The 114039-nt window shown below is 63.7% G+C and carries 92 protein-coding genes and 1 pseudogene (1 of these 93 only partly in view); 37 read left to right on the forward strand and 56 right to left on the reverse strand.

What is annotated here, in order from left to right; genetic code table 11:
- Positions 1-112: 112 nt before the first annotated feature.
- From ACVOLS_RS03025 to ACVOLS_RS03035, 3 genes and pseudogenes are all read left to right on the forward strand, one after another.
- A pseudogene (locus ACVOLS_RS03025) lies at positions 113-745 on the forward strand (TonB-dependent receptor domain-containing protein); the annotation flags it as partial.
- 32 nt (positions 746-777) lie between these two features.
- A complete protein-coding gene (locus ACVOLS_RS03030; protein WP_481544423.1) occupies positions 778-957 on the forward strand; it encodes a hypothetical protein in 180 nt (59 codons plus the stop codon).
- 294 nt (positions 958-1251) lie between these two features.
- A complete protein-coding gene (locus ACVOLS_RS03035) occupies positions 1252-4608 on the forward strand; it encodes a hybrid sensor histidine kinase/response regulator (RefSeq protein WP_481544424.1) in 3357 nt (1118 codons plus the stop codon).
- A 25-nt stretch (positions 4609-4633) separates the two neighbouring features.
- Here ACVOLS_RS03035 and ACVOLS_RS03040 read toward each other — a convergent pair whose 3' ends face one another.
- Positions 4634-4942, reverse strand: a complete 309-nt coding sequence (locus ACVOLS_RS03040) for an ArsR/SmtB family transcription factor (RefSeq protein WP_481544425.1) — start codon at positions 4940-4942, stop codon at positions 4634-4636.
- Positions 4943-5042: 100 nt separating this feature from the next.
- Between ACVOLS_RS03040 and ACVOLS_RS03045 the strand changes: the two genes are divergently transcribed.
- The 3 genes from ACVOLS_RS03045 to ACVOLS_RS03055 are packed head-to-tail and all read left to right on the forward strand — an operon-like array spanning position 5043 to position 6771.
- Positions 5043-5933 carry an MBL fold metallo-hydrolase gene (locus ACVOLS_RS03045; protein WP_481544426.1) on the forward strand — a complete coding sequence of 297 codons (891 nt, stop codon included), beginning with the start codon at positions 5043-5045 and terminating at the stop codon, positions 5931-5933.
- Positions 5930-6343 carry a YeeE/YedE family protein gene (locus tag ACVOLS_RS03050; RefSeq protein WP_481544427.1) on the forward strand — a complete coding sequence of 138 codons (414 nt, stop codon included), beginning with the start codon at positions 5930-5932 and terminating at the stop codon, positions 6341-6343. Before ACVOLS_RS03045 ends, ACVOLS_RS03050 begins: the two co-directional genes overlap by 4 nt.
- Positions 6340-6771 (forward strand): DUF6691 family protein, encoded by a 432-nt coding sequence (locus ACVOLS_RS03055; protein ID WP_481544428.1) that lies wholly within the window; start codon positions 6340-6342, stop codon positions 6769-6771. The genes ACVOLS_RS03050 and ACVOLS_RS03055 overlap by 4 nt, the downstream gene beginning before the upstream one ends.
- Positions 6772-6915: 144 nt before the next feature.
- Here the strand turns inward: ACVOLS_RS03055 and ACVOLS_RS03060 are convergent, their stop codons facing one another.
- On the reverse strand, positions 6916-7578 hold the full coding sequence (locus ACVOLS_RS03060) for a response regulator transcription factor (protein ID WP_481544527.1): 663 nt from the start codon (positions 7576-7578) through the stop codon (positions 6916-6918).
- 111 nt (positions 7579-7689) lie between these two features.
- Positions 7690-8487, reverse strand: coding sequence for a 3-hydroxybutyrate dehydrogenase (locus ACVOLS_RS03065; RefSeq protein ID WP_481544429.1), 798 nt, complete (start codon positions 8485-8487; stop codon positions 7690-7692).
- A gap of 113 nt (positions 8488-8600) precedes the next feature.
- Here ACVOLS_RS03065 and ACVOLS_RS03070 point away from each other — a divergent pair, with 113 nt between their 5' ends.
- Positions 8601-10433 (forward strand): 3-hydroxybutyrate oligomer hydrolase family protein, encoded by a 1833-nt coding sequence (locus ACVOLS_RS03070; protein ID WP_481544430.1) that lies wholly within the window; start codon positions 8601-8603, stop codon positions 10431-10433.
- Between the two features lie 149 nt (positions 10434-10582).
- On the forward strand, positions 10583-11179 hold the full coding sequence (locus ACVOLS_RS03075; protein ID WP_481544431.1) for a HutD/Ves family protein: 597 nt from the start codon (positions 10583-10585) through the stop codon (positions 11177-11179).
- Between the two features lie 125 nt (positions 11180-11304).
- Here ACVOLS_RS03075 and ACVOLS_RS03080 read toward each other — a convergent pair whose 3' ends face one another.
- The 23 genes from ACVOLS_RS03080 to ACVOLS_RS03190 all read right to left on the reverse strand — a co-directional run bounded on the left by ACVOLS_RS03080 (position 11305) and on the right by ACVOLS_RS03190 (position 36732).
- On the reverse strand, positions 11305-12915 hold the full coding sequence (locus ACVOLS_RS03080) for a sulfite reductase subunit alpha (RefSeq protein WP_481544432.1): 1611 nt from the start codon (positions 12913-12915) through the stop codon (positions 11305-11307).
- Complete coding sequence (locus ACVOLS_RS03085; protein WP_481544528.1) at positions 12912-13892, reverse strand: FAD:protein FMN transferase; 981 nt, start codon at positions 13890-13892, stop codon at positions 12912-12914. The genes ACVOLS_RS03080 and ACVOLS_RS03085 overlap by 4 nt, the downstream gene beginning before the upstream one ends.
- Positions 13893-14069: 177 nt before the next feature.
- Entirely contained in the window at positions 14070-14876 is an 807-nt protein-coding gene (locus ACVOLS_RS03090) for a DUF4198 domain-containing protein (RefSeq protein ID WP_481544433.1), read from the reverse strand.
- A gap of 25 nt (positions 14877-14901) precedes the next feature.
- Complete coding sequence (locus ACVOLS_RS03095; protein ID WP_481544434.1) at positions 14902-15423, reverse strand: DUF2271 domain-containing protein; 522 nt, start codon at positions 15421-15423, stop codon at positions 14902-14904.
- A 25-nt stretch (positions 15424-15448) separates the two neighbouring features.
- Positions 15449-16093 carry a PepSY-associated TM helix domain-containing protein gene (locus ACVOLS_RS03100; protein WP_282272918.1) on the reverse strand — a complete coding sequence of 215 codons (645 nt, stop codon included), beginning with the start codon at positions 16091-16093 and terminating at the stop codon, positions 15449-15451.
- Positions 16094-16406: 313 nt separating this feature from the next.
- Positions 16407-18827 (reverse strand): TonB-dependent receptor domain-containing protein, encoded by a 2421-nt coding sequence (locus ACVOLS_RS03105; RefSeq protein WP_481544435.1) that lies wholly within the window; start codon positions 18825-18827, stop codon positions 16407-16409.
- 118 nt (positions 18828-18945) lie between these two features.
- Positions 18946-19359 (reverse strand): hypothetical protein, encoded by a 414-nt coding sequence (locus tag ACVOLS_RS03110; RefSeq protein WP_481544436.1) that lies wholly within the window; start codon positions 19357-19359, stop codon positions 18946-18948.
- Positions 19360-19673: 314 nt separating this feature from the next.
- Entirely contained in the window at positions 19674-20360 is a 687-nt protein-coding gene (locus tag ACVOLS_RS03115; RefSeq protein WP_481544437.1) for a Fe2+-dependent dioxygenase, read from the reverse strand.
- 53 nt (positions 20361-20413) lie between these two features.
- Positions 20414-22717, reverse strand: coding sequence for a catecholate siderophore receptor Fiu (locus ACVOLS_RS03120; protein ID WP_481544438.1), 2304 nt, complete (start codon positions 22715-22717; stop codon positions 20414-20416).
- Positions 22718-22878: 161 nt separating this feature from the next.
- Positions 22879-23310 (reverse strand): hypothetical protein, encoded by a 432-nt coding sequence (locus tag ACVOLS_RS03125; protein ID WP_481544439.1) that lies wholly within the window; start codon positions 23308-23310, stop codon positions 22879-22881.
- A gap of 272 nt (positions 23311-23582) precedes the next feature.
- Positions 23583-23915 carry a non-heme iron oxygenase ferredoxin subunit gene (locus ACVOLS_RS03130; protein ID WP_303749185.1) on the reverse strand — a complete coding sequence of 111 codons (333 nt, stop codon included), beginning with the start codon at positions 23913-23915 and terminating at the stop codon, positions 23583-23585.
- Positions 23912-24448 (reverse strand): GNAT family N-acetyltransferase, encoded by a 537-nt coding sequence (locus ACVOLS_RS03135; RefSeq protein WP_481544440.1) that lies wholly within the window; start codon positions 24446-24448, stop codon positions 23912-23914. The genes ACVOLS_RS03130 and ACVOLS_RS03135 overlap by 4 nt, the downstream gene beginning before the upstream one ends.
- 229 nt (positions 24449-24677) lie before the next feature.
- Entirely contained in the window at positions 24678-25775 is a 1098-nt protein-coding gene (locus tag ACVOLS_RS03140) for a TonB family protein (RefSeq protein WP_481544441.1), read from the reverse strand.
- Positions 25776-25806: 31 nt separating this feature from the next.
- Positions 25807-26400, reverse strand: coding sequence for a biliverdin-producing heme oxygenase (locus ACVOLS_RS03145; protein ID WP_481544442.1), 594 nt, complete (start codon positions 26398-26400; stop codon positions 25807-25809).
- 10 nt (positions 26401-26410) lie between these two features.
- Entirely contained in the window at positions 26411-29113 is a 2703-nt protein-coding gene (locus ACVOLS_RS03150) for a TonB-dependent receptor (RefSeq protein WP_481544443.1), read from the reverse strand.
- A gap of 70 nt (positions 29114-29183) precedes the next feature.
- The gene (locus ACVOLS_RS03155) at positions 29184-30131 is read right to left on the reverse strand and encodes a FecR family protein (protein ID WP_481544444.1); all 948 of its coding nucleotides are present in this window, start codon (positions 30129-30131) and stop codon (positions 29184-29186) included.
- A complete protein-coding gene (locus tag ACVOLS_RS03160) occupies positions 30128-30646 on the reverse strand; it encodes a sigma-70 family RNA polymerase sigma factor (protein ID WP_481544445.1) in 519 nt (172 codons plus the stop codon). The genes ACVOLS_RS03155 and ACVOLS_RS03160 overlap by 4 nt, the downstream gene beginning before the upstream one ends.
- 421 nt (positions 30647-31067) lie before the next feature.
- A complete protein-coding gene (locus ACVOLS_RS03165; RefSeq protein ID WP_481544446.1) occupies positions 31068-32324 on the reverse strand; it encodes a cysteine desulfurase in 1257 nt (418 codons plus the stop codon).
- On the reverse strand, positions 32321-33583 hold the full coding sequence (sufD, locus tag ACVOLS_RS03170) for a Fe-S cluster assembly protein SufD (RefSeq protein ID WP_481544447.1): 1263 nt from the start codon (positions 33581-33583) through the stop codon (positions 32321-32323). The genes ACVOLS_RS03165 and sufD overlap by 4 nt, the downstream gene beginning before the upstream one ends.
- A complete protein-coding gene (gene sufC, locus ACVOLS_RS03175; RefSeq protein ID WP_481544448.1) occupies positions 33583-34347 on the reverse strand; it encodes a Fe-S cluster assembly ATPase SufC in 765 nt (254 codons plus the stop codon). Before sufC ends, sufD begins: the two co-directional genes overlap by 1 nt.
- A 36-nt stretch (positions 34348-34383) precedes the next feature.
- A complete protein-coding gene (locus ACVOLS_RS03180; RefSeq protein WP_481544449.1) occupies positions 34384-34794 on the reverse strand; it encodes a lysozyme inhibitor LprI family protein in 411 nt (136 codons plus the stop codon).
- Entirely contained in the window at positions 34791-36266 is a 1476-nt protein-coding gene (gene sufB / locus ACVOLS_RS03185) for a Fe-S cluster assembly protein SufB (protein ID WP_481544450.1), read from the reverse strand. Before sufB ends, ACVOLS_RS03180 begins: the two co-directional genes overlap by 4 nt.
- 19 nt (positions 36267-36285) lie before the next feature.
- Positions 36286-36732 carry an SUF system Fe-S cluster assembly regulator gene (locus ACVOLS_RS03190; RefSeq protein ID WP_057627263.1) on the reverse strand — a complete coding sequence of 149 codons (447 nt, stop codon included), beginning with the start codon at positions 36730-36732 and terminating at the stop codon, positions 36286-36288.
- A gap of 441 nt (positions 36733-37173) precedes the next feature.
- On the opposite strand from ACVOLS_RS03190, the gene ACVOLS_RS03195 reads away from it, so the two are divergent.
- Complete coding sequence (locus ACVOLS_RS03195) at positions 37174-37641, forward strand: SET domain-containing protein (protein WP_303749196.1); 468 nt, start codon at positions 37174-37176, stop codon at positions 37639-37641.
- Positions 37642-37852: 211 nt separating this feature from the next.
- Here the strand turns inward: ACVOLS_RS03195 and ACVOLS_RS03200 are convergent, their stop codons facing one another.
- From ACVOLS_RS03200 to ACVOLS_RS03210, 3 genes are all read right to left on the reverse strand, one after another.
- Positions 37853-38437 (reverse strand): YceB family lipoprotein, encoded by a 585-nt coding sequence (locus ACVOLS_RS03200; protein ID WP_481544451.1) that lies wholly within the window; start codon positions 38435-38437, stop codon positions 37853-37855.
- 284 nt (positions 38438-38721) lie between these two features.
- The gene (locus tag ACVOLS_RS03205; protein ID WP_481544452.1) at positions 38722-39030 is read right to left on the reverse strand and encodes a DUF3861 family protein; all 309 of its coding nucleotides are present in this window, start codon (positions 39028-39030) and stop codon (positions 38722-38724) included.
- 210 nt (positions 39031-39240) lie between these two features.
- Complete coding sequence (locus ACVOLS_RS03210) at positions 39241-39651, reverse strand: HU family DNA-binding protein (RefSeq protein WP_481508646.1); 411 nt, start codon at positions 39649-39651, stop codon at positions 39241-39243.
- Between the two features lie 302 nt (positions 39652-39953).
- Here ACVOLS_RS03210 and ACVOLS_RS03215 point away from each other — a divergent pair, with 302 nt between their 5' ends.
- The 3 genes from ACVOLS_RS03215 (at position 39954) to ACVOLS_RS03225 (ending at position 43035) form a co-directional block, all read left to right on the forward strand.
- Positions 39954-40388, forward strand: coding sequence for an OsmC family protein (locus ACVOLS_RS03215; protein WP_313494450.1), 435 nt, complete (start codon positions 39954-39956; stop codon positions 40386-40388).
- A 118-nt stretch (positions 40389-40506) separates the two neighbouring features.
- Entirely contained in the window at positions 40507-41253 is a 747-nt protein-coding gene (locus ACVOLS_RS03220) for a glycine zipper 2TM domain-containing protein (RefSeq protein WP_481544453.1), read from the forward strand.
- Positions 41254-41352: 99 nt separating this feature from the next.
- Complete coding sequence (locus tag ACVOLS_RS03225; RefSeq protein WP_481544454.1) at positions 41353-43035, forward strand: amidohydrolase; 1683 nt, start codon at positions 41353-41355, stop codon at positions 43033-43035.
- Positions 43036-43330: 295 nt separating this feature from the next.
- Here the strand turns inward: ACVOLS_RS03225 and ACVOLS_RS03230 are convergent, their stop codons facing one another.
- Together ACVOLS_RS03230 and ACVOLS_RS03235 are read right to left on the reverse strand one after the other, a co-directional pair.
- Positions 43331-44983 carry a fatty acid--CoA ligase gene (locus ACVOLS_RS03230; protein ID WP_481544455.1) on the reverse strand — a complete coding sequence of 551 codons (1653 nt, stop codon included), beginning with the start codon at positions 44981-44983 and terminating at the stop codon, positions 43331-43333.
- A 24-nt stretch (positions 44984-45007) separates the two neighbouring features.
- The gene (locus ACVOLS_RS03235) at positions 45008-46849 is read right to left on the reverse strand and encodes a 3-hydroxybutyrate oligomer hydrolase family protein (RefSeq protein WP_481544456.1); all 1842 of its coding nucleotides are present in this window, start codon (positions 46847-46849) and stop codon (positions 45008-45010) included.
- 89 nt (positions 46850-46938) lie between these two features.
- On the opposite strand from ACVOLS_RS03235, the gene ACVOLS_RS03240 reads away from it, so the two are divergent.
- Positions 46939-47613 carry a response regulator transcription factor gene (locus tag ACVOLS_RS03240; RefSeq protein ID WP_313170456.1) on the forward strand — a complete coding sequence of 225 codons (675 nt, stop codon included), beginning with the start codon at positions 46939-46941 and terminating at the stop codon, positions 47611-47613.
- A 46-nt stretch (positions 47614-47659) separates the two neighbouring features.
- Here the strand turns inward: ACVOLS_RS03240 and ACVOLS_RS03245 are convergent, their stop codons facing one another.
- From ACVOLS_RS03245 to ACVOLS_RS03260, 4 genes are all read right to left on the reverse strand, one after another.
- Positions 47660-50998, reverse strand: coding sequence for a hybrid sensor histidine kinase/response regulator (locus ACVOLS_RS03245; protein ID WP_481544457.1), 3339 nt, complete (start codon positions 50996-50998; stop codon positions 47660-47662).
- Between the two features lie 69 nt (positions 50999-51067).
- Positions 51068-51553: a MaoC family dehydratase gene (locus tag ACVOLS_RS03250; protein WP_481544458.1), complete on the reverse strand. Its 486-nt coding sequence runs from the start codon at positions 51551-51553 to the stop codon at positions 51068-51070.
- Positions 51550-52428 (reverse strand): alpha/beta fold hydrolase, encoded by an 879-nt coding sequence (locus ACVOLS_RS03255; RefSeq protein WP_481544459.1) that lies wholly within the window; start codon positions 52426-52428, stop codon positions 51550-51552. The genes ACVOLS_RS03250 and ACVOLS_RS03255 overlap by 4 nt, the downstream gene beginning before the upstream one ends.
- Positions 52429-52439: 11 nt before the next feature.
- Entirely contained in the window at positions 52440-54638 is a 2199-nt protein-coding gene (locus ACVOLS_RS03260; protein ID WP_481544460.1) for a TonB-dependent receptor, read from the reverse strand.
- A gap of 155 nt (positions 54639-54793) precedes the next feature.
- Between ACVOLS_RS03260 and ACVOLS_RS03265 the strand changes: the two genes are divergently transcribed.
- The 3 genes from ACVOLS_RS03265 to ACVOLS_RS03275 all read left to right on the forward strand — a co-directional run bounded on the left by ACVOLS_RS03265 (position 54794) and on the right by ACVOLS_RS03275 (position 59864).
- Complete coding sequence (locus ACVOLS_RS03265; protein WP_481544461.1) at positions 54794-56197, forward strand: GntP family permease; 1404 nt, start codon at positions 54794-54796, stop codon at positions 56195-56197.
- Between the two features lie 87 nt (positions 56198-56284).
- Entirely contained in the window at positions 56285-57286 is a 1002-nt protein-coding gene (locus tag ACVOLS_RS03270) for an extracellular catalytic domain type 1 short-chain-length polyhydroxyalkanoate depolymerase (protein ID WP_481544462.1), read from the forward strand.
- Between the two features lie 232 nt (positions 57287-57518).
- Entirely contained in the window at positions 57519-59864 is a 2346-nt protein-coding gene (locus ACVOLS_RS03275) for a TonB-dependent receptor (protein WP_481544463.1), read from the forward strand.
- 365 nt (positions 59865-60229) lie between these two features.
- On the opposite strand, the gene ACVOLS_RS03280 is transcribed toward ACVOLS_RS03275, so the two are convergent.
- Complete coding sequence (locus tag ACVOLS_RS03280; RefSeq protein WP_481544464.1) at positions 60230-60592, reverse strand: GFA family protein; 363 nt, start codon at positions 60590-60592, stop codon at positions 60230-60232.
- Positions 60593-60674: 82 nt separating this feature from the next.
- Between ACVOLS_RS03280 and ACVOLS_RS03285 the strand changes: the two genes are divergently transcribed.
- Positions 60675-61091 (forward strand): hypothetical protein, encoded by a 417-nt coding sequence (locus ACVOLS_RS03285; RefSeq protein ID WP_481544465.1) that lies wholly within the window; start codon positions 60675-60677, stop codon positions 61089-61091.
- 106 nt (positions 61092-61197) lie between these two features.
- On the opposite strand, the gene ACVOLS_RS03290 is transcribed toward ACVOLS_RS03285, so the two are convergent.
- The 6 genes from ACVOLS_RS03290 to ACVOLS_RS03315 all read right to left on the reverse strand — a co-directional run bounded on the left by ACVOLS_RS03290 (position 61198) and on the right by ACVOLS_RS03315 (position 65857).
- Positions 61198-61572 (reverse strand): glyoxalase superfamily protein, encoded by a 375-nt coding sequence (locus ACVOLS_RS03290; protein ID WP_481544466.1) that lies wholly within the window; start codon positions 61570-61572, stop codon positions 61198-61200.
- 130 nt (positions 61573-61702) lie between these two features.
- Entirely contained in the window at positions 61703-62059 is a 357-nt protein-coding gene (locus tag ACVOLS_RS03295; protein WP_481544467.1) for a 5-carboxymethyl-2-hydroxymuconate Delta-isomerase, read from the reverse strand.
- Between the two features lie 13 nt (positions 62060-62072).
- Complete coding sequence (locus ACVOLS_RS03300; RefSeq protein WP_481544468.1) at positions 62073-62864, reverse strand: hypothetical protein; 792 nt, start codon at positions 62862-62864, stop codon at positions 62073-62075.
- A gap of 46 nt (positions 62865-62910) precedes the next feature.
- Positions 62911-63786, reverse strand: a complete 876-nt coding sequence (locus tag ACVOLS_RS03305; RefSeq protein WP_481544469.1) for a PhzF family phenazine biosynthesis protein — start codon at positions 63784-63786, stop codon at positions 62911-62913.
- 308 nt (positions 63787-64094) lie between these two features.
- On the reverse strand, positions 64095-64955 hold the full coding sequence (locus ACVOLS_RS03310) for a PhzF family phenazine biosynthesis protein (protein WP_481544470.1): 861 nt from the start codon (positions 64953-64955) through the stop codon (positions 64095-64097).
- Positions 64956-64987: 32 nt separating this feature from the next.
- Positions 64988-65857 carry a PhzF family phenazine biosynthesis protein gene (locus ACVOLS_RS03315; RefSeq protein WP_481544471.1) on the reverse strand — a complete coding sequence of 290 codons (870 nt, stop codon included), beginning with the start codon at positions 65855-65857 and terminating at the stop codon, positions 64988-64990.
- A 262-nt stretch (positions 65858-66119) separates the two neighbouring features.
- Here ACVOLS_RS03315 and ACVOLS_RS03320 point away from each other — a divergent pair, with 262 nt between their 5' ends.
- The 3 genes from ACVOLS_RS03320 (at position 66120) to murD (ending at position 71611) form a co-directional block, all read left to right on the forward strand.
- Entirely contained in the window at positions 66120-68729 is a 2610-nt protein-coding gene (locus ACVOLS_RS03320) for a bifunctional aspartate kinase/diaminopimelate decarboxylase (RefSeq protein WP_481544472.1), read from the forward strand.
- Positions 68730-68805: 76 nt separating this feature from the next.
- Entirely contained in the window at positions 68806-70191 is a 1386-nt protein-coding gene (gene murL / locus ACVOLS_RS03325) for a UDP-N-acetyl-alpha-D-muramoyl-L-alanyl-L-glutamate epimerase (RefSeq protein ID WP_481544473.1), read from the forward strand.
- A complete protein-coding gene (gene murD, locus ACVOLS_RS03330) occupies positions 70172-71611 on the forward strand; it encodes a UDP-N-acetylmuramoyl-L-alanine--D-glutamate ligase (RefSeq protein WP_481544474.1) in 1440 nt (479 codons plus the stop codon). Before murL ends, murD begins: the two co-directional genes overlap by 20 nt.
- 60 nt (positions 71612-71671) lie before the next feature.
- Here the strand turns inward: murD and ACVOLS_RS03335 are convergent, their stop codons facing one another.
- Complete coding sequence (locus ACVOLS_RS03335; protein ID WP_481544475.1) at positions 71672-72265, reverse strand: SMI1/KNR4 family protein; 594 nt, start codon at positions 72263-72265, stop codon at positions 71672-71674.
- A 121-nt stretch (positions 72266-72386) separates the two neighbouring features.
- Here ACVOLS_RS03335 and ACVOLS_RS03340 point away from each other — a divergent pair, with 121 nt between their 5' ends.
- Positions 72387-73175: a dienelactone hydrolase family protein gene (locus ACVOLS_RS03340; protein ID WP_481544476.1), complete on the forward strand. Its 789-nt coding sequence runs from the start codon at positions 72387-72389 to the stop codon at positions 73173-73175.
- A 248-nt stretch (positions 73176-73423) separates the two neighbouring features.
- On the opposite strand, the gene ACVOLS_RS03345 is transcribed toward ACVOLS_RS03340, so the two are convergent.
- A complete protein-coding gene (locus tag ACVOLS_RS03345; protein ID WP_481544477.1) occupies positions 73424-73678 on the reverse strand; it encodes a helix-hairpin-helix domain-containing protein in 255 nt (84 codons plus the stop codon).
- A 5-nt stretch (positions 73679-73683) separates the two neighbouring features.
- The gene (locus ACVOLS_RS03350; protein WP_481544478.1) at positions 73684-74682 is read right to left on the reverse strand and encodes a polyprenyl synthetase family protein; all 999 of its coding nucleotides are present in this window, start codon (positions 74680-74682) and stop codon (positions 73684-73686) included.
- 204 nt (positions 74683-74886) lie between these two features.
- On the opposite strand from ACVOLS_RS03350, the gene ACVOLS_RS03355 reads away from it, so the two are divergent.
- The gene (locus ACVOLS_RS03355; RefSeq protein ID WP_481544479.1) at positions 74887-76500 is read left to right on the forward strand and encodes an alpha-glucosidase; all 1614 of its coding nucleotides are present in this window, start codon (positions 74887-74889) and stop codon (positions 76498-76500) included.
- A 713-nt stretch (positions 76501-77213) separates the two neighbouring features.
- Here ACVOLS_RS03355 and ACVOLS_RS03360 read toward each other — a convergent pair.
- Both ACVOLS_RS03360 and ACVOLS_RS03365 read right to left on the reverse strand, forming a co-directional pair.
- Complete coding sequence (locus ACVOLS_RS03360) at positions 77214-79994, reverse strand: TonB-dependent receptor (RefSeq protein ID WP_481544480.1); 2781 nt, start codon at positions 79992-79994, stop codon at positions 77214-77216.
- 332 nt (positions 79995-80326) lie between these two features.
- On the reverse strand, positions 80327-82393 hold the full coding sequence (locus ACVOLS_RS03365) for a glycoside hydrolase family 97 protein (protein WP_481544481.1): 2067 nt from the start codon (positions 82391-82393) through the stop codon (positions 80327-80329).
- 210 nt (positions 82394-82603) lie between these two features.
- Between ACVOLS_RS03365 and ACVOLS_RS03370 the strand changes: the two genes are divergently transcribed.
- The 3 genes from ACVOLS_RS03370 (at position 82604) to ACVOLS_RS03380 (ending at position 86466) form a co-directional block, all read left to right on the forward strand.
- On the forward strand, positions 82604-84085 hold the full coding sequence (locus ACVOLS_RS03370; protein ID WP_481544482.1) for an MFS transporter: 1482 nt from the start codon (positions 82604-82606) through the stop codon (positions 84083-84085).
- Positions 84085-85800, forward strand: a complete 1716-nt coding sequence (locus ACVOLS_RS03375) for an alpha-amylase family glycosyl hydrolase (RefSeq protein WP_481544483.1) — start codon at positions 84085-84087, stop codon at positions 85798-85800. Before ACVOLS_RS03370 ends, ACVOLS_RS03375 begins: the two co-directional genes overlap by 1 nt.
- Positions 85801-86085: 285 nt before the next feature.
- Complete coding sequence (locus tag ACVOLS_RS03380; RefSeq protein ID WP_481544484.1) at positions 86086-86466, forward strand: SseB family protein; 381 nt, start codon at positions 86086-86088, stop codon at positions 86464-86466.
- Between the two features lie 32 nt (positions 86467-86498).
- Here the strand turns inward: ACVOLS_RS03380 and ACVOLS_RS03385 are convergent, their stop codons facing one another.
- Positions 86499-87530, reverse strand: coding sequence for a LacI family DNA-binding transcriptional regulator (locus ACVOLS_RS03385; RefSeq protein ID WP_481544485.1), 1032 nt, complete (start codon positions 87528-87530; stop codon positions 86499-86501).
- A gap of 287 nt (positions 87531-87817) precedes the next feature.
- Here ACVOLS_RS03385 and ACVOLS_RS03390 point away from each other — a divergent pair, with 287 nt between their 5' ends.
- The 3 genes from ACVOLS_RS03390 (at position 87818) to ACVOLS_RS03400 (ending at position 91810) form a co-directional block, all read left to right on the forward strand.
- Positions 87818-88375 carry a single-stranded DNA-binding protein gene (locus tag ACVOLS_RS03390; RefSeq protein ID WP_481536257.1) on the forward strand — a complete coding sequence of 186 codons (558 nt, stop codon included), beginning with the start codon at positions 87818-87820 and terminating at the stop codon, positions 88373-88375.
- A 269-nt stretch (positions 88376-88644) separates the two neighbouring features.
- Positions 88645-89634, forward strand: a complete 990-nt coding sequence (locus ACVOLS_RS03395; RefSeq protein WP_481544486.1) for a hypothetical protein — start codon at positions 88645-88647, stop codon at positions 89632-89634.
- Between the two features lie 217 nt (positions 89635-89851).
- Positions 89852-91810 (forward strand): alpha/beta hydrolase family protein, encoded by a 1959-nt coding sequence (locus tag ACVOLS_RS03400; RefSeq protein WP_481544487.1) that lies wholly within the window; start codon positions 89852-89854, stop codon positions 91808-91810.
- A gap of 147 nt (positions 91811-91957) precedes the next feature.
- Here the strand turns inward: ACVOLS_RS03400 and ACVOLS_RS03405 are convergent, their stop codons facing one another.
- Positions 91958-93721 carry a peptide MFS transporter gene (locus ACVOLS_RS03405; RefSeq protein WP_481544488.1) on the reverse strand — a complete coding sequence of 588 codons (1764 nt, stop codon included), beginning with the start codon at positions 93719-93721 and terminating at the stop codon, positions 91958-91960.
- Positions 93722-93779: 58 nt separating this feature from the next.
- Complete coding sequence (locus ACVOLS_RS03410; protein WP_481544489.1) at positions 93780-94931, reverse strand: acetyltransferase domain-containing protein; 1152 nt, start codon at positions 94929-94931, stop codon at positions 93780-93782.
- Between the two features lie 192 nt (positions 94932-95123).
- Here ACVOLS_RS03410 and ACVOLS_RS03415 point away from each other — a divergent pair, with 192 nt between their 5' ends.
- From ACVOLS_RS03415 to ACVOLS_RS03430, 4 genes are all read left to right on the forward strand, one after another.
- On the forward strand, positions 95124-97115 hold the full coding sequence (locus ACVOLS_RS03415) for an OPT family oligopeptide transporter (RefSeq protein WP_481544490.1): 1992 nt from the start codon (positions 95124-95126) through the stop codon (positions 97113-97115).
- 391 nt (positions 97116-97506) lie between these two features.
- Complete coding sequence (locus ACVOLS_RS03420; RefSeq protein WP_481544491.1) at positions 97507-99567, forward strand: S9 family peptidase; 2061 nt, start codon at positions 97507-97509, stop codon at positions 99565-99567.
- A 306-nt stretch (positions 99568-99873) separates the two neighbouring features.
- Complete coding sequence (locus ACVOLS_RS03425) at positions 99874-101124, forward strand: DUF819 family protein (RefSeq protein WP_481544492.1); 1251 nt, start codon at positions 99874-99876, stop codon at positions 101122-101124.
- Between the two features lie 348 nt (positions 101125-101472).
- Positions 101473-102723: a DUF819 family protein gene (locus ACVOLS_RS03430; protein ID WP_481544493.1), complete on the forward strand. Its 1251-nt coding sequence runs from the start codon at positions 101473-101475 to the stop codon at positions 102721-102723.
- A gap of 215 nt (positions 102724-102938) precedes the next feature.
- Here ACVOLS_RS03430 and ACVOLS_RS03435 read toward each other — a convergent pair whose 3' ends face one another.
- A complete protein-coding gene (locus tag ACVOLS_RS03435) occupies positions 102939-103163 on the reverse strand; it encodes a YbdD/YjiX family protein (protein ID WP_057626620.1) in 225 nt (74 codons plus the stop codon).
- Positions 103163-105229 (reverse strand): carbon starvation CstA family protein, encoded by a 2067-nt coding sequence (locus ACVOLS_RS03440; protein ID WP_481544494.1) that lies wholly within the window; start codon positions 105227-105229, stop codon positions 103163-103165. Before ACVOLS_RS03440 ends, ACVOLS_RS03435 begins: the two co-directional genes overlap by 1 nt.
- 236 nt (positions 105230-105465) lie before the next feature.
- On the opposite strand from ACVOLS_RS03440, the gene ACVOLS_RS03445 reads away from it, so the two are divergent.
- On the forward strand, positions 105466-106317 hold the full coding sequence (locus ACVOLS_RS03445; protein ID WP_481544495.1) for a pirin family protein: 852 nt from the start codon (positions 105466-105468) through the stop codon (positions 106315-106317).
- 78 nt (positions 106318-106395) lie between these two features.
- On the opposite strand, the gene ACVOLS_RS03450 is transcribed toward ACVOLS_RS03445, so the two are convergent.
- From ACVOLS_RS03450 to ACVOLS_RS03460, 3 genes are all read right to left on the reverse strand, one after another.
- The gene (locus tag ACVOLS_RS03450) at positions 106396-106872 is read right to left on the reverse strand and encodes a hypothetical protein (RefSeq protein ID WP_481544496.1); all 477 of its coding nucleotides are present in this window, start codon (positions 106870-106872) and stop codon (positions 106396-106398) included.
- Between the two features lie 229 nt (positions 106873-107101).
- Complete coding sequence (gene aqpZ, locus ACVOLS_RS03455; RefSeq protein ID WP_481544497.1) at positions 107102-107821, reverse strand: aquaporin Z; 720 nt, start codon at positions 107819-107821, stop codon at positions 107102-107104.
- Between the two features lie 200 nt (positions 107822-108021).
- The gene (locus ACVOLS_RS03460) at positions 108022-108882 is read right to left on the reverse strand and encodes a pirin family protein (protein WP_481544498.1); all 861 of its coding nucleotides are present in this window, start codon (positions 108880-108882) and stop codon (positions 108022-108024) included.
- Positions 108883-109252: 370 nt separating this feature from the next.
- Here ACVOLS_RS03460 and gpmA point away from each other — a divergent pair, with 370 nt between their 5' ends.
- Complete coding sequence (gene gpmA / locus ACVOLS_RS03465; RefSeq protein ID WP_481544499.1) at positions 109253-110002, forward strand: 2,3-diphosphoglycerate-dependent phosphoglycerate mutase; 750 nt, start codon at positions 109253-109255, stop codon at positions 110000-110002.
- A gap of 304 nt (positions 110003-110306) precedes the next feature.
- Here gpmA and ACVOLS_RS03470 read toward each other — a convergent pair whose 3' ends face one another.
- Positions 110307-110708 carry a helix-turn-helix domain-containing protein gene (locus tag ACVOLS_RS03470; protein ID WP_481544500.1) on the reverse strand — a complete coding sequence of 134 codons (402 nt, stop codon included), beginning with the start codon at positions 110706-110708 and terminating at the stop codon, positions 110307-110309.
- A gap of 264 nt (positions 110709-110972) precedes the next feature.
- Between ACVOLS_RS03470 and ACVOLS_RS03475 the strand changes: the two genes are divergently transcribed.
- The 3 genes from ACVOLS_RS03475 to ACVOLS_RS03485 form a co-directional block, all read left to right on the forward strand.
- Complete coding sequence (locus tag ACVOLS_RS03475) at positions 110973-111878, forward strand: alpha/beta hydrolase (protein WP_481544529.1); 906 nt, start codon at positions 110973-110975, stop codon at positions 111876-111878.
- A 133-nt stretch (positions 111879-112011) separates the two neighbouring features.
- Complete coding sequence (locus ACVOLS_RS03480) at positions 112012-112824, forward strand: helix-turn-helix transcriptional regulator (RefSeq protein ID WP_481544501.1); 813 nt, start codon at positions 112012-112014, stop codon at positions 112822-112824.
- A gap of 74 nt (positions 112825-112898) precedes the next feature.
- A protein-coding gene (locus tag ACVOLS_RS03485) for a serine hydrolase domain-containing protein (RefSeq protein WP_481544502.1) crosses the window boundary here: on the forward strand, positions 112899-114039 show its 5' portion. The gene runs 383 nt beyond the window's last position; 1141 of the gene's 1524 nt are visible here — the first part of the coding sequence; its start codon is at positions 112899-112901; its stop codon lies off the right edge, out of view.

The raw sequence follows: 114039 nt of genomic DNA on the forward strand, positions 1-114039 counted from the left end.
CCTTCGGCAGATCAATGGCCGGCGTGACCACCGGCGTCTTCTTCTTGCGTGGCATACATGCTCCTTGGCAGCATCATGGTATGCCTCTCACACAAAATTTCTGACACCCTCGATCGGCAGCAAGATGTCGTTCCTGGATCAGCGTGCGTTCTTGAACCTTGCCTACTTCTACAACAAGTACAAGGACATCCAGCTCTCGGTGTTCACTTCGTACACGCTTCCCAACGGCAGCCAGAGCTTCTTCGGCGACTTCACCAACGCAGGCAAGGGCACCGTGCAGGGTGTGGAAGTGGAATACCAGTTCCTGCCGACCAAGCATTGGCTGATCAGCGGCAATATTGCCTGGTTGGACGCGAAGTACGACGAGTTCATGAGTGGTGGTGTCAATGTCGCCGACACGCAGTACTTCACCAATGCGCCGGAGTTCTCGGGTGCATTCAACGTGGAGTACCGCACGGATCTGGCCAACGGTGGCAATCTGTCGGCACGGGTGGGTTACTCGTACCAGTCTGAAGTATGGCCGACCACCGACCTGAGCCCGGTGATCAAGCAGGATGGCTACGGCTTGTTGGGCGCAGGCGTGATCTGGAAGCTTGACGATGCCTGGTCGCTGTCGTTGCAGGGCAGCAACCTGACCGACAAGTCGTATCGCACCACTGGCTACAACATCGGTGCCTATGGTGTGCTGACGGGTTTCTACGGTGCGCCACGCCAATACACTCTGACTGCGCGCTACGACTTCTGATCCAGGTTCCGGGGCAGGAAACTGCCCTGGACTTGCTCGAAGTTGACGGAGCCCTTTCTCTGCGAAGCAGGGAAGGGGCTCTTGCTTTTGAAGTGGTCGTTGCTGCGGCTACAGCTGTGACTGCTGCTGCTGTTGCTGTTGCTGTTGCTGTTGCTGTGGCTGTGGCTGTGGCTGTGGCCGTTGCTGTTGCTGTTGCTGTTGCTGTTGTTTGAAAGCCCCTCTCCCGTTCACGGGAGAGGGGCTGGGGTGAGGGCAGCTCTTGCGGTTGGCTTGTTAGCTTTGCCCCTGACCCGCGTCAATCGAGGAAACTGCAGAAGAGGTTGTTTGCTCCGATTTGTCGCTCTGAAATGAAGTCAAATGCAGAAGCTTGGGAATTCCATGCTGCTAGTAATCCGCACCCTCACCCCAACCCCTCTCCCGGAGAGAGAGGGGCTATGCGCATGCACCGCTTCATCCTTACCCGCTAACTCCGTATCCTGCCAAACAGCTTCCGGGAAACGCATTCCATGTTGAGTCTGGTAACCGTGGCCTTGGCGGGCCTTGCCTGGCTGGCCTTGATGTTCGGCGTGGCCCTCTACGGCGAACGTCGGCCAACCGCATTTGCCCGCCACTGGCGGCATATCTATGCGCTTTCGCTGGCGGTGCACTGCACCTCGTGGACGTTCTACGGCACCGTCACCCAGGCCGCACGTCATGGCTGGCCGCTGCCGCCAACCTTCGTCGGCGCGATCCTGTTCTATGCGCTGGCCATCGGCGTAATGATGCGGCTGGTGCGGCTGGCGCGCGAAACCAATGCCACTTCGCTCGCCGATCTGATCGCCGCCCGGCTCGGGCGCGATGCCTGGCTGGCGGCAACGGTGACGCTGGTGACCGTGCTTGGCTTGATTCCGTACATCGCGCTACAGCTCAAAGCGGTGGCGATGAGTTTCGGCATGATCACTTCACGAGCCGTAGAAGCCGGGCAGGCCGGTTCGATCTGGCAGGACAGCGCCTTGTATGTGGCACTGGCGATGGCTTTGTTTGCCATGCTGTTCGGTGCGCGCCGCGCCGATGCATCCGAACACAATCGCGGCCTGGTGCTGGCGATGGCGGCCGAATCGGTATTCAAGCTGGGCGCGATGCTGGCGCTGGGTGTGTTCGTCTGGCTCGGCTTGAAGGGCGTGCCTGCGGCACCTGTAACGCCCGTCAGCGCGCCCGAAGGTGGCTTCATCCCGCTGGTGATACTTGGTGGACTGGCGATGTTCCTGCTGCCGCATCAGTTCCATATCGGTGTGGTGGAATGCCGCGATCCTGCCGATGTGCGCACCTCACGCTGGTTGTTCCCGTTGTATCTGCTGTTGATCGCGCTGCCCATCCTGCCATTGGCACGCGCCGGTACGGTGCTGCTGGGCAATAGCGTGCCTTCCGACATGTACACGCTGGCGCTGCCGTTTGCTGCTGGCCATGAAGGGGTTGCCCTGTTTGCCTTCCTCGGTGGCCTGAGTGCGGCGACCGGCATGGTGGTGGTCAGTACGCTGACCCTCAGCCTGATGATCGGCAACCATTGGTTCGCGCCAGGTCTGGTGCGCAGCGCATGGGCGCGCGCCGGTGGTGGCGATCATCGACGCGAGCTGGTGTGGCTGCGACGCGCAGGTATCTGCGTGATCATGCTGCTGGCCTGGGGCTATAGCCGCTTGATCGGCGGTGGCAATGTGCTGGCCGATATCGGAGCGGTTTCTTTCTCTGCAATGGCGACCCTGGTGCCAGTGCTGGCGTTCGCCATCTGGCGCCCGCAGACGCCACCGCGTGCTGCCATTGCCGGTGTGGTCGCCAGCTTCGCCACCTGGGCCTGGGTGCTGTTGCTGCCCTCGCTGTTGGAAAGCGGCGGGCGTACACCGACGTGGCTGCAGCAGGGGCCGTTCGGGTGGCAGTGGCTTGCCCCGCAAGGCCTGTTTGGCCTGACCGGCTGGACGCCGTTGGGCCGGGCAGTGGGGGCTAGTCTTTTCGTTGGCACGGCGGTGACCTTGCTGGCGATGGCATGGCGTCGGGATACGCCGGACCGGATTAGTCGCAATCTGGATGCCGATACCTTGCGCAATGCTGGCCGTCGCTTCCTGCCTGACGAGCGCGTGCAACAGTTGTTGGCGGATGCGCCGCGCAGTGGTGCGGTGCCAGCATCGATCGAGGCCAGCATCGAGCGCGAGTTATCGGCGGTGCTCGGTGCCGCCTCCGCGCGTCTATTGCTGGATGCCGCACGTCGCGAAGGGAATGAGCTGGCGACGGTGGCAGCCATCGTCAGTGAGGCGTCGCAGGATCTGCGTTTCAGCCAGCAGGTGCTGCAGGCCGCGTTGCAGAACATGAGCCAGGGCATCAGCGTGATTGATCGCGAGCAGCGGTTGGTGGCATGGAACCGCCCGTATGCACGCATGTTTGGTTTTCCGGATGAGTTGCTGCAGGTGGGGCGGCCAATCATGGACCTGACCCGCTGGGCGCTGCAGGCAATGCCGGTGCGCGGCGGCGATGAGCGTGCGGTGGACCGGCGGCTGGCCTTCATGCGCGCGGGCACACCGCACCTCACCGAACGCGTTTTCCCGGACGGCAGCATCGTCGAAATCCGTGGCAATCCCATGCCCGGCGGTGGCTTCGTCGCCACCTTCACCGATGTCACCGAATTCCGCCGCAGCGAGCGCGAACTCAAGCGCAGCAACGAGACTTTGGAGCAACGCGTGGGCGAGCGCACCGCCCTGCTGGAATCAGCCAAGCGCGAGGCTGAGCGGGCCAATGATGCCAAGAGTCGCTTCCTTGCTGCCGTGGGTCACGACCTGCTGCAGCCATTGCATGCCGCGCATCTATTCACCGATACGCTGGCGCAACAAGTGGAGTCCAGCCAGCAGCAACAGGCGGTGGTACAGATCCGGGGCGCATTGGATTCCACCACCGATCTGTTGACCGGGTTGTTCGATATGTCGCGACTGGAGGCCGGTGGTCTGGTGCCGCAACCACGCGATCTGCCGTTGGCTGAAGTGCTGGATCCCTTGGTTTCCGAGTTCCGCGCGCTGGCCACCGAGCGGGGGCTGGCGTTCCACTACATGCCTACTCGTGCATGGGTGAACAGTGATCCGCAGCTGCTGCGGCGGGTGCTGCAGAACTTCCTGGCCAATGCGGTGCGCTACACCAGTCAGGGTGGCGTGTTGTTGGGCGTACGCCGCGAAGCCGACTGCCTGCGGGTTGAGGTGCACGACACCGGTCCGGGCATTGCCAAGGAAGAACAGCAGCGCATATTCGAAGAGTTCCGGCGTGGCGAGGACAGCAGTGGCCAAGGACTCGGCCTTGGTCTGGCGATTGCTGATCGCATTGCCGGTCTGCTGCATGCACCGCTGCGCCTGCGTAGTGAAAAGGGGCAGGGCACTGTCTTCTCGGTGACTTTGCAGCGAGTGACCTCGCCGCAACTGGCGAACCTGCCACGCATACGCAATGCGGCAACCTCGGGTGGCGTGCCGGTGCTGGTGGTCGACAATGATCCCGCCGCCTTGCAGGGCTTGGCCGGTCTGCTGCGTGGCTGGGGCTACAGCGTGGCCGAGGCTTCAGGCGAAGCGCAGGCGGTGGCAACACTGCAGCAAACACCTGCGAGCTTGTGGTTGTTCGACTACAACCTGGACGATGGCGACACCGGCACTGCACTGCAGTTGCGGTTGGGCGAACGTTTTGGCGCAAGACCAACTTTGATTCTCAGCGCCGATGACAGTCTGGCAACGCGTCGTGAAGTGCTGGAGCAGGGACTGACCCTGCTGCACAAGCCGGTGCGGCCGCTGGCGCTGAAGTCGATCCTGGATCGGCTGTTGGCGGCGGATGCTTTGAGACCGGGAATCGGCAGCAAGGAATAGCTACCTATCTCGGCGAGTACGGCTGTCAGGAACTCCGGATCTCCGCATTCCCGCAATATGCCGCGTGCAAGGCTTGCATCACGCCCAGTGCCGGGCTGTCCGCCAGCGCGTAGTAAATGGTCTGTGCTTCGCGACGGGTGCTGACCAGAGCGGCTTCTCGCATCACCGCCAGATGCTGTGACAACGCAGACATCGACAGACCAACCTGTGCCTGCAATTCACCCACCGAAGCTTCACCCTCCACCAGGCGGCACAGCACGCGCAGCCGAGCCGGATGGGCCAGGGACTTGAGCAACTGCGCGGCCTGTTCGGCATGTGCCTGCATCTGTTCCATGTTCATCTCTGAAGGAGGCATCTGGGGCTGTGTGTCGGGCTTGTGCTTTGCGGGGGACTAGTTTAATTTAGAAAAGGCTAAATTAACAGTGAGACTCCCCATGAGCCAGGCGCAGATGTCATCAACCTTGGTCGAGCCGTTCTACGACAAGGACACTGGCACCTTCAGTTACGTGGCCTATGACCAGATCGGCGGCATGGCGGTCATCATTGATCCGGTGCTGGATTACGAGCCGGCTGGCGCGCGCATCAGCACGGTATCGGCCGATGTATTGTTGGAGTTCGTGCGAAGCAAGCTGCTGACGGTGGCTTGGATTCTGGAAACCCATGCGCATGCGGATCATCTCAGTGCCGCTGGCTATCTGGCCGATCAGCTGCAGGCGCCGGTGGCGATCGGTCGCGGCATCGTGCAGGTGCAGCAACACTTCAAGGCGGTGTTTGGGCTGGGCGATGAGTTCACTGCTGATGGCAGCCAGTTCGACCGGCTGTTCGATGACGGTGATACCTTCAACGTTGGTGCCTTGAGCGCGCGCGTGATCGCGACGCCGGGACATACCGGCGACAGCCTGACCTATGTGATTGGCGACGCTGCGTTCGTCGGTGACACCATGTTTGCGAGTGATACCGGCACTGCACGCTGTGATTTCCCCGGCGGCGATGCGCATCGCCTGTATGCGTCCATCCAGCGCATCCTGTCGCTGCCTGCCGATACCCGCATCTGCCTGTGCCACGACTATCCCGGCAACCGGCGCGAGGCGCAGGCACAGACCACGATCGACGAGCAGCGACAGAACAACGTGCATCTGAAGGGCGGTACCGACGAAGCGGCGTTCGTACAGATGCGTCAGCAGCGTGATGCCACGCTCCCTGTGCCGAAGCTGATCCTGCCCGCCTTGCAGGTGAATATCCGCGGCGGCCGTCTGCCGGAAGCCGATGCCAACGGTGTGCGCTATCTGCGCCTGCCGCTGGATCAGATCGGAAAGGCGCAATGAACAGCTGGATGCTGGCCTTGGCCGGTGGCGTACTGATCGGCAGCGCTGCCACCTTGCTGCTGTGGTTGACCGGTCGCATCGCTGGTATCAGTGGCATTCTTGGCGGCGTGTTGACGCCGCGTAGTGGTGAGGTCGCTTGGCGTGCCGCGTTCCTGATTGGCTTGATTGGCGCAGGTGCTGCGTACCTGTGGCTGGTGCCGGGTGCTTATGTGCCGAGACAGGGATTCCCGCCGTTGCTTCTGGTGATCGCCGGCCTGCTGGTTGGCTTCGGTACGCGCATGGGCAATGGTTGCACCAGCGGTCATGGTGTCTGTGGTCTGGGGCGCTTGTCGGTGCGATCGTTCGCCGCCGTGCTGACCTTCATGGCTACTGCGATTGTGACCACTTACATCGTGAGGCATGTGGCATGAGCAGCTTGCGCATCAGTTTGGCTGCCCTGGTTTCTGGCGCGCTGTTCGGGCTGGGGTTGGCGGTGTCAGGCATGACCGATCCGCAGCGCATCCTGGGTTTCCTGGATGTGTTTGGTGACTTCAATCCCGCGCTGCTGTTTGTGCTGGGCGGCGCGGTTGGAACGACGATGCTGCTGTTTCGCTTTGTCCTGCGCCGGCCGACACCTGTGTTTGCCGAGCGCTTCCAGATATCGGACCTGCGCAGCATTGATCGACGGTTGCTGATCGGTGCGGCTTTGTTTGGTATTGGCTGGGGATTGGCTGGCTATTGCCCGGGGCCGGCGCTGGTTGGCCTGGGTGTGTTGTCACCGGAGGCGCTGTGGTTTGTGCCGGCGATGGTGGTAGGTATGGTGTTGCACAAAGCGGTAAGTCGGAACACCGGTTTGTAGGAGCGGCGTCAGCCGCGAAGCTGGTATCGGTTCCGACACAGAACCAAGCGCAATCAGGCAGGAATGCGTGGGGTTGATCTGGCTGTGGGCTGCATGTCCGCTAGCTTCGCGGCTTACGCCGCTCCTACAAAGCTCCGGTCGGGATCACAGCGCCTGCCGCGCCGGATCGCTCAATTCCAGCTCACGCAGCACAACGCTGGCCTGGGTGCGGTTGCGCACGCCAAGCCGCTCGAAGATGGCGGACAGATGCGCCTTGACCGTGCGTTCCTGCACATCCAGACGGTCGGCGATCTGCTTGTTGAGCAGGCCTTCGGCAACCAGCGCCAATACGCGGAACTGCTGCGGCGACAGACTCGCCAGTCGTGCCGCCAGTTCGCTGTCATGGCTGGAAGACTGTGCACGCGAGACAGAAGCGCGCAGCGAAGCTGGCAGCCACTGCTCGCAGGCCATCACGCTGCGGATCGCTTCGCGCAGCTCGTTCAAACCCGAACTCTTGGGCAGGTAACCGGCGGCGCCGTGGTCGAGCGCACGACGCACCACGCGTGGGTCGTCATTGGCAGAAACCACGATCACTGCCACGCCAGGATGCTGGGCGCGGATTGCGGCCAGGCCGGCCAGGCCATGATTGCCCGGCATATGCAGGTCGAGCAGGATCAGATCGGTATCTGGCGCGGCATCCAATGCGGCCAGCACACCTTCCAATGATTCGGCCTCGCGCACCGTTAAGTCGCTGACGGCCTCGCTGGCAGCCTGCCGCAGGGCGGCACGGAACAGGGGATGATCGTCGGCAATCAACAGGCTGGGCATGGCGGTGCTAACAGGATGGAAGGAAGCGGGTGCCGGCTGCTCGGCAGCATGCACCCGGGGCAGTATGCCGTGGATTTCAGCCATTGCCCGCTTCCTCCTGCATTTCCAGACTTACTGCGCGGTCCAGCCGCCGTCCATCGGCATCGCCGCGCCGGTCAGGTTGTGCGCCTCGCGGCGGCACAGCCACACCACCATCGCGCCGATGTCTTCCGGCAGCGACATGCGCAGGCTGGGCTGCTTTTCTTCCAGCAGGGCACGCACGCCGTCGTCGCGGCTGCCGCCATTGCGGTGGGCCTGGATCTGCGGCTCGATCAGCGGGGTCTCCACCCAGCCCGGGCACACGCAGTTGACGGTGACGCCGCCGCTGTCGCGGCTGCCGGCAGCGGCATATTCCAGTGCGGCGACCTTGCTCAGGCCGACGATGCCGAACTTGCTGGCCACATAGGGGGCTTTGTTCTTGGAAGCGACCAGGCCGTGTACCGAGGCGATGTTGACCACCCGGCCGTAGCCGCGCTCGGCCATGCCCGGGAGTGCCTGCTGCATGGTGTGGAAGGCCGCGCTGAGGTTGATGGCGATGATGTCATCCCACTTCTGCGACGGCTGTTCGGCCAGCGGTGCGGCGTGCTGGATGCCGGCGCAGTTCACCAGGATGTCGATGTTGCCCCAGGCCTGCACGGCTTCGAGCATGTGCGCGATCTGCTCGGGTTTGCGCAGGTCGGCATCGAAGTGCTGTGACTCGCTGCCGGTATCGGTGACGCTCTTCAGCGCCGCCTCGATCTGTTCGGGGCTGCCAAGGCCGTTGATGGCAACACGTGCGCCGGCGCCGGCCAGGGCCTGGGCGATGGCCAGGCCGATGCCGGAGGTGCTGCCGGTCACCAATGCGGTGCGGCCTTGCAGGAAGCGGTCCATGGGGGGACTCCGATTGCTATGGGGGATGGTGGAAACGTAGCAGCCGCCGCGCTAAAAGCGTGTGGTACTTAAGTACGATGAGCCGGGTGGTGCCGCTCTGCTAGGGTGCGCCCATGAGCCAATCCCTACTGCGCGCCGCCTGCGGCCTATTCGTCGGACTGAGCCTGGCCTCCTGTGCCAGCGGCCCAGCATCCAAGTCCGTGGAGCCTTCCATGTTCAGCAACGAACTCCGCAGCGAACACCGCGGCAGTGACGATCTGCTTACCGCCGGGCTGGGCCTGGCCGGCCTGCGCAGCATGGCGCCGCCGGCCTTTGCCGATGCCAGTGCGCCGACCGTCGATGAGCTGCGTCGTCGGGCGCTGTGGGGCAGCTGGCGCGGCATTGCCGATCTTGCTCCGGGTGGTGGTTACGGCGAACTGTTCGGCAGCCTGCAGAGCGTGCCCGGTCGCGAGTATTCGGCGTTCGCGCGCCTGCCTGGCGCCAAGCAACCGCATCGCGTGCTGGCACAGGTGCCGGACAACTTCGATACCGGCAAGCGCTGCGTGCTGGTCGCACCAGCGTCTGGTTCGCGTGGCATCTATGGTGCTGTGTCGGTCGCCGCTGCCTGGGGCCTGCCCAAGGGCTGCGCCGTGGTCTATACCGACAAGGGCGCGGGTAGCGATTATTACGATCTGAACGCGCAGGCTGGCGTGCGTGCCAACGGTACGGTCGGCGCATTGGGCGAAGTGAACGATCTGGCCTTCGTGCCGGATGCGCCGATCAATGCATCGGGTGTGGCGTTCAAACATGCACACTCCAAGGACAATCCTGAGGCCGATTGGGGCCGGCACGTAAAGCAGGCCGCTGAGTTCGCGCTGCTGGCGTTGGCCGAGGCCTATCCGCAGGCTGCGCCTTTTACCTTTGAAAACACCCGCATCATTGCCGTCGGTATCTCCAACGGTGGCGGTGCGGTGCTGCGTGCGGCCGAGTTGGAAGGCGATTGGCTGGACGCCGTGGTGGCGGGCGAGCCCAGCATCTATTCCAGCGGCCCGGGCGCACGCGCGTTGTACGACTACACCACCGAAGCCGCGTTGTTGATGCCGTGCGCGCAGCTGCACATGAGCAACCTGCCGCAGCCGCCGCTGACGGCTGCGCTGCAGGCCGGTGCCGCAGTGCGCTGCGCGACGTTGACGGCCGAAGGCGTGATCAGCGGTGCAACGCCGGCTGCACAGGCGAAGTCGGCGTACGACCTGATGTTGAGCAAGGGCTGGACGGACGCATCGGTGCGCGCTGGCGCCCTGTCGACCGGCTTCGACCTGTGGCGCGCGATTGCCGCGACCTATGCATCGGCTTATGGCCGTTATGGCGTGGGCGAGCATCCCTGCGGTTTCAACTTCGCCGCACAGAACCCGGATTTCTCGCCGCGTGCGGCAACAGCCGTCGAACGTGCAGCATGGATCTCCGACGGCAGCGGCATCCCGCCGGGCGCTGGCGTCGGCCTGCTCGACAGCAAGGTCGCCTTGCCGGACCTGACCTATGCCGGCCTGAAGTGCCTGCGTGGCCTGTGGGACGGGCAGGGTGAAGACGCCAAGCGCGTGCAGGCGGGCATCCAGGCTACACACGCAGGCTTGCCGCGCAAGGGCCTGCCGGTGATGGTGGTGCACGGTGCCGATGATGGTCTGATTCCGCCGGCTTTCAGCAGCGCGCCGTATGCGGCTGCGGCCAAAGCTGCCGGGCGCGAGGTGAGCTATTGGAAGGTGCAGAACGTGCAGCACTTCGATGGTTTCCTCGGCCTGCCGGATTACGGCTCGCGTTACCTGCCGCTGTTGCCGTATGTGTACGAGGCGTTGGATCGGGTGCAGGCGCGCTTGGACAAGGGCACGGCATTGCCGGCCGATGCCGTGATCGCGACCACCCCGCGAGCGGGCAAGCCGTTGATGGCTGAGAACCTGGCGATGCCGAAGTAAGGGAGGCTTTTGCCCCCTCCCTTTGCCGAAGGCAAGGGGAGGGTTGGGGAGGGGTTGGCTTTAGCTCTGCGCTGTTGGCTCTGTGGCTTCGCGGCTCACGCCGCTCCCACAAAAAAGCAGTCGCTGCGCGCTGATGGCATCATTGCCCGATGCACACACTGAACTCTCCTTCCCGCGTCATCCCCTCCGCTCTCTACCAGCGCGAGCGCTGGCGCAATGGTCTGGGCTGGACGCGCGAAATCCTGCGTCTGCCCGAGCAGGGTGACTGGCAACTTCGTCTTTCCATCGCCGAGATCGAACAGGATGCGGCCTTCTCCGCTTTCCCCGGTGTAGAACGTGAGCTGGTGCTGCTGCAGGGCGAAGGCCTGCGCCTGCGCTTTGCCGACGGCCGTTGCGAAACCCTGCTGCCGCCGTATCAGCGTCTGCGTTTTGCCGGCGAGGCTGAGCTGGTTGGCGAGTTGGTCGACGGCCTGACCCAGGACTTCAATCTGATGTGGCGCCGTGATGCCTTGCAGGCTGAACTGCTGCATCGGCCGCTGGTCGGGCCCATGTTGTTTTTCACCGAGCCGCAGGCGGCATGGGCGATCCATTTGCTGGCGGGGCAGGCCGAGTTCGAAGGTGGTGTGCTGCCGGCAATGTCGGCGGGCGATACCGCATGGTTGGCTGCCGGCGAACGGCAGCGCTACACGCTCAGTGGTGGCGGTGAATTGCTGGCGATAAAGGTGGCCCCGACGGTGCCAATGTAGTGCCGAGCCATGCTCGGCATGGGCATTACCGGGAAAGTCCCTGCCGAGCATGGCTCGGCACTACGTTTAGGATTGCTTGTAATGCTTCTGCCGAGCATGGCTCGGCACTACAGGTGGATTTCCGATCAGTAGACGTCGCGGCGATAACGCCCGGCGATGCGTAGTGCTTGATGTGCATCGGCGCCGATCGCATCGATGATGACCTTGTCCACCGCCGGGGCCATGCCTTGCAGGCTGCCGCAGACCAGGATGGTGGCGCCGTCGTCCAACCATTGCCGTAGTACATCGCTGTGCGCGGCCAGTGCATCCTGCACGTAATGGAACTGGCCATCGTCGCGGCTGAAAACCGTGTCCAGCCGCTCGATCGCGCCTTCGCGCTGCCACTGCTGCAACTCTGCACCGAAATGGAAGTCGTGGGCCGCATTGCGTTCGCCGAACAGTAACCAGTTGCGCTGTGCACCAGCATCGATGCGGGCGCGCAGGTGCGCGCGCAGGCCGGCAATGCCGGTGCCGTTGCCGATCAGGATCAGCGGAGCATCATTGCCCGGCGGATGGAAGTTGCTGTTGCTGCGCAGGCGCAGATCAATGCTGTCGCCGATAGCGGTGTAATCGCAGAGCCAGCCGCTGGCGAGGCCGGGTGCTCCATCTGGACGCAGTTGCCGACGCAACATCAGCTGCAGGCTGCCTTCGCCCGGCATCGAGGCAATCGAGTATTCCCGGTGCGGCAGTGGTTTGAGGCTGGCGGCAAGTGCGTTGACGTCGCGGCTGTGGGCGCCTTCGGGCAGATGGGATTGGGCGAGGGCATCGCGCAGGGAGCGGCCATCGGCAAGCATCGCCGCAGCGTCGAAGCCGTTCGCCTGCAGCCACTGCGTCACTGCAGCGGCGGACTGACGCGGGCCGATTTCGGCGATGTCGCCGGCCTGCCAGGTCTGCAGCTTTCCGTCCGCGGGCTGCAGCTGCAGGTGGAATACCTTGCCGCCGATGCTGCCTGGATTGAGGACTTCGCGCCCGCGCAGCAGCCACGAGTGATAGGCCGGTGCACTCCAGTCGGTGGCGTTGGCGGCTTCGCCACCCAGCTGGCCGAGCAGCTGCTGCCAATGACGCAGCGCGTCGGCATCGGCGTTGTCCACTTCCACCGTATCGAACAGCGGTTGTGCACCATGCGTGCGCAACCACTCATCGAGTTGATGGCCGAATGCGCAGTAGTGCTCATAGGTCTTGTCGCCGAGCGCCAGCACGGCGTATTGCAGCTGAGGAAGCTTCAAGGGCTGCGGCATTACCCGGCTCAGGAAGGCGAGTGCATGGTCGGGCGGATCGCCTTCGCCGGTGGTGGCGGCGATGAACAAGGCCTGGCGGCTGTTGCCGAGCAGGGCAGCATCGACCTGGTCGATGGCGCGCAGTCGGATCTTGTGACCTGCTGCGCGCAGATGTGCGGCGGTACGTTGTGCCAGCTGCTGGGCAAAGCCAGTCTGGCTGGACCAGGCGACCAGGATCGGTGGCTCCTTGCTGTCACCGCTATCGTCATCGCGTTGGCGGGTGCACCACCACAATGCGAAACAAGCTGCCGCATAGATCGCCACCGCTGCCAATGCCATCCACCATTGCGGTGCCAACGGCGCGGCCGGCCACCAGCGCTCGCCCAGATGCAGGCGCAGCAGCAACAGCGCGATCAGCAGCAGGCCGAGGCCAACGGCGAGATTGCCGAGCAGTGCACGCGTGGAACGGTTGGGATTCATTGCGTGCTTGCGTCCAGGTAACGCTGGAAGGCGGGGGTCATGGTTTCCACGAGCCCAGTATCGGCGCGGGTGATGAAACGTGCAGCTAGATCATGTTGGTTGGCGAAGGCCAGGCCTTCATCGGCGCCTATCACGGTGAGTGCGGTTGCCCAGGCATCTGCGTGCATGGCGTCACGCGCGATCACCGTGACCGCTGCAGCGGCACGGCTGACTGGTGCGTGGCTGCGTGGATCCAGCGTGTGGCTATAGGACACGCCATCGCGTTCGAACTGGTGCCAGCGGTCGCCGGAAGTGGCTACCGCCAGATCATCGAGCGCCAGCACGCGCGGCGGATACTCTGCGCCCGCATCTTCTTCAGGCGCGGATTCGACCAGCACGCGCCAGGGCTGGCCATCGGGTTTCAAGCCGTAGCCATGCAGTTCACCGCCGACTTCGACCAGCGCGGCAGTGATGCCGATACGACGCAGCCAGCGGCTGACCAGATCTACGCCATAGCCTTTGGCGATGGCCGACAGGTCCAGTTGCAGGCCGCCGGGTTGCAGCGCGCTCTGTGTCTGCGGTTCCAGCTGCAGTTTGTTCCAGCCGCAGCGAGCGGCGACCTCGGCCAGATGCGCGGAACCAGGTACGACCTGCGCGCCCGCATCGGCGCCAAAGCCCCACAGCGCTACCAAGGGGCCGATAGTGGGATCGAAGGCGCCAGCGCTGCGTTTGGCGACGTCGCGCGCGGTGCTGAGCACGTTCCAGAAATCATCGGGTAATGCATGCCAGCTGTTGGCGGCGGCACGGTTGTAGCGGCTGATGTCCGAGTCGGCTTCCCAGGTGCTCATCTGCGCGACCACGCGATCGAGCTCAGCCTGGATGCCGGCATGCAGCGGATGCAGGTCACGGCTGCGCGCAACGACCAGCTTGACGCTCCAGCTGGTGCCCATGGTGTGGCCGCCAAGGGCGGCGATGTCGGAGTTGGAAGACATCGGTATCGGAAACTGTCTGGGTGCAGTTGGTCCCTTCTCCCGCAGGCGGGAGAAGGTGCCCCGAAGGGGCGGATGAGGGGAGCTTTTGCTTTTGTGGGTCTGCCGCGGCTTCAGGAGCCCGGCTTCGGCCTTACCCTCACCCCAACCCCTCTCCCGGCGGGAGAGGGGCTTTGAGCAAGAGCCTTACTGCGGCAGCACTTCCAGCGTGCCTACGTAGCTCAGGCGACGGACGGCGGCCTGCGGGATCGAGGTCTTGTTGTCCTCGGTGCCGGTTTCCAGCCAGTACATGCCAGCCTGCGGCCAGGTCACCGAGAACTCGCCGTTGGCGTCGGTGGTGACCTTGATCTCTTCCTGGGCGTTGCGGTAACGGGTGCCACCACGGGTGATCTCGACTTCCAGGCCAGCGTGCGGCTTGCCATCAACCAGCAGCTTGAACTTGGCCTGCTCACCGGCGAACAGGTCGTTCGGGTGGCCCAGGGCAACCAGTTCCATGCCCTTGCCGGTCGGCTTGAGCGCGGTGTCGTTCGGCTTGCCGTTGGTGACGAAGGTCTCGATGCGACCGGCGGTCTCGGAGACCTTCAGGTCCTTGGCGTCCTTCGGCACTTCGGTGGCGAAGGTGGCGGCGTTACCGCGCCAGCGCTTGGGCTTGCCGTCTTCCTGCCAGTTGGCCGACAGGCCGGCATTGACGGTGGCCAGGCGGTAGGTGCCCTGCTGGGTCAGTTCGACGTCGAACACGCTGCGGTACTTGCCGGTGGCCGCGTTCTGCGGCTGCACGGTGCTGCCGTCCGGTGCGGTGATCACCAGGTTGTCCAGGCGCAGCGGCACGTGGTTGAAGTAGAACAGGTCGTTGGACACGGCCGCGTCCACGGTGATCCACGGGTTGGTACCGGCAATCACGGTCTGCGACGGCTGCAGCCAGGCCTTGTGGGCGGCGGCGGAGAAGGGCAGTACGGCGGCGATGGTGGCAGCAAGCAGGAGGGAACGCTTCATCGGTTGGCTCCGTTGGTAATGGGGATCAGGGCTTGACGGCAAGGGTGATGGTGCCCAGCTCGGAGGTGCCTTGGGCACGGCCGTTCTGCGCGGTACGGGCCGGCCAGGTGAAGGGAATCTTGACCAGTTCGCGGCCGCCGACTTCACGTGCGGCTTCCACCACCAGCGAGTACTGGCCGGCGGGCAGGGCGCGCAGCTGCGGCTGGCGGTCGCTGAAGCTGAGCTGGTGCTTGCCGACCGGACGGGTCGGGCCGGTGACGCCATCGACCGGCACCTGCAGGGTGCGGCCGCTCTTGCGCCACCACTGGCGCAGGTCCGGCAGCCACTTGGTGCCGTGGCCTTCGGCGGTGTCGCGGAGCTGGTACCAGACCGACAGGTTGGCGGCGACCTGCTGGTCGGCACCTTCGATCCACACCGCGACATACGGGCGGTGGTACTCGGCCACGTTGAGCTTGGGCACTTCGACGTTGACATCGAGGCTGGCGGCGTAGGCGGCGGGAGCGGTGGCGATCAAACCGCTCAGGGCGATGGTCAGGGTGACGCGCATGGTGCGACTCCGGAGAGAAAGACGGTCAATGGATGAGGAGCAGGGCGATCAACAGCGGAATCAGCAGGCCCAGGCCGACCAGCGGCCAGGTCATGCGCCGCTGCCGCGCATGCAGGTGCAACAGGAATAGACCGGTGATGCAGAACACCAGGCAGGCCACCGCGAACACGTCGAGGAACCAGCCCCAGCCGGGGCCGGCATTGCGGCCCTTGTGCAGGTCATTGAAATAGGAGACCCAGCCGCGGCGAGTTTTCTCGAACTCCACCGCGCCGGTTTCGCGGTCGATGCTCAGCCAGGCATCACTGCCGGGGCCGGGCATGGACAGATAGATTTCTTCCGGCGACCACTCGGCCTCGCGGCTGCCAATGGACACCTCCAGACGATTGGACAACCAGTCAGCGACGCGCGCCGGCAGCGGCGCATTGCCGTCTTCGCGATCACCCAGGGCCTTGAGCACCGGGGCGGGGAGTTCCAGCTGCTGGTTCTGCACCTGCGGCTTGGCTTCGATCTTGGACGCGTGGTTCAAGGTGATGCCGGTCAGGGAGAACAACAGCATGCCGATCAGGCAGACCGCCGAGCTGATCCAGTGCCACTGATGCAAGGTGCGCAACCAGAAACCACGGCTGGCCTGTTGTTGCACGGTGGTGGCGGTGCTGCGGTCTGCGGACACGGGAATCGGGATTATGAAAGGACGACGATTAGAGCACTAATGAGAATGATTCGCAATTTGTGCAGGTGCTTCGCCCCCTCCCTTTGCCGTAGGCAAGGGGAGGGCCGGGGAGGGGTAGCTTTTGATCTGGCTTTTGCTCTGGTTCTGGACTTGAAGCCAGAAGCAAGATCAAAGGCTACCCCTCCCCAACCCTCCCCTTCACTTCGTGAAAGGGAGGGGGCGGTTCTGCTTGTGCTGGTAACGCTTGAGGATGTGCGGCGTTGACACTGGGAACCCCTCTCCTGCGCTGCGCACAAGGGAGGGAGTACAGCGCTTAGAAGCTCAGGTTCACGCTCAGCCAGAAGCTGCGCGCCTTGTCCTTGTTGTTGAAGTTGTCTTCGAACAGAACCTCGTTGGTGGCGTCACCGTAGATGCCGCTGCCGTCCAGATCATTGAAGCGGGTCTGGTAGGTGGTGAAGTCGCGGTCCAGCAGGTTGTTGATGCGGGCGTTGATCTTCATCCACTGGGTGGCCTGGAACGAGGCGCCCAGATGGAACACGGTGTAGTCCTTGAAGTACAGCTCTTCGCCGGTCACCGCGCTGACGCCGCTGAAGCGCTTGGAGCGCGCTTCACCCGTCAGGAACAGGTTGAAGCGGTCGCTGACCTGCCAGTCGAAGGTGGCATTGGCCATGTGCTTGGCACTGTTGCCCAACGGCAGGCCCTTCTGTGCGCCGCTCTTCTGTTCGCTGTCGGTATAGGTGTAGTTTGCGCGCAGGCCGAAGCGTTCGCTGATCTCCCAGCGGCCAGCAACTTCCGCACCCTGGATCACCACTTCGTCGATGTTCACCGTCTTGCTGCTGGTGGCATAACCCAGATCGGCGTACTCACCGGTGCTGGTGCAGGCCAGGGTCAGGCCGGCGCCGCAGGGCTGCGAGGAGATCTTGTCGTCGAACTTGTTGTGGAACAGGGTGGCGTTGAAGTTGTGGCCATCCGGGTGTTGCCAGTACACCGCCAGTTCGGTGCTGGTGCTGGTTTCCGGCTTCAGGTTCGGGTTGCCGAACATCGGCGAGGTGCCCTGGCCGCCAAAGCCGGTGACGCCGTCATACAGCTGGGTGGTCTTGGGGGTCTTGAAGCCGGTGCTGACACCGCCCTTGACCGTCCACTGCGGGTTGACGGTGTACACGCCGTACAGGCGCGGGCTCAGGTGGTCGCCGAATACTTCATGGTCGTCGAAACGCAGGCCGTAGGTGATGGCCAGCGGCTCGATCACGGTCCAGGTGTCCTCGGCGAACAGCGAGTACATGTTGTGTTCCTGCTTGCGGCCCGGATCGCCGGCTTCGGTGCCGAACACGCCGTCGGTCAGTTCGCCACGGATCACCTGGGTGCCGAACACCGCAACGTGTTCGCCGGCAGCCTGGAACGGCATGTCGACCTTGGCGTCCAAGGTGTACTGCGCACTTTCCAGTACACGCTTGGGGCGCGGCAGGAAGGTGGAAGCGGCCAGCGCACGGCGGTCGGCCAGGCTCATGCCGGCGTAGGCACCGGTGCCATCGATCATCTGCAGCAGGTGCTCGCGCTCGGCAACGGTGAACGGCATGGTGCGGCCGTCGTTGTTGGTGGCCACATGCGCCAGCGAGACGAAACTGTTGCCGAAGCCCCACTTGCCTTCGTGGGTCAGCGCCCAGGCATCGCGGGTGAATTCCTGGCTCGCGCTATAGCCAACGCGCGGATCGGCGCGTCGTGCCCAGGTGCCACCACTGGCGCTGCAGCGGGCGGCAGTGGTGCCCACACCATTGCGGCAGAAGTTGCTGCTGCGCCAGATGCTGCTGATGCTGTCGACCGTACCGACCGGGTATTCCTCTTCGCCGTTGTCGTTGATCTTGATCGAGTTGTCGTACTCCTGGCGCGAGGTGTCGTAGTCCAGGGTGATGGTCTGCGCCTCGGTCGGGGTCCATGCCAGGGTGATGCCGCCGGCCTTGTTGGTGTTGTCCACGGTCTTGCCGCCAGCGCCAAAGCCAAGTGCGCGGTTGTGCTGGTTGCCGGCCGGGTCGGTCACCGAGGAGTAGGTCGGGTTGGAGGCGTCGCGGTCATACCAGCTGGCGCGCGCGCTGAGGTTGAGCGTGCCCGGCAGCAGCGGACCGGTGACGAACAGGTCGACGGTACGGTCATCGCCGAACTCGTCGTTGGTCTCGAAGCTGCGGGCCAGGGTGGCGGAGCCGTGCCAGCTGTCCAGGGTGCGCTTGGTGATGACGTTGATCACGCCGCCCATTGCATCGGCGCCGTACAGGGTGGAGGCGGGGCCGCGGATCACTTCGATGCGCTCGATCGCATCCAGCGGCGGGATGTGGTTGAACTGGTTGCCGCCGAAGTTGTTCGGGTAGATGTCGCCGTGGTTGTTCTGGCGGCGGCCGTTGATCAGGATCAGGGTGTAGTCCGAGCCCATGCCGCGCATCGAGATGCTGCCCTGGCCGGTCTTGTCGCGGGTTTCGCCCACGTCCACGCCTTCCAGGTCACGCACGGCATCGAGCAGGGTGATGTACGGGCGCTTGGCCAGTTCTTCCTGGGTGATGACCGAGATGCTGGCCGGGGCATCGGTGATCTTCTGCTCGAAGCCACTGGCGGTGACGACGACCTTGTCCAGCGTGGTTGGCGCGCCGCTGCCGTTGGCATGGGCGCTGGCGCTGATGGCGCCGAGCACGGCGAGGCTGAGCAGGTGGCGGGAAACGGACACACGGTGACGCTGGCGCAGGGCCATGGGAATACCTCGGTCAAGGAAATACGCGTTGCAGCCGTCAGCACCGCAGGCGCGCACGCGTGCAGGGACGAGCTGGGAAGAAGAGAGGGGTGAAGCGGAAACGACTACGCGCGGAGCGTCAGCTCAGCGGTGGGGCCTGCCCGCGTTGCTGGCGCGGACTGGCCAGCGCATGGGCAATGACCGGCGCCGAGGCCGGGATGAGCATGCGGATGGGAGTGAGATCGTCCGCTGCGGACAGCAGCTGCTGGACGCTTGGCAGGGGCAGGGCGGCGCGTGGCGCGCGCAGCTGTGCTACCCGGCGCAGCTTGGCCGGGCTTTCTTCTTCCAGGTGGCGTTCGCCGCCTTGACGTTCTTCCGCCGGCTCCGACGCGTGGCCGTTCTGGGCCAGGCCGAGCCGGGAAAACTGGGTGCCGCTCTGGCATAAGGCTGCCAGCAGCGACAACAGCAACAGCATGCACAAAGCCAGCGGACGCAGGCTGACAGCGCCAGAAACGGCGTTGTGCTGTGCGTGCTGGCGCTGTGATTGCTGCATTCGTATCTCCGGATTGCGGACGCGGCGACAGGGGCCGGCGTTCGCGGTGCGGCATTGTAGATACGATTCGTTAACTTTTGCAAATGAGAATTGCTATCAACTTGACGTTTATCAAGCCGTTCCTGCCATGCGCTTCACTGCGGGAACTGTGGTGACTCGGGTAAGTGCAGTTCTGTGGCCCGGGTAAGCGCAGCGCACACGGGAGCACGAATTGCCCGGTCTTCCAGGCTTCCGCCAAGCGCCCCGGGTGCGCTGCGCTTACCCGGGCTACGGTCTTGTTGCCGCTTCGCGTTGAGGCCGGGGGGGGAAGGAGTTCAGGTCTCAGCCCACTGCCGCAGCAGGTTGTGATAGATCCCGGTCAGGCTGACCAAGGACGGGTGTTGCGGGCAATCCTGGGTCAGCTGTTGGATGGAGGTATCCATTTCCCAGAGCAGGCGCCGGTGCGCATCGTCGCGGACCATGCTCTGCACCCAGAAGAATGAGGCCAGCCGCGCGCCGCGCGTTACCGGCTGCACCTTGTGCAGACTGCTGGACGGGTACACCACCAGATCACCGGCCGGCAGCTTCACTTCGTGCTCGCCGTAGGTGTCGCTGATGATCAGTTCGCCGCCGTCGTAATCCTCCGGCTCGCACAGGAACAGGGTGCAGGAGATGTCCGAACGGATATGCGTGCGTTGTGCGCCGTGGCCGACGCTCATTACCGAGCCATCGACGTGGAAGCCGTATTCGCCACCGCCGGTATAACGATTGAAGCGTGGCGGCAGGATCCGCAGCGGCAGAGCCGCGGCGAAGAACAGGGGATTGCGTTCCAGCGCGCCCAGAACATGCTGGCCCAGTTCGGCCTTCAGTGGTGAGGCATCGGGCAGCTGCAGGTTGCGTTTGACCTGCGCACCTTGATGGCCAACGGTCTCGCGGCCATCAGCCCAGTCGGCCGTTTCCAGTGCACGGCGGAAACCGGCCACTTCCTCGGCGCTGAGTACATTGGGTATGTGCAGCAACATGGCGGTCTTTCCGAAAAGGGCGCAGGGGAGTGTAAGCCCCTGCGCCCATCTGATCAGAAGCGGAAGTCCGCGCTGAACATGAAGGTACGCGGGGTACCCGGGGTGTAGCGGTAACCGCTCTTGTTGATCGCGGCGACGTACTGCTTGTCGAACAGGTTGTAGGCGTTCAAGCGCAGCACCAGGTTGTCGTTGACTGCATAGGACGCCACGGCGTCATACACGGTGTAGGACTTGACGAAGGCCGGCGTGCCCTTGGCACCGTCGGTACCGCGATGCATCTCGCCGGAGTAACGCACGCCGCCGCCGATGGTCAGGCCGAACGGGAACACGTAGCTGGTCCAGCCGGTGAAGGCATCATCCGGGGTGTAGGTCAGGTTGTTGCTGCCATCGGCGGTCACCAGGCTGCCGGTGTCGACCTGGGTGTTCATGTGGGTATAACCGGCAGAGACCGACCAGTTGTCGGTGATTTTGCCGACGGTGGAGACTTCAATGCCTTCCACGGTCTTCTGGCCGTTCTGGAAGTAGCCGTCGGCGGCGCTGCCGGTGATCTCGTTGGTGACTTCGGTACGGAACAGGGCAACGTTCAGTGCCAGTGCGTCATCCAGGAACGCCCACTTGGTGCCCACTTCGATGGTGCGGGCTTCCTGCGGATCCATGTTGATGTTGTTGACGTTGCCAGCGGTTTCGTTGAGCTGGAAGTTGTTGCCGCCCGGGGGCTGCTGCGAAATGGCGTAGTTCGCGTACACGCTGACGGCGTCGTTGGGCTTGTACAGCGCACCGACCTTCCAGTTGATCAAGGTATCCGAATCATCGAACGACGGCAGCGCGATCAGGGTGCCGACCGGGCGACCGGCGCAGTTGGCGGCGGTGCACAGCGCCGTGCTGCTGTACTCGGTCTTGTAGTGATCGGCACGCAGGCCAGCGGTCAGCATGAAGCTCTCGCTGAACTTCAGGGTGTCGAACACGTACAGCGAGGACGTGGTGGTCTTGCCGTCGGTGTGGACGCCGGTGCGACGGGTGGTCAGGCCGGTTGCATTCCAGTCCGGGTTGTACAGGTTTGCCGGGCCCCAGCCAGCGCCAGCGGTGCCGGCCTTGCCCCAGGACTTCTGCTGTTCCTGGGTGAACTCCACGCCCGTGCTGACGTTGTGCTGGACGCGGCCGGTGACGAAGTCGATGCGCAGGTTCAACTGGTCGGTCAGGATCGTGTTTTCCTGATCCTTGTAGGTCAGGTTGCTGCGATTCATCGTGTAGGTGGACAGGTCATTGATATTCGTCCACTTGATGTTGCCGGCCTGCTGGTTGGCAGCGGTACCGCCGGTGGACATGAATGCCGTCAGCAGATAGTCCTGCTCGGTCTTGCCCCAACGCGCGGTGTTGGTCAGCTTGAACGTGTCGGAGAAATCATGTTCGAAGCGGAAGGTCGCCTGCTGCGAGGTCACGTCATCGTGGTCGTAGCGGGTGCCGTAGAAGTTTTCCGGATTCACCGGATGGCCGGCCAGCTGCTCCAGGCCCGGCTGCGGGGTCCAGCCCGGCAGGCCGATGGTCGGCACGAAGCCGTCGGGGATGTTGTCCTGCTTCAGGTACTGCAGGTTGAGGAAATAGCGGGTGTCGGTACCCAGGCCGAAGCCGAATGACGGCGCAAAGCCCCAGCGCTTGTTGTTGACGTGGTCACGGCCGGCCACATCGCTGTCCTGCCACATGGCGTTCAGGCGCAGCGCAGCGGTGGCGCCCAGGGTCTGGTTCCAGTCGGCGGTAGCGCGCTGCTGGCCATCGGTGCCGGCGGTAAGGCTGCCTGCGATCGCATCGCGCAGGTTGGCCTGCTTGCTGATCATGTTGATCGCGCCGGTGGGCGCGGTGCGGCCGATATCGGTACCGGCCGGGCCTTTCAGTACTTCGACCTGCTCGGTATTGAACACGTCGCGCGAGATCGAGCCCAGGTCACGGATGCCGTCGACCAGGATGCTGCTGGAGCTGTCGAAGCCGCGCATGTAGACGGTGTCACCGGTGCTGGTGTTGCCGTTCTCACCTGCATAGAAGGTGCCCACGCCGGCGCTGTTGCGCAGTGCTTCGGTCAGGGTGGTGGCACCCTGCTGGTTGAACAGGTCGCTGGTGATCACCTGGATGGTCTGCGGGGTGTTCTGCAGGGTCTGGGTGTATTTGTTGGACGCAGACTTCTCGGCCTTGTAGCCGTTCATTGCATGCACCTCGACCTGGTCCAGGGTCTTGGCTTCCTGGGCGCTGGCCAGGCCAGGCAGGGTTGCCAGGCTCAGACCGGTGATCAGGCTGGCGGTGGTCGATGCCAGGACGCTGATGCGCGGCGCGGTGCTGCTGTGCTTGCGGCTTTTGATATGGGTCATGGTGATGATCGGTAGTGAAAAGGGAGAAGTAGGACGACCGCCGCAGCCGGTTGGCGCGGAGGCAGGGGAACGGATCGGTGGGGCGAGCCATGCGGCACGGCGCAGGCGTAGAACGATGAGCAACAGAACGACGGGCCGCAGAGCGCGTCCGTGTCAGCTGGTCAGGCGCGCGGCGGGGCGTGGCCGGGATTGAGCAGCAGATAGGGCGCCAACGGATAGCGTTGGGCGCGTTCAACCGCGTGCTGCAGCAGCGTGTCGCTGGCGGCAGTCACGAATACGCGGCTGGGGGTAAACAGAGCCAGCGGAACCGGGCTGGACAGCGTCGCTGCCGGGCGCGGCCGGGTCAGGCGGGAGGACTCGCCGCCGGATTCGCTGATGGCGGCCATCTCCAGCGGCTGCTGCGGGTGACCGGGTTCAGGCGAAACCAGTACCTGGTCGAACGCTTCCATTGCCAGCGGGGCGGTGACCACGGCCTTGGCCTGGAGCGCGACGGCCCAGACCAGCAACATGCCGAACACCAGCATCAGCCAAGGCAGGCGCTGTCGCACGGTGGCGACAGTCAGCGTTTGAGCCTTGGTGGACGGGGAGGACATGGGGAAAAGCGCAGACCGTTAATTTCGCGTTATCGCGGCAGATGCGCATCTTATTGAGAATTGTTTGCGTTTGCAATGCCGATATGCTTGGTACAGCTGGGTCTTGCCCGGGTACAGGCAGGATGCTTTTGCCCGGGAGGAATGGCCTTTGAACGTGATGCCAGCTGAGCTGTCGCAGGAGCGCGACCGGGTCTGGAGGCCCCGGGGGTGTGGATGAACGCAGGGGAGCCGCGGTGCTGACTCCCCGGATCCGGGGCGGACAGCCGGCTGGATCAGTCGCGGTCGTCGCGCGACCAGATGCCGCCGTGTTCGCGCTTGACCGGGAACTTGGGCACCGCCGTATAGGCCGGGGCGCAGAGGGCGCGGCCATCGCGGATGTCGAAGCGGGCGCCGTGCAGGATGCACTCGATGCTGCCTTCGTCCGGATCCAGGGTGCCGGAGGACAGCTCGAACTCCTCATGCGTGCACTGGTCTTCCAGCGCATACAGCTCACCGTCCAGGTTGAACACCACAATCGGCGAACCAGTGACTTCATCGAAGCCGGTCTTCATTTCGCCCGGCAACAGCTCTTCGCTGGCGCAGATGAAGGTCCAGGTCTCGCTCATGCGGTGGCTCCGAGCGGCTTTTCGAGGATTTCGAATTGCAGATCGTCGCGCTTGGGGATGCCGAAGCGTTCATCACCATACGGGAATGGCTTCTTGATGCCGGTGCGGACGTAACCGCGGCGTTCGTAGAAGGCGATCAGCTCGTCGCGGCAATCGATCACCGTCATCTGCATGGTCGGCAGCTGCCACTGTTCGGCTACATGCTGTTCCGCGCGCTGCATCAATTGTTTGCCGATGCCGCCGCCTTGGGCGTTGGGGCTGACCGAGAACATGCCGAAGTAGCCGTGGCCGTTTTCATCGGCGACATGGCAGCAGGCCTGCAGCTGGCCGTCCTGCTCGGCGAGCAGGATCACGCTGCGCGGGCGGTCCAGATCGCCCTGGATGCCGGCGGCGTCGATGCGCTGGCCATCAAGGATATCGGCTTCGGTGGTCCAGCCGACGCGCGAGGCGTCGCCACGGTAGGCGGAGGTGACCAGATCGATCAGGGCCGGGATGTCGGCGGCGGTAGCAGGGCGGAAAGTCAGCGTGTTCATGGGCTGCATTCTAGCGCCGCGAGCCGGAACGGACGATGGGAGGTGTCCTGGGCTGTGCTCCCTCCCTTTGCCGAAGGCAAGGGGAGGGCTGGGGAGGGGTTGTATCTTCGCAAGGTGATGCACCAGAGGCGTCACTTGTGTAGAGCCGAGCCATGCTCGGCTGGGGCGTTACCGGTGAAGCCCTTGCCGAGCATGGCTCGGCACTACAGGTGAAGCGGCTGTCTTGCCTTCAGCGCATGAAAAACTCGACCGGGAACGACAGTTCCAGCGGTGCCTTGCGTGCTTCCGGCACCGCCGGCAATGGCGCGGCACGGCGGAACGTATCCAATGCGGCCTGATCGAGCATGGCCGAACCGGAGGTCTGCTCCAACGCCAACGACAACACCGAGCCATCACGGGCGAGGCTAACCCGGATGTGGGCGACGCCTTGTTCGCGGCGCGCGCGGGCGGCATTGGGATAGCGGCGATGCCGTTCCAGCTTGGCCATGACCCGGCCTTCCCAGCTGTCCTTGCCGGGGTTGGCCACGCTGGGGCCGGTGGGCAGCGGTGGCGTGACCGGGGCGGCCGCTATCGAGGCCTCCTGTTGCTGCGGGGCAGGCGCCTGCTGCACGGGCTGCGGTGGCGCCGGCGGCGGAACGATCCAATTGGCGGCGGCGCGCGGTGGCGATGGTGGCACTGGGCGTGGCGGTTCGGGCTTCTGTTTCGTCGCCGAGGCCGCGGCGGAGGGCGTGGGTGCAATCACTTCCTCCAGTGGCTGCTCCGGTGCACGTGGCGGCAGCATCACCAGCTGCGTGCGTTCGGCGGGCTCCTCCAGCGGCGGATCCATGCTTGGCGCGCGGCTCCACAGCAAGAGCGCGAACATTCCAATGTGCAGCAACACGGTCACGGTTGCAGCGACCGAGCGGATGCCGCGTTCTTCCGATTGCGGGGACGGCACCGCGGCCACGCCGCGCGGCAGCGGCCGGGTCAGCAGATACAGCGCACAGCCGCCCATGCCGATCGCAACCGCCAGCCACAACAGCAGCGACGGATGCGCGAAGTACCAGAACACCGCAAAGCCCAGCGCCATGCCGCCGCAGGCAAAGGCTTTGGCACGCTTGGACATCGCGCCCTGTTCGCGCCATAGCCGCAACGGTGGGCCGAACTGCGGGTGCTGCAGCAGCCAGCGCTCGAAGCGCGGCGAGGAACGGCCAAAACAGGCGGCAGCCAGGATCATGAAAATGGTGGTGGGCATCACCGGCAGCAATGCGCCGATGATGCCCAGGGCCACCATCAACATGCCCAGCAACAGATAGCCCACGCGCACGGCGCGATTGCGCCGTGGCATGGTTGGTGCAGTGCTCAGCGTTGCCTCCATCTCAGTCGGCAAAACCCTGCTCGACATAGCCATGCACGCGCTGGAACGCGGCAGTGGCACCAGCCACCAGACGTTGTTCCTGCTCGGCATCCAAGGCATTGCCATCCAGCGCCTCGGTGAAACGCCGCCAGTGACGCGCGCGCCCGTCCGGGTGGCCGGCCAGGTGGCGTGCGCCGTGATTGGCATCCAGGCCGATCTTCGCAGCCAGCTTGAACAGGATGGCAGCGCCGAGGTTGGAGCCCTCGACCACGTACAGCCAACCCAGCGCGGTGGCCGGGTCGATGTCGCTGCTCAAGGCGGCATTGTCATCGGCGGGCAGGGTTTCACCCAGGTCGTGCAGATCCTGCTGCAGTTCCTGCAGGCGCTGGCGCTCGGCCAGGTCCGGCAACAGGCCTTGCAACGCAGGCAGCGAGTAAAGCACCGCCAGATCACGGTGGAAGCGGTACTGCACGCGCAGGAAGCGCCGGTAGTTCTCAAGCGATGCGAACGGTTCGCCGCGCATGATGCGTTGGTCCAGGCGCTCGTGGGTACCGTGGGTGGCGGCCTTCAAGCGTTGGCTGCGGCTGAGTTCCAGCAGCATTGGGGAAGCGGACATATGCGGTTCCTCAGAAGTTGACGGTGAAGCCCATGCGCACGGTGCGGCCTGGCGAGGCCATCAGGCCCAGCGTCATCGCGTCCATGTAGTAACGGTCGGTGAGGTTGTCCACGCTCAGGTCGAGTGCGACGTGCTCGTTGATGCGGTAGTTGGCGAACAGGTCGACCAGCACGTAGGAACCCCAATCGACCACCGGGATGATGCTGCTGGCGCGCGGCAGGGTCGGGCGGTTGCCGGTGTAGCTGACCCGGCCACCGGCGGTCAGGCGCTGGTCCAGCTGATGCGTGCCCAGCGTCAGCGCACCGGAGGCGCGCGGCGGGACGTGGTTGCTGGCATAGCTGTCGGTGACGCCGCCCGGATGGCAGGGCTCTGACTTGGTCGGATAGGCGCGGTCGCTGTGGCAGAAGTTGGTGTAGGTGTAATAGCTGCCGGACAGCTCACTGAAGAAGCGCGGCGTGCGGTACTCGGCGGTGATCTCGTAGCCCTTGAAGTCGGCGTTGTCGATATTCTCGATCACAGGTGACGATACCCAGCCGTCCAACTGCACGGTGGTACGGGTCAGGTAATCCTTCACGTGGTTGTCGAAGTAGGCCAGCTTCAGGCGAGCCTGATCGCCTTCGGCGAACAGCCCGTCGCGCAGCAGGTTGATGCCGTACTCGCGGTTCTTGGCGCGCTCCGGGCGCAGGTCCATTGCGAAGGTGCTTGGAACCGGGCCGGAGCTGGTCTCGAACAGGCCAGGCATACGCAGCGCTTCGGCGTAACGGGCATAGACCTGCACGCCCTCGAACGGGGTGAAGGTGATCGCCGCGATCGGTGCATTGCCGCTGGCCTTGTTCTGCAGGTGGACGTCGGTATAGGTGATGGGGCGGCTCTGCGATGGCACGCGGGTGATCTCGCGGTCATAGCTCTTGTAGCGGGTATGGCGGATGGCGGCGTCGAACTTCAGCCAATCGGTGGGCACCCACTCGGCGCTGGCGAACAGGCTGCTTTCCTCACGCTTGGCGTTGTTGCTGCTGAAGCTCTGCGAGGCGCTGATCGGATGCACGTCTTCCTTGCCGTGGGTGAAGCCGTACTGCAAGGCGACGTCGCCCCAGGCGGTGATGAAGCGCGAGGTGTTGGTGGCGTCGATTCCCCAGCGCTCGGCCTGGCGGTAGGTGGTCTCGATATAGGTGTATTCCGGCGGCAGTGTCGGGAACGAGTAGACGTTGCGGATGGTGTTGTCCAAGGCGGTACGCCAGGCGTTGGCCTTGAAGTCGATCAGCTCGTTGGCCGGCTGCCAGCGGTAACGCGCGGTCCAGGTGTCGGCGTCGACATCGCTGAGCGCCGATTGCAGTGCGCCTTCACCGCGCAGGATGGCCGACGGCATCAGCTCGCCGTAGCGGCTCTGGTACTTCATGCGGCCCAGTTCCAGGGCCTGGTCAGCGCTGGGCTTCCAGGTGCCCTTGAGCAACCAGGACTGGTTGTCGACCGAGGTGTTGAGCACTTCTTCGCCGGCACGGAAGCGGTTGAGGCCTTCGAAGGAGACAGTGGTGTACTCGACCCAGCGGCCACGGCTGTCGGTGGTACGCGAGGTGGCGTAGTGCGGCTCGGGCGCACCCGGGCCGTTCTCGCCGGCGAAGTAGTTGCCGGTCTTGCGTCGCGCGAAGGCGCCGAGTACTTCGAACTGGCCGAAGCGCTTGGCTGCGGCGATGCTGCCGCTGCCGCCGGTCGGGGTGCCGGTGGAAGGGCGATCCATGCCGGTCTCATCGGCAAACTCGCTTGGCAGCTGCTGCACGGTGCAGGTGCGGCCGCCACCACAGGCGGTGAGGAAACGGCCGCCATTGCGCAGGCCGCCAGTGGTGAAGGCCGGCGGCGGCGAAGACGAATTGTCGCTGAAGCTGCCTTTCAGGCGGATGCCCCAATCCTTGTCGCCGGTGATGATGTCCTCGGCGTTCAAGGTGCGCATGCTGACCACGCCGCCGATGGCGCCGACGCCTTCGGCACCGCTGGTCGGGCCCTTCTGGATGTCGATGCCGCCGATCATGTCCGGGTCGATATAGCTGCGCCCGGCCACGCCGGCATAGCCGCGGTAGACGGTGACCTGCTGCTGGCTGCCATCGATCAGCACCGGCACGCGGTTGAAGCCCTGCATGCCGCGGATGTTCAGGTCGAGCGCACCGGAGTTGCGGTTGTCGCCGTTGATGACACCGGCCACGCCCTTGAAGATGTCACCGGCCTGGGTGCCGCGCGAACGCTCGATCTGCTGCAGTGACAAGTGCGCACCGGACTGCGCGGAGGTGTAAGGCGTGTCGGCCGGGTTGCGGCTGTCATCGCCCAGCTGGGTTCGGTTTCCCTGGTCACCCTGCACCCGCAGCGTGCCGATGCGTTCCACGCCGTTGGTCGGCGCGCGCTGTACGGTCAGCGCGCCGCTGGCGGTGGTGGCCAGCTGCAGGCCGCTGCCTTGCAGCGCCTGTGCGGCGGCCTGTTCGACCGAGTACTGGCCATGCACGGCCTTGGCCTGCTTGCCCTGCAGCAGGGCCGGGTCCACCGACAAGGTGCGGCCGGCGCTGGCGGCGATGCGGTTGAGGCTGGCGCCTAGCGGGCCGGCGGCGATCTGGTAGTCGAGCACTGCCGCATCAGCGGCTGCGGTCTGCGCGTGGGCCAGCGGAACGGCGCAGGCCAGCGACAAGGCCAGGGCAAGGCAGGAAGGGCGAAGCAGGGGGGAGGCGGACATCGATACGGCTTCCGAAAGAGGGTTTCGGATAGGGATGTGTATCGAGGGCGAAAAACCGGACACGCTCACGCTATTTTTTTTCGATCAGGGTGACCGGGCCATAGGAGCGGATCAGCAAGGGCAGGGTTTCGGCCAGCGCGGCCAAGGTGCGGTCGCTGTCATCCAGCCCGAATACGCCCTGCACGCGCAGTGCCGCCGCCTCTGGCGACACCCGCAGAAAGCCGCTGCGGTAGGCGCGCAGACGCTCCACCAGATCCAGCAGCGGTGCGTTGTCGAGGCTGACCCGGCCGTGCAGCCAATCGGTCAGTTGCAGTGGATTGCTGCCGAGTGCGGTGATGCCGCTGGCATCGATGCGTGCGCTTTCCCCAGCGAGCAGGCGCTGGCTATGGCCGTGCTGGTCTTCGATCAAGACGTGATCGCTGAGTACTGCAATCTGGGTGGACGCCTCGTAGCGTTCGACCATGAGCTTGCCGCGCAGCAGGCTGAGTTTGGTGTGCAGGCTGTGCAGTAGCAGGGGACGCGGATCGGCGGCGATGTCCAGCTGTGCACGTCCACGCCGCAGCCACAGTTGGCGCTGGTTGGTTCCGAAATCCAGGTCCATCGCGCTGCGTGCGTCGAGGGTGAGCGTGCTGCCGTCTTCCAGTGCGAAACGGCAACGTTGCCCGGTGGCGGTGCGCAGGTCGGCGCTGAGCTCGCGCAGCGGGAATTTGCGGTCGGCCAGCAGCGCCGCGCCGCCAGCGGTGAGGGCGAAGGCCGCCAGGGAACGCAGCGCGACGCGCCGTGACGGCCGCAGCAGCAGTTCGCGTGCCTGTTGGTCCTGGCCGGGATGACGCTGGGCAACCTCGCGCAGGCGCTGGAAGCGGCCCTGGATTTCCTGCAGCTGCTGCCAGGCCTGACGATTCTCGGCCGAGGCGTCCAGCCAGCGCTGCAGCTGCTGTTCGCTGTCCGCACCGGCACTGCCGGACTGCAGCAGCACCATCCAGTCGATGGCGGCTTCCATCGCCGCTTGCTCGCTCATGGGGCCAGGTCCGTGTGCTGCAGGTCCTGCAGGCAGCAGCTCCAGGCCTGGCGAAGGTAGCGACCGACCGTGCGTACCGATACGCCAAGCTGTTGTGCGATCTGCCCGTGGCCCATGCCGTCGAGCTGGCTGTAGAGGAAGGCGGCGCGGGCTGGTGCCGGCAGTGACTGCATGCTGCGGTCGACCAGCAGCACGGTTTCCAGCAGCAGTGCACGTTCCTCGGGCGAGGGCGAAAACGCTTCAGGGCTGTGCCGCAACTGCTCCAACCAGGCCTGTTCCAGATCACGGCGCCGGCGCAGATGGAATAGCAGGCGCTTTGCGATGGTGGTCAGGAACGCGCGCGGCTCATCAATGCTGGTCAGCGGCGTGCGCGAAGCTGCGACCTGGCTGAAGGTCTCGGCGGTGAGGTCTTCTGCGTCCCAGCGGCACCGAACCTGCCTGCACAGCCGTGCCAGCAACCAGCGGTGATGGTCGCGGAACAAGGTGGCAAGGAGGGAGGATGACGCCGGGCTCATCGTTTGTGCAAATGCGAATTGTTCGCATTATGGCACGTGAGGACGAAGGAGCGGTAGGAGCGGCGTCAGCCGCGAAGCTGGTGGACTCTCAGATCGCAGGTTGGATGATCACTGCGGATGTGCCGGTTTCGCGGCTGACGCCGCTCCTACAACCTGCGGACCATCGGGAATCTACCGAAGCCAGCAATGCGCTCCCTCCCTTTGCCGAAGGCAAGGGGAGGGCTGGGGAGGGGTAGAGCGTGTGCTGTTGGATTTGTGGCTTCGCGGCTCACGCCGCTCCTACAAATATCCAGCGCTGCGTCTTAGCCCCTCTCCCGTTTACGGGAGAGGGGTTGGGGTGAGGGCGCTTTCGCTGTTTGAATTTCGGCCTGTAGTGCTATCGGCTTCGCGGCTCACGCCGCTCCTACAAAACCAGCTCTGCTCAGCCCAGCAGGGTGCGCACTTTCTTCAGCGCCGCCATGAAGGATTCAATCTCTTCATGCGTGTTGTAGAACGCCAGCGAGGCGCGGCAGGTGGCGGCTACGCCGTAGTACTGCAGCAGCGGGTGCGCGCAGTGCTGGCCGGAGCGCACGGCGACGCCTTGCAGGTCGAGCAGGGTCGCCAGGTCGTGCGCGTGGGCGCCTTCGATCTGGAACGACACCACGGCGGCCTTGTTGGGTGCGGTGCCGAAGATGCGCAGGCCTTCGACGCGCTGCAGTTCTTCAGTGAAATGGGCCAGCAGCTCCTGCTCGCGGGCTTCGATGTGTTCGCGGCCCAACGCTTCCAGGTAATCCACCGCCACGCCCAGGCCGATGAAACCGGCGATGTTTGGCGTGCCGGCTTCGAACTTGTGCGGGGCATCGTTGAACACGGTGCCTTCGAAGCTCACTTCCTTGATCATCTCGCCGCCGCCAAGGAAGGGCGGCATGTCCTGCAAGTGCTCACGGCGTGCCCACAGCGCGCCGGTGCCGGTCGGGCCGCACATCTTGTGGCCGGTCACCACGTAGAAATCGCAGCCGATGGCGGCAACGTCCACGCTAAGGTGCGGTGCGGCCTGCGAGCCGTCGATCACGGTGACGATGCCGCGCTTGCGGGCCTCGCGGCAGATCTCGCGCACCGGGTTGATGGTGCCGAGCACGTTGGATACATGGGTCAGCGCCAGCAGCTTCACTTCCGGGGTCATCGCTGCATGCAGCGCGTCCAGGTTGAGGCTGCCGTCTGGGTTGATCTCGGCCACGCGGATGGTCGCGCCGGTGCGCTCGGCGACCAGCTGCCACGGGACGATGTTGGCGTGGTGCTCCATGCGCGAGACCAGGATCACATCGCCGGCCTTCAAGCGCGGCAATGCCCACGAATACGCGACCAGGTTGATCGCAAAGGTGGTGCCGCTGCACAACACCAGCTCATCGCTGCGCACGTTGAGGAAGCGTGCCAGCTTGGTGCGTGCGCCTTCGTAGGCGTCGGTCGCCTCGGTGCCAAGCGCATGCACCGCACGGCTGACATTGGCGTTGTAGCGGCGATAGAACTCGTCCACCGCGCCGATCACCGACAGCGGCTTCTGCGCGGTGTTGGCATTGTCGAAATACACCAGCGGCTTGCCGTTGACTTCGCGCATCAGCAGCGGGAAGTCGGCGCGCACGCGCTCCCAGTCGGGGGCGGTGGCCGGGTGGTGGATCGGACGCGGGGAACTGAGATTCATGCCATGCCTGCCTGTTGCAGTGCCTGGTCCAGATGGCGGGCCAGCTTTTCGGTGAGGACGCCTTCCACGGCTGCCAGCGGTTCGTGGCAGAACGCCGCGCTGAGCATGGCGCGCGCCTGTTCGGCTGGCACGCCGCGCGTGCGCAGGTAGAACAGCGCATTGGCATCGAGCTGGCCAACGGTAGCGCCGTGCGCCGCCTTGACCTCGTCGGCGTCGATCACCAGCGTCGGCTGGGTATCGATCTCGGCATCGGCCGACAGCAGCAGGTTCTTGTTGGACAGGTTGGCATCGGTGCCATCGGCGCCTTCGCGGATGCCGATGCCGCCATGGAACACCACGCGGCTGCGGTTGGCCGCCACGCCGCGCCAGACCAACGCGGCGCTGGTGTCCTTGGCGATGTGCTCGATGCCCAGGCGGGTGTCGATATGGCGACGACCGGTACCCAGCAGCACGCCATTGGCGGTCAGCTTGGCGTTGTCGCCTTCCAGGCGCACGTTGAGCTCATGACGGCTCAGCGCAGCACCCAGCTCCAGGTCGATGCGGCGGTATTCCGCATCGCGCGCCAGCACCGCATCGGTGCGCAGCAGCGAGGTGGCACGTGCACTGTCGGCCTGCACGCGGGCATGCGACAGCACGGCGTCCTGGGCGATGTGGACGTGCACCAGGGTGTTGTCCAGGTGCGCGCTGTCGCCAGCCTGCAAGTGGTGCTCGACCAGACCGAACACGGCGCCACGGCGCAGTTCGATCAGGTGGCGGTGATGCCAGGCGTGGTCGCTGGAATCCGCCGCGCTGACAAATACCAGATGCAGCGGGGTTTCGCTGACGATGCCGTCGGCGACCTGTACCAGCACGCCTTCATCGGCGAGTGCGGCATTGAGCTGGGCGAATACTTCTTCGGCGCGCTCGAAGCGACGGCCAAGGAAACGCAGCGCCTCGGGCTCTTCGGCCTGCACGGCAGACAGGGTGCGCACCTGCACACCGGCATCCAGCGACGACAGATCGCTCAACGCAGCGCTGTGGCGACCGTTGACGAAGACCAAGCGCGGCGACGGGATGTCGGCCAGCAGCGCGGCATCGATGTCCGGGGCCTGCAGTGGCGCGGCGGTGAAGCTGCGGCGCTCCAGCTGGCGCAGCGAGGTGTACTTCCAGGCTTCGTTGCGGGCGGCGGGCAGGCCGGTTTTCAGTGCGGCTTCAAGCAGCTCGGCGCGCTCCTTGCTGCCGCAGAAGGTGCCGGCCAGTGAATCGAGCAGGGCATTCATTACTTGGCGGCCTCGCGGACCACGCGGTCCTTCAGGAAGTCATAACCGTGGGCTTCCAGCTCCAGCGCCAGTTCCGGGCCACCGGTCTTGACGATGCGACCGTTGGCCAGCACGTGCACCACGTCCGGCTTGATGTAGTCGAGCAGGCGCTGGTAGTGGGTGATCACCAGGAACGAACGCTCCGGCGAACGCAGCGCGTTGACGCCATCGGCCACGCTCTTCAGCGCATCGATGTCCAGGCCGGAGTCGGTTTCGTCGAGGATCGCAAGCTTCGGCTCAAGCACGGCCAGCTGGAAGATCTCGTTGCGCTTCTTCTCGCCACCGGAGAAACCTTCGTTGACGCCACGGTGCAGCAGCTCGTCCTTCAGGTGCAGCACGGCCAGCTTCTGCCGGACCAGCTTGAGGAACTGCATCGAGTCCAGCTCTTCTTCGCCACGGGCCTTGCGCTGCGCATTGAGCGCGGCACGCAGGAAGTAGGTGTTGTTGACGCCGGGGATTTCCACCGGGTACTGGAAAGCCAGGAACAGGCCGGCGGCGGCGCGTGCTTCCGGTTCCAGCTCCAGCAGGTCGCCATCTTCGAACTGCACGCTGCCGGCGGTGACGTCGTAGCCGTCGCGGCCGGACAGGACATTGCCGAGGGTGGACTTGCCGGCGCCGTTCGGGCCCATGATGGCGTGTACTTCGCCCGGCTTCACTTCCAGCGACAGACCCTTGAGGATTTCCTTGTCGCCGATGCTTGCGTGGAGGTTTTCGATCTTCAGCATGAGGGTGCGTTCTTCAATATGTAGTGTGCGGGGCGATCAGAGCTCGCCTTCGGCGCGATCGAGGAAGGTGGCGCGCAGCCACTGGGTGCGCTTGCGGGTCAGTTCGGCCTTGTTGGCCGAATACAGCATCGGATACATCGAGCCGTACAGGACTCGCGGATTTTCGTCCTTGCCCACCGGGTAGCGCGCTTCGATGTCGGCATCGCGCAGCGGGATCCACAGGCGCTGGGCAGCGCGCAGCTTGTCGATGGCGACCTGCTGGCCCTGCAGCTTCTGCATCACCTGCCGGTACACGGCGTTGAGCTCGGCGTCGGCGGCGGTGGCTTCCGCCGCCGCACACTCGTTGATATCCAGCTGGGTGCGGGCATCGTCGCAGGCCTTGCCCGGTGACGCGGCAGAGGCCGCGAACGGCAGCACGACCAGCAGGAGCAGCGACAGGCGGCTCATCCGACCGATCCTTCAAGCGAGACTTCCAGCAGCTTCTTGGCTTCCACCGCGAACTCCATCGGCAGTTCCTTGAACACCTGCTTGCAGAAGCCGTCGACGATCATCGACACCGCGTTTTCCTGGTCGATGCCGCGGGCGCGGCAATAGAACAGCTGGTCGTCGGAAATCTTGGAGGTGGTGGCCTCGTGTTCGACGGTGGCGCTGGGATTCTTCACCTCGATGTAGGGGAAGGTGTGGGCGCCACACTTCTTGCCGATCAGCAGCGAGTCGCACTGGGTGTAGTTGCGCGCGCCTTCGGCGCCACGGTCAACACGCACCAGGCCGCGATAGGTGTTCTGGCCACGGCCGGCGCTGATGCCCTTGGAGATGATCTTGCTCTTGGTGCGCTTGCCGACGTGGATCATCTTGGTGCCGGTGTCGGCCTGCTGGCGATGATGGGTCAACGCGACCGAGTGGAATTCACCCACCGAGTCGTCGCCCAGCAGCACGCAGGACGGGTACTTCCAGGTGATGGCCGAACCGGTTTCCACCTGGGTCCAGGTCACTTTGGAGCGCGCGCCACGACATTCAGCACGTTTGGTGACGAAGTTGTAGATACCGCCGACGCCGTTCTCGTCGCCTGGGTACCAGTTCTGCACGGTCGAATACTTGATCTCGGCATCTTCCAGCGCCACCAGCTCGACCACCGCGGCGTGCAGCTGGTTCTCATCGCGCATCGGCGCGGTGCAGCCTTCCAGATACGAGACGTAAGCCTTGTCCTCGCAGATGATCAAGGTGCGCTCGAACTGCCCGGTGTTACTGGCGTTGATGCGGAAATAGGTGCTCAGCTCCATCGGGCTGCGCACGCCGGCCGGCACGAACACGAAGCTGCCGTCGGAGAACACCGCCGAGTTGAGCGCGGCGAAATAGTTGTCGCCCACCGGCACCACCGAGCCCAGGTACTTGCGTACCAGCTCCGGGTATTCGCGGATGGCTTCGGAGATGGAGCAGAAGATCACGCCCTTGTCGGCCAGTTCCTTGCGGAAAGTAGTACCGACCGAGACCGAATCGAATACCGCATCCACCGCCACGCCGGCCAGCTTCGCGCGCTCATGCAGCGGCACGCCGAGCTTTTCGTAGGTGTCCAGCAGTTCCTTGGGTACTTCGTCCAGCGACTGGTACTTCGGGCCCTTGGGCGCGGAGAAGTAGCTCAGTGCCTGCAGGTCGATCGGCGCGATTTCGAGCTTTGCCCAGTCCGGCTGGCGCATGGTCAGGAAGTGACGGTAGGCATCCAGACGCCATTGCGTCATCCACTCGGGCTCGTCCTTTTTGGCCGAGAGTGCACGGATGACGTCCTCGTCCAGACCGGGGGGGAACGATTCGGATTCGATCAGCGTGACGAAGCCTGCGTCGTATTTACGACCCAGCTGCTCATGGATTTCACGGTTCGGGCTGTCGACGGTGTCGACCGGTTCGATGATTTCGGTGGCCATCAGGGCTGCCTACGGTTGTTCAGGAGACGACGTCGGCGCTGATGCGTCGACGGTCGGCAAGCGGTAAGGGGTGCAGCATCTGCGCGAGGGTGACGCCGCGCAGGGCATCGGAAACCACGTCATTGATCAGCCGCCAGTTGGAGCGCACACCGCACTGCCCGGCAAGGCCGCACTGGCTTTGTTCCTGGCTGCATTCGGTGATTGCCAAGGGGCCTTCCATCGCTTCCAGGATCTCGATCAGGGTGATCTCGGAGGCCGGGCGGGTAAGCCGGTAACCGCCATGCACGCCGCGCAGGCCTTCCACCAGACCGGCTTGGGCCAGCGGCTTGAGCAGCTTGCTGACGGTGGGCGGCTCCAATCCGGCGGCTTCAGCCAGATCGGTCGCGCTCAGCACTTCGGCTGGCCGTGCGGCAAGCACGGTCAGGACGACGGTGGCGTAATCGGTGAGCTTGGTGACGCGGAGCATTGCGGGGGCGGGGAATCAATGTGGACCAAAATTGTACGCTTTCTCGCCGGGAGGGCCAAGTTTTGCCGTTCAGGTGGCAGAAACCCCTCACCCAATCAGGGGGCTGCAGCTGTTTCCTCTCCCCCTGCGGGAGAGGATGCCGAAGGCAGGAGAGGGGGCGGCGCAGCCGCTGCTTTTCGCTTCTGCCTCAAAAAGTCAGGTGGTCATGTTGGTCAGTTTTGATCCGGCGCCAAAAGCTACCCCTCTCCCCAACCCTCTCCCGCAGGGGGAGAGGGGGCCAAAATCAACAGCAAGTGCGCTGTGCAGCCGCTGCAGTTCTCCTCTCCTCCTGCGGGGGAGGACGCCCATGGGCGTTGGACAGTTGTCATATGCCAATCCCCGCTTGGGTTGTCCTGCCCGATGGGCGAGAATCACCGTCTCACTCAAGTCCCGGCCATGTACATGCCCAAGAAGATCCAGGCGCGCAAATCCTCCATCCATGGCAACGGCGTGTTCGCCGTGGCCGCCATCAAGAAGGGCGAGCGCGTCATCGAATACAAGGGCAAGCGCCGTACCCATGCCGAAGTGGACGCAGACGATGCGGGTGATGTGGAAACCGGTCACACCTTCCTGTTCACCCTGAACGACGATTACGTCATCGATGCCAACTACAAGGGCAATGACGCACGCTGGATCAACCACAGCTGTGATCCGAGCTGCGAGGCGATGATCGAAGAGGCCGAAGGCGATGATCGCACCGCCGACAAGGTGTTCATCGAAGCGATCCGCGATATCAAGGCCGGCGAAGAGCTGACCTACAACTACGGCATCACCCTGGCCGAGCGTCACACACCGCGCCTGAAAAAGATCTGGGAATGCCGTTGCGGCTCGCCCAAGTGCACCGGCACGATGCTGCAGCCGAAGCGCTGAAAGGCGCCCGCTGGTTTTGTGGGAGCGGCGTAAGCCGCGAAGCTACTGCCAGTTCAAGTGCTGTCAATCAATGGAAAAGCGGTTCTGTTGGCGAAAGGCTCGGCTTCGCGGCTGATACATCGTCAGCTTCGCGGCTGACGCCGCTCCCACAGGCAGATCAAAATGAGAGAGGCCGCAATCGCGGCCTCTTTCGTTTCTACAGCTGTCCGGCTCAGTTGCCCAGCAAACCCTGCGGCACGAAGCTGCCCAGGTTCTGGTTGAAGTCCACCGCGATGCGGCCGTTCTGGATGCCGACCGACTTCACCTGCAGCACGCCCATCACCTTGGCGATGGCCGGGTCGATCTTGTAGATCGGCTCGCGTCGGGCGTAGTCGGCCAGCCAGCTGTTGAGCAGGCTGCGGGTGCTTGAATCCAACTCACCACCGCCAGCACTGGGGCGGAAGCCATCAACGGTGGGCTGATCCAGGTGGAAGCCCTGGGTCTGCGTGTCATAACGCAGGCCGCTGCTGATCTGCACATCGCCCACCGGCATCGATGAGCCGCCAGCGGCCATGGCCAGGTTGAAGCCCAGGTCCAGGCGGCTGCCCTGTGGCAGGGTCAAGTGTGGCTGGCTCACGGTCAGCGCCAGCAGTCCGCCCAGTGCCTTCTGGGTGCGCGGGAAGCTGCCGTCCAGATACTGCTGCACATCGGCGGCGCCAACGGTCAACTGTTTGCCGTTGATCTGCGGTGCGGCATGGGCGCTGCCGGCGATGGCGATCAGGGCAATGCTGGGGAGGAGCAGGGAACGCAGATTCATCGGTCGCACTCGGTAATGGCGGCAGGTTGGAATAGCAAGATAACCAGATCGGGTGAACGGCTTATTAGCAGCATCGATTCAAGCCAGGCTGGGGCGATACAGCGGCCACTTCAGGCCAGCGCCCTCGATGGGCGGTGCGCGCGTTGGTGCCAGTTGCAGCGCTGTGCTCCATCCGCGTCGGACAGCCGGAAACACCCTCAGGCCGGTTCGATCTGCACTCGCCAGCTCCTGATCCAGCGCGACTGCGCAGAGCCTCGCAATCCGCCGCCAGCTCCACCACCGGGTTACTCGGCCGGGGACTGCAGGCGCTTGAGCTTGTGCAGCAACTGGTCCAGCTCCGGCTGCAGCGCGGCCAACAGGCTGTCGGGCTTGCCAGCCGATTCGGCCAGGGTCTCCAGCAGGCCGGTGACAACCACGATGCCGGCGTCTTCATTGCAGGACAGTCGCCGTTGGCCTTGCGCGGATTCCAGCTGGCGCATCCAGTTGTATTGGCTGCGCTGTTCGAACTCGATCGAGCAACGGCCGCTGCACTGCTGGCCGTCAGTCTCGATCGGAGTGACGGAGATTCGGTAGCGATGCTTGCTGATGGACATGGTGGACTACGTGGGGAAGCGGTGGGAGTGGCCACCATAGGCCCGCTCCGGCGCAGGTACGAGGCGTTGGACCATGACGCTGTGTTCCAGTGCTTTTCCCATGCCACAGGCGGAACGCTGCGACCCATGGGAACGTTTTCCACGTTGCGATGAAGGAAAAAAAAACGGGACGGCAGAGCCGTCCCGTTCATTCGCCAAGGGGCGCGCTGATTACAGCGCAGCGTCCTTGAGCTTCTTGAGCGGACGCACCTTGAGCTTGGTGGTAGCCGGCTTGGCGGCAAACCACTGCTCTTCCTTGGTGAACGGGTTGATGCCCTTGCGCTTCGGCTTGGCAGCAACGCTCACGGTGGAGATCTTCAGCAGGCCCGGCAGGGTGAAGGAGCCAGCGCCCTTCTTGTTGACCGAGGCGGCAACGGCGCCTTCCAGGGCGGCGAACACAGCGCGCACGTCCTTGGCAGCGACCGAGGTGGCTTCAGCGATGTGGGCAACCAGACCGGACTTGGTCAGTGCTTCCTTGATCGGCTTCAGTGCGGCCGGCTTTGCGGCAGCCTTGGTTGCAGCCTTCGTAGCTACTTTCTTCACTGCCTTCTTCGGGGCAGCCTTTTTAGCGGTCTTTGCCATGATTTCCTGTTCCGTGAACGGTTGGTTGTTGGTCGTGCCGACCCCGTCGGCAAGCGAAATGTAGGGCATGAATTGCGTGACGCCAATAGGCAATCGAAGAAAAAGCCCATAAAAATTGGTTCTGGACGTATTTGGACAACAATTCGGTGCTGGAAGTCATGCAAAAACCGGGTTGGACTGCGATCAAACGCGGTGTTGCCCGCGCTCGGCGGGCACGCCGTTGCGCCGCTGGCTGCGGCGCACAAACCGCTAACACGCTGTGGTTTAGGCTGGCCGGGTCATCCACCACGAGGAGTTCGACCATGGGTATTTCGCGTCACGCCACCGCACACTGGGAAGGCGATCTGAAGACCGGGCAGGGCCGCTTGAGTACGCCGCAGAGCGGTTTGATGGAGAACACCCGCTATGCGTTCAACAGCCGCTTCGGCGATGAGAAGGGCACCAACCCCGAAGAACTGATTGCTGCCGCACATGCCGGCTGCTTCACCATGGCGCTGTCGGCCAAGCTCAGCGAAGCCGGCTTCCCGCCGACCTCGTTGGACACCCGTGCCGATGTCGACCTGTCGATGGAAGGTGGCCCGCAGCTGTCGCAGATCCGGCTCAAGGTAAAGGCGGTGGTGCCGGGCCTGGACGAGACCCGGTTCCGCGCAATTGCCGATGATGCCAAGCAGAATTGTCCGGTCTCCAAGGCGCTGAGCGCGGTGCCGATCAGCCTGGATACCGAGTTTTCGGCCTGATTTGGCTCCGGCCCGCCCCGCGCCCCGCGCGGGCCGGGCCGGTTCAGGATCGTTTCACCCGCCGCGCCTGAGCATCGCTCATCCCTCGTTCCTCATTCCAGCCGGAGTGGTTACTGCCATGAGTCGCTCGCTAGCTGTTGCCGCTGTCCTTGTCGTCGGTGGTCTGGTCGCGTTCAACGCGTCCGCGCAGCGTTATGACGACGGTCAATACCGCCCCAACGGTTCTTACGATGATGGCCAGTACCGGCCGGGCCCGCGCTATGACGATGGCCAGTACCGCGGCGGTGACAACGCCGGTAACGGTGCGGTGTACGACTACGCGCGGGTGGTGCGGGTGGATCCGGTCATCGTCAACGGCAGCCAAGGCCGCAACGAGCGCTGCTATGAGCGCAACGATGGCGGTTATGTGGATAACAACAATGGTTATCAGGCTGGCGGCTACGGCAACAACAACTACGGCAACAGCAACGGCTATCGGAATGACGGCTATGACCAGCGTGGCTACGACAACGGCCAGTACCGGCAGGGCAACGAAAGCGGTCGCCAGTGGGCGACAGTGATCGGCGGCCTGGCTGGTGCGGTGCTCGGCAGCCGCATCGGTGGCGGTGATGGACGTTACCTGGGCACTGCGGTCGGCACCATTGCCGGCGGTGCCGCCGGTCGTGCCATCTACGAAGCCAGCAACCGGCCGAACTACCAGCGCGGCGACGTGCGCGTCTGCGAACCCAACGGCTATGGCAGCGAGAGCGAGCGGGTGGACGGCTACGACGTCACCTACGAATACGCGGGCCGCCAGTACCGCACCCATCGTGACTATCACCCCGGCGAGCAGATCCGCGTCCGCGTGGACGTAAGCGCCGACTGAGCGCAGCGGGCGTTTCTGCCCGGCTGAGGTGCGGCGCACGGTTTGTCAGGCCCGGTCGATGACGGCATAGTCCACGCATTCCGTTCTGGAGGGTGCGTGATGCGTCGTATTGCCTGTGTTGCCCTGTTACTCCCTTGCCTGCATGCATTGCCGGCCCAGGCCGAGGTCAAGCTGCTGGTGGCCGATACCATCCGCACCGGTGACCCGGCCCAGCCCGTGGTCGGTGCCATTGCCTGGGAGAGTGACAGCGGCAAGGTTCTCGACGTGGGCAGTGCCGACGCTTTGCTACAGTTGTATCCGCAGGCACCGCGCATCGACGTGGGCGGCGCGACCGTGGTGCCGGGGCTGATCGATGCCCACGCGCACATCATCGGCCTGGGCAATACCCTGATGCAGGCCGACCTGACCGGCGCGCGCACCCGTGGCGAAGTGCTGGAGCGGTTGCAGGCCTTCGAGAAGACGCTGGCGCCCGGTGATTGGCTGCTGGGCCGTGGCTGGGACCAGAACCGTTGGGACAACACCGATTTCCCGACCGCCGCCGATCTGGATGCAGCATTCCCGCAGCGGCCGGTCTATCTGGAGCGCATCGACGGCCATGCCGGTTGGGTCAACAGCGCCGCCATCGGTATCGCCGAGAAGGCAGGCAAGTCGTTGTCCGGCGACTGGCAGCCGGAGGGCGGACGCATTCTCCGCGATGCCGCTGGCAAGCCGAGCGGCGTATTGGTCGATGGTGCGGCGTCGCTGGTCTATTCGCAGATCCCCGCGTTGGACGATGCCTCGCGCGAAAAGCGTCTGCAGGCTGCGCTGCAGGCGGCGGTCAGCAATGGTCTGACCGGTGTGCATGACATGGGCGTGTCGCGCGAGGACCTGACGCTGATGAAGCGTCTGGCTGACCAGGGCAAGCTGCCGCTGCGCATCGACGCCTATGCCGATGGCAACAATGAAGCACTGGAGGACCTGTGCAAGACCGGCCTGTACGCCCATCCCGGTGGCCGCCTGCAGATGCGCGGGGTCAAGCTGTACATGGATGGTGCACTGGGCAGCCGCGGTGCGGCCCTGCTCACCGCTTATAGCGACGACCCGCATAACCACGGCTTGCTGATGACCTCTCCGGAGGAATTCGAAGTTGCGGTGCGCAAGGCGGATGGCTGCAAGGTGCAGGTCGCCACCCACGCCATCGGTGACCGCGGCAACCGCATCGTGCTGGATACCTATGAGAAGGTGCTGGGCTCGCACAGGGGCGCGGATCACCGCTGGCGTATCGAGCACTCGCAGGTGGTGTCGCTGCAGGACATCCCGCGCTTCGCCAAGCTCGGTGTGATTGCCTCGATGCAGCCGACCCATGCCACCTCGGACATGGGCTGGGCCGAGCAGCGGGTTGGGCCGGAACGCATCCTCGGTGCCTACGCCTGGCAGCGTTTCCTGCACAGCGGCGCGCGCTTGGCGCTGGGCTCTGACTTCCCGGTGGAGCAGGTTGATCCGCGCCTGGGCCTGTATGCGGCAGTGACCCGTCAGGACCGCGACGGCCAGCCGCCGGGCGGTTGGCAGCCGGAACAGCGCCTGAGCGCCGCCGAAGCGCTGCGTGGCTTCACCAGCGACGCGGCATGGGCGGGCCATGACGAGGCGCAGGTCGGCAAGCTGCAGCGTGGGCTACGTGCGGACTTTGTGGTGCTGGACCGTGACCCGCTGAAAGTCGCCGCCGACGAGCTTGATGACCTGAAGGTGCTGTCGACCTGGGTTGATGGTGAGCCGGTTTACAAGGCGGCTACGCCGGAGGGCTGAAGCCATTGCGGCTTCGGTAGTGCTTTCCACTTGAACGTTGAGTCACTCGAAAACCGATGCCAAACGCTTGGCATCGGTTTTCTTCTTTGTGTGGGAGCGGCGTAAGCCGCGAAGCTCGCTATCCGTCCGATTGCGGGGATGTTGATCGCTTCATTGCTGCCGGCTTTCGCGGCTTTCGCCGGTCCCACAAGATCCCCGTCGCCGGAAGGCTGGTAGAAACCGCGTTTCTGGCTTCGGCCCGCGAAGTGCTGGACTGGCGCGCTCCCACAAAAGCCGAGATTTCCCGCTCGGCGCTTCAGGTATCGGCCGCCAGATCATGCAGGCTGCGCAGCTTCTTCTTGTTGATCTTGCCGACGCTGGTGCGTTCTATCGCATCGACGAAGCTGACGCGGTCGGGGATGGCGTAGCGGGAGATGTCGCCGGCGCGGCTGCGCGCAGCGACCAGCTCGATAATCTCGGTTTCGCTGACCTCGCTGCCTGCATGCCTGACCACCAAGGGCAGCGGCCGTTCGCCCCATTTGGCATCGGCGATGCCGATCACCGCGACCTCGTTGACCGCCGGGTGCATGGCGATGATGTCCTCCAACGCGAGTGAGGAAATCCATTCACCGCCGGTCTTGATCACGTCCTTGATGCGGTCGGTAACGCGCAGGTAGCCGCCGCTGTCGATGTTGCCGATGTCGCCGGTATGCAGGTAGCCGCCGGCCCACAAGGTTTCAGAGGCCTCTGGATTGTGCAGGTAGCCTTGGGTAAGCCACGGCGCGCGCACCACCACTTCGCCGGTGGCAATGCCGTCGTGGGCGACTTCGTTCATATCTTCATCGACGATGCGCAACTCCACCAGCGGCACGGGAATACCGGCCTTGGTGCGCAGCGACAGTTCTTCATCGGTGCCAGCCAGGGCATCCACATCGATCTGGGCGAGGGTGAGCAGCGGGCAGGTTTCGGACATGCCGTAGCCGCCGAAGATGTCGATGCCGCGCGCCAAGGCCTGTTGTGCCAAGGCACGCGGCAGTGCGGCACCGCCAATGATGACTTTCCAGTTGCGCAGATTGGTATCTGCTGCGGCAGGGTGGCCCAGCAGCATATGCAGGATGGTCGGCACGCAATGCGAGAAGGTCACCTTCTCGCGCGCGATCAGGTCCAGCAGCTTGCCCGGCAGGTAGCGGCCCGGATAGACCTGCTTGATGCCCAGCAGCGTGGCCACATACGGCATGCCCCACGCGTGTACATGGAACATTGGCGTGATCGGCATGTAGACATCGTCGCGGTGCAGCCGACCCTGCTTGGACGCACTGCCCAGCGCCGCCATCGCGGCCAGCGAATGCAGGACAAGCTGGCGATGGCTGAAGAAAACGCCCTTGGGCAGACCGGTGGTGCCGGTCGTATAGAACATGGTGGCGCGGGTGTTCTCGTCGAAGTCCGGGAAGTTGCGGACCGGCTCGGCGCCGCGCAGGCCTGCTTCGTACTCGGTGGCGAAGCCGGCGGGCAGCGGGCCTGCTTCATCGTCCAGCAGCACCCGCGTGCGCAGATCCGGTAGCTGTTCGTCGATGCTCTCCAGCACCGACAGGAACTCGCGGTTGGCCAGGATGACGCGTGCGCCGCTGTGGTTCAGGGTGTAGGCGATCTGTTCCGGGGCCAGGCGGATGTTCACCGTCATCAGTACCGCGCCGATCATCGGCACGGCGAAGTAGCTTTCCAGGTAACGGTTGCTGTCCCAGTCCATCACCGCCACGGTGTCGCCGGGTTTGACCCCTAGCGAGGTCAGCAGCCCGGCGAGCTGGCCGATGCGCGCCTGCAGCGTGCGGTAGTTGAAGCGGACCTTGTCGCCGTAGACGATCTCCTGATCGGGATTGATCGTCAGCGGTGTATGCAGCAGCTGCTTGATCAGCAGCGGGTAGGCGTAGGCGCTGGAATCGGCGGGGCTTGCGTCGGCTGCGAATGACATCTGTATATCCTGGTTGGCAGCGGGTCAGCGGCCGGAGGCGGCGGGAATGGACAGCTGCGCGCGCTGCAACGGCGTTTCCGCACGAGGCGTTGGTTGGATCAAGGCATCCTGCGGTGGGGCGTGTGCTGGATTCTCGAGGTGATCCCAGACCTGATCCATCGCCGCAAACATGTAGGGCAGCAACGGCACATAGCGCTTGCGGTAATCCGGGAAGGCCAGCAGCGAGTCGAAGTGCTGGCCGTTGCTTACCCGCCAATAGGCGATCTGCGCACCCGCCTTGCGTGCAAGCGGCACATAGCGGTCGCTGGTCATGCTGATCGGCACCAGCCCATCGTCGGTGCCGTGGATGACCACGATTGGCAGGCCGCGACGCGGCGCCTTGGCGGCAGCGTCGGCGATGCCAGCGCGCACGCGTTTGGCATCGGCGCTGTCACCCAGGCCGAGTGCACGCAGGCAGTTCAGCCCGCGCAGCGGGTCGTCCGCCGACTGTGTGGCATTGCCGTCCACCAGCATCACGCCACTGCCCGGTGGAATGCCGCTGCCTTCGCTCCACCAGCTTGCACGCAGCTCGGCGGCGGCAGGAACGGACTTGCCGTCCGCACCGACAGCGGAATAGCTGTAGGCGCAGGGGTGTTCACCGGCGCCGTAGCGACCATAGGCCGAGGCATAGGTCACCGCGATTGCACGCCACAGGTCGAAACCGGTCGAGAACGCACCGGCGCGCAGCGCGCCATCGCTGAGCCCCGCGTCGGCGAGTTGCTGGCGTGCCGACTGTGCCTGTGCGGCGGTGTCATCGCCGTGCACCAGCCCGGCCGATTTCAGGACGGCACAGCGCTGCGTCCATGCCGGTGCTGCCTGTGCCTGCATCGGTGGTTGCGGCAGGTCATCCAGCGCAAGCAACGCGCAGGGCATCAGCAGTGCGGACTGGGTGACGAAGTCGTAGAGCGGCGGGGCGCCGGCCACCGAAACATTCGGCTCGCCTGCGACCATCGCATCGAACCAGTCGCCCTCGATCTCGGCCGCACGCAGTACCGCGCCGCCGCCATTGGAAACACCTGCGCCCAGCGTGCGCGTATTGGCCGGAGTGAACGGTGCCGATTGCGGATAGGCGCGATCCAGTGCCTGCAGGCCGAACTGCAGCGCCTGCAGAAGATGTTGGCCCCAGTCTGCTTCCGGGTTGTCACCGGAATGGGCGTGTTTGAAGGCAATGCCGTGCGCGGCTTTGGTATCGGTCGGGGCGAAGGCCAGTGCGCCCTGCGTTGCAGGCGTGCCGTCGGCCTGGAAGCCACTCCTGGCGTCCAGATCGTAATAGTCGCTGCCGGTGCCCTTGTCGGTATAGGCGACCGCGCAGCCGTGGGCCAGGCCCCAGCTGCCAGCAACCGAAATCGCGCCGTAGATGCCGCGCGAACCGGAGGAGGCCGCCGCCACCAGGCAGCGCTTTGCCGGATCGAAATTGTCGGGAACCTGCACCAGCACCCGATGCGGCTGATGTGCGCCGGGGATGCGCGCATAGGCCGAGAATTCACGCCCCGGCGCAGCCTGCAGATTGCCGTAGACATCGCCGAAGCCGCCGCCGGGGGTGAGGTCGGCGATGCCGCGCCAGCTGCTCCAGATCGCGCGGCGGCGTGCTTCCTCGGCGGTCGGCTGGGCTGCGCTGGTGAACGCCGGGGCGGTGGCGACGCGCAGGCCATCGAGCCCCAGGCCAGCGGTCAGCAGATCATCGCTGCCGCGGTGTGCGGTTTCGCGCCAATGTTCGAACGTTGGAGTCGCGGTACTCGCGGCGGGCTTGGCGGCAGTGGCGACGGAAACGCAGCCCAACAGCGGCAGCGCGGCGCAAAGCAGGTTAACGGGGCGGGGGATGTTCATTGCCACACACTAACAAGCCAGTGTGTATCTGCCAGCGTACCTAGGTACCCGTGCCCGGTCGCTGGCTAATTTGCTAACCTCGTCTGGACATGCCGACCCTGCTCATTGCCGATGACCACCCCTTGTTCCGCGCCGCCTTGCACCGCGCGGCCGAAGAGGCGGTTGATGACCTGCAGATCAGCGAGGCCGATTCGCTGGACAGCGTGCTGGAAGCGATCGAGAGCCAGCAGATCGACCTGATGCTGCTGGACCTGCACATGCCGGGCAACCATGGTCTTGCCGGATTGGCGACGATTCGCGCCCTGCAGCCGGGGCTGGCGATCATCATCGTCTCGGCCAATGAAGAGCCGCATGTGATCCGTCGCGCCATCGACCTTGGCGCTGCCGGCTATCTGCCCAAGAGCTCGGGGCTGGTGGACCTGCAGCAGGCCTTGCAGACCGTGCTCGATGGCGAGCGCTGGATACCGGCGATGCTGCGTGAAACCGTTGCCCGGGTTGCGCCCTTCAGCAAGGACGCCGATCTGGCCGCGCGTTTGGCCAGCTTGTCCGCGCACCAGTACAAGGTACTGAGCCTGGTCGCCGAAGGCCTGCTCAACAAGCAGATTGCTGATCGCCTTGGCGTGCAGCTGCGCACGGTCAAGGCGCATATGACCCGCATCATGGGCCGGCTGGGCGTGCGCAACCGCGCGCAGGCGATCCGTGTGCTGCACGAAATGGGTCTGAATGATCCGTCGCGGCAGATCGAAGAGACGCAGGACGCCTGAGCTGCGGCGCGGCCTGCGGCCGGCCGGTTCAACGGCGTCTGCGGTATCAACCCTCGACCGTGCTGCGCGTTGCCAGCAGGTGGTTGATCGCCCAGCGCAGCGCCAGTGGCTTGAACGGCTTGTTCAACAGCGACAGCCCAACTTCGCGCACCGCCTCGCGCGTATCGCTGCCGGTATCGGCGCTGAGGATTACCGTTGGCCGCTGTCCATGCAAGGCGACAAGCCGCTTCCACAGCTGTACACCGGTATCGTCATCATCGAGGTGGTAGTCGAACAACCACAGGTCTGCTTCGCCTGCTGACGTCCCAACTGCCTTGGAGTCGCCAGCGGCGATCACATCGCAACCCCAGGCGAGCAGCATTTGCCGCATTGCTTCCAACGCGGCCGGATCGTTATCGACCACCAACACCCGCGTGCCCTTGATGGTGCTGTTGCTACCAGCGGGTGTTTCATTGCGTGAGGCAGGCGGCGGCGTTGCCCGCGACACCGTGATGGAGAACGCCGAGCCACGATTGACCACGCTGTGCAGTGCCAGCGGTGCGTGCAGCAGGTCGGCGATGCGGTGCGCAATCGCCAGGCCAAGGCCGAGCCCTTGGCCATTGCTGCGGTCGCCGCGATGGAACTCCTCGAATACGACGCTCTGCTGCTCCGGGGTGATGCCTGGGCCGCTGTCATGCACGCCGATGGTCAGCGTGTTGCCATTGCGACGCACGCCGAGCAGTACGCCACCGCTGCGGGTGTAGCGGATGGCGTTGGCGAGGAAGTTCTGCAGCACGCGACGCAGTAGCAGCGGGTCACTGTGCACCCAGACGCGGCTGCGCACGTAGCGGAACTGCAGGCCGCGCGCAGCTGCCAGTACGGCGAACTCCTGTGCCAAGGGATCAAGCACGGTCGACAAGGCGAAGGGGCGTGGGTCGGCAACCAGCCCGCCGGCTTCCAACCGCGAAATATCCAGCAGGCCCGACAGCAGATCGTCGGTGGAATCCAGGGCGCCGCGGATCTGGCGCAGGAAACTGTCCAGGAATTCCGATTCGATGTGCTGCGACATCGCATCGGTGAGCAGCTGTGCGGCGTGCAGGGGCTGGATCAGATCGTGGCCGACCGCGGTGAGGAAGCGGGTCTTGGCCACGTTCGCGCGTTCGGCTTCGTGCACGGCCTGTTCCAGGCGCGCGGTGCGGTCCTGCACGCGCAGCTCCAGGGTTTCGTTGCTGCGCTTGAGCGCATCCTCGGCCATGCGGAAGGCGGTGACATCGGTGAAGGTGGCGACATAGCCACCACCAGGCATCGGGTTGCCACGGATTTCGACGATGGTGTTGTCGGGGAAGATGCGCTCAGACAGATGCGGTGTGCCGCGACGCATATGCGCGATGCGACGGTTCAGCGCCTTGCCGACGTTGTCACCCGAGGCCTCGCCGATCTTCAGTTCGCCCAGCGCCCATGCGGTCAGGTTGGCGACCGGCTGCCCGACCTGCAGCAGTTCGGGCGGGAATTTGAACAGCGCGGCATAACGGCTGTTCCAGGCCACCAGCTGCAGCTGGGCATCAACCACGCTGATGCCCTGGCTCATGTTTTCCAATGCGGCTTCCAGCAGGCGCTGGTTGAAGCGCAGCGCCTGTGTTGCTTCGCCGACGGCGCGGGTAACCGCATCCAGCGGCGCAGCGCCGCCATCACGCGCGGCCTCGACCAGCAGCCGTGCCATGCCGGCGCCGACCACGGCGGTGAGTTCACGCTCGATGGCGGTGACCCGGTCGTCATCCAGCATCTGCCCGGCATGCCCGTCCATCAGCTGCCGTGCGCGTTCCTGGCCGAGGAAGCGGCCGGCGGTCTTGCGCAATGAGGCAGCGGCTACCGCATCGCGTTGCAGCGGCAGCGAAGGACGGATCGCGCGTGATACCAGCGCAACGGTGATCAGGTTGACCGCCAGGCTGGCGCTCATGCTGATGGCGATGTGGCCGGGCTGCATGCGCAGCGAGAACAGCGCCAGCCAATGTAAACCATCGCTGCCCGCGGCTGGATCCGGTGCGGGTATCACCATCGGCAGCAACACCAGCCACAGCCAGACCAGCGAACCCAACACGATGCCGGCCATGATCGCGGGCGAAGGTGTGCGCGGCCGATACACCGCCAGCAGCACTGCCGGTGCCAGCTGCGACAGGGCGGTGAATGACATCAGGCCGAAATCGCTGAGCGCCTCGGTGCCGCTCATCGCGCGGCTGTACAGCCACGACATCAGGAACACCGCGAGGATGCCGGCGCGACGGAAGGCCAGCACGCGCGGGCGCAGATCGGCACCTGCATCTCCGCCGACATTCATGCCGCCGAGCAGATGTGAGCCAAAGCCGTGGTTACCGAGCATGATCGACAAGGTCAGGCCGGACAGGATCATCATGCCGGTGGCCGCGCTCAGGCTGCCCAGGTAGGCGAGCAGCGCCAGCAGGTGATGGCCGCGCTCCTGCGGCAAGGCCAGTACGTACAGATCAGGCGATACTGCAGCCCCGAGCTGCGCGGCACCAGACAGCGCCATCGGCACCGAGGGCAGACCGATCAACAGCAGATAGAGCGGAAACAACCAGCGTGCGGTCTTCAGGTCCGAGGACTGGCGCAGTTCGACCACGCCGACATGGAACTGATGGGGCAGGGTGAACGCCGCCATCGCACCCAGGGCGACCATGGTCAGGAAGTCGGGAATCACCGCTGGCGGCGGCAGATGCGCCATCTTTTCCAGCAGCGGCGTACCGGCGCGATGCACCGAAATTGCCGCATACAAGCCAATCGCGAGCAATGCTGCGAGCTTCAGCAGCGACTCCAGCCCCAATGCGACCACGATGCCGCGGTTGTGCTCGGTGGCCGAGGCCTTGCGCGCGCCGAACAACATGGTGAAGGCCGCCATTGTCAGCGCGAACCAGAATGACATGTCCAGCTGCCAGCCGCTGGCGGCGAACTGACTACCGAGCAACGCGCTCAAGCCTTGGCTGACTGCTTTGAGCTGCAGCGCGATATAGGGAATGATGCCGAACAGCGCGACCAGGGTGATGGTCACGCCCAGTCCCTGATCGGTGCGCAGCCGTGCGACCACCAGATCGGCGATGGTGGCGCTGTTGTGTTGTTTGGCCAGCCGGCCCAGCCGTGCCAGGAATGGCAGACCCAAGGCGAAGATCAGCGCCATGCCGATCAAGGTCGGCGGAATCGGGAAGCCCCATTGCACGCCCTGCGAGGCAGCCCCGTAATACGTCCAGGCGGTGCAGTGCACGCCCAAAGACAGGGCGTAGATGGCAGGCCAGATCCTGCCGAGACGGTGGCCCTGGCGTTCACCCCACAGGGCGACGCCGAACAGCAGCACGGTCCACGCGATGCAGGCGAACAGGACGATGGAGGGCGTCAACATCGCTCCAGTGTAGAGAGAACCGTGGCCGACGTGCTGGGTCCCGACCATTGCTGGCCGGGAAGCTTGGCGTCAGGGCGCGATCACGATCAGTGACAGCTGCTCGGCGGCCAATGCCATTTCGCCGCCGGGTTGCAGTTCCACGCTCTTGTGCTGGGTCAGCAGCCATTGGCCGGGCTGGCGCGGTTCCAGTGAGATCAAGCGTGATCGCACGCGGATATCAGAGCCGCTGGGAACCGGTGCCAGAAAGCGCACCTTGTTCAAACCGTAGTTCAGCACATGGGCGATGCCGGGGAAGCTGGTCAGGGCGGCCACGTCTTCTTCAACGGTAAGCGAGAGCAGCAGGAAGCCGTGCGCGATGGTCTGCCCGCCCGGCAAACCGGCCTGAGCACGGGCAGGATCAACGTGGATCCAGTTATGGTCACCGGTGGCCTCGGCGAAGGCGTCGATGCGCGATTGCGCGATGTGGGTGGGCTTGCCAAGCCGCTCGCTTGCGGCCCATTGCTGCAGTGCCTGCAGGGCTTCCGGCAATTCCCCGGTCTTGTCACCGGCGCTCATTGCAGGCGTCCAAGCAGGACCAGGATCGCATCACGCGCCTCGGGCTCGGACAGGGTTGGTGCATGACCGACGTCCGGTACCTCCACCAGGCTGGCGCTCGGCGAAGTGGCGGCCATCTGCCGGGCGACATCGGCCGGCAGGATGTCCGACAACGCGCCACGTACCACCAGCACCGGCACGCGTGAGGTAAGCCCGCGCACAGCGCGCCATAGCACCGGTCGCAGCAGCCACAGCACCCACGGCCGGGTGGTGCGGATGATGGCCGGGTCATAGTCCAGTTCCAGCAGGCCGTCGTCGCGCTGGCGGAAGCTGCGCGAGGCCATCGCCCGCCAGTCTTCGGCGGTAAAACGCGGGAAGGATGCCTTGCCGATGGATTCGGCGTAGGCCGCTGCCTGGTCCATATCCATCGGTGGCAGCGGCTTGCCGGCATACTTGCCGATCCGCGCCAAGGCTTCGCGTGGCACCTTGGGGCCGGCGTCGTTGAGCACCGCTGCTGCGATCAGCTCCGGTGTGCGCGAGGCCAGGGTGATGGCGACCAGCACGCCCAGCGAGGTACCGATGAACACCGCTTTGGCAATGTTCTGCGAACGCAGCAGCGCCACCATGTCGTCGGCGTAGGCGCGCGGGTTGTAGCTGGTCGGGTCGGGTGCACGTGCAGAACCCGCACGGCCACGCAGGTCGACCGCAAGCACGCGCCAGCCGACATCAGTCAGCGTTTTGGCCAGCGCATCGAAGTCAGCGGCATTGCGGGTCAAGCCAGGAATGCAGACCACCGTGCCGCGGGGCGATTGCCCCGCGGCCGGTGCATGGTCGCGCGCGTGCAGGCGCAGGCCATCGTTGCTGTTCCAGTACAGATCATCGTAAGACTGCGTCATGCAGGTGTTTCCTAGAAATCGTAGCGGACGCTGAGACTGTACTGGCGCGGCGGGCCGTAGAAGCCGATCAGGGTGCCAACCGCCGGGATGTTGTAGCCGGTGGTGCGGTATTCCTTGTCGGCCAGGTTGGTGCCCTGCAGCGAGAAGGTCCAGGCGTCATTGAGCTTCCAGATCACGCCGGCATTGACCAGCCCGTAGCCGTCCTGACGGATCACCGGGCTCAGGTCGGTGGTCGGCCACACTTCGCTCTGGTAGCTGTAGCCCACACGTGCGGACAGGTTGCTGCCATTGGCCAGCTCGGTGCGGTACTCCACATTCAATGCACCCGAGAACTCCGGTGCATTGGTGAACTTCATCTGTTTGGCGACGTTGACGCCACGGTCCATGTACTCGTCGTACTTGGTGTCCAGCCAGGCCAGGTTGCCGGAGATCAGCCAGTGTGCGGTCGGCAGGTACTGGTACTCGATTTCAAGACCGTTGACGGTGCCCTTGCCGGCATTGGTGAAGTCGCCGAAGAAGGCATCGTTGACGCCGTCGCCATTGGTGTCGATGCCGGTGAACACCGACAGCTGGATGTCCTTGTACTTGTTATGGAACGCCGACAGGTTCAGGAACAGGCGCGAATCGAGGAAGCCCATCTTGCTGCCGATCTCGAAGCTGTCGACGGTCTCGTCATCGAACGGCTCGGCCGAGCGCGGCACGGCCACGGCATTGGCGCGGATGTTGTAGCCGCCGGACTTGAAGCCACGTGTTGCCAGGCCGTAGACCATGATGTCCGGGGTGATCTGGTAATCCAGCGACACCTTGGGCGAGACGTTCTTGAAATTGGTGGTCTTGTCGAAGTCGGCTGCAACCGCGATCGGCCGGGTGAAGGTCGCATCGGAGTAGAAACGGTTCAACACCACCGCGCGCTTGTCTTCATCGGTATAGCGGGCACCGACATCGAGCTTGAGCTTGTTGGTCAGGTCGAAGGTCCAGTCCGCGTACAGTGCGATGCTGTCGGTGAGCACCTTGCCGCGGGTGTCGCCGAACTGCAGGTTGAAGAAGTTGTTGCGGATCTGGCCGCCGGCTTCACCGCTGAACTGGTACAGGCCAACCACACCGCGCACGCGGCCGCCGGCGTCGTAGTTCAACTGCAACTCGTTGCTGACCTGGCTGTCCTCGTAGAAGCCGCCGACGTCGGCCAGCTTGACCGGCGTGGTGTCGAAGTCGATGTTGGAGTGGCTGTCCGATTCGCGCTTGGCGACGACATACTTCAGTGCAATGTCGTCGTTGGGACGCCAATTGACCGTAGCCGAGGCGCCCTTGGTCTCGACACTGTTGAGGTTCTGCATGCCCGAGCGGATGTCGTAGCGGTCATCCATCGGCGGGTAGGCCGGGGTGAACGGGTTACGCGCCAGCATCTTCGAGCCACGCATGCCGGACTGATCGTCGATCCAGTCCAGGGCGAACTGCACGTCGAAGTCGTCGCCTGCGTAGGCACCCAGGTTCAAGCGCGCGGCATTGATCTGCTTGTCGCTGATCGGCTGGCCGTTGTAGGTGTTCTCGCCGAAGCCGTCGCGGTTCATGCTGGCCACCGCGATGCGCCCGCGCAGGCCGCTGTCGGCGCCGCCGAGCGGGCCGCCGATGGCCGCCTTGGCATCAAGCTGGTTGTAGTTGCCGGCGGTGATCTGGGCATAGCCCTCGACCTGTGTCGGCAGGCCGCGCGAGATGTACTTGATCGCGCCGCCAATGGTGTTCTTGCCGTACAACGTGCCCTGCGGGCCGCGCAGTACTTCGATGCGTGAGACGTCGAATACGTCCAGCAGCGCACCCTGTGGGCGGGCGATATAGACGTCATCCAAGTAGATGCCAACGCCCGGGTCTGCGCCCCAGGTGGGATCGGACTGGCCGACGCCGCGGATATAAGCGGTGACCGTGCTGCTGGCGCCGCGCGCCGCATAGATGGTCAGGTTGGGTACCTGCGAGTCGAGATCGGCGATGTCCTGCACGTTCAACTTGTCCAGCGCTTCGGAGGTGAAGGCAGTGACCGCGACCGGCACTTCCTGCAGGGTTTCCTCGCGCTTGCGTGCGGTGACGGTGATGCTGTCCAGGTTGGTGGCCGAAGCGGCCTTGCCTTCCGTCGCCGCAGCCGGTTGTGCTTCCTGTGCCAATACCGGCCCGGAGGCCAACAGCGCGCCGATCATCAGGCTCAAACAATTCCGCTTCATTCGGTCCTCCCCAGGCAAGTACGTTGTAGATGGCCGTATGCCACCCTCGGAGCCAAGGCTAGCGGGGTGTCTGTGTACCAGCGAGTGGACCTAGGTCCAGTCGGCAGCGGCGATCAGATCAGGATACTGAGCGCCTCCTCATTCGGAAGCGCCGTATGTCGTTACTGATCGTACTTGCAGCGCTGGGCTTCCTCATGCTGGTGGCCTACCGCGGTTACAGCGTGATCCTGTTCGCGCCCATCGCCGCACTCGGTGCGGTGCTGCTGACCGACCCGTCGCTGGTGGCGCCGATGTTCACCGGCTTGTTCATGGACAAGATGGTCGGTTTCCTGAAGCTGTATTTCCCGGTGTTCCTGCTGGGTGCGGTGTTCGGCAAGCTGATTGAGTTGTCCGGCTTTTCCAAGTCGATTGTCGGTGCGGCTATCCGCCTGTTCGGGCCGCAACGGGCGATGCTGTCGATTGTGCTGGTGTCCGGCCTGCTCACTTACGGCGGCGTTTCGCTGTTCGTGGTCGTGTTCGCGGTCTACCCGTTCGCTGCCGAGATGTTCCGCCAGAGCAACATCCCCAAGCGGCTGATTCCGGCGACACTGGCGGTCGGCGGTTTCAGCTTCACCATGGATGCGCTGCCGGGTACGCCGCAAATCCAGAACATCATTCCGACAACGTTCTTCGGCACCGATACCTGGGCCGCGCCGGTGCTCGGCATCCTCGGCAGCATCTTCGTGCTGGCGGTGGGCATGGCCTACCTGGAATGGCGCCGCCGTGTTGCCGTGCGCAACGGTGAGGGCTATGGCGATCCGGCGACGTTGGTCAACGAGCCGGTGCCGTTTACTGGCACCAATCTCGCGCATGCGGGTATCGCGGTGTTGCCGCTGTTGCTGGTGTTCGTCTCGAACAAGCTGTTCACCCTGGGTATTCCGCACTGGTATGGCGCCGAGCACAGCTTCGTGCCGTCCATCCTCGGCAAGTCCGCGCCGGTGGTGCAGGAAGTGCCGAAGATCGCTGCGATCTGGGCAGTGGAGGGCGCGCTGCTGGTCGGCATCCTGTCGGTGATGGTGCTGGCATGGCGCCCGGTTGTGACCCAGTTTGCCGATGGCACCAAGACCGCGATCAGTGGCGCCTTGCTGGCCGCGATGAACACTGCCTCGGAGTACGGGTTTGGTGCGGTGATCGCCGCATTGCCGGGCTTCATGGTGGTGGCCAATGCCTTGGGTTCGATCAAGGACCCGCTGCTGCATGAAGCCGTTACCGTGACCGGCCTGGCCGGCGTCACCGGCTCCGCCTCGGGCGGCATGAGCATCGCCTTGGCGGCGATGTCGGAGACCTTCATCGAGAACGCGCAGGCGGCCGGCATCCCGATGGAAGTGCTGCACCGGGTTGCGTCGATGGCCTCCGGCGGCATGGACAGCCTGCCGCACAACGGTGCCGTGATCACCTTGTTGATGGTGACCGGGCTTACCCATCGCCAGGCCTACAAGGACATCTTCGCCGTGACCATCATCAAGACCCTCGCGGTGTTCGTGGTGATCGGCATCTATTACGCCACCGGCTGGGTTTGACAGCGGCGTCGCAACACCCTCTGGAAGGCTGGTCCACGAGGATTTCCGGTACGACTTCATCCACGACTCACGCATGAGGATCTGGCTATGAAATCTGGAATCGTTTCAATCAAGGCTGTTCTATTTCTGCTGTGTAGCTGGCTGGCGCCGGGCAGCGCGTTTGCGCAAAGCGCTGCAGGCCATTGGGATTTCGGTCTGTATGGCAACCTTTTCGGTAGCCGCGAGTATCAGGTATGGGTGCCGGCTGGCTATGAGGCAAGCAAGCCGCTGCCGGTGCTGCTGGTGCTGCACGGCTGCGTCAACGGGCCCAACCTGATGGGTGAAGCCTCTGGCTTCAATGATGTTGCCGATGTCGAAGGCTTCATCGTGGTCTATCCGCGTCAGAACGTTACGTCCAACCCGACCCGCTGCTGGAACTGGCAGTTGCCGATCAACCAGGCACGTGGCAGTGGTGAGGCCTCGATCCTGGCCGGGATCGTCGATGCGGTGAAGGCCGACTACGCCGTCGATCCGCGCCGGGTCTACGTCACCGGCATTTCCGCTGGCGGCGCGATGACCTCGATCATGCTCGCCTGCTATTCGGATGTGTTCGCTGCGGGAGCCATCCATTCCGGCGGCATGTACAAGGGCGCGACCACGGTATCCGGCAGCGCTTATGCACTGCTGGCCGGCAGCATCTATTCACCGGAAAGCAATGGCAAGCTTGCCTGGCAGTGCTCGGGCTCGCCGTCGCCGCGTCCGTTGCCGGTGCTGGTGTTCCATGGCACCGCCGATGCAACGGTCAATCCGGTGAACGGCCAGCAGGCGGTGCGGCAGTTCCTGCAGACCAATGATCTGGCCGATGACGGCATGGACAATGATTCGGTCAAGTACGTGCCGACCAGCACCGTTGCGGGGCAGGTACCGGGTGGTCGGGCTTATACGGTCAAGAACTACACCTACGGCGGCAGGACCCTGGTCCAGGACTATCTCGTGCATGGGATGGGGCATGCCTGGAGCGGCAGCCAGTCAGGCCTGCCGTTCACCGACCCGAAGGGACCGGATGCGACCTTGATCACCTGGTTGTTCCTGAAAGACCAGTTGCGTTGAGTGCGCGCAGCAGCCAGCCGCTGATCGTTTGGCACGCTGGGAACTGATTGAAGTGTGTCATCGCCAGCGTGGGAGCCGATTGCTCCTGCGCTGGCGTTCTGCTTCATGGGCTTCCAACTTGGCAATGCCATCGAATTGCAACCTTGTGCGGTGATGATCTGCGCGCCTCATGCCGCGCCATCAGCCCTATCCGGGCCGTGCGCAATCATCAACTGCCAACCAAGGCCATTCCATGCAGCGTCACCGCACCACTTCTGCAGTTACCCGCGTTACCCATGATTTTCCGCGTCGCTCGCTGCTGGCCCAGGCCTGCGCACTGCTGATCCTGCCGCTCGCCGCGCAGACCGCGCTGGCCCAGGATGCCGCGCCGGCCGAGGCACGCAGCGCCGCCACGGCGCTGGATACCATCACTGTCACCGCCGAGCGCCGCGAGCAGAACCTGCAGGACGTGCCGGTGTCGGTGGGCGTGGTGCAGGGCGAGGCGCTGCGCAGCTATACCGAAGGTGCCGACGATACGCTGCTGGCGCTGTCCGGCCGCGTGCCCAGCTTCTATGCCGAGACCACCACCGGGCGCATCTTCCCGCGCTTCTACATCCGCGGCCTGGGCAACATCGATTTCTACCTGGGCGCTTCGCAGCCGGTCTCCATCATCCAGGACGACGTGGTGCTGGAGCATGTGGTGCTCAAGTCCAACCCGGTCTACGACGTGGACCAGGTGGAAGTGCTGCGCGGCCCGCAGGGCTCCTTGTTTGGCCGCAACACCACCGCCGGCATCGTCAAGTTCGACACGGCCAAGCCCAGCCAGGACCCGAGCGGCCGGGTCAACGTGAGCTACGGCAGCTACAACACGGTCGCCATCGACGGTGGCATGGGTGGCGCGATCAATGACGTGCTGTCCTACCGCGTGTCGACCCTGTACCAGCACCGTGATGATTGGGTGGACAACACCTATCGCGGCCCCAGCGCCGACGGCACGGTGACGCCGAAGAACGACACCATGGGCGGCTACGACGATCGCAACCTGCGCCTGCAGCTGCTGTACAAGCCGAACGAACAGTTCTCGCTGTTCGGTTCCGTGCATACCCGTGACTATGAGGGCACCTCGACCCTGTTCCTGCGCAATGCGCTGGTGAAGGGCAGTAATCGCACCGACGCACCGCGCGACAAGGTCGCGTTCGATGAGGCCGACAACAACCCGCAGGCCTACAAGACCCATGGCGGCTCGCTGAAGGCCACCTATGATTTCGGCAACACCACGCTGACCTCGATCAGCGCCTACGAAACCACCTCCGGCTACAGCCGCGGTGATACCGACGGTGGTGCCGCGGCGAACTACCCGGTCAATGGCCTGCCCAACGGTTACGGCCAATCGATGGGTCAGATACAGGACCTGGACCAGTTCACCCAGGAACTGCGCCTGGCCTCCAATGAAACTGATCCGCTGTCGTGGCAGGTGGGCGCGTTCTACTTTGATGGTCGCGACACCACCGATTTCTATCAGCGCGCCTGGTTCCTCAACGCGCCGGCACGCAATCCGAACAACTGGGTGCGCCTGCGCAACATCAATACCTCGTGGGCAGGCTTTGGCCAGGTGAGCTGGAAGGCTACGGACGCGCTGACCTTGACCGCGGGTGTCCGCGCGACCAAGGACGAGAAGAGCACGCGTCTGCTGAAGACCGCCGACACCGCTGCCGGTCTGGTGACCTACAAGGGCCGCCACAACGTCGAGATGTCGGATACCCAGCCGAGCTGGGACCTGAGCGCGATGTATGAGGTCAGCCCAGAGCTGAGCCTGTACGCACGCGTGGCACGTGGCTTCCGTGGGCCGACCATCCAGGGCCGCTCGGCGGTATTCAATGCCGACTTCACCACTGCCGATTCGGAAACCATCCTGTCCTGGGAAGCCGGCATCAAGAGCAGCCTGTTCGACAACCGCCTGCGCCTTAACGTCAGTGGCTTTACCTATACGGTCAATGACATCCAGCTCAACGGCAACGATTCCAACGGCAACGGCGTGTTGTTCAATGCCGACAAGGCGCGTGCCTATGGTCTGGAAGCCGACATGGATTGGCGCCCGATCCCGAACCTGTCGCTGACGGCCGGCCTGAGCCTGCTGCACAGCGAGATCCAGGACAAGCGCGTGTATGCGCAGGTCTGTGCGTTGAATGGTGTGGTGGTGTGTACGGTCAACGACCCGACCATCAAGATCGGCAGCAATGTCTACGCCCAGATCGACGGCAACCCGCTGCCGAACGCACCCAAGTACAACTTGAACCTGGCTGCGCGTTACGACATTCCGGTGGGTGATGATGGTGCAGTGTTCTTCGCCACCGATTGGAACAAGCAGGGCGAAACCCAGTTCGTGCTGTACGACAGCAAGGAGTTCTACTCCAAGGGCAATTTCGAAGGTGGACTGCGCGTTGGCTATACCGGCGGCTACGGTGCCTGGGAAGTGGCGGCGTTCGCCCGCAACATTACCAACGAGAAGAACCTCAAGGGTGTGATCGAGAACTACATGGCGGCGGTCTACAACGATCCGCGCATCATCGGTGTTTCGTTCAATTACAACTGGCGTTGATTGCTTAAGCCCCTCTCCCGCGAGCGGGGGGAGAGGGACCGCTTGCGAACCATTGGTTCGCGGTCGCTCGAGCGCCCTTGCGCCAGCGCAAGGGCCGGGGCGCGGAGCGGGGGTTGGGGTGAGGGGACGGTGCGAAGCGCCGTGCAGCTGCGCTTTGCCGCAGTCGTACAGTGGTAAAAGCAGGGGCTGGAAGCCAAAAAGCCAAAAAGCCAAAAGCCAAAAGCCGCCCTCATCCGCCCCTTCGGGGCACCTTCTCCCGTAAACCGGAGAAGGGAAGCGGCCAAACCCAAATCCCACAGCCAAAGCCCAAAGCCCAAAGCCAAAAGCCCAAAGCCCAAAGCCCAAAGCCGGCTCCGGATGTCTGATCAGGCCATCCCCGCACCCACGGTCGCCCGAACCGGAATCCCCGCCGGATCAAACTCCTCCAGGCAGAACACATTCACCCCGTAATAGTCGGGGGTAACCCGTTTGCGGTGGAACGGATAGATGCCGCAGGTGCCACAGAAATAGTGGTGCGCGGTCAAGGTATGGAACTGGTACTCAACCAGTGCCTCCTGCCCTGACAGCAGCTCGAACGCAGATTCATGAACCTTCACCATCAAGGCGTTCTTGCGCCGGCAGATCGAGCAGTCGCAGGTGGTCAGCTCCGGGAAGTCGGTTTCAATGCGGAAGCTGACAGCGCCGCAATGGCAGCTGCCCCGGTAAGTCTGCAGGGGACGGTGGGACACACGGATCTCCAGAAAGAAGGCGAGCGGCAAGGCGAGGCTTGGATCATACTCAGCCCATCATCGGACGTGTGGGGAGAGGGTGATGCGCGCATTCCTGAAAGGCTTGCTGGCGGTTGTGCTGGGCTTGATCGCCGGCAGCGCGGTGAACATGGGGCTGATCGTGCTCGGCGGGCATCTGGTGCCGCCACCGGCTGGTACGGATACCAGCACGACTGAAGGCCTGCAGGCCGCGATGCCCCTGTTTCAGGCTCGCCACTTCCTGTTTCCTTTCCTGGCCCATGCATTGGGCACATTGGCCGGTGCTTTGCTGGCAACCTGGATCGTCGGGCGCAGCAGCAAGATCCCAGCACTGATGATCGGCCTGCTGTTCCTGGCGGGCGGCATCGCCAGCTGCTTCATGCTGCCCGCACCGCGCTGGTTTGAAGTGGCGGACGTGCTGCTGGCCTACATCCCGTTCGCCTGGCTGGGTTACGTATTGGCAAGAAAACCGCGGTCGTAGGAGCGGTGTAAGCCGCGAAGCTGAATTTCCAACCGCAATCATTACGCCTGAAATTGCAGGCAATTGGCTGGCAGACCCCGTACGAGCTTCGCGGCTTACGCCGCTCCTACAAGCCTGCAGGCAACGCCTGCCCGAAACACAGCACATTGCCTGCGGGGTCGGTGACGTTGAAATCGCGCATGCCATACGGTCGATCGGCTATGGCAACGGTGATGGCCACGCCTGTTTCCTGCAGCAGTGCGTGGTAACTGTCGATCTGATCGATATGTAGATACAGGCGGCTGATTCCCCCGGGCTTTGCATCGCTGCGGGTGACCAGGGTCAGCTCAACCTCGTCGCGGCAGACAGAGGCCATTTCAGCGGGCTCACCCCATTCCCACGCCAGCGAGAAGCCAAGCTTGTTGCGGTAGAACGCAACGGCTGCGGGAAGGTCATCAACACCAAGAAATGGCGACACCGAATGGAAACGTGTGGCAGTCATGGCAAGTGTCCGTTTGGGTCCCAGGTTCAGGGGTTTGGCTGAATCAGCCGGGTATCCGCGTCGTGTTCGGCGTCGCTCGGGGATTGTTGCTGCGTTGCGATGGTGTGCTGTGGCGGCGGCTTCCGCAGTGTCAGGCTGTCGATGTCTTCGCGTAGCTGTCGCGATCGATATCCACAATCTCGACACTGATCTGCAGCTCCAGTCCACCGGCGGAAATGAGTGATCCGAGTGCCTCCAGCAGCACTTTGGCAACATCGTGTTTGATATCCCCGCTGCGGCCACTGAGTATCGCAAGCCGTGCAGCCACAAAGCCTCGTGGGCTGTCTGCGGTACCGACTGCGAAGCTGTCGAACGCCAAGGTGCGGGTTTTGATATCCGCCTCTTCGAACTGGCCAGTACCAAGCAAGGCATGGTTGACGGCGCGCAGCAGTGCCGGGGTAATCGCGGTGGCGAGATTACTGCTGTGTTCGATAGTGAGATGCGGCATGGCTAACTCGTTGTCAGGGCTGTGTGGGTGAGAGCAAAGCGTTGATGCGCTGGATCATCGCATCTGGATAGGTGATATGGGTGGGTGTGTCGGCAAGCGGTGCACTGGCGTCGGCATTGCGCAAACCCGCATCGAGCCCGCTTTTGGGCAGGTAGATCGGTGCTTCGACCGAGAAGCCATGCTCGGGCAAGCGGCCGTGGATGGCGCGATACAGCTGGATGGCGTCAAGCAAGGTCAGTGCTGGACCGGGATGCATGCCGTCGGCGTCATACCACTGCAGGTCCGGTGCCGCGGCCGAGGCGGTACGCAGGGCTTCGGAGATTGCCACATAGGGAATGCCGGCCTGTTCTGCAGCTGCCGCTTCCTTGGCGATCAGGCGAGCGGATGCTGCCGGGTGTGCCTGGTAGCTGCCCAGCAGCAGTACGCGTGCGCCTGCGTCGCTACCGGCTTTTGCCAGCGTCCTGATCGCCGCCTGCGATTTTGCACAGGCGGCTTCGTCGGGCCAGCACAGCAGGGCGCCGCCTTGCTCCTGCAGGACCAACAGTTGCGGGCGATGCTCGGCCAATGCACGTTGAACCGAGCCATCCGCAACCCGGTCGTCCAGTAGCGCGCCACCTTTGACGATCATCTGGCTCTGCAGCGGATGGCCATTGGCGGCGCTGAGCGCAGCGTAGGTTGCTGGCAGGTTGCCCACGTAGATGAGGCTGTTGCCAACGAACAGTGCTTTCGTCGGCTGCGCCGAAGGTTGCGCAGCGCACGCGGTGAAGGCGAACAACAGCATCAGCAGTGAGATCCATCTGCGCATTCCAAACTCCGTGTCGTGATCGGCTACTGGTGAGACTCTGACCGCATCACCAATCGATGGTTCCGCGGATCACGGTCTGCACCTGTCCACCGGACCAGACATCGCCGTGTGCGTCGATGCGTAGTTCCAGCAGGGCGTCGTGACCGACTTCGCGGCCCTGGCTGGCTGTGTAGCGCTTATCCACGCCGGGCAGGGCATCGCGCTCGTCCAGCCAGGCGGCCAACACCGCATTGGCGGCACCGGAAGCAGCATCTTCAAAACGACGGCCATTGCCTACGAAGGCGCGGACCACCAGTTGGTAGCCGTCGCCAGCGGCGCGCGCATAGGCGAATACGCCCATCGCGCCGGTGGATTCAGCGAGCTTGGCGATTGCATCCCAGTCCGCGTTGAGTGCGCGGAGAGTGGCTTCATCAGCGACTTCGACAACCCACCAACGGCGGCCGCCATCCATCAAGGCCGGCGGCAGCGTGCCCAGCGACCAGCCGGTGATGGCAGGCTGCAGGCGTGGATCGTCCGCAGTGACGATCTCGGCCACCGAAGCGCGCGGGGTGCGGATGGCGATGCTGCGCACGCCGTCGTGTTCGCTGATCTGCAAAGGCAACTGGCCAGCGATGCCGTCCTGTACCAGTTGTCCGTCGATGGCTGTTGCTACGCCGCTTTCAAGCACGGCATGCGCGCTGCCGACGCTGGGATGGCCGGCGAACGGCACTTCCTTCTGCGGCGCGAACATGCGGATGCCGTAGCTGCTGCCGGGTTTGGTCGGGGCGAAGATGAAAGTAGTTTCTGGCAGGCGGGTCCAGCGGGCGATGGCCTGCATGGCGGCATCGTCCAGGCCATCGGCATCGAGTACGACGGCCAGTGGATTGCCGGTGCCGGGGCGCGGGGCGAAGACGTCGAGTTGCAGGAAGCGGCGGGTGGTCATGGGATGTCCGGATGCTGTGAGGCTGTTGCTGTTGCTGTTGCTGTTGCTGTTGCTTTGGCCGTGGCCGTTGCTTTGGCAGTTGCAGTTGGCTTTTGCTTTAGCCCCTCTCCCGCCAGCGGGAGAGGGGTTGGGGTGAGGGGGGGCGGACGAAGTCCGCTTGCTCTGGTTTTTGCGCGGTTGAGGGATCACAAAGAAAAACAGCAAAGGCATGCGTGCTTCGCACGCTTCCCCTCATCCGCCCCTACGGGGCACCTTCTCCCGCAGGCGGGAGAAGAAAAAGCGGATCGCTGCGTTCTGTCGGATACCGCTCACCACTCAATCTGCCCAGCAATAACCTGCTGCACTTCGCCACCAATCCAGATGTTGGACTCCGCATCCACTTCCACCCGCACCTCGCCATTGCGGCCGAGCTCGCGGCCCTGGCTGGCGAGGTACTGCTGGAAGGGTTTGATCCGGCCCTGCGCCAACAACTGCGCGGCAACCAGTGCGTTGGCGCTGCCGGTGACCGGGTCTTCGTTGACCCCAACGCCGGGTGCAAAGGCGCGCACCACATACTGGTAGCCCACATCCGGTCGGTCGGCAGGCGCATACACCGCCAGCTTGCCGCGGCCTGGCATGGCGCCGATGGCGGCCAGCTCCGGCTTGTAGCGGCGCAGGGCGGCTTCGCTGCCTGCTTCCAGCAACCACCAGTCCGGGCCGTTGTTCCACAGCTCCGGGCTGTGGCCGGGCTTGGCCAGCGCTGCCAGGCCTTCGGGCAAGGTCTCGAGGGTGGTATCGCGGCGCTCTGCCTGCGGGCTGCGCACGTGGATCTGGCGGAACCAGCGGCCGCCCTGAACCCGTACCGGCAGCAGACCGGCTTTGCATTGCTGGATCAGCTGGCCATTGTCATCCGGCGTGGCCAGGCCAAGCTCCACGGCGGCCCAGGCGGCACCGACGCTGGGATGTCCGGCGAAGGGCAGCTCACCCTTCGGGGTGAAAATGCGGATGTGGTAGCTGGCGCCTTCGTCCGGCGGCAGGAAGAAGATGGTCTCGGACAGGTTCAGCCAGGCGGCGATGGCCTGCAGGGCAGCATCATCCAGACCTTCGCTGTCGACGATGACACCCAGCGGGTTGCCGGTGCCAGCACGGGCGGCGAACACATCCAACTGCAGATAGCGGCGAACAGACATTGCGAATCGGTTCCAGACGACGGCTGGGCAGCTCACCAGTGCACCTGTCCGCCGATAACCGCTTGCACCTGTCCGCCGATCCAGGCTGTGCCTTGCGCGTCGATTGATACCTGTACGCGGCCATCGCGCCCCACTTCGCGGCCTTGGCTGACCATGTAGTTGTCGCTATTTCCCGGCAACTGCCCGCGCTGCTGCAGCCACGCGGCAATCAATGCATTGGCGCTGCCGGTGACCGGGTCCTCGGGCACATCCGCTGCATCGGCCGGGCAGAATGCCCGGGTCACCAGCGCTTGGTCGGGGCCGGCGTCGGCCGCAAACACCGCAACGCCGGTCGCACCGGTGGCGATGCTCCAGTCACGGATTGCGGGCATGTCTGGAACCAGCGCACGGAGGCTGGCGGCATCGCGGGCAGGCAAAAGCCACCAGCGTGGGCCGTTGTCCCAGAGTTCGGGGGCGTTGCCGGGAGCGAGCAATGCCTGGAGTTGACCTGGTACAGCGCCCGGCGTGGTCTGCAGCTGCTTGGCGGGAGGGCTGGCCAACAGGATGGTTGGAGCGTCTTCAGGTCCGCTTACCTGCACTGGCAGCAGACCCGCAGCACATTGCTGTATCAACTGGCCGGCAATTGGTATTGCCAAGCCCGAAGTGACTGCGGCCCACGCCGCGCCGACGCTGGGGTGGCCGGCAAAGGGGAGCTCGCTGCTGGGGGTGAAGATGCGGATGCGGTAGCTGGCGCCGTCGTCCGGCGGCAGGAAGAAGACCGTCTCGGAGAGGTTCAGCCAGGCGGCGAGGGCCTGCATGGCGGCGGTATCCAGGCCATCGCTGTCGAGGATGACACCCAGCGGGTTGCCGCTGCCGGGGCGGGCGGCGAAGACGTCCAATTGCAGATAACGGCGTTGGCGCATGGTTTGCGGGTGGAGCAGGGCAGCTCAGCTTAGGCATGAGCGTGCGGAATGTCGTCATTGCCAATCCCCGGTTCGCTCCCCCCATTCACCCAAAGATGACCCGGATCGTTGCAAATGCTACTTTCTGCATCCCGGGAGGGGAGGCCGGGCGGCGATGGTATCGCTGGTAACTCAGCCGTCCCGGCACAGCGGCCTTGGCATAGAATCAGGGGTTCCGCCCGCATTGCCGGGTCTTTCTCCCACTAGTGAATCCTCAAAGCCAATGTCTGCTTCCCCAATTGCTGATCGCTGGATCGTCCTGAAGTTCGGTGGCACCTCGGTGTCGCGTCGTCATCGCTGGAACACGATCGGTCAGTTGGCGAAAAAACGTGCGGACGAGACCGGTGGCAGGGTGCTGGTGGTGGTGTCGGCCTTGTCAGGCGTCACCAACGAATTGACCGCGATTGCCGACGGCGCCGTCGACAGCCGCGAGCGCGTGGCCGCGCTGGTCACCCGCCACAATGAATTCCTCGCCGAGCTGGAACTGGGCAGCGAAGTGCTGGCTGAACGCCTGGCCGCGCTGCAGGCGCTGCTCGACGACCCGCGCGCGGCCAGCCGTCCGCTGGACTGGCAGGCCGAAGTGCTGGGCCAGGGTGAACTGCTGTCCTCCAGCGTCGGTGCCGCTTATCTGCGCAGCACCGGCCTGGATTTCGGCTGGATGGACGCGCGCGAATGGCTGAACGCCCTGCCGCCCGCGCCCAACCAGACCGAGTGGTCACAGCGCCTGTCGGTGAACTGCCAGTGGCAGGGCGGCGGTGACTTCAAGCAGCGCTTCTCGGCGCAGCCCACCCGCATGCTGATCAGCCAGGGCTTCATTGCCCGCCATGGCGACGGTGGCACCGCCATCCTCGGCCGCGGCGGCTCGGATACTTCGGCCGCCTATTTTGGCGCGCTGCTCGGCGCCAGCCGCGTTGAAATCTGGACCGACGTGCCGGGCATGTTCAGCGCCAACCCGAAGGACGTGCCGGATGCACGCCTGCTGACACGCCTGGACTATTACGAGGCGCAGGAAATCGCCACCACCGGTGCCAAGGTGCTGCACCCGCGCTCGATCAAGCCCTGCCGCGATGCCGGCGTGCCGATGGCCATCCTCGATACCGAGCGCCCGCATATGCCGGGCACCAGCATCGACGGTGCTGCCGAGCCGGTGCCGGGCGTCAAGGCAATCAGCCGCCGCAACGGCATCGTGCTGATCTCGATGGAAGGCATCGGCATGTGGCAGCAGGTCGGCTTCCTGTCCGACGTGTTCAACCTGTTCAAGAAGCATGGCCTGTCGGTGGACCTGATCGGTTCGGCCGAAACCAACGTCACCGTGTCGCTGGACCCGTCTGAAAACCTGGTCAACACCGACGTGCTGGCCGCGCTGTCTGCTGACCTGTCGCAGATCTGCAAGGTCAAGGTGATCGTGCCGTGCGCGGCGATCACCCTGGTTGGTCGCGGCATGCGATCGCTGCTGTACAAGCTCTCCGACGTGTGGGCCACGTTCGGCAAGGAGCGCGTGCACATGATTTCGCAGTCCTCCAACGACTTGAACCTGACCTTCGTGATCGACGAGGCCGATGCGGATGGCTTGTTGCCGATCCTGCACGCCGAGCTGATCGACAGCGGTGCGATGCCGGTTTACGAAGAGCAGGTGTTCGGCCCGCGCTGGCGCGAAATCATCGGCAGCATCCGCCCGCGGCAGACGCCGTGGTGGCAGGCGCCGGCCAAGCAGAAGAAGCTGCTGGAGCTGGCCGCAGAAGGCACGCCGGCCTATATTTACGATCTGGACAAGGTGCGCGAGCGCGCCCGTCAGTTGAAGGCGATCCCGGCGATCGACCGCCGTTTCTACGCGATCAAGGCCAACTCGCATCCCGAGATCCTGCGCACCCTCGCTGCCGAAGGTTTCGGCCTGGAATGCGTATCGCAAGGCGAAGTGGAGCTGGTGTTCGCCTCGGTTCCGGGTATCACTCCGGAGCGCGTGCTTTTCACCCCGAGCTTCGCACCGATCACCGAATACCAGGCGGTGCTGGCGCGTGGCGTCACTGTCACCGTCGACAACGTCGAGCTGCTGAAGCATTGGCCGGAAGTGTTCCGTGGCCGTTCGCTGTGGCTGCGTATCGATCTTGGCCACGGCGATGGTCACCACAAGAAGGTGAACACCGGCGGCAAGGATTCCAAGTTTGGTCTCTCCGCGCAGCGCGTCGATGAGTTCATCGCCGCCGCTCGCGCGCTGGATATCCGCATCACCGGCGTGCACGCGCACCTGGGTAGCGGCATCGAAAACAGTGGCCACTGGAAGCAGATGGTCGATGAGATGGCCGGCTTCGCGCGTCGCATCGGCAGCGTCGAGATCCTCGATATCGGCGGCGGTCTGCCGGTGCCGTACAGCGATGACGACGAGCCCTTCGATCTGGACGCCTGGGCCGCGGGCCTGGCCGACATCAAGGCCGTGCACCCGGCCTTCCAGCTGGCGATCGAGCCCGGCCGTTTCATGGTGGCCGAGTCTGGCGTGCTGCTCACCCACGCCTCGCAGGTAGTGGAGAAGGATGGCGTGCGCCGCGTTGGCCTGGATGCCGGCATGAACGCCCTGCTGCGCCCGGCGCTGTACGACGCCTGGCACGATATCGCCAACTTGTCGCGCCTGGATGCCGAGCGCGATGTTGATTTCAGCGTGGTCGGCCCGATCTGCGAATCCAGCGATGTGTTCGCCGAGCGGGTGAAGCTGCCGGCGGCGACCGCACCGGGCGATGTGATGGTCATCGCCGATGCTGGCGCCTATGGTTTCAGCATGGCCAGTACCTATAACCAACGCGCCTTGCCGCGCGAGGACGTCATTGATGAAGTGCAATGACGTCTGTTTGCTGCGAAAACCTTTGTCGTCCGTTGCGCGCTGACGCGCCACGGCCAGTTTGATTTCCGGATACGCCATGACAGCTTTTGATAAAGACCAGGTTTCCCGTTTCCGCTTCGTCCGCTGCGATTTCGCCGCGGACACCGGTGTGGCGCGGCTGGTATACGCCTTCGACGACGGTCCGGAATTGACCGAGACCGTCACCGTGCCGGGCGCGCCGTTCCAGTTGGACGACGAACGCACGGCCGCGGTGCAACGCGCTCTGCAGCTGCTGCACCTCATTGCAGGTGTCAGCTACTACAAGGCAGCGGTGCCGGCGCAGGTAAGCATCGACAGCTACGCCATCGACGCGGCCACCGCCGCGTTGGTGGAAACGGTGTACTTCAACGGCCTGGGCGAATTCGCTTACCGCAACGGCCTGAACCTGCGCGACCGGTTCAAGCTCCCCGCTTTGCTCCCCTCGTCCGTTTACGGGAGAGGGGCAGGGGGTGAGGGCGCTTCTGCTCCTGAGCTTGGCCTCGCCCACCACGCCCTAGTAGCCATCGGCGGCGGCAAGGACTCGCTGGTCAGCATCGAAGCCCTGCGCAATGCCGGCGTCGCCGAAACCGTCACCTGGATCGGCGGCTCGCAGCTGATCCGTGCCTGCGCCGAGCGCACCGGCCTGCCGACCCTCAACATCGGCCGCACGCTGGCGCCGGAGCTGTTCGAGCTCAATCGCCAGGGCGCGTGGAACGGCCATATCCCGGTTACCGCGGTGAACTCGGCGATCATGGTGCTGGCTGCGGTGGTGCAGGGCGTCGATCAAGTCGTGTTCTCCAACGAGCGCTCGGCCAGCTACGGCAGCCAGATCGCCGGTACCGGTGAAGTGAACCACCAGTGGTCCAAGGGCTGGGCCTTCGAGAAGGCGTTCGGCGAATACGTGCAGCAGCACATTGCCGCCGACCTGAACTATTACTCGTTGCTGCGTCCGCTGTCGGAACTGGCGGTCGCCCGCCAATTTGCCAAAACCGATTTCTACGACGCGCATTTCTCCAGCTGCAACCGCAATTTCCACATCCTCGGCGAGCGCCCGGTGAACCGCTGGTGCGGCGTCTGCCCGAAGTGCCACTTCGTGTTCCTGGCGCTGGCCCCGTTCATGCCGAAGATCCGCCTGGTGCGCATCTTCGGTCGCAACCTGCTGGACGATATGGAACAGGCTGGCGGCTACGACGCGCTGCTGGAATTCCAGGATCACAAACCGTTCGAGTGCGTGGGCGAGGGCAAGGAATCGCGCGCGGCCATGGCGACCTTGGCATCGCGTCCGGACTGGAAGGAAGATGTGCTGGTCAAGCGCTTCGCCAACCTGATCCAACCGACCTTGTCGGCGGACGAACTGCAGATCGAACCGCTGCTGGTATTTGATGGCGAGCACCGCATCCCGGCAGCACTGTGGGAGCGTCTGCGTGCGAATTTCGCAGCTTGAAGGCAAGCGGGTCGCGCTGTGGGGTTGGGGGCGTGAGGGCCGCGCGGCCTACCACGCGCTGCGTGATCGGGAATGGGGAGTCGTCAGCGGTGACTCGCAGGAGCGGTTTCCTGCGCGTTTGACGGTGCTTTGCTCTGCTGCTGAAGCAGAGGAGATTCTTGCGCTTGGCGATGCACACCTGCGCGTTGAAACCGAGCTCAGTGGTGAGCTGCTGGCTTCGTTCGACGTGGTGATCAAGTCGCCGGGCATCAGTCCGTACAAGCCCGAGGCGCAGCACGCCTTGGCGCAGGGCACGCAGTTCATCGGCGGTACCTCGCTGTGGTTCAGCGAGCACGCCGATGCCGATGACACGCTGCCGAACACGGTCTGCGTGACCGGCACCAAGGGCAAGAGCACCACCACCTCGCTGCTGGCGCATCTGCTGCGTGCGGCCGGGCATCGCACCGGCCTGATCGGCAATATCGGCCTGCCGTTGCTGGAAGCATTGGATCCGCAACCGGCGCCGGAATACTGGGCGGTGGAACTGTCCAGCTACCAGACCGGCGAAGTCGCCCGCAGCGGCACGCGGCCGGACGTCGCCATCGTGCTGAACATCTTTCCGGAGCATCTGGACTGGCACGGCAGCGAGCAGCGCTACATCGACGACAAGCTGTCGTTGGTGACCGGCGGGCATCCGCGCGTAGCGGTGCTCAATGCAACGGACGAACACCTGCGCGCGCTGCAGCTGCCGCACAGCCAGATCGTCTGGTTCAACCAGCCCGAAGGCTGGCATATGGTCGGCGAAGTCGTGCATCGCGGTAATCAAGCGGTGTTCGACACCTCGAACACGCCACTGCCGGGCCGCCACAACCGCGGCAATCTGTGCGCGGTGTTGGCCGCGCTGGAAGCCCTCGGTCTGGATGCGGTTGCCTTGGCACCTGCGGTGCAGAGTTTCCGGCCTCTGCCGAATCGCCTGCAGCTGCTGGGCGAACGCGATGGCCTGCGTTGGGTGAATGATTCGATCAGCACCACGCCGCACGCATCGCTTGCGGCATTGGATTGCTTCGCCGGCCAGCGCATTGCGCTGCTGGTTGGCGGACACGATCGCGGCGTGGACTGGCAGGACTTCGCCGAGCACATGCGCGACAACGCGCCGGTCGAGATCGTGACCATGGGCAACAATGGTCCACGGATCAATACGCTGCTCGCGCCATTGGCCGAGGCGGGCGGCTTTGGCCTGCACGCCGCGACCGATCTGCCGCATGCGGTGGAACTGGCGCGTGCTGCGTTGGGCGGGCAGGGCGGGGTAGTGCTGCTGTCGCCGGGCGCGCCGAGCTTTGGTGCCTACAAGGACTATGTTGCGCGTGGTCGACACTTCGCCGAGCTGGCCGGGTTTGATCCGGACAGTATCAGTGCGATTCCGGGTATCGGCATCCTGTAAGGCCTTGGCCGAGGCCGAAGTGGCGCTGACTGTCAGCCGGCGCCACCCGCTCCCTGCAGATCACTCCTCTTCGTCGGTGAAGGCGTAATCGCCGTCGATCAGCTGCTGCAGATAGGCATCGAAGCTGGGCGCGATCACCGCATAGCTGTCCGGGTCGTGCAGGTAGCGAACGACCTGGCCACTGATGCCGCCGTCGGCAGGATCGAAATCCAGGTACAGCATCGAGGTGCCGCCGTTGTTCATGCAGTGCGAGAAGCACAGGCGCCTGCCCATCGGCACGTCGGCATCGATGCCGGCACCGAGAATCTCCGGTTCGTCGTCCAGCCATTCTTCGTAGATGGAACGGATGCTGTCGTCCCACTGCGCGCTGTCCTCGAAGATCTGCTGTACCGACCGCAGGTAGTAGGGATAGCTGCCGTCGCCGACGTCCGAGCCAAGCATCAGCACGTTGACCTCACCTTGCGGGTAGTCCCGGTAGTGGCTGCCATCCATCTGCGCCAGTAGCTCCAGCAGGCTTGCCGGTACCTGCGGCCACTGTCGCTGCAGGCGTTGCAGGTCGGACTGGCTTGCGCCTTCTACCCAGCGCCACATCGGGGCGTCATCTGCCGGCAGGCGCGGCACAAGGCCGGAAAGGAAGGTATCGACGAGGCTCATATGCAGAAGGACACGTTGGGGTTGCCTATCCAAGCACACCTGCGTAACGCCGCCAATGCACAATGCGCCACGGGAGGCGATATCGACAGGATGCCTCCGACCTCTTCTCAGGAGCGCAGGCATGAACAAGTGGCGATGGGCTGCAGTGACGATGCTGGGACTGGTGGCAACGCCGGCATGGGCCGCGATGAAGTCGCAGCCGCTGGAGTGGCAGCACGACGGCACCACCTTCAGTGGCGTGCTGGTCTACGACGACGAAGGTGACGCGCGCCGTCCCGGCGTGGTGATGGTGCCGAACTGGCGTGGCGTCAACGCTTCGGCGATAGCCAAGGCCGAGCAGATTGCCGGCGATGACTATGTGGTGCTGGTAGCCGATGTTTACGGCAAGAACGTGCGGCCCAAGGATAACGATGCGGCGGCGGCTGCTTCCAAACCGTTGCGTGAGGACAGGGCACTGTTGCGCGCCCGTGCGGCTGCGGCGTTGGCTGCGTTGAAGGCACAGGCTGGCAAGGTTCCGCTGGATGCATCGCAGATCGCTGCCGTGGGTTTCTGCTTCGGCGGCACCACCGTGCTGGAAATGGCCCGTGCCGGCATGCCGTTGGCGGGCGTGGTGAGCCTGCACGGCGGCTTATCGACCCCGGCCCCGGCAGCAGCCGGCAGCGGCAAGGTGCCGATCCTGGTGCTCAACGGCGCGGCTGATCGCGGTGTCACCGCCGAGGACATCGCCAACTTCGGCAGTGAAATGGACGCCGCCAAGGCCGACTGGCAGTTCGTCAATTTCAGCGGCGCGGTGCATTGCTTCGCCGAGTCAGACGCCAACAGCCCACCGGGCTGCCTGTACGACCCACGAGCCGCCAAGCGCGCCTGGAAGATGATGGACAACTTCCTGGAAGAGCGGCTAGGGGACTAATGCTTTTGGTAGTGCCGAGCCATGCTCGGCAGGGGCTTCACCAGCAATCTCAAAGCGGTAGTGCCAAGCCATGCTCGGCAGAGGCCTCACCAGGGATGTCTCAGGTCTGCAGGTTTGTAGGAGCGGCATAAGCCGCGAAGCTGATCATCTGTCAGATCGCGGCAAATGCTGTCTGCACGGGATGCGGCAATGGTGGTTTGCGTTCGGTAGCGCCGGGAACAACTGTGGCTTCGCGGCTCACGCCGCTCCTACAAAGGAGCGCGGCTCTGCGCCGCCACGATCGCCCCGCTGATCGCCGCCCGCGCCTGCGGGCTGTTGCGCCAACAGCTGCTGCCCAGCATTGCCGAGGCCTGGCTGACGACATCGCCGGTTTCGGCCTGGGCCAGCTGTTGCAGGGAATGAAACCCCAGCTGCTCCAGCCGCGCCACCACCGTGGCACCGACACCTTTCACCGCCAACAGCACCGCGCGTTCGTCCTCGTTGAACTGCTGCAATCCCGCCATCGCGATCAGTGGCTGCGTTCGATGGCGTAACGGGCCAGACCGCGCAGGGCGGCAACGGCATCGGTTTCCGGCAGGCCGTCCAGCGCCTGCTCGGCGGCGTTGGCGTATTCAACGGCACGCTTGCGGCTGTATTCCAGACCACCGGTTGCGTGGATCGCAGCCAGTACCTCTGGCATCGCGCTGGCATCGCCGTCCTGCACGATCTCGCGCAGGCGATTACGGATCACTTCGTCCGAGTGCGCCATGGCGTGGATCAGCGGCAGGGTAGCCTTGCCCTCGGCCAGGTCGTCGCCCAGGTTTTTGCCAAGTTCGTCGGCATTGGCAGAGTAATCCAGTACATCGTCGGCGATCTGGAAGGCATAGCCCAGGTGCATGCCGTAGTCGTAGAGCTTCTGTTGCACGGCTTCGTCGGCACCGGTGGCCAGCGCGCCCAGGCGGGTGCCGGCGGCGAACAGCACCGCGGTCTTGCGCTCGATCACCCGCAGGTAGGCGGCCTCGTCGGTATCCGGGTTATGCACGTGCAGCAGCTGCAGCACCTCGCCTTCGGCGATGCGGTTGGTGGTGTCGGCCAGGATCTGCATCACCGCCATGCGCTCCAGCTCGACCATCAGCTGGAAGCTGCGCGAGTACAGGAAGTCACCGACCAGCACGCTGGGGGCATTGCCCCACAAGGCGTTGGCGGTGCTGCGGCCACGGCGCAGGTCGGATTCGTCGACCACATCGTCGTGCAGCAGGGTGGAGGTGTGGATGAACTCGATGATCGCCGCCAGCTGGTGGTGCTCCGGGCCGGCGCCGCCGACCGCGTGGCCGGCCAGCATCACCAGCATCGGCCGCAGGCGCTTGCCGCCGGCCGAGACGATGTGGTCGGCGATCTGGTTGATCAGCACCACATCCGAAGACAGGCGGCGACGGATCAGGGCATCGACGGCAGCCATGTCCGCTGCGGCAAGGGTCTGGATGGCAGGCAGGCCCAGCGCGGGGCGGATATGTTCAGCGATGCTCATAGGAAGACTTCAGGGGGTACCACCGGGATTATAGGCGGTGTGGGCGCAGGCGGCCCGTCGGGGCCGAAAACCGAACAGAACCGGGCCTTTGCGCAGTGAATACGTATGCAAGCGACTCCGCCGGCAAAGCACCGACGCTAAGCTGGCCGGCATACATTTCGCGGCCCTGAAACAGGGGCTCTGAGGCCCGTAGGGGGGCGTTCGATGTCCAAGACTCCATGGTGGCGCGGTGCCGTCATCTACCAGATTTACCCGCGCAGCTACCTGGACACCAATGGCGACGGCGTCGGCGACCTGCCGGGCATCATTGATCGCCTGGAGTACGTGGCTTCGCTGGGCGTGGATGCGATCTGGGTGTCGCCGTTCTTCAAGTCGCCGATGGCTGATTTCGGCTACGACATCGCCGACTACCGCGATGTGGACCCGCTGTTCGGCAATCTGGCCGATTTCGACCGCTTGCTGGCCAAGGCGCACGCGCTGGGCCTGAAGGTGATGATCGACCAGGTGTTCAGCCATACCTCGGTGGACCATGCCTGGTTCAAGGAAAGCCGCGAGAGCCGCGACAATCCCAAGGCCGATTGGTATGTGTGGGCCGATGCGCGCGATGACGGCAGCCCGCCTAACAACTGGCTGTCCATCTTCGGTGGCGTGGCCTGGCAGTGGGAGCCGCGGCGTCGGCAGTATTTCCTGCACAACTTCCTGGCCTCGCAGCCGGACCTGGATTTCCATAATCCGGCGGTGCAGCAGGCAACCTTGGATTACGTGAAGTTCTGGCTGGATCGTGGAGTCGATGGTTTCCGCCTGGATTCGATCAACTTCTGCTTCCATGACGCGCAGCTGCGCGACAATCCGCCCAAGCCGGAAAGCGAGCGTATTGGCCGTGGTTTCAGCCCGGACAATCCGTATGCGTTCCAGTACCACTACTACAACAACACGCGGCCGGAAAATATTGGCTTCCTCGAACGCCTGCGTGCCTTGCTGGACCAGTACCCGCAGGCGGTGACACTGGGCGAAATCTCGTCGGAGGATTCGCTGGCGACGACTGCCGAGTACACCGCGCCGGGCCGCCTGCACATGGGCTATAGCTTCGAGCTGCTGGTGGATGATTACAGCGCGGCCTACATCCGCGGCACCGTCGAGCGGCTGGAAGCGGCAATGGGCGAGTCCTGGCCGTGCTGGGCGGTTTCCAACCATGACGTACAGCGTGCGGTGACCCGTTGGGGTGGGCATCCGGCCAAGCCGTCGTTGGCGAAGATGCTGGCGGCGTTGGTCTGCTCGCTGCGTGGCTCGGTGTGCATCTATCAGGGCGAAGAGCTGGGTCTTGGCGAAGCGGATGTACCGTTCGAGGCGTTGCAGGATCCCTACGGCATTACCTTCTGGCCGAACTTCAAGGGGCGCGACGGTTGTCGTACGCCGATGCCGTGGACCGATGGGGCATTGGCTGGATTTACTACTGGCAAGCCGTGGTTGCCGATTCCTGCCGAACATCAGGCTTTGTCGGTGCAGCTGCAGGAAGTGGATGGCGATTCGGTGCTGCACGCATTCCGCAGCTTCCTGAGCTGGCGCAAGGCGCATCCGGCCCTGGTCGAGGGTTCGATTCGCTTCCTGGACAGTGCCGAGCCGGTGCTGCTGTTCGAACGCCAGGCCGGTGATGAGACCTTGTTGCTTGCCTTCAATCTGTCGGGCGAGACCGTGCGGCACGCGTTGCCGGCGGGTGAGTGGCAGGCTTTGGCGCTGCCGGGTCCGGTCGCGGGTGCTGTAGAGGCTGGTGAACTGGTACTGCCTGGACACGCGGTGTATTGCGCGCGTCGCAGCTGAGTTTTTGTTGCTCTCTCTTTTGTGCAGGCGGAGATAACATCTCCGCCTTTTTTTTGGCTTTTGGATTTTGGTTATTGCTTTTGGCCTTGGCCTTGGCTCTGGCCCTGCTCTGGCCCTGGCTTCGGCTTCGGCTTTGGCTTTGGCTTTGGCTTTGGTTTTGGTTTTGGCTCTGGCTCTGGCTCAAGCCCCTCTCCCGCCTGCGGGAGAGGGGTTTGGGTGAGGGCGCTTCTAAAAGCAGGCCAAAGCCCAAAACCAAAACCAAAGCCAGAGCCAGAGCCAGAGCTCCCCCCATCCGCCCTACGGGCACCTTCCCCCGCAGGCGGGAGAAGGGAAAGCAAAGAGCCAAGTGCCAAAAGCCAAGAGCCAAGACCCACGAGCCAAGAGCCAACAGCCAAAATCCAAGAGCCAAGTGCCAAGTGCCAAGAGCCAAGAGCCAAAGGCCAGAGCGATTCCCGCCTGCGCGGGAATGGGGGCATAACTTCAACAACAACAGCAACAACAACCACAGTCATCATCACAACAGCCACAGCAACAGCCACAGCAACAGCCACAACCACAACCACAACCACAACCACAACTAGTCAGCCAATGCTTTGGTTGCAACAAATTTCGGCAAATTCCTTCTGGAATACGGAAAACGCCAGGACTGTTTACAACGCAAAAGGCCCGCTGCAAAAGCAGCGGGCCTCCAATGCACTTCCAACCAGAACCAATCAGAACTTGTAGTTCACACCCACTTGGTAAGTGCGGCCCCATTCCACGGTTTCCAGCGGACGGTCCTTGGTGCCGGCATAGGTTTCGTACTTGGAGTTGGTCAGGTTGCTGGCCTGCAGGAACAGGCTCAGGCCCTTGAACATCTTGCCGTCGTCGAAGCTGTAACCCACCTGTGCATCCAGCACATCCTCACCCTTGACATAACGCAGGGTGCGGGCGCCGTTGAAGTTGCCGATCTCGCCGATGAAGTCCGAACGCTTGCGCTGGTTCAAACGCACTTCAAATCCGCTGTTCTCGTAGTAAGCAGTGAAGTTGTAAACGCGCTTGGACAGGCCCGGCAGCATGATCGGCTCGCTGCCCACACTGGAGGTGTTGGCCGGATCCGGCTTGATCATGATGTCGCTGTCGTTGAAGCTGGCGCTGGCCACCACACCGAAGCCACGCAGGGCGTCGGAGAACAGGTCCAGCGGCAACGAGGCGGTCAATTCGGCACCGCGCAGGCTGCCACCGGTGCCGTTGAAGGGTGCGGTGTAGTAACCGATCGACTGCGCTGGAACCTTCAGCTGGGCTGCATTGGTGCCAACCTTCAGCCACTCGGCTACCTGGTTGGTGAAATCGTAGCCGTCACGCTTCTCGGTGTAGATGTAGCTCTTCAGATCCTTGTAGAACACCGCGGCGGCCACATAGGCCTTGTTGCCGAAGTACTTTTCCCAGGACAGGTCAACTGCGTTGGCTACCCACGGATCCAGGGTCGGGTTGCCGCCGCTGGAGCCGGGCTTACCGTTGTTGGTGTCCATGCCGAACTCCATCGAGGCGCGCAGTTCATCGACGCGCGGACGCGCGACCTGACGGGCCACGGCGAAACGGATGGTGTTCTCGGCCGGCAGTTCGAAGGCCAGGTTCAAGCTCGGCAGGAAGTCCAGATATTTCTTGCCGGCGTTGATCGGAATGACCTGGCTGCCAACCGGCTGCGAACCATCCCAGTAGTTGGAGCGCGAGGACTGGTCAACATGCTGGGCCTGGATGCCGACATTACCGCGCACCGGGATCGAGCCGATCTGGGTGCTGATGTTGGCACGCAGGAAGGTGGTGGTGATCTTCTCGTCCACCGTCCATTGCTTCGGGATCAGGTAGCTCTCGGTGGTGGTCGGGTTGAACGTCATGTAGCGGCCAACTGCAGCAGGCACGTTCCAGGCCGGGATGTAGCCGGCGCCGGCAAAGCCGAGGTTGACCGGCTTGTACTGCAGGTCGGCGGCAATGCTGGTGATGCCTTGTGCGCCGAGGTTGATGTTGCCCTCGGCCTGGGTCTTGTTCTTGCTGCGATCCGCGTAGTTCATGCCGACGTCGAAGTCGGAGAACCAGCTGAAGCCATCCGGCACCGGGAAGGTGGCTGCCAGCTTGAAGCCCTTCAATTCATCGTCGACATGCGGCGTCTTGCCGTAGCCGGAACCATAGATGGTGTTGGTCAGGTAGAGCTTGGTGTAGTCCGAATAATCAAAGCCCGGCGTGAACTGCGGGAACTTGCCGCCGCCGAAATTCAATTTCACCGAGTCCAGCATCGGCGCCGGCAGCAACTGCAGGTTGTTCTCGAGGTTCAGCTCATCACGCTCGGCCTTGGACCAGCTGACGTCGGCCACCACGCGGACATCGCCGAAGGTGAATTCGTTGTTCCAGCCGACAGCTTTGATCGTGTCTTCGCGGTTGTTGTACATGCCGCGGATCAGCGGATAAACGTTGTGTGCCGTGCCGCTGACAAAGCTTCCATTGCCGTTCACGACCACGTCGGTGACGTCCAGGCGGATCTTGTCCGGATCATTGGTGCCGTTGAAGTCGCCCAGATGGATTTCCATCTGGTTGGCGGTGTCGTGTTCCTTGGCCTTGGTATAGAAGGTATCCAGCGTGCTGGTCCAGCTGTTGTTCGGCCGGAACTGCAGGGTCGCCATCACGCCATCGCGCTTGGAATTGCCGGTACGGCGCAACGCCTTGATGCCGTCGGAATAGAAGGTGCCGGCAGCCACGCCCGGGCGCCAGTTGTCGCCGATGGCCTGCCACGGCTCGTACAGGCCGACCTGGTTTTCCTGCTTGGACATTTCCGAGTGGGAGATGCCGATGGCCAGGCCGATGGTGTTGTCGGCGAACTTGTCGACATAGCTGAAGTTGAGACGGTTGCCGTACGGATCTTCGCCAGCGGCTTCGCCCAGCGAGTTCTTCTGGTAGCGGCCGCTGACGGCGATGACGCGCTCGCTGTAGCTGAGCGGGCGCACGGTCTGCATGTCCAGGGTGCCGGACAGGCCCTGGCCGACCAGGCCTGCGTCGGGGGTCTTGTACACGGTGACGCCGCTGATCAGCTCGGACGGGTACTGGTCGAATTCCACCGAGCGGTTGTCGCCGGTGCTGACCATTTCGCGGCCATTGAGCAGGGTGGTGGCGAAGTCGGGCGACAGGCCGCGCACGCTGATGGCCTGGGCGCGGCCGGCAACGCGCTGGGCGGCCAGGCCGGGCAGGCGGGCGATGGATTCGGCGATGCTGACGTCCGGCAGCTTGCCGATGTCTTCGGCCGAAATGGCTTCCACGATCGAGGACGAGTCACGCTTGACCGAGATCGCGCTCTCGATGCCGCGGCGGATGCCGGTGACGGTGACGGTGTCCAGGTCGACAGCTTCGGCCTTGGCTTTCGCTTTGGTCTCGTCGTCCACGGTCTGTGCGTGCACGCCGGTGGCAGTCAATGTGATGGCTGAGGCCAGTGCAACGCTCAGCAGATTGCGCTTGGTGTTCAACATACTCCCCTCTCCCAGGTGATGTCGTTTGGTTGTTTTTTGTGCTCCCCCGTATTTTTTTGGGTGGGGGATGCATCGCTGTTTTTTTGCTGCTTGCGACTGACTCGCATGGTAATCAGCGGGCAAGCCCGTGGCGCTGGGCTGCATACGTATTCAATGGGGCTTTGCGGCGGCAGATAGGGGTGAAAACGCTTTCTGCGGCGGTTCTGTCTTCACGCCGTCGGTCCGTACCGGCGGTAATCGCTTTGGTTCGGGTTTCGGCGTTTGTTCTTGCCGTCATTCCCGCCTGCGCAGGAATGACGGCATCAAAGCAAAGCCTCCAGGACGCCGGGTGCTTACTCCACCGGCACAAACCGCACTGCAGCGCCACCGCCAGACCCCAGCTGCAGCTTGATGCGGTCGCCACTGCCCACCACCCGCGTCTCACGGACAAACGCAAACGGTGCCGTCTCCCAGTTCGCGCCTTCACCATCGCGGTAGATCTCCGCGCGGTAACGCTTGCCCGGGGTCAGGAACGACAAGGCCACATCCAGCGCCTGCGGCTTCTCGCTGCCAACGCTGCCGACAAACCATTCCTCGCTGCCGCGCGCTTTGCGCGCAAACGTCACGTACTGGCCAACCTCGCCATTGAGCACATGGCTTTCCTCCCAATCCACCGCCACATCCTTGATGAACTGGAAGGCGTCCGGGTGCTGGGCGTAGTGCTCGGGCAGGTCGGCGACCATCTGCACCGGGCTGTACAGCACCACGTACAAGGCCAGCTGCTTGGCCAGGGTGCTGCGCAGGGCCAGGCCGTTGCGGCCCTTCAGGCTGACGATGCCGGGGGTGTAGTCCATCGGCCCGCCCAGCATGCGGGTGAACACCAGCGTGGCTTCATGGCCCGGCGGGTTGGGCGGGTTGCCCCAGGCGTTGAACTCCATGCCACGTGCGCCCTCGCGCGATACCCAGTTCGGGTAGGTGCGGCGCAGGCCGGTGTCCTTGATCGGCTCGTGTGAGTTGATCGCGATGTGCTTGGCGGCGGCCTGCTGCAGTACGCGCAGGTTGTGGTTGCTCATCCACTGGCCTTCGTGCCATTCACGGGTGATCGGGCCATCGACCTGATCCTGGCGGTGGATGTCACCGGCATCGCAGACGTAGCCGGTCTTGATCACATCCACGCCGTTGCGCGCATACAGGTCCAGCGCGGCGGGCAGCTGGCGTTCGTAATGGCTGACCGCGCAGGCGGTTTCGTGGTGGCCGATCAGGTGCACGCCCTTGCCGGCGGCGTAGCTGGCAAGGCGCGGCAGGTCGAAATCCGGGGTAGCGCGGGTGAAGTCGAAGGCCTCGCCGTTGGCGAACCAGTCACCATCCCAGCCGATGTTCCAGCCTTCCACCAGCACGCCACGGAAGCCATTGGCGGCGGCGAAGTCGATGTAACGGCGGGTGTTCTCGGTGGTGGCGCCGTGTTTGGGACCGGTCGCCCAGGTCTCGGTCTCCAGGTGCAGCGACCACCACACGCCGGCATATTTGGCCGGCTTGAACCAGCTCACATCGCCGATGGCGTTGGGCTCGTTGAGGTTGAGGATGAGGCTGGATTCGGCCAGATCGCCGGCCTTCTCGCCGATGGTGATGGTGCGCCACGGGGTGTTGAAGGGCAGGGTGCGCACGACCGGCGCACCGCTGCTGGACGGTGTGAGCGTTGCGCGCAGGATGTCGCCATCACCACGGGCCAGGTTCATGCCGGCGTAGTCGACCAACGCGGCTTCGTGGATGGAGATATGCAGGCCGTTGTCGCTGCGCAGGGTCAATGGGGTCTGCGCGGTGCCGACTTCCTTCAACGGGGTCTGGTGGTACAGGTATTCCTCGCGGTTCCACTCGAAGGCGGGAATCCACCAGGCGGTGGCCGGGCGCGCCAGCGCGAACTCGGTCAGCTCGGCGTGGATCTGCGCCTGCTTCATGCCGGCCTGCTGCGGGAATTCGTAGCGGAAGCCGATGCCGTCGTCATAGACGCGGAACACCACGTCAAAACGGCGCTCGTAGTTGCGGCCGGCGCCGGGCTTCTCGGTGAAGCTGGCGCGCAGTTCGTTGTAATGGTTGCGTGTCAGGCGGCGCTCGCCCCAGGGCTGCTCCCAGGTTTCATCGAAGCTGCGTTGCGACTGTCCGGTCAGGGCGACATTACGCTCCAGACGGCCGTCGCCAAGCAGCATGCCCAGCCGCGACGGTGCGATCACTGCTTGGCCATCGCGTTCAACGCGGTACGAAGGCCGGCCTTCGTGCTGGGATTCGACGACCACGACAAGCTGCTTGTCGGGGGAGGTAACGCGCGCCAGATCGGCAGCGTGGGCCGGCAGGCAGCTGACCAGCAGCAGCGCGAACGCGGCCTTCAGCGACAGGCGGGCAGGGGTGGGGCGTGTATCAGCCATGCGGGTCTCAACTCCGGGTTCTGGTCGGCGCGCCGCCCTTCAGGGTTGGCACGTGGCGCCACTATTCCCCGGTCGAGGCCACTGTGGGGGCAATGCCGCATTGAATACGTATGCAACAGCGGTGCAGATCACAGGTGCGCCCTCTACCATGGCTGCAGCGCATCCGCGCCCAACATCGCATCCGTGATTCCCGGAGGGGGGAAGCGCTTGATGAATAGCAAACCGCAGCTGTCGTTCTGGCAGATCTGGAACATGTGTTTTGGCTTCCTGGGTATCCAGTTCGGCTTCGCGCTGCAGAACGCCAATGCCAGCCGTATCTTTGAAACGCTGGGTGCGCCGATGGATGCGGTGCCGGGGCTGTGGATTGCCGCACCGCTGACCGGGCTGCTGGTGCAGCCGGTGATCGGCTATCTGTCCGACCGCACCTGGACGCGCTGGGGCCGCCGCCGCCCCTACTTCATGATCGGCGCGGTGTTGACCACGCTTGCGCTGCTGGTCATGCCCAACTCGCCGACGCTGTGGATCGCCGCCGGCACGCTGTGGGTGCTGGACGCCTCGATCAATATCTCGATGGAGCCGTTCCGCGCCTTTGTCGGTGACCAGTTGTCGCCAAAGCAACGCCCAGCCGGTTTTTCGATGCAGAGTTTCTTCATCGGCGTGGGCGCGGTGGTGGCCAGCTTCCTGCCCTTCATCCTTGCCCATTTCGGCGTGGCCAATACCGCGGGACCGGGTGAAGTGCCGGATACGGTGCGTTATGCCTTCTACTTCGGCGCGGCGGTGCTGCTGCTGGCGATGAGCTGGACGGTGTTCAGCACGCGCGAGTATTCACCGGCCGAGCTGGCCGGCTTCGATGATGCGGAGCCGTCCGCTGTGCATTCGACGCAACGCGTCGGCGGCTTGCCGCAGTGGAGCCAGATTGGCCTGTGGCTGGGTCTGGGTGTGTTGCTGGCAGTGTTGATAGCCTGGTGCCAAGGCGACCGCATGCTCTACGTGCTGGCCGGCCTGTGTGCCAGCTACGGCCTGCTGCTCGGCGTGGCGCGGGTGCTGCCCGGCACGCATATGCTGGCCACCATCGTCGACGACCTGCGCAGCATGCCGGGCACGATGCGGCGCTTGGCCTGGGTGCAGTTCTTCTCCTGGTTCGCGTTGTTTGCGATGTGGATCTACACCACCGCAGCGGTGGCTGGCACGCACTTCGGTTCCACCGACACGCAGTCTGCTGCCTACAACGAAGGCGCGAACTGGGTAGGTGTGTTGTTCGGTGCCTACAACGGCTTCGCCGCCGTGGCGGCATTGGTCATCCCGCTGATGGTGCGTGCCATCGGCCTGCGCTGGAGCCATCTGGTCAATCTGTGGCTGGGCGGGTTGGGTTTGATCTCGCTGATGCTGATCAAGGACCCGCATTGGCTGTTGCTGTCGATGGTCGGCGTCGGCTTTGCCTGGGCCTCGATCCTGTCGCTGCCATACGCGCTGCTGTCGGACAGCGTGCCGGCGGCGAAAATGGGCGTTTACATGGGCATTTTCAATTTCTTCATCGTGATCCCGCAGCTGGTTGCCGCCAGCGCCTTGGGCTTTGCCCTGCGCAACTGGTTGGGTGGCGATCCCATCCACGTGCTGGTGCTGGGTGGTTGCAGCCTGTTCGTGGCTGGATTGTTCGTACTGCGGGTTCCGTCGCAACAGGAGGTGGTGTGATGCGTAGTCGTTTGGCGGTAGCGATTTGTCTGGCAGTGGTGGCAGGTTCTTCTTTGGCTGATGAAAGGCCGGATTACATCGGCACCACCGAGCCATTTGCCAGTGATGCGGTGTACTTCGTGGTCACCGACCGTTTCGTCAATGGCGATACCAGCAACGACCATCGCGACCAGGGCGGCGAAAACCGCACCTTCGATATCCCGGTGCCGTGCCCGGACAAGATCGACGGCAACATCGGCTACCTCGGCGGCGACTTCAAGGGCGTGTTGAACAACGCCGACTACATCCGCCAGCTCGGCTTTGGCGCGGTGTGGATCACGCCGATCATCGACAACCCCGATCAGGCTTTCACCGGCAGCAAGCCGATAAGCTGCACCAGCACCCTGACTGACCGCGGCAAGACCGGCTATCACGGTTATTGGGGCATCAATTTCTACAAGCTGGATGAGCACCTGCCCAGCGCAGACCTGGATTTCGCAGGCCTGACGAAAGGCCTGCACGACGCCAAGCTGAAAGTGGTGCTGGATATCGTCGGCAACCACGGTTCGCCAGCCTGGACCATGCCCAAGCGGCAGCCGCAGTTCGGGCAGATATTCGACAAGGACGGCAAGTTGATCGCCGACCATCAGAACCTTGCCCCAGACAAGCTTGATCCCAAGCACAACCCGTTGCACGCGTTCTACAACAACATCGGCCCGGTCGATGGCAGCAAGGGCTCTATTTTCGACGGCAACCTCGCTGAGCTGTCGGATTTCAACGAGCACAATCCGGCAGTGATGGATTACCTGGTAGGCGCCTACCTGCAGTGGACCGCGCAGGGCGTGGATGCCTTGCGCATCGATACCATCGGCTGGCTGCCGCATCCGTGGTGGCATGAATTCGTAAACCGCATCCGCGCCGAGCACCCGGGCATGTTCATGTTCGGCGAAGCTTTCGACTACGACGCAGCGAAGATTGCCGAGCACACCTGGCCGGCGAACGCCAACGTCAGCGTGCTGGATTTCCCGCTGCGCGGTGCAATGTCGTCGGTATTCGGCAAGGAGCAGAAAGGCTTTGAAGCGCTGGCCGAACCGCTGCATCTGAGCGGCGGCCCGTATGCCAATCCGTATGCGTTGATGAGTTTCTACGACAACCATGACATGGCGCGTCTGGATGCCAGCGATGCCGGTTTCATCGACGCGCACAACTGGTTGTTCACAGCACGCGGGATTCCGGTGCTCTATTACGGCTCGGAAACCGGCTTCATGCGCGGCCGCGCCGAGCATGCGGGTAATCGTGCCTACTTCGGTCAGCAGCGGGTGGATGAAGCAGACCAGAGCCCGATCTTCGCGCCGCTTCAGCGCATTGCCAAATTGCGTGAGGCAACGCCTGCGTTGCAGCGCGGCTTGCAGGTAAACGAGCGATTGCAGGGCGATGAGGCGGTTTTCTACCGTGTGCTGCAGCATGGTGATACCGCGCAGACGGCGCTGGTGCTGCTGAACAAGGGTGATGCTGCACGTTCGTTCGAGGTGCGTCGTTACCTGCAGGCCGGGCAATGGCAGGATCTATTGGGTGGCGGTTCTTTGAAGGTGAAGAGTTCGCTGAAGACAGAAGTGCCTGCGCATGGCGTCAAGGTGTTTGTGCTGGAAGGGCAGGTGGCGCAGCCGGAGCTACGTGCGCAGTTGGATGCTGCTATGGCGGATCAGATGGCGCGGGATAGTCGGTTAGCGAAGTAATGCCTGCTTAAGCCCCTCTCCCGCCTGCGGGAGAGGGGTTGGGGTGAGGGCAGCTTTAGCTGGCTAATCACGCCTCGCTCCAAAAGCACCCCTCCCCAACCCTCCCCTTTGCTACGCAAAAGGGAGGGAGCAGATCGCTGTGCGGAAGGCTTTGCTTGTCTCCCTCCCTTTGCCGAGGGCAAGGGGAGGGCCGGGGAGGGGGAACTCTTGCTTCTGCACCAGCCTCTGCGACTCTCCAAGCCCCACCCGCTACAATCCGCCCCCAAGCATCCCCGGCGGCACCGTATGAACCAGCTCCCCCCGCAAACCCCCATCGAAACCCTGTTGCAGACGGCAATGGACGGCAAACTGCCGATCCGCGCCTTCATGCAGGCCTTCGTCGCCTCCGAGGTGGTGTTGCTGACCGGCAGCCTGGTCACGCCTGACGGCAGTGGTTTCGATCCGCTGCTGTTCGACAAGCAGGGTGTGCTGCATGTGGCGGTGTTCACCGACATGGCGCGGGTTGGCTTCCACCAACAGCAGGCGCCGCACAACATCCGCATGCTGATGCTGGAGGTGCTGCGCCGCGTGCCCGGTGGCTACGGCGTGGTGATCAACCCCGGTACGCCACTGGGCTTTGAGATCTCACCGGCAGGTGTGGGTGAAGTCCTCAAGGATTTCAGCTGAGCCAAGGCATGCGGGAGCACTTGCTGCGCGAATCACACGCCAAGCGATGATTCCCGCACCACCAGCTTCACCGGAATGGTGAGGCCTTCCACTGGCTCGCCGGCAATCAGGCTCAGCAGCTTGTCGACCAGCAGCTGACCTGCCTGCTTGGTGTCCTGTTGCACCGTGGTCAGTGGCGGCGATACCGATGCCGCCAAAGGAATATCGTCAAAGCCGGTCACCGCGATGTCCTGCGGCACGCGTACGCCACGCTCGCGCAGGGCGCGCAAGGCACCAATCGCGATCAGGTCGCTGGCCGCGCAGATCGCATCGAAGTCCTTGCCGCTGTCGAGCAGGGCGATGCAGGCGGCGTGGCCGGAGTCCTCGGTGGTGATGGCGTCATGCTGCAGCGTCGGATCTGCCTTCAAACCGCTTGCGGCCAAGGCTTCTACATGGCCGCGGTAGCGCTCTTCGAACTCGGGGTAGTGGCTGGATGCATGGCCGAGGAACGCGATGCGCTGGCGGCCTTGTTCAAGCAGATGCGCGCTGATATCAAAGCCGCCCTGGAAGTTGTCGCTGCCGATCGATACGCCGGGCTGGCCCGGCAAGGCTGCACCCCAACGCACGAAATGGGTGCCTTGCTCCACCAGCCGCTGCAGCCGCTCAACCGACTCGTGGTAGTCGCCATAGCCGAGCAGGATGATGCCGTCGGCCTTGTTGCTGTCCTCGAAGTCGGCATGCCAGTCGCTGGACAGCTGCTGGAACGAGACCAGCAGGTCCAGCCCCTTCAGCGCACAGGCGCGGGTGATCGAACCCAGCATCGAATGGAAGAAGGGGTTGATCAGCGAGTCATCGTTGGTAGGGTCCTCGAAGAACAGCAGCGCCAACGTACCGGACTGCTGGCAGCGCAGGCTGGAGGCGTTCTTGTCGACCTTGTAGTTCAGCTGACGGGCGATATCGAGGATGCGCTGGCGGGTTTCGGCATTGACCATCGGGCTGCCACGCAGCGCACGCGACACCGTCGGCTGCGAGACGCCGGCCATGTGCGCGATATCCAATGAGGTGGCTTTGCCCTTGATGACCATCTTGACCAGCAATCTGAACGACGTCAGGCATCATGCCATGTGGCCGTCGGAACCGGGCGGACCAGGTCTGGGATCCACCGTCTGGCAGGCCTCCTTTGGGCTGGCAGGCGTGCTGCCGAGGCCGGGTTCGGAGAGCCCCAGCAGCCGGCCGGATCAGCGGCAGGGCCAGCGCAAGCCTTACGCCGCAAGGGCTGCAAGGATTGGCTGCTATCTGCCGCCGGACAGATATAATACGTGGGCTATTGCCCGCATCCGGCGGGTGGACCCCAACGGAAGAGTAGGAACCTATGGCCCGCGGCATCAATAAAGTCATCCTCGTCGGCAACCTCGGCAACGACCCGGACACCAAGTACACCCAGGCCGGCATGGCGATCACCCGCATCAGCCTGGCGACCACCAGCGTGCGCAAGGACCGTGATGGCAACCAGCAGGAGCGCACCGAGTGGCACCGCGTGGTGTTCTTCGGCAAGCTCGGCGAGATCGCCGGTGAATACCTGCGCAAGGGCAGCTCGGTCTACGTCGAAGGCGAACTGCGCTACGACAAGTACACCGGCCAGGACGGTGTGGAGAAGTACACCACCGATATCGTCGCCAACGAAATGCAGATGCTCGGCGGCCGTGGTGAAGGCGGCGGTGGTGGCGGTGGCATGGGCGGCGATCGTCCGCAGCGCCAGTCGGCCCCGCGCCAGCAGCAGGGCGGCGGCCAGGGCGGTTACGGTAACCAGGACCAGGGCGGCGGTGGCGGCTACGGCGGCGGTCAGCGTCAGCAGCAGCGCCAGGCTCCGCCGCAGCAGCAGTCGGCTCCGCCGATGGACGACTTCGCCGACGACGATATCCCGTTCTGATCGCTACTCGACGCGTTCGTTTTAGAAAAAGCCATGCATTGCATGGCTTTTTTTGTTCTTCAGTTCGGGGAAAGTAATGAGTGGTTTACCCCCAATACTCCAATGTCATGAAAAATGAGAGGTTTCCGGTTCGTTAGCCACCTTCCAGATTTTTGTTCGATTGGATAATCGAAAATTGCGGCGAGTCCGATTCCGGGCGATGAGGATGTTTGGTCATGAAAGCGCCCACCACCATGCGGCCTGCCATAATCCACGCAAGTTGAGGTCTCATGGAAGACGCCATGCATGTTTCTGATCTTGTAAGTCTGGTTGGTGCCAAAGGCAGCGATCCACTGCTCGTGGATTGGTTCGAGCAGCACGGAATCGGCAAGCCGCCGGTGTCCGTCACTGCGAATCAGGGCACCAAGAGCGTCAAGGACAAGCGCCATGAGATGGAGTACTACTTCGGGTTCGACATCATCAACGACCGCTTCTATCCGCCGGTAGTCGGCCCGCGCGGTGGCTTGCTTTGCCACCTGCAGTCCGTGCTGCTGTTCTCACGCAAGCCGAAGGGTAATGTCGCGTTGCCTGCTGGGTTCTGGGATGGTTTCGTAGGGCCGGATGCCGGCTTTGACGAGTGCATGGCGTTCTTCGATGGGAACGTGGACACGTATACCGATACCCAGTTGTTTCAGAAGCCGCTTGGCGCGGACGTGGAGCTGAAGCTTTGGTTCTGCCCCAGAAAGCAGCGGGTGGAGACAATCCAGGTGAGCATCGTGCAGGATCGCCAGTTCATGGGGCACCACGAGTTCGATCAGGCCAACGTGCATAACACGGTGAAACCGGTGGCCACGCTGGTGGTCAAGTGGCTGTTCGACGGGCGTCATCTGCGGCTGCCAGACGATATCTATGCTCATGGGCTGGCTGATGATCATGCCGGGATTCTGGAGTTCGTTCGCCAGCATCTGAATGGCCATGTATGGGCATCGCAACTCAATGACGACCAGGTGCTGCGGCAGGTGCTGAGTCACACCCAGACCAGCAGGCCGCTGAAACTCTCGAATGGGGAGTCGCTGGAGCTGTTTGCGCAGACGCTATACCTGCGGGCCGCGGGTGCATGGGATACGTATCAGGCGATCTACAACGATGATGCCCTGGACGATTGGGCTGGCTCTGTTGACCGGTTTCGGGAATCAGTGGTGCTGGATGCGGGACAGCGGCAGGTCTTCGTCGGCATGCTGCATGATGCCTATCGTCTGGCTGCGGCTGATAAGGCATAAAGCGCTAAGGTCTGTATCTGAGCAGGGCTGGATTCTGCTACGGCAGGCCTCCGCTGCTGGCGGGGGAATCCCGGTTTTCGGCCGCAGGCTCTTTCAGCAGGGGAGTCGGTAGTCCTTGATTATCTTTTGAACGGCTACCCGCATTTCCTGCATGGAAAAATCCAAAGGCAGGGAGCTAGAATCGCCCAACGCGGGCCGGACGCCCGTTTTGGGGCTGATGCAGATGATGAAGCTGGCGATGGCTTTGCTGCTGTGTTTGTGTTCGACGACCGGTTGGGCTGCCGTGGATCTGGGGCAGTTCATTCGCAAGGATGAGTTCAACGATATCAAGCTGTCGCCCTCGGGTAAGTACTACGCGGCGACAGTGCCGCTTGAAGACAAGACTGCACTTGTCATTTTCACCCGCGAAGGCAACAAGCAATCCGGCATGTTCGTGCCGATGAGAAACGCGCATGTAAACCGCTTCCATTGGGTGAACGACGAGCGCGTATTGATCGGTATTGCTGAAAAGTTTGGTCTGCTGGATGAGCCGCGACCGACCGGCGAGCTCTACGCAATCAACGCCGATGGCGGGCAGGCCGACCTTCTGGTTGGTTACAGGGTGCAGGGAAACGGGGTGGGCACTCGCATACAGCCGAAGAAAGTGGAAAGCGTTGCGGCTTTCCTAGTTGATCCTTTGCCTGCAGAAGACCGCAACGTGGTGATCTCGACTTGGCCATTGGGAACGCAGGAGCCGTTCACTCGTGCGGAGATTCTGGATGTAAATACCGGTCGCCGCACTGTGTCGGCGACGGTACCCGTCCGTCGTGCGGCGTTTGCGACCGATAACGCGGGCGTGGTGCGGCTGGCACTGGGAGCGGGCCTGGACAATCTCAGCAAGCTCTACTATCGCGACGCCGCTGGCGGCGAATGGCGCTTGATCAATGACCAGAAGGTGAGCGGCCGCATTGAAGAAGCCTTGGGCTTTTCGGAAGACAATTCGCTTGCCTACCTGCTGGTGCGTGGCGATGGGCCGGGGCCGGACAGCGTCGTGGCGTGGAATACCATCAGCAATGAACGCCGCACGGTGTTGCGTGACAATACGGTTGATCCGTGGACCATCATCTATCGTCGGGCTACCAACATCCCCGTTGGGGCGCTGTTGATGGATGGGCGACACCGGAGTGTGTTCTTCGAAGACTCGCTGCCCGAAGCGCGCTTGCAACGCAGCCTGGAGGCGGCGTTCCCAGGCCAGTCGGTGCGAGTGACCTCGAGCAGCAAGGATGGCCTGCTGTTGATGGTGCGCGTGTGGTCAGGCAGCAATCCTGGTGATTTTTACCTCTACGATCCAGCTGCCAAGAAGCTGGATTTCGTTGTAGCCAGTGGCAGCTGGATCGATCCGGATGCTGCCGCCGTTGTCGAGCCTTTCAGCTTCTCTGCACGCGATGGCTTGAAGATTCATGGCTATCTGACAAAGCCGCGTGGTGCGACTGGTGCGCGGCCGATGGTGTTGATGCCGCATGGCGGTCCTTACACCGTGTTCGATGAGTGGCACTACGACCGCGATGCGCAGATGTTGGCTGCTGCCGGCTACACGGTGATGCAGGTGAACTACCGGGGATCGGGCAATTATGGTTGGGCCTTCAGTCGTGCGGGTGCACAGCAGTGGGGTGGGACCATGCAGGATGACCTGACCGACGCTACCCGCTGGGCAATAAGTGAAGGGCAGGCCGATGCAGCAAAAATCTGCATCTACGGCGCCAGTTATGGTGCCTATGCCGCGCTGATGGGCGCGGCAAAGGAGCCCGCGCTATACCGCTGTGCCGCGGGCTATGTGGGCGTCTACGATCTACCGATGATGCAGCGCGCAGATGTGCGCACTGCTCGCAGTCTTGGCAATTCGTCGAAGGATTGGGTGGGCGAGGATCAGACTGCATTGGCGGCTGCATCGCCGAACCGTTTTGCTGATCGCATCAAGGTGCCGGTGTTTCTCGCTGCCGGTGGCGAGGATGAGATCGCGCCGATCGAGCACACCCGGATGATGGAAGCGGCGTTGAAGAAGGCAGGCGTGCCGGTTGAGTCCTTGTACTTCAGCACCGAAGGGCATGGTTTCTATACCGAGCCGCATCAGCGCGAGTATTACGGGAGGTTGCTGGGCTTCCTGTCGCAGCACCTGGGTGGAGCGAAGGCGAAGTAGTTGCCTGTTCGGGGTGCGGGCGTCGGCCCCGTTTTTTTTTGTAGGAGCGGCGTCAGCCGCGAAGCTGATGCTGTATCAGGTTGCGGATATTGATGTTCGCAAGCAGTGCTAGCTTCGCGGCTTATGCCGCTCCTACAAAAGCGGGGGTTAGCGCACGCCGTGCATCATCCGTTTCAGCAGCGGCGAGGCCAGCAGGGCTACTACCGCGCAGCCCAGGCCTATCCACATCAGCAGCCAGAACAGGTGTTCGTAGCGGCCGGCGGCTTCTGCGATGTTCATCACTTCGCCTTCGGGTACGTCGATGGCGGCGAGCTTGCCGAACAAGGCTGCCAGGGTTTCGGAGAATGCGGTCGCCAGGAACCAGGTGCCCATCATCAGGCTGACCACGCGCGGTGCCGCCAGCTGGGTGACGGCCGATAAACCCACAGGCGACAGGCACATCTCACCGATCTCCAGGATCAGGTAGGCCAGCACCAGCCACCACACACTGGCCATTTGCCCGGTTGCGCCCACCTGCTGTGCTGCCAAGGCCAAGGGCACGAAGGACAGGGCGCCGAATACCAGGCCGAACGAGGATTTCAGTGGTTTGGACGGATCGAGGCGACGCTTGTCCAGCCATGCCCACAGTGCAGCAAACAAGGGCGCTAGCAGCACCAGGAACAGCGCGCCCAGATAGGTCAGCGAGCCGGCGGTCTGCGGCAGCACCAGGCAGTCGCGGACCAGCATCACCAGCATCGCGGCAACGATGACGCCGAACAGCAGGCGCGGTGCATTGGATGCCGGATTGCGATCAGACAGGCGTGCTGCGACCACGAAGCCCAGCGGCGCCAGCAGCAACGAGACGATGGACCAGGGCAGTGGCGTGCCTTCGCGGATCACGAGTGAAGGCACCAGATCCTTGGTCAGCAGGCGATCGGTGAAAGTGACCCACGAACCATAGGTCTGCTCATACAAGGTGAAGAACACCAATGCCATGAAGATCAGCACCATCAGCGCGATCATCTGCTGGCGCTGTTCTGGCGTGCACTGCGTGCCGGTGAACCAGGCGAACCACAGCAGCACGCCGCCCAGCACAACGATCATCAGCATCAGTGCAAGGCTGATCTCGCCACCCAGGGCGAACGCGCCGTTGGCTGCTGCCCACATCAGCGCCGCGACCGGAACAATGCCGACAACCGCAACGCCATAGATCAGCCATTCGCGCGGCACGCCAAGGACGCGCTCGCGCAACGTCGAAGGCTGTGCCGGCTCGGCGTGACCGTGCAGGTACTTCTGTCCCCACAGGAACATCGCCAGCCCGACCAGCATGCCGATGCCGGCCGCGCCGAAACCGTACTTCCAGCCATAGGCTTCACCGAGGAAACCGCAGACCAGGGAGGCGAACAGGGCGCCGAGGTTGATGCCGGCGTAGAACAGGGAGAAGCCCGAGTCACGACGCGGGTCGTTCTCGGGGTAGAGCCTGCCGACGATGGTGGAGATGTTGGGCTTGAGGAAGCCCACGCCCATGATGATCAGCGCCAGCGACAGATAGGTGATCGACAACGCGCCCTCGTCGCGGACCACTTCGCCAGCCACCCGATGCGCCGCGTGCCCCTCGAAAGCCATGCCGATGTGCCCCAGCACCAGCAGGATGCCGCCGAACACCACCGCCTTGCGCATGCCCAGCCAGCGGTCGGCCAGCAGCCCGCCGAATACCGGAATGCAGTAGACCAACCCGCCGTATGCACCGAGCAGGTCCAACCCGGCCTTGTCGCCGAACAAGTGGTACTTGGTGAGGTAGAGCAACAGCAACGCCTTCATGCCGTAGAAGGAGAAGCGCTCCCACATTTCGGTGAAGAAGCAGACGTAGACGCCCTTGGGGTGGCCGAGGAAGTCGTCGGAGCGGGGGCGACTCAATGCAGTTGCAGTCATCTGTGGTGCCGGGTGGGACAGCGGCCGAGTATAGGACCGCTGCCCCGGTGCTGCGCGTTCAGAGATAGCGTAGCCAGGCCAGGTCGCGACGGTGTGCCTTGAAGCGGGCAAAAGCGCGGGTGGCGGGGTAGAGCAGCACCGCCAGCGCCACGCTGATCAACAGCAATGCCGACACCGATTCGACTGCGAAGTAGGGCGCGTGATTTGCGCCCCAATACGCCATCGCTGCGAGGTAAATCAGCTTCAGCACGTACAGGTGCAGCAGGTAGAAGAACATCGGCGCCGCGCCTATCCACGCCAGTGGCTGCAACCACGCTGCGATGCGTGGCTGCTCGTACAGGCGCAGCAGCAACAGGCCGATACCCAGCGTCAGCAGCAGGAACAGCAGCGAAGGCGGGTACTTGGTGACGTTGAGCAGGCTCATCAGCGTCAGCTGGAAGTCGGCGAAGCGCAGCCAGGGATGGTCACCGTAGATATTGGCGGCACGCAGCAGCACGAATCCGGTCAGCATCGCCGCGCCGGTCAGCAGCAGCCAGCGCTGGCGCTGTGGCGCCGGGCGGTTGCTGGCGTACCACGGGCCCAGCACGTAACCCAGGGCAATCACGCCGATCCACGGCAGCAGCGGGTAGGAGGTGCGCAGGCGCAGGCTGTCGCCCAGCTCGATCCAGTCACGTTGGTGCAGGATCTTCCATAGCGTTGCCAGTATGCCGTTGCCCTGGACCTGCAGCGGATCAAGCAGGTTGTGGCCGGCAATGATGACCACCGCCAGCGCCAACAGCAACTTGCGCGGCAGCCACAGCAGGCCGGCCAACGCGATCATGCTCAGGCCGATGGCCCAGATCACCTGCAGATAGAGCGTGCTGGCCGGGAACTGGAAGGTCCAGGCGAAGTTGACCAGGGTCAGTTCTAACACCACCAGGAACAAGCCGCGCTTCAGCAGGAACGCGGCGGTGGCGCGGCGCGGATCTGGCTGGCGCTGGCCATATAGCCAGGCCGACAGGCCGGTGAGCAGGACGAACACAGGTGCGCATAGATGGGCCAGCAGGCGGAAGCTGAATAGCGCCGGAGAAACCGAGGTCACGTCCATCGGGTCGCTGACCTGGTGCTGCAGGTAGAAGGTCTCGCGGACATGGTCGATCAGCATCAGCAGCATCACGGTGCCGCGCAGCTGGTCGATGGAGGCCAGGCGGGAGGTGGAGGCAGGGTGCATGCGTTGAAATCTTACGGAAAGATATAACATAACATTCAAGGGCGGCGCGGGCGACTTTGCCGATGTGGCCTGCAAGGCGTGCGGATCGGTGGAATTGCAGGGTTGCGGGGCACCGGCACTGCGTTCAGGCTGGACTTGCCGTTAAGCGGGCGTTAGCGTGGCGAAGGTTTTTTTGCCATCCAAGGGCTTTCCATGAACAACGCTGCGCCTGCGCAGCTCACATTCCGCGCGGTGGTTCTTGCCATCGTGCTGGCTGTGGTGCTGTCTGCCGCCAATGCTTACCTGGGCCTGTTCGCAGGCTTGACCATCGCTACCGCCATTCCGGCCGCCGTCGTCTCGATGGGCGTGCTGCGTCTGCTCGGTGGCGGCACCATCCTTGAGAACAACATCGTCCAGACCGGTGCCTCGGCCGGCTCGTCGATTGCGGCTGGCGTGATCTTCACGATCCCGGCGCTGGTGATCATGGGGTACTGGCCGGACTTCAAGTACTGGTGGGTGCTGGGCATCGCCGGCCTCGGCGGCCTGCTGGGCGTCCTGTTCTCGGTGCCGCTGCGCCGTTCGATGATCGTCGAGGATCCGCTTCCCTTCCCGGAAGGCAAGGCGGCAGCGGAAGTGCTCAAGGCCGGTGAAAACCCGGGCCCGGGCATGAAGATCCTCGGTATCTCGGCTGCCATCGGCGGTCTGGTGAAGTTGGCCGCGGCCTCGGGCCTGCGCATCTTCCCGGATGCCTGGGCGCAGTCGGCCTATGTCGGCAGTTCCAAGATCACCGCCTTCATCGGCACCAATCTGTCGCCGGCACTGCTGGGCGTGGGTTACATCGTTGGCTTGAACGTCGGCATCGTAGTGGTGTCCGGCTCGATCCTGTCCTGGCACATCGCCATTCCGCTGTACCAGGCCTTCTTCCTGGGCGGTAACCCGGACCTGGCCGCATCGCTGGCCAATGCCGGCTCGGCCGAGGCAGCCTTCGCCATCTGGGGCTCGCAGATCCGTTACCTCGGCGTCGGCGCCATGCTGATCGGCGGCGTCTGGACGCTGTTCTCGCTGCGCAAGTCGCTGCTCAATGGCGTCAAGAGTGGTTTCGCCGCTGCCCGCAAGAGCAGTGGCCCGGCGCTGGCCGAGACCGAACGCGACCTGCCGATGAAGTGGATGCTGATCGCGCTGATCGCCTTCACCCTGCCGCTGCTGGGCCTGTACCAGGCCATCGTCGGCCAGTGGCACGTGTCGATCCCGATGACCATCATCATGATCGTCGCCGGCTTCCTGTTCGTGTCCGTGTCGGCCTACCTGGCTGGTCTGATTGGTTCCTCCAACAACCCGGTCTCGGGCATCACCATTTCCACCATCCTGTTCGCCTCGGTGGTGCTGGTGCTGCTGCTGGGCAAGGACGGCCTGATTCCGGTCGGCGTTGGCGGTGCTCCGCTGGGTGCGGTGGCCGCGATCATGATCGGCGCGGTGGTCTGCTGTGCGGCCGCCGTTGGCGGTGACAACCTGCAGGACCTCAAGGCCGGTTATCTGGTCGGCGCGACGCCGTGGAAGCAGCAGCTGATGCTGGGCATCGGCGCGTTCTCTTGCGCGCTGATCATGGCGCCGGTGCTGAACCTGCTGGCCCATGCCTACGGCATCGGCGCACCGACCGCAGAACATCCGAACTCGCTGGCGGCACCGCAGGCCAACCTGATGGCCTCGGTTGCGCGTGGCCTGTTCGGTGGTGAACTGCCGTGGGGCATGATCGCACTGGGCGCCGGCGTCGGCGCGGTGATCATCGCCATCGACGAGTGGCTGAAGAAGACCGGCAAGCGTTTCCGCGTGCCGGTGCTGGCTGCTGCCATCGGCATCTACCTGCCGCTGGAACTGATGGTGCCGATCTTCCTGGGCGGCCTGCTGGCCCACCTGGTCGAGCGCTTCCACAAGCTGCGTGCCGACGACGAAGAAGGCCGTGACCGCGTGCACCGTCCGGGCGTGCTGTTCGCTGCTGGCCTGATCACCGGTGAAGCCTTGATGGGTATCGCCATTGCGGTGCCGATCGTGGTCAGCGGCCAGGGCGACGTGCTGGCACTGCCGCTGGGCGGCTTTGCCGATACCTGGGCGAGCGTGTCGGCCTGGGTTGGCCTGTTCGTGCTGTTCCTGGTTGGCCTGCTGATGTACCGCATCGGCAAGAAGGGCGAGCCGGCGGCGAAGGCCTGAGGCGACTGACCTGGCTGTGACGTTGTCTCTTCTCCCGCTTGCGGGGGAAGGTGCCCCGAAGGGGCGGATGGGGGGAACTTTGGGTTTTGACTTGGCTGGGGGCTTGGACATTTAGAGCCAAAGCCAAAGCACCCCTCCCCAACCCACCCCTTGGCCTGCGGCCAAAGGGAGTGAGCTCAAGCCAAAGCGCTCAAGCCAAAGCGCCCTCACCCCAACCCCTCTCCCGCTTTGCAGGAGAGGGGCTTAGGCAAAAGCAGGGCCAGATCAAACACAAAGCCACCCTTGGGCGGCTTTGCTGTTTCCGGCGGTTGCTCTGGCATGACTTCAAGCCTTTGCAGTGGGGCGGGCTGGCCGCCTACCATCGGGGTTTGCCTTTGCCTGGGAGTTGCCCATGAAGCTTCGTCACGCCCTGTTGCCGCTGTGCCTGTTGGCCGCCTTGCCATCACTGGCCAGTGCGCGCGGTTTTGAAGTCCGCGACATGGTCAAGCTGGACCGTGCGTCCGCACCGCTGCTCAGCGCCAATGGTGCGCAGGTGGTGTTCGCCAAGCGCATCGTCGATGCCGACCTCAAGGCCAGCAGCAGCCTGTGGATCCGTGACCTGCGTACCCGCGACATGGCGCCGCCGAAGCAGCTGACCCCGGCTGGCTGGAACGTCAATTCGGCCTCGATCGAAGGCCAGAACGTGTACTTCCTCAGTGCCAAAAACGGCAGCCAGCAGCTGTACGTGATGCCGCTGGCTGGCGGCGAGCCGCGCCAGCTCACCGATTTCGCGCTGGACGTGGACAGCTACCGCATCTCGCCGCAGGGCGACCGCGTGCTGTTCAGCACCGGCGTGTTCCAGGACTGCGGCTCGGACCTGGCCTGCACCAGCAAGCGCCTTGAGAAGGAAAAGGCCGACAAGAGCAGCGGCCAGGTCTACGACAGCATGTTCGTGCGCCATTGGGATACCTGGGCTGACGGCCGTCGCAACACCTTGTTCGTTGCACCGCTGCCGGCTGCAGGCGCAGCTGCGGTGAAGGGCGCTTCCGCTATCAGCGCGACGCTGGCCGGCGATGCACCGTCCAAGCCGTTCGGCGGCAATGAAGACTTCGTCTGGTCGCCGGATGGCAAGACCGTGGTGGCCAGCATCCGCGTGCAGGGCAGCAAGGAGCCGTGGTCGACCAACTTCGACCTGTACAAGCTCGATGCTGCCGGCAAGCAGGCGCCGGTCAACCTGACCGCTGCCAACCCCGCCTGGGACGCCGGTCCGGTGTTCAGCGCCGACGGCAAGACCCTGTTCTACCGCGCGATGAAGCGCCCGGGCTTCGAGGCTGACCGCTTCGGTCTGATGGCGATGGACGTGGCCAGCGGCAAGGTCAATGAGATCGCCGCGCAGTGGGACCGTTCGGCTGATGGCATCACCTTGTCGGCCGATGGCCAGACCATCTACACCACCGCACAGGACATGGGCGAACACCCGCTGTTCGCGGTCAACATCGCCAATGGCGAGCCGACCAAGCTGGTGGGCGAGGGCAGCATCTCCTCCTTCGACATCGCCGGTGATGCGCTGGCCTTCACCCGCAACTCGCTGAAGAGCGGCGATCAGGTGTTCACCAGCAGCACCGCTGCCGGCGCACCGCAGCGCGCCATCACCCAGAGTGCCGGTGAAATGCTGGACGGGGTGAACTTCGGTGACTTCGAGCAGTTCTCGTTCAAGGGCTGGAACGACGAGACCGTGCACGGCTACGTGGTCAAGCCGCACAACTACCAGGAAGGCAAGAAGTACCCGGTTGCGTTCCTGATCCACGGCGGCCCGCAGGGCAGCTTCGGCAATGGCTGGAGCTATCGCTGGAACCCGCAGACCTATGCGGGCCAGGGCTACGCAGTGGTGATGATCGATTTCCACGGCTCCACCGGCTACGGTCAGGCCTTCACCGACGCGATCAGCCAGCATTGGGGCGATCGCCCGCTGGAAGACCTGCAGAAGGGCTGGGCCGCGGCGCAGCAGAAGTACAGCTTCCTCAACGGCGACAAGGCCTGTGCGCTGGGCGCCAGCTACGGCGGCTTCATGGTCAACTGGATCGCCGGCAACTGGAACGAGCCGTGGAAGTGCCTGGTGAACCACGACGGTGTGTTCGACCAGCGCGCCATGGGCTATGCCACCGAAGAACTGTGGTTCACCGAGTGGGAGCAGGGCGGTACCCCGTACGACGTGCCGCAGAACTACGAGAAGTTCAACCCGGTCAACCACGTCGGCAACTGGAAGAAGCCGATGCTGGTGGTGCAGGGCCAGCTGGATTACCGCATCCCGGTGGAGCAGGGCCTGGCCACGTTTACCGCGCTGCAGCGTCAGGGGATCGAGTCCAAGTTCCTGTACTTCCCGGACGAGAACCATTGGGTGCTGAAGCCGCATAACAGCGTGCAGTGGCATGACACGGTCAATGGCTGGTTGAAGCAGCACATCGGCGAATGATGTCGGGAGAAAGGCATGCCAACGCATGCCTTTCTTTTTCCAGGGGAGCTGAAAGCTGCCCTCATCCGCCCGTTGGGCACCTTCCCCCCACATGTGGGAGAAGGGAACGGTCAGCGGAAATTGTTGCCATCTTCATAGCCCCTCTCCCACCGGGAGAGGGGATGGGGTGAGGGCGATGGAGTCGCCAGATCCATACGTTCTGCACGAACCAAGCTTCCTCCATCAGGAAGTGGCGCAAGTGGCAGGTTGTTTCACGTGGGCAAGGGGGCTTGTCCGCATTCACTACACGCAAGGGGATAGACGATGATGGCAGCCGCAACAGGCGCACTCATCAGCAATGACATCATCGTGTTCGGCCTGATCGCCGCCACCTTGGGCGTTATTTTCTGGACATCGGGCAGCAGCAATCCGCTGCTTAAAAAGTTCTACAGCTTCGTGCCCGCGTTGCTGCTGTGCTACTTCATCCCCGGCGTATACAACACCGTCGGTCTGATTGATGGCGAAACCACCAAACTCTACAACCCGATTGCGCGCGATGTGTTCCTGCCCGCGGCGCTGGTGTTGCTGACCCTGTCCATCGACCTGAAAGGCATCCTCGGCCTGGGCTGGAAGATGCTGGCCATGTATGTGGCGGCGGTGCTGAGCATTATGTTGGGCGCGGTGGTTGCCTTCCAGATAATGGCCTGGCTGCATCCGGAAACCGTGGCCGGTGCAACCTGGGGCGGCATGGCTGCGCTGGCTGGCAGCTGGATTGGTGGCGGCGCCAACATGCTGGCGATGAAGGAGATTTTTGAAGTCGATGCCACCACCTTCGGTCAGTTCGCGGTGGTGGACGTTGGCGTCGGCTACGTGTGGATGGCGGTGCTGATCTTCTTCGCCTCACGCGCACCGGCCATGGACAAGCGCAGCGGCGCCGATACGCGCGCGCTGGATGATCTGCGTGATCGTGTTGCCAGCTATCAGGCGCAACATGCACGCATTCCCGCGCTGGGCGACCTGATGGTGATGGCCGGTGTGGCGTTCGGTGCTGTTGCACTTGCGCACGGCCTGGCCGCACCACTGGCCGATTGGTTTGCTGCGAACGTCAGCTGGTCCAGCTCGGTGAGCATGGACAAGCCGTTCGTGTGGGTGGTGATGCTGGCGACCTTCATCGGCCTGGGCCTGAGCTTTACCCGCGTGCGCGAGCTGGAAGGCGTAGGCGCGTCGAAGTGGGGCTCGATGTTCCTGTACTTCCTGATCGCCTGCATCGGCATGCAGATGGATCTGTTGGCGCTGCTGGAGAAGCCGTGGTTGTTTGCGCTGGGCGTGCTGTGGATCGGCGTGCACATCGTGCTGCTGTGGCTGGTCGGCAAGTTGCTGAAGGTGCCGTTCTTCTATTTCGCCATTGCATCGCAGAGCAATATCGGTGGCCCGGCCTCGGCGCCGGTATTGGCAACTGCCTTCCATCCGGCCTTGGCGCCGGTAGGTGTGTTGCTGGGTACCTTGGGTTATGCGGTGGGTACCGGTGCGGCCTATGTCGTGGGGATTACCTTGCGGGCGATGGCTGGGGCTGGGTGAAAAGCGGCGCGCTTTGCGCGCCTTCCCCTCTCCCCAACCCCCGCTCCGCGCCCCGGCCCCTGCGCTGGCGCAAGGGCGTTCAAGGAGCAGCGAACCTGTGGTTCGCAAGCTGCTCCTTTAACCCTGTAAAGGGAGAGGGGCTCAACGCACAGCAAGCACCAGCTACGTTTGCAATTGCAGCTTCAAAACCCCTCTCCCCTTGCGGGAGAGGGGTTGGGGAGAGGGAAAGCCCGCAGCGCTGCTTTAGCCAAACAAGACCAACATCCACCACCATGCTAGGCTCCACCCTCAACGCCACGTCACCAACGTGGCGTTTTTATTTCCCTTCGATCGACAGGAACAGGCCTTATGCCGACCGAACCCAATACTGCTCTCATCACCAATGACATCGTCGGCCTCGGCTTGATCGCTGCCACATTGGCCCTGATCTTCTGGCTGGCCAGCGGCCCAACCCCGTTCTGGAAAAAGATATTCACCTGGGTGCCAGCGCTGCTGCTGTGCTACTTCATCCCCGCCATCTACAACACCACTGGCCTGATCGATGGCCACGGCACCAAGCTCTACAACCCGATCGCGCGCGATGTGTTGCTGCCGGCCGCGCTGGTGTTGCTGACGTTGTCCATTGACTTGAAGGGCATCGCGAGGCTGGGCCCCAAGCTGCTGGTGATGTTCGTCACCGGCACCGTCGGCATCGTACTGGGCGCGGCGGTGTCGTTCCAGGTGATGAAGTTCATCCACCCGGAAACCGTCGCCGGTGATACCTGGGCCGGCATGGCCGCGTTGGCAGGCAGCTGGATCGGCGGCGGCGCCAACATGGCGGCCATGCGCGAGACCTTCAACGTCGATGCAACCACGTTTGGTCAGTTCGCCGTGGTGGACGTTGCCTGCGCCAGTCTGTGGATGGCGATGCTGCTGTGGATGGCGGGACGCTCCCAGATCATTGATGCAAAAAACGGTGCGGATACCTCGGCCATTGATGACATGAAGCAGCGCATTGCCGATTACGAGGCCAAGAGTGCACGTAATCCCAGCCTGACTGACTTGATGGTGATCGTCGGCGTTGGTCTGGGTATCGTTGGGCTTGCGCACGCATTGGCAACGCCATTGGCCAGCTGGTTTGGCGAGAACGTCAGCTGGGCCAGCAAGGCCTCGTTGAACTCTTCGTTTGTGTGGGTGGTGATGCTTTCCACCCTTGCCGGCCTGCTGCTGAGCTTTACCCGTGCGCGCAATCTGGAAGCAGCGGGGGCATCGAAGATCGGCACCTTGTTCCTGTACTTCCTGATTGCCTGCATCGGTATGCAGATGGATCTGCTGTCATTGGCTGATCGTCCGTGGCTGTTCCTGCTCGGCGTGATCTGGATGGGTGTGCATATCGGCCTGTTGTATGTGGTTGGGCGGATGCTGCGTACGCCGCTGTTCTTCTTTGCGATTGGTTCGCAGGGCAATATCGGTGCGGCGGCATCGGCACCGGTGGTGGCAGCGGCTTTCCATCCGACCTTGGCACCGGTGGGTGTGCTGTTGGGCACGGTTGGCTATGCCACCGGTACGGTGATCGCCTATATGACCGGCCTGATGTTGAAGTGGATGGCGGGTGCCTGAGGCAGCAGCGTGGTAGGAGCGGCGTGAGCCGCGAAGCCGGTGTTGCCGCAGATCACGCTGTCATTGCAATCCCATGATTTGTCGGTTTCGCGGCTTACGCCGCTCCTACAAATGGGGTTATCGGTAACGCCTCTGCCGAGCATGGCTCGGCACTACAGGTACAAAAAAGGCGGCGCCATTGGCGCCGCCTTTTTTCGTTGCTTGTCTCCGCTGCTTCAGCAGCAGCGGAAGCCGCTCCTGCCGCCGAAGCGGGCTTCCTGTCGTTCGCGGAAGAAGGTTTTGTAATCCATGACCTCACGGTCGGGATGCTTCTCGCGCATGTGCCGGACATAGTTGTCGTAGTCCGGCACGCCGCAGCAAAGCCGCGCGGTCTGTACCAGACGCCGCCAGGTGCGGCGGAACGTCTGGTACTGGCCGACGGGGACCAGCTCGGTGCCCATTACAGATCAACCTCGTGCGGCTTCAGTGCCACGTACGGGGTTTCCTTGTCGGTGCGAACCGGCGAGCGACGTGCAGCGGCGATGGTCTTGATCGAGTACACCAGCACCGCGAACACCACGAACAGGAACAGCGCAGTCAGGCCGGTATTGATGTAGTTGTTCACCATCACCTGGTGCATCTGGTCGAAGTTCTTCGACGGTGCCAGCAATTCGTTGGCGGCAATGGCATCACGGTACTTGTGTGCCTGGGCCAGGAAGCCCACTGCCGGAACGTCGGAGAAGATCTTGATGAAGCCGGCTGCGGTGGTGCAGATCAGCAACCAGATGGCCGGGACCAGTGGCACCCAGGCGTACTTGTCCTTCTTCATCTTGAACAGCACCACGGTGCACAGCAGCAGTGCAACACCGGCCAGCATCTGGTTGGCGATGCCGAACAGCGGCCACAGCATGTTGATGCCACCCAGCGGATCGGTCACACCCTGGTACAGGAAGTAACCCCACAGTGCGACGCAGCCACCGGTGGCGATGAAGCTGGCCACCCACGAGTCGGTGCGGCGCAGGGCTGGCACGAAGTTGCCGAGCAGGTCCTGCAGCATGAAGCGGCCCGAACGGGTGCCGGCATCGACGGCGGTCAGGATGAACAGGGCTTCGAACAGGATGGCGAAGTGGTACCAGAACGCCATCATGCCTTCGCCCGGCAACACTGCGTGCAGGATCTGGGCGATACCCACGGCCAGGGTCGGCGCGCCGCCGGCACGCGAGAGGATGGTGCTCTCACCGATCTCTGCCGCGGTTGCGGTGAGCTGGTCCGGGGTGATCGCAAAGCCCCAGTTGGTGACCACCTGTGCAGCGTGCACCACGTCGGTGCCGATGATCGCTGCGGGACTGTTCATGGCGAAGTAGATGCCCGGCTCGATGATCGAGGCGGCGACCATGGCCATGATTGCCACGAACGATTCCATCAGCATGCCGCCGTAACCGATGTAGGCAATGTGGCCTTCATTGGCCAGCAGCTTGGGCGTGGTGCCCGAGCTGATCAGCGCATGGAAGCCCGACACCGCGCCACAGGCAATGGTGATGAACAGGAACGGGAACATGCTGCCCTTCCACACCGGGCCAGTGCCGTCGGTGAACTGGGTCAGCGCCGGCATCTTCAGCTCCGGCATCACGATCAGGATGCCGATCGCCAAGCCGACAATCGTGCCGATCTTGAGGAAGGTGGACAGGTAATCGCGCGGGGCCAGCAGCAGCCATACCGGCAGCACCGCCGCGACAAAGCCGTAGCCGATCAGCATCCAGGTGATCTGGATGCCGGTGAAGGTGAACATCGGTCCCAGCACCGGATCAGCGGCAACCTTGCCGCCGTACCAGATCGCTGCGATCAGCAGGAACAGGCCTGCGATCGAGATCTCGCCGATCTTGCCAGGGCGGATGTAGCGCATGTACACGCCCATGAACATGGCGATGGGCATTGTGGCTATCACCGTGAACATGCCCCAGGGGCTGCCCTCGAGTGCTTTCACCACGATCATCGCCAGCACCGCGAGGATGATGATCATGATCATGAAGACGCCGAACAGCGCGATGGTGCCGGGCACCTGGCCCATTTCCTCGCGCACCAGATCGCCCAGCGAGCGGCCATTGCGGCGGCTGGAGATGAACAGGATCATGAAATCCTGCACCGCACCGGCAAGCACAACACCGGCAATCAGCCAGAGCGTGCCGGGCAGGTAGCCCATCTGTGCGGCGAGTACCGGACCAACCAACGGGCCGGCGCCGGCAATGGCAGCGAAGTGGTGGCCGAACAACACGTGCTTGTTGGTGGGCACGTAGTCCAGGCCATCGTTGTTGATGATCGCTGGCGTGGCGCGGGTGGGATCAACCCCCAGTACCTTGTTGGCGATGAACAGGCCGTAGTAGCGGAACGCGACCAGGTACAGCGATACCGCTGCCACCACGATCCAGAGGGCATTGATGTGTTCGCCGCGGCGTAGCGCCACGACGCCTAGACAGAACGCGCCTATCAGGGACAGCAGCGCCCATCCGGCTTTGGAAAAACCTTTCATCGAGTCGCCTCGCAGGGGAATGCCTGCAAGGGTCTACCCATGCAGGTCGGGGGTCAATGTGCATGGCAGCTGAATTGGATGCGACTTTGGTCTTAGGTCCACGTCCTATTGAACATGACTGCGGGGCAGCGCTGTGCAGTGGCGGTAGGCTGGCTGGAACAAATGGTTGCAGCCGTGGCGATTGGTTTGGTGGTCGACGCAGGCCATTGTCTGCTGCAGGTTCAAGGAGATCTCTCATGACTAGCCAAGATTCCGCCCGGGTGCTGCGCAGCATCCGCGGCATGCCCACCTCCGATGGCGCCGGTGTGCGCCTGACACGGGTCATTGGCACGCCGTCGTTGCCGGAGCTGGACCCGTTCCTGATGCTGGATGAGTTCGGCACCGACCGGGCCGAGGATTACCTCGCCGGTTTTCCCGATCATCCGCACCGGGGTTTCGAGACGGTGACCTATATGCTCGACGGACGCATGCGTCACAAGGACAACCACGGCAACGAAGGTTTGCTTACCCCCGGCAGCGTTCAGTGGATGACCGCTGGCCGCGGCCTGGTGCATTCGGAGATGCCCGAGCAGGAGTCCGGCCGCATGCGTGGCTTTCAGCTGTGGGTGAACCTGCCGGCCCGCGACAAGATGAGCGCGCCGCGCTATCAGGAGTTCGCGCCAGAGCGCATTCCGCAACTGGCACCGGCTGAAGGCGTCAGCGTGAAAGTAATCGCCGGTACCGTTGGTTCGGTGACCGGCCCGATCCAGCAACCAGCCACCGATCCTGTTTATCTGGATATCGAACTGGGCGCGGGCACCGCCTGGAGTTACCGCTTGCCTGAAGGCCACAACGCCTTTGCCTATGTGTTCGAGGGCGATGCGTCGCTGGGCGAGGGTGGGGATGCACGCGCGGTTGAGCTGCAACAGCTAGCGGTGCTGGGCGGCGGCAGCACGCTGCATATGCGTGCCGGTGCCCAGGGTGCGCGTTTGATAGTGGTGGCCGGGCGCCCGCTGCGCGAGCCGGTGGCGCGGCATGGGCCGTTCGTGATGAACACCCGCGAGGAGTTGATGCAGGCCTTCGTCGACTATCAGGAAGGGCGCTTCTGAACGATGGCCGGTCCCGTGCGCAATGCAACGGGACCGGCATCAATTGCCGTGCAACAACAGACCGGAATCAATCGATTCTCAGTTGCTACCGGCCAATGCAGACGGATTGAGATTCAAGGTCTGGGTCAGGCTTTGCAGGGTGCCCAGCTCGGTGCTGTCGGCGGCATCGATCCAGATCTGCGCATAGCGATTCTTGTCCAGCTTGACCACGCTGATGCGGCGCGACTCCAGGCCCGGCAGGTCACGGCCGCCCATGTCCAGTTTGTACCAATGCATCTCGGTGCCACCGAACGCGCCCTTTTCCGCGCGCAAGGGGCGGTTCAAGGACAGGCCCGGATCACGCCCGCTCAACATCACGTTGAGGACCGCGCGGCCGTCTTCGGTGGTGGCTTTGCAGACGATGAAATCGCTTTGGGTCTGTTGCTCCCAATGCAGGCCGCTACCGGCTGGCAGCGATGGGCATTGCACGGCCTGCTGGGCGGAAGCGTTGGTGCTGGCTGCGAGCGCCAGTGCGGCAGAAAAAATAAGAACAGTCTTCACTTCGCATTCCCCCATGGAACATCGGCCTGACGGCGCGACGAAAATCGTGTGGATGGTTCTGAAGGCGGTACTGGCTGGTGGGCGGTATCCCTCCCTGTGTACGTGCATCCCCATGCGCGCCAGCCAAGTTGCGACGGTATTACAAAAACCCCGTCACTTGCAAAGTGTCATTGCAGCCAACGAAAACGGCCCCGCAAGGGGGCCGTTCTGATCAACTGGTAACAATTGAAACCAGTGCTGCGACTTACTTGTCGCTGCCAATCCACTTGTAAGCCAGGCCGCCGATGGCCGCACCCAGGATCGGTGCCACCCAGAACAGCCACAGCTGGCTGATCGCACCGGAGCCGGCAAACAGGGCTACTGCGGTGGAACGGGCCGGGTTTACCGAAGTGTTGGTGACCGGGATGCTGATCAGGTGGATCAGGGTCAACGCCAGGCCAATGGCAATCGGCGCAAAGCCGGCCGGGGCACGGCCATGGGTAGCGCCCATGATCACGATCAGGAACACCGCGGTCAGCACCACTTCGCACAGGAAGGCAGCAGCGACGGTGTAGCCACCCGGCGACAGCGCGCCGTAGCCATTGCTGGCGAAGGCACCGGCCTGGCTGCCATCGATCAGGAAGCTGGCATTGCCCTTGGCGATCTGCAGCAGGAAGAAAGCAGCGACGATGCCGCCCAGTACCTGGGCGACGATATAGGGCAGCAGGTCCTTGGCCGGGAAGCGTCCGCCGGCCCACAGGCCGATGCTCACTGCCGGGTTGAAGTGCGCGCCGGAGATATGGCCGAACGCATAGGCGCCGGTCAGTACGGTCAGGCCGAAGGCCAGGGCAACACCGACAAAGCCAATACCCAGCGGATTGGCGTCACCGCCGAACTTTGCTGCCAAGACCGCGCTGCCACAGCCGCCCAAGACCAACCAGAAGGTGCCGAGAAACTCGGCAGCCAAACGCTTTCCCATGCTCATTGTGTCGTTCCCTATGTTTTCCCCGGTACGGGTGTGGGGAAAATAACGGAGAAGAGGGTGAAGTGAGTAACAAATTCGCTAACTATTTCGCCCGCGCAACTGTAGTGCTTTTGGTCTATGCGCGATTTGCGGGTTGCCAGCTACAGCAAGGCGGGGGCGGCCATGGGAGTTCCGCCCGTGCTGTGACGAGGAAAGTGGGCTCAGCGGGGTAGGGGGATGAATTCCTTGTCATCGCCGGGAATCGTGCCGAAGCGACCATTCTGCCAATCGTCCTTGGCTTGTTCGATGCGCTCCTTGGAACTGGAGACGAAGTTCCACCACAGGTGGCGCGGGCCATCCAGCGGTTCGCCGCCCATCAGCATGGCCTTGACGGGGGTCTTGGCGCGCAGACGGCTGTGTGCGCCGGGCTCGGGAATGATCAGGTGCTGGGTAGGTACGTCCACTCCATCCAACTGGGCGTCGCCCTCAAGGATGTAGAGCGCGCGCTCGACGTGGGAGTTGTCGAGGTCGATCTCGGCGCCAGGCTCAAGGTCGATGGCGACGTTCAATGTATCGGCAAACACCTTGACCGGCGACTCCTCGCCATATGCGCGGCCGGCGATCACCCGCAGCCAGGCACCGTCGCGGTGCTGCTGTGGCAATTGGTCCGCAGAGAAGTGGAAGAAGCCGGGGTCGGTTTCCTCATGGGTCTTGGGCAGCGCCACCCAGGTCTGCATGCCATGCAGGGCTTGGCTGTGTTCGCGCGCCTCGCTGGGGCTGCGTTCGGAGTGGGCGATGCCACGGCCAGCGGTCATCCAGTTGACGTCACCGGGGCGGATGACCTGCTCCGAGCCCAGGGTGTCGCGGTGACCGATCTGGCCAGCCCACAGGAAGGTGACCGTGGCCAGGCCTATATGCGGATGCGGGCGTACGTCGATGCCCTGGCCGGGGCTGAAGATGGCCGGGCCCATGTGATCCACGAACACGAACGAACCCACGGTCCGCGCCTGCAGGGTGGGAACGGCGCGGCGGACCTGGAAGCCGCCAAGGTCGTGGACGCGCGGGCTGATGATGGTGGTCATGGCTGGCTGCTCCGGGGTGTTTGAATGTGGGGGCAGGATGGCATGGCGCGGGCGAAGAAAGGGTTGTCGTGCGGGGAATGGATTGTTGTTTTGGTGGGGACGGTGGGAAAGCTGGAAGCGAGAAGCGTTACCCCGGGAGGGGGCCAAAGCCGGGGTTGCGCGCAGGGCTGCCGCTTCGCTCCCTCCCTTTGCCAAAGGCAAGGGGAGGGCTGGGGAGGGGGAAGCTCTTGCTCCTGCTCATCCACCAAACAAACACAACCAGTCTCCCCTGCAACTACATGGCTTCCATACTCAAGCCCCAGACAAAGAACGGATGCCGGCATGAAGGGCTACAATCGCGGCCTTACTTCCCCATCCGGAGACCTCCGCAGTGACCCGCAAACTCGTGCTGTTGCGCCATGGCCAGAGCCAGTGGAACCTCGACAACCGCTTCACCGGCTGGGTGGACGTGGACCTCACCGAGCAGGGCCGCCAGGAGGCTGCAACCGCCGGCCGGCTGATGAAGGAAGAGGGCCTGCAGTTCGACGTGGCCCACACCTCGGTGCTCAAGCGCGCCATTCATACCCTGCAGGGTGCACTGGCCGAACTGGGCCAGGATTGGCTGCCGGTCAACAAGTCCTGGCGTTTGAACGAGCGTCACTACGGTGGCCTGCAGGGCCTGGACAAGGCCGAGACCGCCGCCAAGCACGGCGAGGAGCAGGTCAAGGTGTGGCGTCGTTCCTACGACATCCCGCCGCCGCCGATGGAACTGGCCGATCCGGGCCACCCGATCCACGACCGCCGTTACGCTGGCCTGGACCGCAATGCGCTGCCGGCCACCGAGTCGCTGGCGACCACGCTGGATCGTGTGTTGCCGTATTGGCACGACGCCATCGCCCCGCAGCTGAAGGAAGGCAAGACCGTGCTGGTCACCGCCCACGGCAACTCGCTGCGTGCGCTGTACAAGTACCTCAACAACGTGAGCAAGGAAGCCATCCTTGAGCTCAACATCCCGACTGGCATCCCGCTGCTGTTCGAATTGAACGACGACCTCACCGTCAAGTCGTTCCGTTACCTGGGCGACCCGGAAGCAGCCAAGAAGGCCGCCGAAGCTGTAGCCAACCAGGGCAAGGCCAAATAGGAGATAAGCCGGAAGCCGCGCCAGCACTGGTGTAGCTCGCTTCAGCAGTGAATTTCCCGAAATCCGATGCCAGCGCGCTGGCATCGGATTTTTTTGTTTTTGTAGGAGCGGCGTAAGCCGCGAAGCTGACATTGCTGAAGGCCTTGGGGCAGCTGCCATCTGATGATGTCTCTGCTTCGCGGCTTACGCCGCTCCTACAGAAGATCAGTCTGCGTGCAGTCAACATTCCTCGGCTGCACAGCGCTTGCCCAAGCAAGGAAACATCAATCAGCGTGATGCTCGGTACCTGGTGAAGCAGGGCGGGTCATCGATGGCACGCCGGGTCAGCTTGGCATACCCGGTTGTCGCGTTCGGCAGCCTGTTTGCCCAGGCTGAGCCCGACGACCAGCTGGAACATGACGGCCACCAGGACCAGGCTGGCAATCCACAGGCCGATCTTCATCCGGTCAGCGGGACTGAGGGCTGCGGTGCTGGGGGCCGGGCTGGCGATGGATTGGCCAGTCTCGAGAAGATCCTCCGCCGTAACCTCCAGCGCCGCCGCAACCGCCATCCGCGATTCAAGCGAAGCATTGCCTTCGGTTTCCAGCCGTTGCACCGTGCGCGGGCTCAAACCGCAGATGCTGGCCAGATGTTCCTGCGACCAGCCGCGGGCTTCGCGCAGTTGCCTGATCCGCCTTCCGTCGATCTTCACCGTTTCATCTTCCATGCTGCACTCCTGCCGATGTTAGCTGAGCTGCCAGGTTGCCGGGCAACTGCGTTCGACAACACGACAGTAAGTCGACACCGGTGTGTCGCCCTAAAGGAATCAAAGACTTGCGTGCTTCCAAGGTGGCGGCTGAGCTACCCCGCAGTACGCATGCAGTTGGGATAGCCAGTCTTCTGATTTGGGGGCTGTGCCATGCCATCATCGGGAACTGATCACGATCGCTGGAGTGTCTGCTTGAGCAAATGGATGATATCGGTAGTGGCAATGATGGCGTTGAGCGCCTGCAGTGGTGCTCCAGAGGCGGCGCCCAAAGCCTCAGCGCAAACGGCAGCTGCACAGCCTGCAGTGGCAACCGTGCAACGTGGCGAAGGCAGCCCCTATGAAGTGCTTGGCAGCGAAGTCTGGGACGTGCCTGATCCAGTCAGTGGCCGCAACTACCAGGTATTCGTGGCCTTGCCAGCGGGCTACGCGGAAAACCCGGACAAGCGCTACCCGGTGCTGTACGTCACCGACGCCGACTATGCCTTCCCGCTGGTCTGGCAGATGGCGCGCCGATTGAATGTCGAAGGCCGCAAGATCGAGGACTTCATTCTGGTCGGTCTGTCCTATGCCAAGGGCGAGGGCGGCATGCAGAGCCGCCGGCGCGACTACACGCCCACCACCAATGGCCCGAGCAGCTCGCCGGCCGATGCCGTGCACGGTGGTGCAGGCGACTACATCAGCTATCTGGAAACGCAGGTACTGCCATTCGTGGCCAAGCGCTACCGCAGTGACGAGGGCCGGCGCATGTTCCTTGGCCATTCCTACGGTGCCTTGCTGGGTACGCAGGTATTGCTGGAACGCCCGCAGCTGTTCAGCGGTTACATCCTCGGCAGCCCGTCGTACTGGTTCGACAAGCACGAGATGGAGCGTCGCCTGGCTGCGGCAGGCAAGCCGGCTGAGCTGCCCGTGCGCGCCTATATGTACGTGGGCGAGTACGAATCGGTGCAGCACGGGGGCGATGCCGACATGGTGATCGATGCGCAGCGCATGATCGGTCTGCTGGGTGCCCGGGGGGGCCAGGCACTGGAGTTGAAGCTGGACGTGCTCAATGACGAGGACCATCTCAGCGTTGCACCGCGCGGCTTCATGCATGGCTTGAAGTACCTGCTGGCCGCGCCGAAGGGCTGAGTCAGTCAATCGACTGGGTTGGGCCCGGCACGCACAGCGTCCGGGCCCGGCTTGCGGTACCACGACCAACGGCAGGTGTGCCGACGTGCGGCTTGGCTAGACTTCGTTCAATCCCTGCCATCCGCGCCACGCCATGTTCTCGCCGCCAACCACGCATCGGATCGATGCCACGCAGGGCCCAACTCGACGCCGGGTGTTCAGCGGCGAACGTCTGGCTGCACGGGTCAGTTGGTATGCACCGGGTGAGCGCATGCACCGACATGCGCACGACTGTCACCAGCTCTCGTTGTTGCTGCTCGGCACCTTGGTGGAGCAGACCGGACAGGGCGAGGAGCGGCTGGCCGTGCCAGCGCTGGGAGTGAAGCAGGCGGGAGTGGCACATGCCAATGATTACGGCCCGGCCGGGGCGCTGATGCTGGGTATCGATCTGCCGGCCACGTTCGATCTGTACGAGAACCTGGGCATCGGCCATGCCTGGCAATGGCGTGGGCATGCGCCGCAGCCGTTGCTGTTGCAGGGACGGGGACTTCTTTCGGCGTTGTTTGCAGGGGAACTGGCCGATGGCGATATTGATAGTCGGCTTTGGGAATTGCTGGCCGGGATGGCAGCCAGCGACGAGCGCCCGAGCGGCACGGCGCCGCGTTGGTTGGCGTTGTGTTGCCAGCGTCTGCAGGATGAGAACGTGCCGCTGACCGAACTCGCAGGTGAACTTGGCGTGCATCCGGTGTACCTGGCGCGGGCATTCGCGCGCTGGATGGGGTGCGCGCCGTCTGTGTTCCGGGTGCGTGCGCAGCTGCAGCGTGCATTGCCGCTGTTGGCCAAGGGCCAGGCTTTGGTCGATGTGGCGCAGCAGACAGGCTTTGCCGATCAATCCCACTTCAGCCGGATTGCACGCGCGCATAGCGGACTGACTCCGGCGCGGCTGCGAGTGCTGTTGCGGGCATGAACGGGTTCAATCCGTTCAAGACCTGGCACGAGGCAGCAGCGCATCGTGGCGGTTGTCAGCCACGGAGCCGCACCATGTATCTGCGCAATATCCTGCCCCTGCTATTGATGATGTCGGTCTGGCTAGGCTGCATGGCAACTGCAGATGCCACATCTGCACAGCAGGCTGCCGGGAAGTTGGCGGCATTTCTGGATGGCATTCCGGAGCTGGGTCCAGGCTATGCGGTGGTGGTCGTCGACCGTGACCAGCAATTGCTGGGCTATACACGGGGCCAGCGCAACGCCAGCAGCAAGGCACCGCTGACCATGCGTACGCCGATGTACATCGCGTCGCAGACCAAGTCGTACATGGGGCTGCTGGCGCAGGTGCTGGATCAGCAGGGCGTACTGCGTCTCGACAGTAGCTTGGCCGATCATTGGCCGCAGCTGCGCCTGCCCGAAGGCGTTGATCCTGCTGCCTGGACCTTGGCGGATCTACTCAATCACCGCGTGCCGTTGAGTGCCGATGCGATCACCACGCTGGAGGCCTATATCGGCAGTCCCGATCCGGCCCTGTATCCGCAACTGTTGCAGCACTTCGCCAGCAAGCGCGCCGACGGCTTCGACTACGACAATCTGGGCTACAACATCTACGCGGCGATCCTGCAGCAACGCACCGGCCGCTCGTGGCAGGACTGGTTGCAGCAAACCCTGTTCACGTCGTTGCAGCTGCACGAAACCGCAACGAATACTTCAAGCTTCGAGCCAGCGCAGCTGGCCTTCAATCACCAGTGGCTTGGCGCCGATCAGGGGTGGCGACTGGTGCCGCCCAAGCCCGATGCGTTGATGCATTCGGCCGGCGGCATGATGACGTCGCCGCGCGATATGGGTCGTTGGTTGCGCTTTCAGCTGGGCGCACCGCTGCACGCGCAATTGAATGCACGCGCGCTGCAGGCCGCGCATCGCATTGGTGCGCAGGTCGATCCCAAGGCCCGCAATGCCTATGAGTTGCCGTGCAACGGTTACGCCTTCGGTTGGAATGTATGTGACTTCGAAGGTCGCACGCTCTACATCCATGGCGGCAGCTATACCGGTGCACGCAGCATGATGGCGTTCTCGCCGGATCTGGGCGTTGGCATCGGCGTATTCTCCAACTCGGACAGCGCCACTGGCTGGCTGACCTCGCGCACCGTGGTGCAGTTTTTCCAGTACCTGGTGGACCATCCTGAGGCTGCGT

It is taken from the genome of Stenotrophomonas sp. STEN038, from assembly GCF_056759895.1.

Excerpts from the sequence above, each read along its gene's own strand:
- ACVOLS_RS03200 (WP_481544451.1), bottom strand. The coding sequence starts at position 38,437 with ATGAATCTGCGTTCCCTGCTCCTCCCCAGCATTGCCCTGATCGCCATC.
- ACVOLS_RS03395 (WP_481544486.1), top strand. The coding sequence starts at position 88,645 with ATGGAAGACGCCATGCATGTTTCTGATCTTGTAAGTCTGGTTGGTGCC.
- aqpZ (WP_481544497.1), bottom strand. The coding sequence starts at position 107,821 with ATGAGCATGGGAAAGCGTTTGGCTGCCGAGTTTCTCGGCACCTTCTGG.
- sufC (WP_481544448.1), bottom strand. The coding sequence starts at position 34,347 with ATGCTGAAGATCGAAAACCTCCACGCAAGCATCGGCGACAAGGAAATC.
- ACVOLS_RS03225 (WP_481544454.1), top strand. The coding sequence starts at position 41,353 with ATGCGTCGTATTGCCTGTGTTGCCCTGTTACTCCCTTGCCTGCATGCA.
- ACVOLS_RS03275 (WP_481544463.1), top strand. The coding sequence starts at position 57,519 with ATGCAGCGTCACCGCACCACTTCTGCAGTTACCCGCGTTACCCATGAT.
- ACVOLS_RS03295 (WP_481544467.1), bottom strand. The coding sequence starts at position 62,059 with ATGCCGCATCTCACTATCGAACACAGCAGTAATCTCGCCACCGCGATT.
- ACVOLS_RS03245 (WP_481544457.1), bottom strand. The coding sequence starts at position 50,998 with ATGTTGACGCCCTCCATCGTCCTGTTCGCCTGCATCGCGTGGACCGTG.
- ACVOLS_RS03305 (WP_481544469.1), bottom strand. The coding sequence starts at position 63,786 with ATGACCACCCGCCGCTTCCTGCAACTCGACGTCTTCGCCCCGCGCCCC.
- ACVOLS_RS03265 (WP_481544461.1), top strand. The coding sequence starts at position 54,794 with ATGTCGTTACTGATCGTACTTGCAGCGCTGGGCTTCCTCATGCTGGTG.
- ACVOLS_RS03195 (WP_303749196.1), top strand. The coding sequence starts at position 37,174 with ATGCCCAAGAAGATCCAGGCGCGCAAATCCTCCATCCATGGCAACGGC.
- ACVOLS_RS03095 (WP_481544434.1), bottom strand. The coding sequence starts at position 15,423 with ATGCGCGTCACCCTGACCATCGCCCTGAGCGGTTTGATCGCCACCGCT.
- ACVOLS_RS03045 (WP_481544426.1), top strand. The coding sequence starts at position 5,043 with ATGAGCCAGGCGCAGATGTCATCAACCTTGGTCGAGCCGTTCTACGAC.
- ACVOLS_RS03315 (WP_481544471.1), bottom strand. The coding sequence starts at position 65,857 with ATGCGCCAACGCCGTTATCTGCAATTGGACGTCTTCGCCGCCCGCCCC.
- ACVOLS_RS03215 (WP_313494450.1), top strand. The coding sequence starts at position 39,954 with ATGGGTATTTCGCGTCACGCCACCGCACACTGGGAAGGCGATCTGAAG.
- ACVOLS_RS03235 (WP_481544456.1), bottom strand. The coding sequence starts at position 46,849 with ATGAACATCCCCCGCCCCGTTAACCTGCTTTGCGCCGCGCTGCCGCTG.
- ACVOLS_RS03375 (WP_481544483.1), top strand. The coding sequence starts at position 84,085 with ATGCGTAGTCGTTTGGCGGTAGCGATTTGTCTGGCAGTGGTGGCAGGT.
- ACVOLS_RS03060 (WP_481544527.1), bottom strand. The coding sequence starts at position 7,578 with ATGCCCAGCCTGTTGATTGCCGACGATCATCCCCTGTTCCGTGCCGCC.
- ACVOLS_RS03410 (WP_481544489.1), bottom strand. The coding sequence starts at position 94,931 with ATGCACCCTGCCTCCACCTCCCGCCTGGCCTCCATCGACCAGCTGCGC.
- ACVOLS_RS03460 (WP_481544498.1), bottom strand. The coding sequence starts at position 108,882 with ATGACCACCATCATCAGCCCGCGCGTCCACGACCTTGGCGGCTTCCAG.
- murL (WP_481544473.1), top strand. The coding sequence starts at position 68,806 with ATGACAGCTTTTGATAAAGACCAGGTTTCCCGTTTCCGCTTCGTCCGC.
- ACVOLS_RS03270 (WP_481544462.1), top strand. The coding sequence starts at position 56,285 with ATGAAATCTGGAATCGTTTCAATCAAGGCTGTTCTATTTCTGCTGTGT.
- ACVOLS_RS03290 (WP_481544466.1), bottom strand. The coding sequence starts at position 61,572 with ATGACTGCCACACGTTTCCATTCGGTGTCGCCATTTCTTGGTGTTGAT.
- ACVOLS_RS03370 (WP_481544482.1), top strand. The coding sequence starts at position 82,604 with ATGAATAGCAAACCGCAGCTGTCGTTCTGGCAGATCTGGAACATGTGT.
- ACVOLS_RS03090 (WP_481544433.1), bottom strand. The coding sequence starts at position 14,876 with ATGAAGCGTTCCCTCCTGCTTGCTGCCACCATCGCCGCCGTACTGCCC.
- ACVOLS_RS03470 (WP_481544500.1), bottom strand. The coding sequence starts at position 110,708 with ATGGAAGATGAAACGGTGAAGATCGACGGAAGGCGGATCAGGCAACTG.
- ACVOLS_RS03125 (WP_481544439.1), bottom strand. The coding sequence starts at position 23,310 with ATGTCCTCCCCGTCCACCAAGGCTCAAACGCTGACTGTCGCCACCGTG.
- ACVOLS_RS03210 (WP_481508646.1), bottom strand. The coding sequence starts at position 39,651 with ATGGCAAAGACCGCTAAAAAGGCTGCCCCGAAGAAGGCAGTGAAGAAA.
- ACVOLS_RS03110 (WP_481544436.1), bottom strand. The coding sequence starts at position 19,359 with ATGCAGCAATCACAGCGCCAGCACGCACAGCACAACGCCGTTTCTGGC.
- ACVOLS_RS03475 (WP_481544529.1), top strand. The coding sequence starts at position 110,973 with ATGATGGCGTTGAGCGCCTGCAGTGGTGCTCCAGAGGCGGCGCCCAAA.
- ACVOLS_RS03430 (WP_481544493.1), top strand. The coding sequence starts at position 101,473 with ATGCCGACCGAACCCAATACTGCTCTCATCACCAATGACATCGTCGGC.
- ACVOLS_RS03360 (WP_481544480.1), bottom strand. The coding sequence starts at position 79,994 with ATGTTGAACACCAAGCGCAATCTGCTGAGCGTTGCACTGGCCTCAGCC.
- ACVOLS_RS03105 (WP_481544435.1), bottom strand. The coding sequence starts at position 18,827 with ATGGCCCTGCGCCAGCGTCACCGTGTGTCCGTTTCCCGCCACCTGCTC.
- ACVOLS_RS03445 (WP_481544495.1), top strand. The coding sequence starts at position 105,466 with ATGACTAGCCAAGATTCCGCCCGGGTGCTGCGCAGCATCCGCGGCATG.
- ACVOLS_RS03345 (WP_481544477.1), bottom strand. The coding sequence starts at position 73,678 with ATGGCGGGATTGCAGCAGTTCAACGAGGACGAACGCGCGGTGCTGTTG.
- ACVOLS_RS03055 (WP_481544428.1), top strand. The coding sequence starts at position 6,340 with ATGAGCAGCTTGCGCATCAGTTTGGCTGCCCTGGTTTCTGGCGCGCTG.
- ACVOLS_RS03160 (WP_481544445.1), bottom strand. The coding sequence starts at position 30,646 with ATGAGCCCGGCGTCATCCTCCCTCCTTGCCACCTTGTTCCGCGACCAT.
- ACVOLS_RS03300 (WP_481544468.1), bottom strand. The coding sequence starts at position 62,864 with ATGCGCAGATGGATCTCACTGCTGATGCTGTTGTTCGCCTTCACCGCG.
- ACVOLS_RS03415 (WP_481544490.1), top strand. The coding sequence starts at position 95,124 with ATGAACAACGCTGCGCCTGCGCAGCTCACATTCCGCGCGGTGGTTCTT.
- ACVOLS_RS03425 (WP_481544492.1), top strand. The coding sequence starts at position 99,874 with ATGGCAGCCGCAACAGGCGCACTCATCAGCAATGACATCATCGTGTTC.
- ACVOLS_RS03065 (WP_481544429.1), bottom strand. The coding sequence starts at position 8,487 with ATGGACCGCTTCCTGCAAGGCCGCACCGCATTGGTGACCGGCAGCACC.
- ACVOLS_RS03440 (WP_481544494.1), bottom strand. The coding sequence starts at position 105,229 with ATGAAAGGTTTTTCCAAAGCCGGATGGGCGCTGCTGTCCCTGATAGGC.
- ACVOLS_RS03165 (WP_481544446.1), bottom strand. The coding sequence starts at position 32,324 with ATGAATCTCAGTTCCCCGCGTCCGATCCACCACCCGGCCACCGCCCCC.
- ACVOLS_RS03120 (WP_481544438.1), bottom strand. The coding sequence starts at position 22,717 with ATGACCCATATCAAAAGCCGCAAGCACAGCAGCACCGCGCCGCGCATC.
- ACVOLS_RS03480 (WP_481544501.1), top strand. The coding sequence starts at position 112,012 with ATGTTCTCGCCGCCAACCACGCATCGGATCGATGCCACGCAGGGCCCA.
- ACVOLS_RS03310 (WP_481544470.1), bottom strand. The coding sequence starts at position 64,955 with ATGTCTGTTCGCCGCTATCTGCAGTTGGATGTGTTCGCCGCCCGTGCT.
- ACVOLS_RS03080 (WP_481544432.1), bottom strand. The coding sequence starts at position 12,915 with ATGAATCCCAACCGTTCCACGCGTGCACTGCTCGGCAATCTCGCCGTT.
- ACVOLS_RS03390 (WP_481536257.1), top strand. The coding sequence starts at position 87,818 with ATGGCCCGCGGCATCAATAAAGTCATCCTCGTCGGCAACCTCGGCAAC.
- ACVOLS_RS03150 (WP_481544443.1), bottom strand. The coding sequence starts at position 29,113 with ATGTCCGCCTCCCCCCTGCTTCGCCCTTCCTGCCTTGCCCTGGCCTTG.
- ACVOLS_RS03340 (WP_481544476.1), top strand. The coding sequence starts at position 72,387 with ATGAACAAGTGGCGATGGGCTGCAGTGACGATGCTGGGACTGGTGGCA.
- ACVOLS_RS03405 (WP_481544488.1), bottom strand. The coding sequence starts at position 93,721 with ATGACTGCAACTGCATTGAGTCGCCCCCGCTCCGACGACTTCCTCGGC.
- ACVOLS_RS03145 (WP_481544442.1), bottom strand. The coding sequence starts at position 26,400 with ATGTCCGCTTCCCCAATGCTGCTGGAACTCAGCCGCAGCCAACGCTTG.
- ACVOLS_RS03205 (WP_481544452.1), bottom strand. The coding sequence starts at position 39,030 with ATGTCCATCAGCAAGCATCGCTACCGAATCTCCGTCACTCCGATCGAG.
- ACVOLS_RS03250 (WP_481544458.1), bottom strand. The coding sequence starts at position 51,553 with ATGAGCGCCGGTGACAAGACCGGGGAATTGCCGGAAGCCCTGCAGGCA.
- ACVOLS_RS03130 (WP_303749185.1), bottom strand. The coding sequence starts at position 23,915 with ATGAGCGAGACCTGGACCTTCATCTGCGCCAGCGAAGAGCTGTTGCCG.
- ACVOLS_RS03420 (WP_481544491.1), top strand. The coding sequence starts at position 97,507 with ATGAAGCTTCGTCACGCCCTGTTGCCGCTGTGCCTGTTGGCCGCCTTG.
- ACVOLS_RS03240 (WP_313170456.1), top strand. The coding sequence starts at position 46,939 with ATGCCGACCCTGCTCATTGCCGATGACCACCCCTTGTTCCGCGCCGCC.
- ACVOLS_RS03400 (WP_481544487.1), top strand. The coding sequence starts at position 89,852 with ATGCAGATGATGAAGCTGGCGATGGCTTTGCTGCTGTGTTTGTGTTCG.
- ACVOLS_RS03285 (WP_481544465.1), top strand. The coding sequence starts at position 60,675 with ATGCGCGCATTCCTGAAAGGCTTGCTGGCGGTTGTGCTGGGCTTGATC.
- ACVOLS_RS03385 (WP_481544485.1), bottom strand. The coding sequence starts at position 87,530 with ATGGTCATCAAGGGCAAAGCCACCTCATTGGATATCGCGCACATGGCC.
- ACVOLS_RS03230 (WP_481544455.1), bottom strand. The coding sequence starts at position 44,983 with ATGTCATTCGCAGCCGACGCAAGCCCCGCCGATTCCAGCGCCTACGCC.
- ACVOLS_RS03365 (WP_481544481.1), bottom strand. The coding sequence starts at position 82,393 with ATGGCTGATACACGCCCCACCCCTGCCCGCCTGTCGCTGAAGGCCGCG.
- ACVOLS_RS03435 (WP_057626620.1), bottom strand. The coding sequence starts at position 103,163 with ATGGGCACCGAGCTGGTCCCCGTCGGCCAGTACCAGACGTTCCGCCGC.
- ACVOLS_RS03180 (WP_481544449.1), bottom strand. The coding sequence starts at position 34,794 with ATGAGCCGCCTGTCGCTGCTCCTGCTGGTCGTGCTGCCGTTCGCGGCC.
- ACVOLS_RS03320 (WP_481544472.1), top strand. The coding sequence starts at position 66,120 with ATGTCTGCTTCCCCAATTGCTGATCGCTGGATCGTCCTGAAGTTCGGT.
- ACVOLS_RS03075 (WP_481544431.1), top strand. The coding sequence starts at position 10,583 with ATGCACACACTGAACTCTCCTTCCCGCGTCATCCCCTCCGCTCTCTAC.
- ACVOLS_RS03190 (WP_057627263.1), bottom strand. The coding sequence starts at position 36,732 with ATGCTCCGCGTCACCAAGCTCACCGATTACGCCACCGTCGTCCTGACC.
- ACVOLS_RS03050 (WP_481544427.1), top strand. The coding sequence starts at position 5,930 with ATGAACAGCTGGATGCTGGCCTTGGCCGGTGGCGTACTGATCGGCAGC.
- ACVOLS_RS03040 (WP_481544425.1), bottom strand. The coding sequence starts at position 4,942 with ATGGAACAGATGCAGGCACATGCCGAACAGGCCGCGCAGTTGCTCAAG.
- ACVOLS_RS03155 (WP_481544444.1), bottom strand. The coding sequence starts at position 30,131 with ATGAGCGAGCAAGCGGCGATGGAAGCCGCCATCGACTGGATGGTGCTG.
- ACVOLS_RS03380 (WP_481544484.1), top strand. The coding sequence starts at position 86,086 with ATGAACCAGCTCCCCCCGCAAACCCCCATCGAAACCCTGTTGCAGACG.
- ACVOLS_RS03135 (WP_481544440.1), bottom strand. The coding sequence starts at position 24,448 with ATGAACACGCTGACTTTCCGCCCTGCTACCGCCGCCGACATCCCGGCC.
- ACVOLS_RS03335 (WP_481544475.1), bottom strand. The coding sequence starts at position 72,265 with ATGAGCCTCGTCGATACCTTCCTTTCCGGCCTTGTGCCGCGCCTGCCG.
- sufB (WP_481544450.1), bottom strand. The coding sequence starts at position 36,266 with ATGGCCACCGAAATCATCGAACCGGTCGACACCGTCGACAGCCCGAAC.
- ACVOLS_RS03035 (WP_481544424.1), top strand. The coding sequence starts at position 1,252 with ATGTTGAGTCTGGTAACCGTGGCCTTGGCGGGCCTTGCCTGGCTGGCC.
- sufD (WP_481544447.1), bottom strand. The coding sequence starts at position 33,583 with ATGAATGCCCTGCTCGATTCACTGGCCGGCACCTTCTGCGGCAGCAAG.
- ACVOLS_RS03355 (WP_481544479.1), top strand. The coding sequence starts at position 74,887 with ATGTCCAAGACTCCATGGTGGCGCGGTGCCGTCATCTACCAGATTTAC.
- ACVOLS_RS03450 (WP_481544496.1), bottom strand. The coding sequence starts at position 106,872 with ATGGGGGAATGCGAAGTGAAGACTGTTCTTATTTTTTCTGCCGCACTG.
- ACVOLS_RS03220 (WP_481544453.1), top strand. The coding sequence starts at position 40,507 with ATGAGTCGCTCGCTAGCTGTTGCCGCTGTCCTTGTCGTCGGTGGTCTG.
- ACVOLS_RS03350 (WP_481544478.1), bottom strand. The coding sequence starts at position 74,682 with ATGAGCATCGCTGAACATATCCGCCCCGCGCTGGGCCTGCCTGCCATC.
- ACVOLS_RS03260 (WP_481544460.1), bottom strand. The coding sequence starts at position 54,638 with ATGAAGCGGAATTGTTTGAGCCTGATGATCGGCGCGCTGTTGGCCTCC.
- ACVOLS_RS03115 (WP_481544437.1), bottom strand. The coding sequence starts at position 20,360 with ATGTTGCTGCACATACCCAATGTACTCAGCGCCGAGGAAGTGGCCGGT.
- ACVOLS_RS03140 (WP_481544441.1), bottom strand. The coding sequence starts at position 25,775 with ATGCCACGGCGCAATCGCGCCGTGCGCGTGGGCTATCTGTTGCTGGGC.
- ACVOLS_RS03070 (WP_481544430.1), top strand. The coding sequence starts at position 8,601 with ATGAGCCAATCCCTACTGCGCGCCGCCTGCGGCCTATTCGTCGGACTG.
- ACVOLS_RS03255 (WP_481544459.1), bottom strand. The coding sequence starts at position 52,428 with ATGACGCAGTCTTACGATGATCTGTACTGGAACAGCAACGATGGCCTG.